The 97,886-nt window shown below is 35.9% G+C and carries 96 protein-coding genes, 1 pseudogene and 1 riboswitch (1 of these 98 only partly in view); of the genes and pseudogenes, 30 read left to right on the forward strand and 67 right to left on the reverse strand.

The window, feature by feature from the left end; genetic code table 11:
- Nucleotides 1–714, forward strand: the 3' portion of a protein-coding gene (guaC, locus tag MKY46_RS23190; RefSeq protein ID WP_340835537.1) for a GMP reductase. It extends 270 nt beyond the left edge of the window; the window shows 714 of its 984 coding nt (coding positions 271–984); the start codon falls outside the window, past its left edge; its stop codon occupies nt 712–714.
- 194 nt (nt 715–908) lie between these two features.
- Nucleotides 909–2,639, forward strand: coding sequence for a methyl-accepting chemotaxis protein (locus tag MKY46_RS23195; protein WP_340835540.1), 1,731 nt, complete (start codon nt 909–911; stop codon nt 2,637–2,639).
- 46 nt (nt 2,640–2,685) lie between these two features.
- Here MKY46_RS23195 and MKY46_RS23200 read toward each other — a convergent pair whose 3' ends face one another.
- Entirely contained in the window at nt 2,686–2,910 is a 225-nt protein-coding gene (locus tag MKY46_RS23200; RefSeq protein ID WP_036119465.1) for a hypothetical protein, read from the reverse strand.
- A 220-nt stretch (nt 2,911–3,130) separates the two neighbouring features.
- On the opposite strand from MKY46_RS23200, the gene psiE reads away from it, so the two are divergent.
- From psiE to MKY46_RS23215, 3 genes are all read left to right on the forward strand, one after another.
- Nucleotides 3,131–3,586 (forward strand): phosphate-starvation-inducible protein PsiE, encoded by a 456-nt coding sequence (psiE, locus tag MKY46_RS23205; protein WP_036119468.1) that lies wholly within the window; start codon nt 3,131–3,133, stop codon nt 3,584–3,586.
- A gap of 627 nt (nt 3,587–4,213) precedes the next feature.
- Nucleotides 4,214–5,221 carry an HAAS signaling domain-containing protein gene (locus MKY46_RS23210; RefSeq protein ID WP_089933340.1) on the forward strand — a complete coding sequence of 336 codons (1,008 nt, stop codon included), beginning with the start codon at nt 4,214–4,216 and terminating at the stop codon, nt 5,219–5,221.
- 123 nt (nt 5,222–5,344) lie between these two features.
- A complete protein-coding gene (locus MKY46_RS23215) occupies nt 5,345–6,493 on the forward strand; it encodes a fused response regulator/phosphatase (protein WP_340835543.1) in 1,149 nt (382 codons plus the stop codon).
- A 42-nt stretch (nt 6,494–6,535) separates the two neighbouring features.
- Here MKY46_RS23215 and MKY46_RS23220 read toward each other — a convergent pair whose 3' ends face one another.
- Together MKY46_RS23220 and MKY46_RS23225 are read right to left on the reverse strand one after the other, a co-directional pair.
- On the reverse strand, nt 6,536–7,390 hold the full coding sequence (locus tag MKY46_RS23220) for a CheR family methyltransferase (RefSeq protein ID WP_058844099.1): 855 nt from the start codon (nt 7,388–7,390) through the stop codon (nt 6,536–6,538).
- 5 nt (nt 7,391–7,395) lie between these two features.
- A complete protein-coding gene (locus tag MKY46_RS23225) occupies nt 7,396–10,134 on the reverse strand; it encodes an ATP-binding protein (RefSeq protein WP_340835545.1) in 2,739 nt (912 codons plus the stop codon).
- 184 nt (nt 10,135–10,318) lie between these two features.
- Here MKY46_RS23225 and MKY46_RS23230 point away from each other — a divergent pair, with 184 nt between their 5' ends.
- The 8 genes from MKY46_RS23230 to MKY46_RS23265 all read left to right on the forward strand — a co-directional run bounded on the left by MKY46_RS23230 (nt 10,319) and on the right by MKY46_RS23265 (nt 15,709).
- A complete protein-coding gene (locus MKY46_RS23230) occupies nt 10,319–11,509 on the forward strand; it encodes a M14 family metallopeptidase (protein WP_036119487.1) in 1,191 nt (396 codons plus the stop codon).
- Nucleotides 11,510–11,692: 183 nt separating this feature from the next.
- Nucleotides 11,693–12,022 (forward strand): PadR family transcriptional regulator, encoded by a 330-nt coding sequence (locus tag MKY46_RS23235; protein ID WP_036119488.1) that lies wholly within the window; start codon nt 11,693–11,695, stop codon nt 12,020–12,022.
- Nucleotides 12,019–12,426, forward strand: a complete 408-nt coding sequence (locus MKY46_RS23240; protein WP_036119491.1) for a permease prefix domain 1-containing protein — start codon at nt 12,019–12,021, stop codon at nt 12,424–12,426. The genes MKY46_RS23235 and MKY46_RS23240 overlap by 4 nt, the downstream gene beginning before the upstream one ends.
- Before the next feature lie 47 nt (nt 12,427–12,473).
- Nucleotides 12,474–13,085, forward strand: coding sequence for a hypothetical protein (locus MKY46_RS23245; protein ID WP_230593766.1), 612 nt, complete (start codon nt 12,474–12,476; stop codon nt 13,083–13,085).
- A 12-nt stretch (nt 13,086–13,097) separates the two neighbouring features.
- On the forward strand, nt 13,098–14,129 hold the full coding sequence (locus MKY46_RS23250; RefSeq protein ID WP_340835548.1) for an alpha/beta hydrolase: 1,032 nt from the start codon (nt 13,098–13,100) through the stop codon (nt 14,127–14,129).
- 86 nt (nt 14,130–14,215) lie between these two features.
- Nucleotides 14,216–14,623 carry a MarR family transcriptional regulator gene (locus tag MKY46_RS23255; RefSeq protein WP_101966864.1) on the forward strand — a complete coding sequence of 136 codons (408 nt, stop codon included), beginning with the start codon at nt 14,216–14,218 and terminating at the stop codon, nt 14,621–14,623.
- 148 nt (nt 14,624–14,771) lie between these two features.
- Nucleotides 14,772–15,431 (forward strand): hypothetical protein, encoded by a 660-nt coding sequence (locus MKY46_RS23260; RefSeq protein ID WP_101966863.1) that lies wholly within the window; start codon nt 14,772–14,774, stop codon nt 15,429–15,431.
- The gene (locus tag MKY46_RS23265; RefSeq protein WP_036127135.1) at nt 15,428–15,709 is read left to right on the forward strand and encodes a hypothetical protein; all 282 of its coding nucleotides are present in this window, start codon (nt 15,428–15,430) and stop codon (nt 15,707–15,709) included. The genes MKY46_RS23260 and MKY46_RS23265 overlap by 4 nt, the downstream gene beginning before the upstream one ends.
- A 485-nt stretch (nt 15,710–16,194) precedes the next feature.
- Here MKY46_RS23265 and MKY46_RS23270 read toward each other — a convergent pair whose 3' ends face one another.
- From MKY46_RS23270 to MKY46_RS23285, 4 genes are all read right to left on the reverse strand, one after another.
- Nucleotides 16,195–17,274, reverse strand: a complete 1,080-nt coding sequence (locus MKY46_RS23270; RefSeq protein ID WP_330493792.1) for an ankyrin repeat domain-containing protein — start codon at nt 17,272–17,274, stop codon at nt 16,195–16,197.
- A gap of 241 nt (nt 17,275–17,515) precedes the next feature.
- Nucleotides 17,516–18,997 (reverse strand): malate:quinone oxidoreductase, encoded by a 1,482-nt coding sequence (locus tag MKY46_RS23275; protein ID WP_036127138.1) that lies wholly within the window; start codon nt 18,995–18,997, stop codon nt 17,516–17,518.
- 978 nt (nt 18,998–19,975) lie between these two features.
- Nucleotides 19,976–20,134 carry a nucleotidyltransferase domain-containing protein gene (locus MKY46_RS23280; protein WP_340835552.1) on the reverse strand — a complete coding sequence of 53 codons (159 nt, stop codon included), beginning with the start codon at nt 20,132–20,134 and terminating at the stop codon, nt 19,976–19,978.
- Between the two features lie 161 nt (nt 20,135–20,295).
- Nucleotides 20,296–20,445: a hypothetical protein gene (locus MKY46_RS23285; protein ID WP_230593948.1), complete on the reverse strand. Its 150-nt coding sequence runs from the start codon at nt 20,443–20,445 to the stop codon at nt 20,296–20,298.
- A 157-nt stretch (nt 20,446–20,602) separates the two neighbouring features.
- Here MKY46_RS23285 and MKY46_RS23290 point away from each other — a divergent pair, with 157 nt between their 5' ends.
- On the forward strand, nt 20,603–21,094 hold the full coding sequence (locus MKY46_RS23290) for a hypothetical protein (protein WP_330493797.1): 492 nt from the start codon (nt 20,603–20,605) through the stop codon (nt 21,092–21,094).
- 66 nt (nt 21,095–21,160) lie between these two features.
- Here MKY46_RS23290 and MKY46_RS23295 read toward each other — a convergent pair whose 3' ends face one another.
- Nucleotides 21,161–21,436: a hypothetical protein gene (locus MKY46_RS23295; RefSeq protein WP_036127166.1), complete on the reverse strand. Its 276-nt coding sequence runs from the start codon at nt 21,434–21,436 to the stop codon at nt 21,161–21,163.
- Between the two features lie 181 nt (nt 21,437–21,617).
- Nucleotides 21,618–21,830 (reverse strand): hypothetical protein, encoded by a 213-nt coding sequence (locus tag MKY46_RS23300; RefSeq protein ID WP_340835554.1) that lies wholly within the window; start codon nt 21,828–21,830, stop codon nt 21,618–21,620.
- 240 nt (nt 21,831–22,070) lie between these two features.
- On the opposite strand from MKY46_RS23300, the gene MKY46_RS23305 reads away from it, so the two are divergent.
- From MKY46_RS23305 to gnd, 4 genes are read left to right on the forward strand one after another with little or no spacing between them, the layout of a single operon-like run.
- Nucleotides 22,071–22,802 (forward strand): GntR family transcriptional regulator, encoded by a 732-nt coding sequence (locus MKY46_RS23305; protein ID WP_036127145.1) that lies wholly within the window; start codon nt 22,071–22,073, stop codon nt 22,800–22,802.
- Nucleotides 22,795–24,336, forward strand: coding sequence for a gluconokinase (gene gntK, locus MKY46_RS23310; RefSeq protein WP_036127147.1), 1,542 nt, complete (start codon nt 22,795–22,797; stop codon nt 24,334–24,336). Before MKY46_RS23305 ends, gntK begins: the two co-directional genes overlap by 8 nt.
- A 15-nt stretch (nt 24,337–24,351) precedes the next feature.
- On the forward strand, nt 24,352–25,698 hold the full coding sequence (locus MKY46_RS23315; protein WP_036127149.1) for a GntP family permease: 1,347 nt from the start codon (nt 24,352–24,354) through the stop codon (nt 25,696–25,698).
- Nucleotides 25,699–25,723: 25 nt separating this feature from the next.
- Nucleotides 25,724–27,124: a decarboxylating NADP(+)-dependent phosphogluconate dehydrogenase gene (gene gnd, locus MKY46_RS23320; RefSeq protein WP_340835558.1), complete on the forward strand. Its 1,401-nt coding sequence runs from the start codon at nt 25,724–25,726 to the stop codon at nt 27,122–27,124.
- Nucleotides 27,125–27,182: 58 nt separating this feature from the next.
- Here gnd and MKY46_RS23325 read toward each other — a convergent pair whose 3' ends face one another.
- Nucleotides 27,183–28,727 carry a histidine kinase N-terminal 7TM domain-containing diguanylate cyclase gene (locus tag MKY46_RS23325; RefSeq protein ID WP_330493800.1) on the reverse strand — a complete coding sequence of 515 codons (1,545 nt, stop codon included), beginning with the start codon at nt 28,725–28,727 and terminating at the stop codon, nt 27,183–27,185.
- A 106-nt stretch (nt 28,728–28,833) separates the two neighbouring features.
- Between MKY46_RS23325 and MKY46_RS23330 the strand changes: the two genes are divergently transcribed.
- The gene (locus MKY46_RS23330) at nt 28,834–29,166 is read left to right on the forward strand and encodes a BRCT domain-containing protein (protein WP_340835561.1); all 333 of its coding nucleotides are present in this window, start codon (nt 28,834–28,836) and stop codon (nt 29,164–29,166) included.
- 78 nt (nt 29,167–29,244) lie between these two features.
- On the opposite strand, the gene MKY46_RS23335 is transcribed toward MKY46_RS23330, so the two are convergent.
- Both MKY46_RS23335 and MKY46_RS23340 read right to left on the reverse strand, forming a co-directional pair.
- Nucleotides 29,245–29,898 (reverse strand): peptidylprolyl isomerase, encoded by a 654-nt coding sequence (locus MKY46_RS23335; RefSeq protein ID WP_036127157.1) that lies wholly within the window; start codon nt 29,896–29,898, stop codon nt 29,245–29,247.
- A gap of 177 nt (nt 29,899–30,075) precedes the next feature.
- Nucleotides 30,076–31,950, reverse strand: coding sequence for a leucine-rich repeat domain-containing protein (locus MKY46_RS23340; protein WP_036127159.1), 1,875 nt, complete (start codon nt 31,948–31,950; stop codon nt 30,076–30,078).
- Nucleotides 31,951–32,231: 281 nt separating this feature from the next.
- On the opposite strand from MKY46_RS23340, the gene MKY46_RS23345 reads away from it, so the two are divergent.
- The 4 genes from MKY46_RS23345 to MKY46_RS23360 all read left to right on the forward strand — a co-directional run bounded on the left by MKY46_RS23345 (nt 32,232) and on the right by MKY46_RS23360 (nt 34,662).
- Nucleotides 32,232–33,197: a tRNA dihydrouridine synthase gene (locus MKY46_RS23345; protein ID WP_036127161.1), complete on the forward strand. Its 966-nt coding sequence runs from the start codon at nt 32,232–32,234 to the stop codon at nt 33,195–33,197.
- Between the two features lie 180 nt (nt 33,198–33,377).
- Entirely contained in the window at nt 33,378–33,740 is a 363-nt protein-coding gene (locus MKY46_RS23350) for a DUF2085 domain-containing protein (protein WP_058844091.1), read from the forward strand.
- 21 nt (nt 33,741–33,761) lie between these two features.
- The gene (locus tag MKY46_RS23355) at nt 33,762–34,043 is read left to right on the forward strand and encodes a tryptophan-rich sensory protein (protein WP_058844090.1); all 282 of its coding nucleotides are present in this window, start codon (nt 33,762–33,764) and stop codon (nt 34,041–34,043) included.
- Between the two features lie 295 nt (nt 34,044–34,338).
- Nucleotides 34,339–34,662: a zinc-ribbon domain-containing protein gene (locus tag MKY46_RS23360; protein WP_058844089.1), complete on the forward strand. Its 324-nt coding sequence runs from the start codon at nt 34,339–34,341 to the stop codon at nt 34,660–34,662.
- A 175-nt stretch (nt 34,663–34,837) separates the two neighbouring features.
- Here the strand turns inward: MKY46_RS23360 and MKY46_RS23365 are convergent, their stop codons facing one another.
- From MKY46_RS23365 to MKY46_RS23380, 4 genes are all read right to left on the reverse strand, one after another.
- Nucleotides 34,838–35,044 (reverse strand): TM2 domain-containing protein, encoded by a 207-nt coding sequence (locus tag MKY46_RS23365; RefSeq protein WP_058844088.1) that lies wholly within the window; start codon nt 35,042–35,044, stop codon nt 34,838–34,840.
- A gap of 279 nt (nt 35,045–35,323) precedes the next feature.
- Nucleotides 35,324–39,127 carry a chitobiase/beta-hexosaminidase C-terminal domain-containing protein gene (locus MKY46_RS23370; RefSeq protein ID WP_340835568.1) on the reverse strand — a complete coding sequence of 1,268 codons (3,804 nt, stop codon included), beginning with the start codon at nt 39,125–39,127 and terminating at the stop codon, nt 35,324–35,326.
- 76 nt (nt 39,128–39,203) lie between these two features.
- The gene (locus MKY46_RS23375; RefSeq protein WP_340835569.1) at nt 39,204–41,036 is read right to left on the reverse strand and encodes an S-layer homology domain-containing protein; all 1,833 of its coding nucleotides are present in this window, start codon (nt 41,034–41,036) and stop codon (nt 39,204–39,206) included.
- 573 nt (nt 41,037–41,609) lie between these two features.
- A complete protein-coding gene (locus MKY46_RS23380; protein WP_340835571.1) occupies nt 41,610–42,422 on the reverse strand; it encodes an MBL fold metallo-hydrolase in 813 nt (270 codons plus the stop codon).
- A 355-nt stretch (nt 42,423–42,777) separates the two neighbouring features.
- Here MKY46_RS23380 and MKY46_RS23385 point away from each other — a divergent pair, with 355 nt between their 5' ends.
- Entirely contained in the window at nt 42,778–43,968 is a 1,191-nt protein-coding gene (locus tag MKY46_RS23385; RefSeq protein ID WP_036119412.1) for an MFS transporter, read from the forward strand.
- Between the two features lie 156 nt (nt 43,969–44,124).
- On the opposite strand, the gene MKY46_RS23390 is transcribed toward MKY46_RS23385, so the two are convergent.
- From MKY46_RS23390 to MKY46_RS23470, 17 genes are all read right to left on the reverse strand, one after another.
- Nucleotides 44,125–44,664, reverse strand: coding sequence for a VUT family protein (locus tag MKY46_RS23390; protein WP_340835574.1), 540 nt, complete (start codon nt 44,662–44,664; stop codon nt 44,125–44,127).
- Nucleotides 44,665–44,705: 41 nt separating this feature from the next.
- Nucleotides 44,706–45,434 (reverse strand): 7-carboxy-7-deazaguanine synthase QueE, encoded by a 729-nt coding sequence (gene queE / locus MKY46_RS23395; protein WP_340835576.1) that lies wholly within the window; start codon nt 45,432–45,434, stop codon nt 44,706–44,708.
- Entirely contained in the window at nt 45,427–45,900 is a 474-nt protein-coding gene (gene queD / locus MKY46_RS23400; RefSeq protein WP_036119403.1) for a 6-carboxytetrahydropterin synthase QueD, read from the reverse strand. Before queD ends, queE begins: the two co-directional genes overlap by 8 nt.
- A 3-nt stretch (nt 45,901–45,903) precedes the next feature.
- Nucleotides 45,904–46,563, reverse strand: coding sequence for a 7-cyano-7-deazaguanine synthase QueC (gene queC, locus MKY46_RS23405; protein WP_340835578.1), 660 nt, complete (start codon nt 46,561–46,563; stop codon nt 45,904–45,906).
- A gap of 119 nt (nt 46,564–46,682) precedes the next feature.
- Nucleotides 46,683–47,183 carry a preQ(1) synthase gene (queF, locus tag MKY46_RS23410; protein WP_036119398.1) on the reverse strand — a complete coding sequence of 167 codons (501 nt, stop codon included), beginning with the start codon at nt 47,181–47,183 and terminating at the stop codon, nt 46,683–46,685.
- Between the two features lie 127 nt (nt 47,184–47,310).
- Nucleotides 47,311–47,357: riboswitch (PreQ1 riboswitch) on the reverse strand.
- 227 nt (nt 47,358–47,584) lie between these two features.
- Complete coding sequence (locus tag MKY46_RS23415; protein WP_340835581.1) at nt 47,585–48,601, reverse strand: DUF4238 domain-containing protein; 1,017 nt, start codon at nt 48,599–48,601, stop codon at nt 47,585–47,587.
- Nucleotides 48,602–48,682: 81 nt separating this feature from the next.
- A complete protein-coding gene (locus MKY46_RS23420; RefSeq protein WP_340835584.1) occupies nt 48,683–49,975 on the reverse strand; it encodes a reverse transcriptase domain-containing protein in 1,293 nt (430 codons plus the stop codon).
- Between the two features lie 604 nt (nt 49,976–50,579).
- Nucleotides 50,580–51,617 carry a TcaA NTF2-like domain-containing protein gene (locus MKY46_RS23425; protein WP_340835587.1) on the reverse strand — a complete coding sequence of 346 codons (1,038 nt, stop codon included), beginning with the start codon at nt 51,615–51,617 and terminating at the stop codon, nt 50,580–50,582.
- Between the two features lie 69 nt (nt 51,618–51,686).
- Complete coding sequence (locus MKY46_RS23430; RefSeq protein WP_340835589.1) at nt 51,687–51,956, reverse strand: Mor transcription activator family protein; 270 nt, start codon at nt 51,954–51,956, stop codon at nt 51,687–51,689.
- Nucleotides 51,957–52,057: 101 nt separating this feature from the next.
- Nucleotides 52,058–53,746, reverse strand: coding sequence for a recombinase family protein (locus tag MKY46_RS23435; protein ID WP_340835591.1), 1,689 nt, complete (start codon nt 53,744–53,746; stop codon nt 52,058–52,060).
- On the reverse strand, nt 53,700–53,822 hold the full coding sequence (locus MKY46_RS23440; RefSeq protein ID WP_340835593.1) for a hypothetical protein: 123 nt from the start codon (nt 53,820–53,822) through the stop codon (nt 53,700–53,702). Before MKY46_RS23440 ends, MKY46_RS23435 begins: the two co-directional genes overlap by 47 nt.
- Nucleotides 53,823–53,894: 72 nt before the next feature.
- Nucleotides 53,895–55,679, reverse strand: a complete 1,785-nt coding sequence (locus MKY46_RS23445) for a DUF927 domain-containing protein (RefSeq protein ID WP_340835595.1) — start codon at nt 55,677–55,679, stop codon at nt 53,895–53,897.
- Between the two features lie 12 nt (nt 55,680–55,691).
- Nucleotides 55,692–56,204 (reverse strand): hypothetical protein, encoded by a 513-nt coding sequence (locus MKY46_RS23450; protein WP_340835597.1) that lies wholly within the window; start codon nt 56,202–56,204, stop codon nt 55,692–55,694.
- A gap of 118 nt (nt 56,205–56,322) precedes the next feature.
- On the reverse strand, nt 56,323–56,949 hold the full coding sequence (locus MKY46_RS23455; RefSeq protein ID WP_340835599.1) for a hypothetical protein: 627 nt from the start codon (nt 56,947–56,949) through the stop codon (nt 56,323–56,325).
- 341 nt (nt 56,950–57,290) lie between these two features.
- Nucleotides 57,291–57,593 carry a hypothetical protein gene (locus MKY46_RS23460; RefSeq protein ID WP_340835601.1) on the reverse strand — a complete coding sequence of 101 codons (303 nt, stop codon included), beginning with the start codon at nt 57,591–57,593 and terminating at the stop codon, nt 57,291–57,293.
- 87 nt (nt 57,594–57,680) lie between these two features.
- Entirely contained in the window at nt 57,681–58,127 is a 447-nt protein-coding gene (gene radC, locus MKY46_RS23465) for a RadC family protein (protein ID WP_340835602.1), read from the reverse strand.
- A 405-nt stretch (nt 58,128–58,532) separates the two neighbouring features.
- On the reverse strand, nt 58,533–58,841 hold the full coding sequence (locus MKY46_RS23470) for a DUF960 family protein (protein ID WP_340835603.1): 309 nt from the start codon (nt 58,839–58,841) through the stop codon (nt 58,533–58,535).
- A gap of 364 nt (nt 58,842–59,205) precedes the next feature.
- Between MKY46_RS23470 and MKY46_RS23475 the strand changes: the two genes are divergently transcribed.
- The gene (locus MKY46_RS23475; protein WP_340835604.1) at nt 59,206–59,853 is read left to right on the forward strand and encodes an HNH endonuclease; all 648 of its coding nucleotides are present in this window, start codon (nt 59,206–59,208) and stop codon (nt 59,851–59,853) included.
- A 9-nt stretch (nt 59,854–59,862) separates the two neighbouring features.
- Here MKY46_RS23475 and dcm read toward each other — a convergent pair whose 3' ends face one another.
- From dcm to MKY46_RS23525, 10 genes are all read right to left on the reverse strand, one after another.
- Nucleotides 59,863–60,990 carry a DNA (cytosine-5-)-methyltransferase gene (gene dcm, locus MKY46_RS23480; RefSeq protein ID WP_340835606.1) on the reverse strand — a complete coding sequence of 376 codons (1,128 nt, stop codon included), beginning with the start codon at nt 60,988–60,990 and terminating at the stop codon, nt 59,863–59,865.
- A 73-nt stretch (nt 60,991–61,063) separates the two neighbouring features.
- Nucleotides 61,064–61,543 (reverse strand): 23S rRNA (pseudouridine(1915)-N(3))-methyltransferase RlmH, encoded by a 480-nt coding sequence (rlmH, locus tag MKY46_RS23485; protein ID WP_340835607.1) that lies wholly within the window; start codon nt 61,541–61,543, stop codon nt 61,064–61,066.
- A gap of 90 nt (nt 61,544–61,633) precedes the next feature.
- A complete protein-coding gene (locus MKY46_RS23490) occupies nt 61,634–61,798 on the reverse strand; it encodes a CxxH/CxxC protein (protein WP_082673719.1) in 165 nt (54 codons plus the stop codon).
- Nucleotides 61,799–62,041: 243 nt separating this feature from the next.
- Nucleotides 62,042–63,340, reverse strand: a complete 1,299-nt coding sequence (locus MKY46_RS23495; protein WP_036119381.1) for a S1C family serine protease — start codon at nt 63,338–63,340, stop codon at nt 62,042–62,044.
- A gap of 166 nt (nt 63,341–63,506) precedes the next feature.
- Nucleotides 63,507–64,295: an MBL fold metallo-hydrolase gene (locus tag MKY46_RS23500; protein ID WP_036119378.1), complete on the reverse strand. Its 789-nt coding sequence runs from the start codon at nt 64,293–64,295 to the stop codon at nt 63,507–63,509.
- Nucleotides 64,295–65,116, reverse strand: a complete 822-nt coding sequence (locus MKY46_RS23505; RefSeq protein WP_036119375.1) for a two-component system regulatory protein YycI — start codon at nt 65,114–65,116, stop codon at nt 64,295–64,297. Before MKY46_RS23505 ends, MKY46_RS23500 begins: the two co-directional genes overlap by 1 nt.
- Nucleotides 65,103–66,428, reverse strand: a complete 1,326-nt coding sequence (locus MKY46_RS23510; protein WP_170829855.1) for a YycH family regulatory protein — start codon at nt 66,426–66,428, stop codon at nt 65,103–65,105. Before MKY46_RS23510 ends, MKY46_RS23505 begins: the two co-directional genes overlap by 14 nt.
- Nucleotides 66,425–68,290: a cell wall metabolism sensor histidine kinase WalK gene (walK, locus tag MKY46_RS23515; protein WP_058844079.1), complete on the reverse strand. Its 1,866-nt coding sequence runs from the start codon at nt 68,288–68,290 to the stop codon at nt 66,425–66,427. The genes MKY46_RS23510 and walK overlap by 4 nt, the downstream gene beginning before the upstream one ends.
- Before the next feature lie 5 nt (nt 68,291–68,295).
- Entirely contained in the window at nt 68,296–69,009 is a 714-nt protein-coding gene (gene yycF / locus MKY46_RS23520; RefSeq protein WP_036077923.1) for a response regulator YycF, read from the reverse strand.
- A 214-nt stretch (nt 69,010–69,223) separates the two neighbouring features.
- Nucleotides 69,224–70,687 carry a M23 family metallopeptidase gene (locus MKY46_RS23525; protein WP_036119366.1) on the reverse strand — a complete coding sequence of 488 codons (1,464 nt, stop codon included), beginning with the start codon at nt 70,685–70,687 and terminating at the stop codon, nt 69,224–69,226.
- A gap of 427 nt (nt 70,688–71,114) precedes the next feature.
- Here MKY46_RS23525 and MKY46_RS23530 point away from each other — a divergent pair, with 427 nt between their 5' ends.
- Nucleotides 71,115–71,954: a YitT family protein gene (locus MKY46_RS23530; RefSeq protein ID WP_423791722.1), complete on the forward strand. Its 840-nt coding sequence runs from the start codon at nt 71,115–71,117 to the stop codon at nt 71,952–71,954.
- A 49-nt stretch (nt 71,955–72,003) separates the two neighbouring features.
- Here MKY46_RS23530 and MKY46_RS23535 read toward each other — a convergent pair whose 3' ends face one another.
- The 6 genes and pseudogenes from MKY46_RS23535 to MKY46_RS23560 form a co-directional block, all read right to left on the reverse strand.
- Nucleotides 72,004–73,293, reverse strand: a complete 1,290-nt coding sequence (locus MKY46_RS23535; protein ID WP_036119360.1) for an adenylosuccinate synthase — start codon at nt 73,291–73,293, stop codon at nt 72,004–72,006.
- A gap of 236 nt (nt 73,294–73,529) precedes the next feature.
- Nucleotides 73,530–74,891 carry a replicative DNA helicase gene (gene dnaB, locus MKY46_RS23540; RefSeq protein WP_036119357.1) on the reverse strand — a complete coding sequence of 454 codons (1,362 nt, stop codon included), beginning with the start codon at nt 74,889–74,891 and terminating at the stop codon, nt 73,530–73,532.
- 13 nt (nt 74,892–74,904) lie between these two features.
- The gene (rplI, locus tag MKY46_RS23545; protein ID WP_036119355.1) at nt 74,905–75,351 is read right to left on the reverse strand and encodes a 50S ribosomal protein L9; all 447 of its coding nucleotides are present in this window, start codon (nt 75,349–75,351) and stop codon (nt 74,905–74,907) included.
- On the reverse strand, nt 75,351–77,321 hold the full coding sequence (locus tag MKY46_RS23550; protein WP_036119352.1) for a DHH family phosphoesterase: 1,971 nt from the start codon (nt 77,319–77,321) through the stop codon (nt 75,351–75,353). Before MKY46_RS23550 ends, rplI begins: the two co-directional genes overlap by 1 nt.
- Before the next feature lie 13 nt (nt 77,322–77,334).
- Complete coding sequence (locus tag MKY46_RS23555) at nt 77,335–78,276, reverse strand: YybS family protein (RefSeq protein WP_036119349.1); 942 nt, start codon at nt 78,274–78,276, stop codon at nt 77,335–77,337.
- A gap of 419 nt (nt 78,277–78,695) precedes the next feature.
- Nucleotides 78,696–78,800, reverse strand: a pseudogene (locus MKY46_RS23560) (30S ribosomal protein S18); the annotation flags it as partial.
- Between the two features lie 368 nt (nt 78,801–79,168).
- Between MKY46_RS23560 and MKY46_RS23565 the strand changes: the two are divergent.
- Both MKY46_RS23565 and MKY46_RS23570 read left to right on the forward strand, forming a co-directional pair.
- Complete coding sequence (locus tag MKY46_RS23565) at nt 79,169–79,867, forward strand: hypothetical protein (protein WP_051891593.1); 699 nt, start codon at nt 79,169–79,171, stop codon at nt 79,865–79,867.
- Nucleotides 79,868–79,876: 9 nt separating this feature from the next.
- Nucleotides 79,877–80,074: a hypothetical protein gene (locus tag MKY46_RS23570; protein WP_036119346.1), complete on the forward strand. Its 198-nt coding sequence runs from the start codon at nt 79,877–79,879 to the stop codon at nt 80,072–80,074.
- 611 nt (nt 80,075–80,685) lie between these two features.
- Here the strand turns inward: MKY46_RS23570 and rpsR are convergent.
- From rpsR to rpsF, 3 genes are read right to left on the reverse strand one after another with little or no spacing between them, the layout of a single operon-like run.
- Nucleotides 80,686–80,922: a 30S ribosomal protein S18 gene (rpsR, locus tag MKY46_RS23575; protein WP_004233359.1), complete on the reverse strand. Its 237-nt coding sequence runs from the start codon at nt 80,920–80,922 to the stop codon at nt 80,686–80,688.
- A 39-nt stretch (nt 80,923–80,961) separates the two neighbouring features.
- Nucleotides 80,962–81,534, reverse strand: a complete 573-nt coding sequence (ssb, locus tag MKY46_RS23580) for a single-stranded DNA-binding protein (protein WP_058844074.1) — start codon at nt 81,532–81,534, stop codon at nt 80,962–80,964.
- Between the two features lie 43 nt (nt 81,535–81,577).
- The gene (gene rpsF, locus MKY46_RS23585; protein ID WP_036119511.1) at nt 81,578–81,865 is read right to left on the reverse strand and encodes a 30S ribosomal protein S6; all 288 of its coding nucleotides are present in this window, start codon (nt 81,863–81,865) and stop codon (nt 81,578–81,580) included.
- A gap of 166 nt (nt 81,866–82,031) precedes the next feature.
- On the opposite strand from rpsF, the gene MKY46_RS23590 reads away from it, so the two are divergent.
- Nucleotides 82,032–82,607 (forward strand): DUF3267 domain-containing protein, encoded by a 576-nt coding sequence (locus MKY46_RS23590; protein WP_036119514.1) that lies wholly within the window; start codon nt 82,032–82,034, stop codon nt 82,605–82,607.
- A 55-nt stretch (nt 82,608–82,662) separates the two neighbouring features.
- Here MKY46_RS23590 and MKY46_RS23595 read toward each other — a convergent pair whose 3' ends face one another.
- The 4 genes from MKY46_RS23595 to MKY46_RS23610 all read right to left on the reverse strand — a co-directional run bounded on the left by MKY46_RS23595 (nt 82,663) and on the right by MKY46_RS23610 (nt 86,060).
- Nucleotides 82,663–83,703: an acyl-CoA dehydrogenase gene (locus MKY46_RS23595; protein WP_340835610.1), complete on the reverse strand. Its 1,041-nt coding sequence runs from the start codon at nt 83,701–83,703 to the stop codon at nt 82,663–82,665.
- An 84-nt stretch (nt 83,704–83,787) separates the two neighbouring features.
- Nucleotides 83,788–84,888 (reverse strand): redox-regulated ATPase YchF, encoded by a 1,101-nt coding sequence (gene ychF / locus MKY46_RS23600; protein ID WP_101966853.1) that lies wholly within the window; start codon nt 84,886–84,888, stop codon nt 83,788–83,790.
- Nucleotides 84,889–84,987: 99 nt separating this feature from the next.
- Nucleotides 84,988–85,188 carry a DUF951 domain-containing protein gene (locus MKY46_RS23605; protein ID WP_036119522.1) on the reverse strand — a complete coding sequence of 67 codons (201 nt, stop codon included), beginning with the start codon at nt 85,186–85,188 and terminating at the stop codon, nt 84,988–84,990.
- The gene (locus tag MKY46_RS23610; RefSeq protein ID WP_036119525.1) at nt 85,188–86,060 is read right to left on the reverse strand and encodes a mechanosensitive ion channel family protein; all 873 of its coding nucleotides are present in this window, start codon (nt 86,058–86,060) and stop codon (nt 85,188–85,190) included. Before MKY46_RS23610 ends, MKY46_RS23605 begins: the two co-directional genes overlap by 1 nt.
- A gap of 91 nt (nt 86,061–86,151) precedes the next feature.
- Between MKY46_RS23610 and yyaC the strand changes: the two genes are divergently transcribed.
- On the forward strand, nt 86,152–86,784 hold the full coding sequence (gene yyaC / locus MKY46_RS23615) for a spore protease YyaC (RefSeq protein ID WP_036119529.1): 633 nt from the start codon (nt 86,152–86,154) through the stop codon (nt 86,782–86,784).
- Here yyaC and MKY46_RS23620 read toward each other — a convergent pair.
- The 11 genes from MKY46_RS23620 to rpmH form a co-directional block, all read right to left on the reverse strand.
- A complete protein-coding gene (locus MKY46_RS23620) occupies nt 86,701–87,417 on the reverse strand; it encodes a DUF554 domain-containing protein (RefSeq protein ID WP_340835613.1) in 717 nt (238 codons plus the stop codon). The genes yyaC and MKY46_RS23620 overlap by 84 nt on opposite strands.
- A gap of 77 nt (nt 87,418–87,494) precedes the next feature.
- Entirely contained in the window at nt 87,495–88,343 is an 849-nt protein-coding gene (locus MKY46_RS23625) for a ParB/RepB/Spo0J family partition protein (protein ID WP_036119535.1), read from the reverse strand.
- Nucleotides 88,336–89,097 (reverse strand): ParA family protein, encoded by a 762-nt coding sequence (locus MKY46_RS23630; RefSeq protein ID WP_036119537.1) that lies wholly within the window; start codon nt 89,095–89,097, stop codon nt 88,336–88,338. The genes MKY46_RS23625 and MKY46_RS23630 overlap by 8 nt, the downstream gene beginning before the upstream one ends.
- Before the next feature lie 220 nt (nt 89,098–89,317).
- Nucleotides 89,318–90,220, reverse strand: coding sequence for a nucleoid occlusion protein (gene noc, locus MKY46_RS23635; protein ID WP_340835614.1), 903 nt, complete (start codon nt 90,218–90,220; stop codon nt 89,318–89,320).
- 179 nt (nt 90,221–90,399) lie between these two features.
- Entirely contained in the window at nt 90,400–91,116 is a 717-nt protein-coding gene (gene rsmG, locus MKY46_RS23640; RefSeq protein ID WP_036119543.1) for a 16S rRNA (guanine(527)-N(7))-methyltransferase RsmG, read from the reverse strand.
- A 111-nt stretch (nt 91,117–91,227) separates the two neighbouring features.
- Nucleotides 91,228–93,120 carry a tRNA uridine-5-carboxymethylaminomethyl(34) synthesis enzyme MnmG gene (gene mnmG, locus MKY46_RS23645; RefSeq protein WP_036119546.1) on the reverse strand — a complete coding sequence of 631 codons (1,893 nt, stop codon included), beginning with the start codon at nt 93,118–93,120 and terminating at the stop codon, nt 91,228–91,230.
- A gap of 27 nt (nt 93,121–93,147) precedes the next feature.
- Nucleotides 93,148–94,533 carry a tRNA uridine-5-carboxymethylaminomethyl(34) synthesis GTPase MnmE gene (gene mnmE / locus MKY46_RS23650; RefSeq protein ID WP_036119549.1) on the reverse strand — a complete coding sequence of 462 codons (1,386 nt, stop codon included), beginning with the start codon at nt 94,531–94,533 and terminating at the stop codon, nt 93,148–93,150.
- Nucleotides 94,534–94,783: 250 nt separating this feature from the next.
- Nucleotides 94,784–95,587 carry an RNA-binding cell elongation regulator Jag/EloR gene (gene jag / locus MKY46_RS23655; protein ID WP_058844070.1) on the reverse strand — a complete coding sequence of 268 codons (804 nt, stop codon included), beginning with the start codon at nt 95,585–95,587 and terminating at the stop codon, nt 94,784–94,786.
- Complete coding sequence (gene yidC, locus MKY46_RS23660) at nt 95,584–96,354, reverse strand: membrane protein insertase YidC (RefSeq protein WP_025115704.1); 771 nt, start codon at nt 96,352–96,354, stop codon at nt 95,584–95,586. The genes jag and yidC overlap by 4 nt, the downstream gene beginning before the upstream one ends.
- Nucleotides 96,355–96,722: 368 nt before the next feature.
- Entirely contained in the window at nt 96,723–97,067 is a 345-nt protein-coding gene (gene rnpA, locus MKY46_RS23665) for a ribonuclease P protein component (RefSeq protein WP_036119559.1), read from the reverse strand.
- Nucleotides 97,068–97,167: 100 nt separating this feature from the next.
- Nucleotides 97,168–97,302: a 50S ribosomal protein L34 gene (gene rpmH, locus MKY46_RS23670; RefSeq protein WP_004233310.1), complete on the reverse strand. Its 135-nt coding sequence runs from the start codon at nt 97,300–97,302 to the stop codon at nt 97,168–97,170.
- Nucleotides 97,303–97,886: the final 584 nt, after the last annotated feature.

A 97,886-nucleotide genomic window follows, 5' to 3' on the forward strand; every position in this document is an offset into this window, starting at 1 on the left:
AGTGTTGGTGTAAAAGAAGATGAATATGCGTTTATTGAAGAATTAGCAGCTGCTAATTTAGTACCTGAATTTATTACAATTGATATTGCACATGGTCATTCAAATGCTGTTATTCGTATGATTCAGCATATTAAAAAGCACTTACCAAACAGCTTTGTCATTGCTGGAAACGTTGGAACACCTGAAGCCGTACGTGAACTAGAAAATGCTGGTGCAGATGCTACAAAAGTAGGCATTGGACCAGGTAAAGTTTGTATTACTAAAATCAAAACAGGCTTTGGTACAGGTGGCTGGCAGCTAGCTGCACTACGTTGGTGTGCAAAGGCTGCTACAAAGCCAATTATTGCTGACGGTGGTATTCGTACACATGGCGATATCGCTAAATCTGTACGTTTCGGCGCTTCAATGGTGATGATTGGTTCTTTATTTGCTGGTCATGAAGAATCACCAGGTGAAACAATTGAGGTTGATGGTAAAACGGTGAAGGAATACTTCGGCTCTGCCTCTGAATTCCAAAAAGGCGAACGCAAAAATGTCGAAGGAAAGAAAATGTATGTTGAGCATAAAGGTAGCATCAAAGATACATTAATCGAGATGCAGCAAGACTTACAATCATCTATTTCTTATGCTGGTGGCACAAAACTAGAGGCTATTCGAAATGTTGATTATGTTATCGTAAAAAATTCTATCTTCAATGGAGATAAAGTATACTAATCCATAGTAACCCCGATAAAGAACTACTTGTTCTTTATTGGGGTTCTTTTATGAGACCTTCCCCATCAATTGTTCTATAAGCATCATGAATACATAGTATATTAAAATATGACATTTATTATCAGAATTTTCTATTTTATTAGAAAGCTATATATTATAATATAACTATATTGGAGGAACGGAGGTTTTGTTTCATGAAATCAGTACGTAATAAACTTGTTAGTCTTGCCATCATAGTTATTCTAATATCAACAGTACTAGTTGGAACCGTCAATTACATCGTAGTGAAAGGTGAACTAGATCAAGTAGGTCGACAAAGTCTTAAAAATGGCACACTAGGCATTCTTGAATTAATTGCACAATTAGATGCTCAAGTCCAAAAGGGAAATATAACGTTAGAGGAAGCTCAGGAAAGTGCAAGAACACAAATTGTTGGTAAAAGAGTTGAAGACAATAAACGATCCATCGATAATCCTGTTAAATATGGGGATAATTTTTATTTCTATGCCTTTCAAGATAGCGGCATAGTCGAAACGCATCCATCTCTTGAAGGGCAAAATATTGCTGAATTACAAACAGAGGATGGACGCTATTTTGTACGCGAAATGATTGAAGCAGCTAAGGCTGGCGGAGGATATGTCCGTTATGATTGGGCACTACCCTCCACCCCTGAAATCGTTGCACCTAAAATTACTTATGTAGAAATGGACGAACATTGGGGGTGGATTATTGCAGCTGGTACATACGAAATGGACTTCAATGCAGGCACTAAAAATGTTTTCTATTACACACTTGGTATGACAATCCTTGCAACGATTATTGGTGTGGCACTCTTCTGGTTCTTCTCTGGACGAATGACTACCTACATACGCAAAATCATGGTGATTACTTCAGATATTGCTAAAGGTAAGCTAACTGGCGATGACATACCTGTTACCACAAAAGATGAACTAGGTATACTGGCTAATAACGTGAATAATATGAAACATAGCTTATATGAAATGGTCAACAATACGAAGGATAGCGCCTCTCAAATGAGAGTTTCTTCAGAGATGCTTAGTGCTATTACAGAGGAAACAACCGCTTCTGCTGACGAAATTCATCAAGCAATCAATGACATCTCTAAAGGGGCTGTTGTGCAAGCAGAAGAAGCTGAGATGGCCATTAGTAAGGTTGAAACACTATCTTCACTTATTTCACTTGCTACAAATAAATATAGTGAGATCACTGAAAATATGAATATCATCAATTCATCACAAGAAAATGGTAGACAAAAAGTAGAAGGTTTACTGCAAAATTCAAGTGAATTCACACAGGTGATTGAGGAGTTAAGAACTAATTTCTCCAGTTTGACGAATCAAATGAAAGAGATTCATCAAGTGGTACAAACAATTACATCTATATCTGAACAAACAAACCTCTTGGCACTCAATGCTAGCATAGAGGCAGCGCGTGCTGGTGAACACGGTAAAGGTTTTGCCATTGTGGCAGAGGAAGTCCGGCATTTATCGGAGGATACAAACGAAGCTACTACGCGTGTCAGAAATCTATTACAACGTATTGAGGTGGGTACTTCAAACTCTGATGCAAAGATGATACACACGCTCCAACTTTCACAAAATCAAGCCATATCGATTACTGAAGTAAAAGGAGCTTTTACATTCCTAGCAGACTCCATTCAGGATATTACAAAGCATCTCGTTTCACTAGATGAGGGAATGAACGACATGGCGGAAAATCGCATAGTGGTGATGAATGCTATCAAAGAAATAGCCAGTGTAGCTACTCAATCTGCCGCAGCTACAGAACAAATTAATGCTTCCATAGACGAACAAAAATCAGCAGTGAACTCGATTATGCACTCCTCTATGGAACTTCATACAGAGGCAGAGCGCATGTACGACTTAGTAGAACGCTTTACATGACAAGAAAAAAGAATGCTACGGTTTAGGCGTAGCATTCTTCTTAACATTATAGTTTGTTAATTACTGCGTGGATTGTTTCCTTAAGCTCTGCATCATGATCAGCAAGTTCTACAAGGTTTCCTAGACGTTCACGTAATACAGGGCGCTCAATTACTAATTTTTCATCAAGTACTTGTACCAGTAGCTCGATAATAAGACGATCACGAACGTTTAACGCTTCTTCTAAACGTTCTGGTGTAATTTTCGCATCAGTTTTTGCAGCTTTTGCCATTTTAAAAACCCCTTTTATATTTTATATTCATGCACATCTATTTTAGCATACCACTAAATTATTTTGAAAACTTTCTTTCATGAAAATATACCAAAACTTTACAAAAAATAAAGACAAGATTTACGGCAAATTGTTATATTTATATCATAATAAGCCACTGCTCAGCCATATGATGATGTATTTAACAAACCTAATACTAACACTCGATTGGAGGAAATGTATGAATCAAAAAAATTTTACTTATTCGCAGCTCATTAAAGCTGTGCCGAAATCTCTACAGCTATTTCTCAACGTTTGCCTTGTGCTACTAGCTCTTATCCTATCATTTTTGCTTTTTAAGGAGCTAATCGAATTTCTTAAAATATTAATCTTCGCCAAGGAAGGTGGCGATTATAAATTATTCCTTGCCAATATTCTTATTTTCTTCTTATATTTTGAGTTCATCACAATGATTATTAAATATTTTAAAGAGGATTATCATTTTCCACTGCGCTACTTTATATATATAGGTATCACAGCGATGATTCGTTTAATTATTGTGGAGCATGATCACCCTCTAAACACTTTAATTTATTCATTGATTATCCTGATATTAATCATAAGCTATTTTATTATTAATATCACACCACTTGAAAGACCAACGCGATCTTCTATTTTTATAAAAAAGGAGCACTGACCGGTAGTAAGAGCTATTCCTATTCTAAAATGTCGAAATACATGTAGGCTTTTCAAACACATAGAAAAACTGCAATAAGTCTTATAAATATAGCTCTTGGATCGTTACTACACCCATCACCAGCGAAGAAAGCTCGGTCCAGAGCCAAAACCCATTTTCTTATAAAAATAAACGGAAACAAAACAACAAAATGAATGTTTTTTGCTAAAAAAATTTGAAAGAGATGTTAGATGAGTTCTTTAGCAACCTTCTCTTTTTATGTAATAAAACAACTGCAACAAGCCCTACCCCACCAATTACTAGAAAACAGGTTCAATTGAAAGTCATGTAGTTGCATACCACCAATGAGTTTGTCATCTTCCCAAAGTCCATAATACTGAAAAAATTATCAAGCGATTTTTCAGCTGCTCTTTTGTCCCATTCTTCCTGGATAGTCTTTTACAACGATATTCAGAAAGTCTAAAACATCTTGTTCTTTTAATAACTTCTCTATTACTCTCATCATATCCCCTCCATTTTCAAAGTGTTGCATGTTGTTTGTGCATTTTTCATATTAATTTTTATATCCCACAAATAACCTATACACCGAAATAATGAACAATGAAAATGATTAAAGGAGGAAAATAAATGTCTTTAATTGATTCGTATATTCACGAAGTGTCTAAAAGGCTACATAAGAATAAGCGTGAAGACATAAAGCTTGAACTAAAAGCTACGATTGAGGATATGCTGCCTGAGTCCTATTCTGAATCCGATGTTAAGGATGTACTCCAAAAACTTGGAAGTCCTACCGAAGTTGCGGCAAGCTTTCAGGATACACCTCGTTTTTTAATTGGCCCAGAGATTTTTGATCAATATACAAGAACGATCAAACTAGTTATGCCTTGGGCTATTTTCATTACGGTTATTATTCATGTAATCCAAAAAATTGTGCTCTATTCAGGTGAAGAAGCGCTTCTTTCAACCATTATTTCGGCATTTGCCATGATTATTGTGGCGATTATTGCTGTAATATTTCACGTATTGTTTTGGATTACCGTTGTTTTCATCATCATCGAGCGCTCTGGTTCTGAAAAGATTCATTTACCCTTTTTGAAAAACGCCAAGCAATGGTCGCCTGATGATTTAGTTAAAATGAAACCCATTCCCAAAGTTAAAGTCATTACTTTAAGTGATACGATTTTTAGCCTAGCTGGAATTCTAATATTTTCTTTTGTCTATTGGAATGCTTATCGTCTTTTAGGGATTTATACAACGAATGACAATGGTAGCTTGAAATTTGTTATGCCAATCTTTAATCAAAATGTTTTACAATCATTTGCTCCTATCGTCTTATTATGTATTGTTCTTAGTCTCGCATTAACCTTTATAAAATGGCGTGCTGGTCAGTGGACAATGCTCATCGCCATCACGAATGCACTACTTCAAAGTGTAGGAACGATCGTCTTTATTTTAATGGCGATACACCAAGATTTTATTCATAGTGCCTCGATTCCCTACATGGCTGCTATCCTAGAAACAACATCCGCTAAGGTTGCCTATACTATAGATAAAATCTTACTCGTCAGTATAATTATTGCTGTTTTAGCAAATGCATTTGATATTTATCAAGGATTTAAAAAAGCGAAAGTATAAAATCCCCCTCTTCAAATCGCTAAAATACCTTTATTCTCTGATGTTTTGTATAATGATAAAGTTGAAAGTATTTTATATACATGAATAATCTGCACAATTCAATCAGAGTAAGGGGAATTAACTATGACCATTCTTCTAGTAGATGACAATCAAGTCAATCTATTTGTCATTGAAAAAATACTAAAAAATGCAGGTTATGATAACTGTGTTTCTCTTTCATCTGCTTATGAGCTATTTGATTATTTACAATTAGATGCACCAAATCCAACAGGAAATTCTGTAGATTTAATATTGTTAGACATTATGATGCCGGAAGTAGATGGTATTGAGGCCTGCAAACGCATTAAGCAAAATGAAAGATTGAAAGATATTCAAATCATATTTGTCACAGCACTGGAAGATAAAAACAAACTAGCAGAAGCACTAGACATTGGTGGCGTAGATTATATTACAAAACCAATTAATAAAACGGAGCTGCTTGCAAGAATTCGTGTTGCCTTACGCTTAAAAGCTGAATTAGACTGGCACACCCAGCATGACAAGAAAATTCAATATGAACTAGATCTAGCCACTCATGTACAACGAAGCCTGCTCAGTCCACCATTAAACGAGAAGGATATCCGGATAGAAGTTTCTTATCTACCATCCTCTAATTTAGCAGGCGATATGTATTATTGGTACAAAATAGACGATCATCGCTATGCTATCATTTTATTGGATATGATGGGTCACGGTATATCTGCAGCGCTTGTTTGTATGTTTATCTCCTCTGTTTTAAGAGAGGCCGTTAAACAACTAAACGACCCAGAGCTTGTCATCAAAGAACTGAATCGTTATATGACTCTTTTACAAGATGGAAAAGATAATAATCTTTATTATTTTACAGCGATTTATTTCATCATTGATACAGAGCAAAAAACAGTCGAATACATAAACGCTGGTCACCCTCCTGGATACGCACTAATAGATGAAAAAACATGTATTCCATTAAATCAAGGTAGCTGTGCGGTCGGCTTTTTCGATGAAATGAAAGTTCAAAAGCAATGTATTCAATATGAACAAGATATTCAAATTGTGTTATTTACAGATGGTGTTTTAGAGGCAATGGGTCCCTGTGAAATTGAATCAGAAAAGCATTTGCAAACGCTAACATCCACTAAGTGGGATTATTCACAACGCCTCATTGACAACCTATTACCTAAAGATAAACAAGAAAACCAGCCTGATGATATGTGTGTATTAATGATTCAAGCTAGCACTACTTCCATATAAATAAAAAGCAGAGGCTATCACATGAAGATAGCCTCTTACTCATTAATACATTTTTTGATAAATTCTTTCGTAGCCTACGATTTCTCGATATTTTGAAATAATCTCTTCAAACCGCAATGTTTCTTTATCCCCTAAGCATAAAAATCCCTTGTCACTTAGACTCTCATAAAACAAATGGTGTACCTGGCTCTGTAGCTTAGGTGAAAAATAAATCAGGACATTTCTGCACAAGACAACATGAAACTCATTAAAAGAATGATCCGTTACTAAATTATGCTGAGCAAAAATAATATTTTTCAATAGTGTTGGATGGAAGTAAGCATATTGATAATCTGTTTGATAGTATTCTGAAAACGCATGGGCTCCTCCAGCAAGCATATAGTTTTTCGTATATGCCTGCATTTTATGAATAGGGAAAGCCCCTTTCTTCGCTTTTTCTAATACTTGCTCATTCATATCTGTTGCATAAATAATAGACCTCTCTATAAGCCCCTCTTCCTGAAGTAAAATAGCCATAGAATATACTTCCTCACCTGTCGCACACCCAGCATGCCAAATACGTATTTCTGGATACTCTCTTAAAATGGGGATTACTTTTTCACGAAAAGCTTTAAAAAAGCTAGGATTACGAAACATCTCGGTTACATTTATCGAAAAATCATTCAACATCTGCTCTAAAAATTCTTGATCATGAATGACCTTTTCTAGTACCCGGGAAATCGTTGGAATGTTATTGATCCCCATCCTATTATAAATTCTACGTGAAATGGATGAACGATTGTATTGACGAAAATCATAGCCTGATAAACGATAAATAGCCTCTAGTAATAAATCAATTTCTAAATTTGTTTGTTTATTTAATTGTATTTTTTGCTCCAAAGGCTGAAATTGCTCCATGTTCATTAACTCCCTTTAGAAACGAGCCAGACTCTTAAGACCGATAGTAATTGATCTAAATTTAATGGCTTGCTAATATAATCAGATGCTCCAGCCTGCAATGATTTATCACGGTCATTTTTCATAGCCTTTGCCGTCAATGCAATGATCGGTAAGTCTATTCGTTTCATTTGTTGTCGAATAATAGTCATCGCTTCATAGCCATCCATATTCGGCATCATTATATCCATTAGAACGAGATCGATGACAGGATGCGCATGCATTACCTCTAAGCATTCAAGCCCATCTTTAGCAACTAGAATGCTCATACCTCTTTTTTCTAATGCCGTTTTTAATGCATAAATATTACGGTTATCATCATCTACTATTAAAATATTTTTCCCTTGGAAAACCTCTACCTCTTGTTGAAGGGCTCCCTCTATTTCCTTTGACTGCTCTGCAATTGGCTCCTCTACCAATGTAACGGCCACTTCGTTCATGGCAAGCTTTTGACAATGCTCCTCTTCGATTCCATTTGGTAAGCTTGGAATCGTTAACGTAAAGCTACTCCCCTGTCCTTCAGCACTTTGCAGCGTAATCCAGCCACCAAGCAATTTAGCAAACTCCTTACAAATAGAAAGACCAAGTCCAGTCCCACCATATTTTCGAACCGTAGCGCCATCGGCTTGCTGGAATGATTCAAAAATAAGCTGATGCTTGTCTTTTGGAATACCTATCCCCGTATCCGATACAGTAATTTCAAGCCAATCTGTACTTATATCCTGCATATTATTTGTTAACTGCTGTGGTGTAAGCTGATGAATAGCTAAATTTACCGAACCATGTTCCGTAAATTTAAAGGCATTGGATAATAAATTCTTTATGATTTGATGGAATCTCTTTTCATCTGTATAGAATACATCTACAACATGATCTGCCTTTGAAATATGGAATGCTAAATTCTTCTTCATCGCAACAGGTGCAAAGGTATGTTCAATTTGTACAGGTACTTCCCTCATGTTCACTTCATTAAAAATAATATCAAGCTTTCCTGCCTCGACTTTTGATAAATCTAAAATATCATTAATTAAAGCAAGTAAGTCCTCTCCAGAAGAATGAATGACTTGAGCATACTCTATTTCCTCGTCTGTTAGATTTTGTTGACTATTTTCTGCTAGCATCTCCGATAAAATTAATATGCTGTTTAAGGGTGTTCTTAATTCGTGTGACATGTTTGCTAAAAACTCGGATTTGTAGTTTGAATTCAAGATAAGCTGCTCGGCACTTTCTTCTAATTCCTTTTTCGCCTTTTCTAGCTCTCTTGATTTAGACTCTGCCTCTTTTGTACGTTCTTCAAGCTGCTCATTAATCATTGTCAGCTCTTCGGTCTGCATTTGTAATTCTTCTGATTGTGTCTGCAGCTCTTCTGATTGAACTTGTAACTCCTCAGTCATTGCTCTAGATTCATTCAATAGACGAACAATTTCCATGCGTCCTAAAACACTATTCACTGTTAGCCCAAAAGTTTCTGTGACCTGCTTTACTAATTCTTGCTGTAGCTTACTAAATTTAGTCATTGTCGCTATTTCTGCAACTGCTATCACTTCATTTTCAAAAATGACAGGAATCAATAAAATATTATGCGGTCTTACCTCGCCTAATCCTGTTCTGATTAAACGATAGTCTTTTGGAATATTATCGTAAAATAACATTCGTTTTTCTAATGCACATTGCCCAATTAATCCTTGTCCTATTTTAAAGCTTTCCATACCGACGCGATCATCTCCGTCAGCAAATGCAGCCTTTTTCACAAATTGTACTTGGTCCTCTGTTACTTCACGAACATAAAATGCACCAAGCGATGCCTCTGTTTTCTGCGCGATTTCTGACAGGAAGGTCTCAGCCAATTTTGTGATGGCTGAAACTCCTTGATATTTTGTCACAATTTCCGCAATATTGCTTTGTAGCCATTCTCTCTTTTCGACTGACTCTAGCAGTATATTCGTTGCATTAGCAAGATCATTCACTTCATCATTGGTATTCACATAGATTCTTCTTGTAAAATCACCTTTTGTAGCTGCGATTTCTTGTATGGTTTGTGTAACTTCTGTTATCGTTTTTACAATAGAACGTGAAATACCACTAGCTATGACAATTGCTATAATAGAAACTAAAATTAAAATCCCAAATAAACCACTAGTTAATTTATTATTTTGTTTATCTAATTGACTTGCCTTCGCCTGTGTATAAACATTTTCAGTTGAACGGAACGAATCAAATAACTTACGCATTTTCTCCAAATCTTGGCGCCCAGTATCTACTTTAAAAAACTCATTTAACGCTTCTATATTATTATCTTTTTTATATTGAATCGTTGGCTCTCCCGAAGTGGCAATCCAATGTTCAATCGTTTCCTCTATCTCTTTTAGTTTTTCCTGCTGTGATGGTTTATCTGTCATTCGCTGATAGAGATCATTAAAATCTATTTTCCAATTATCAGCTGCCTTATTATAAGGCTCAAGATAGCTTTGCTTGCCTGTAATAATGAAAGCTCGCTGACTCGATTCCATATCCAATATATATTTTTCAATTTCATTGGTTAGTGTTTGAACATTGGAATCGTACTTAATAATATAATTTCTTTCCTTTTGCAAAGAATTAATTTGATTATTTAATATGACAACGGCTGCAAGTAAGCAAAGAATGATTACGATATAACCTAATGTAATCTTAGAGCGTATACCCAATTTCAATCTATTTAACATTTGGTTTTCCTACCTTTACCTTTCTTTCACTCTATTTTATTACTAGTATACATGTAAAAATAACTGATTATCTCTTCTTTTGACATGAGCAACAAAGAAATTTTGCTGTTTCGTATTAATAAGTCTATGCATTTTTCATATACATTTTATATTGAGTCATTTCTAAATTAAGGAGAGAATACATGTGGACATAATCGTAAGACCAGGAGATTCACTTTGGCATTTCAGTGAAGTGTTTAAAATACCGCTTCAACTAATTTTAGATTCCAATGAAAATATAAATCCCCAATTTTTAAGAGTTGGACAACGCATTCGTATTCCTGGTTTTGTAACCATCGACTATCAATTGAAACAAGGGGACTCTTTTTGGCAAATTGCACAGAGTCAAAACCTCCCCCTAGTCGCCCTATTACTCGTTAATCCAGGTCTCAATCCAAATCGCTTACAAATTGGTCAGATGATTCGTATACCACAACGTATTACGTGGCGTTTAGTTGATGGTAAGCAAAATTATACGTATACCCGTATGATGAATGATCTTAATAAACTAATTGATGCTTATCCTTTTCTTCACAATTCAACTATTGGTAGTTCCGTTTTAGGGAAAGGTCTACCTGAGTTGTTGATTGGCAATGGAGCTAAACGTGTTCACTATAACGGCTCCTTCCATGCAAATGAATGGATTACTACACCTATTATTCTAACATTTTTAAACGACTATTTGCTCGCCCTCACCAACCAAAGTAGCATTCGTGGCATCTCTCCATTCTCTCTTTACCAGCAAACCTCTCTTTCTATCGTACCCATGGTGAATCCTGATGGAGTGGATTTAGTAATACAAGGTCCCCCAAATGATACAACATTAAGAAATCAACTAATTACATGGAATAATGATAGCTCTGATTTTTCTGGCTGGAAAGCAAACATCCATGGCATCGATTTAAATGATCAATTTCCTGCACAATGGGAGTTAGAAAGTGCCCGTAACCCTAAGACACCAGGGCCTAGAGATTATGGTGGTGACAGACCTTTATCTGAACCTGAAGCTATTGCGATGGCTGACTTGACTAAACTACGTGATTTTTCAAGAGTACTAGCCTTTCATACACAGGGGCGTGTTATTTATTGGGGCTTTGAAAATCTTGAGCCTCCAGAATCAGAGGTACTTGTGAATGAATTTAGTAGAGTCAGCGGCTATGAACCCATTCAATCTGCAGGAAGCTATGCAGGCTATAAAGATTGGTTCATCCAAGATTGGCGTAGACCTGGCTTTACCGTTGAGCTAGGAAGCGGTACGAATCCTTTGCCAATCAGTCAGTTTGACGAAATTTATGAGGAAGCCCTCGGAATTTTTCTTGCAGCATTATATATGTAAAAGTATTGTTTGAGCTCCATTCGCTATGAAATTGTCCTTTGCGGCATTTCAGTGAATGGAGTTTTTTCATGAAGAGGAATTGGACATAATTGCAAAAAGGAAAAATAAATTACTTTGACAGGTAGAGTAATGTTTGCTACTATTACTCTGACAGATAGAGCAATAAAATAAAGTAGGTGACTTATGGTTCGCAGTGATATTATCCGAGGACATTTGGATTCGATTATTTTACGGCTAATTTCAGAAAAAGATCGTTATGGCTACGAAATTTCTCAGGAAATAAGTCTCCGTACAAACAATCGATTTCAAATCAAGGAAGCAACTTTGTATGCCGTTTTTCAACGTCTCGAGAAAAAGGAAATTATTGAAGCCTATTATGGCGATGTTTCACATGGAGGCAAAAGAAAGTATTACCGTATTACCTCATTAGGTAAAGCCTATTTAAATGAGTTAGTGAAAGAATGGTCAGAAGTAAAGGAAATAATCGATTTATTTATGGAGGGCTTTGAATGAAAAGAATAAAAAACCATATTGATGAGCTTTTTAAGGATATTCCTCGTAATAACGAGACTGAAATGGTCAAACAAGAAATCATTGAAAATCTTGAAGAAAAAGTATTTTACTTGATGGATCAAGGAAAGGAACAAGAAGATGCCATCAATAAGGCGATTGTAGAATTCGGAGATATTGAAGATTTGAAAAAGGAATTGGGTGTTAAGGAGCCTGCTAAGAAAAACATGGCAAAACTAAATTTAGAGTTTTCCATCTGGGGGAGTGGCTTAATCATTGCATTTTTTATCTTTATTAATCTTTATTACACTCCACATACAGTTTGGGCCATCTATCCAATCTTCGCAATACTTTGGTGGCCTTTATCAATGTACTTTGTATGGTCACGTAAGAAATGGGGTGAATGAACATGAGGAACTTTATTAACTTTTCTTTAGCCGGGAGCCTGATGACCATGATTTTTTTAGGGATCGTCAATTACACGACATCACCGCAAACAATGTGGTTTATATATCCTTGCCTGCTGCTCTTGCTATGGCCAATTACGCTATTTTTTATGTCTAATAAAATGTATAAACAATACTCTATCGTTTGTAGTGCAATGATTATCGCATTTCTTATCGTTGAAAATTATTTATATGCACCAAATCATTTATGGTTTATCTATGCTATTTATCCAATTATCTGGTGGCCGCTTCTTATGTACTTAGGTGAAAAAGCAAAAACTTTAAAAACAGCACTCATCGGCTGTGCTTCCACAATTATTTATTATGCATTCCTGAATATCATGCTGTCTCCTCAATATCCTTGGGCGATTTATCCCGCGTTTTTAATTATGTGGTGGCCTCTAGCTTTATATCATGCTCAACGGAAAACGTTTGTAGCATTCTCCGTGACAGCTTCATTGCTAATTAGTATCTTTTTCATTATTGTTAACGTCGTTTCTTCACCTACGGTTATATGGGCGATCTACCCTATTTTTGTTACGCTGTGGTGGCCGCTAAGTATGTATTTTTATGTGTATAAAAGAAAAATGTATCAAGCTACCTTTACGAAACGCATGTAAAGAAGGGATTCTATGAAAGCTATTAAAAAATTCGTCAAATATCTTGTTATTATCATGAGCTCCTTACTTTTACTAGCACTTCTATTCCCAACATGGACATCATCTATAAAGGGAACTAATAGCATTAGTACATTAGAGCAGGTAGCAATTAACGACAGTGACCATGAAATTATGATACGTGGGCAAAACAAAGATAATCCTGTGATCATCTTTGTCCACGGTGGACCTGGCTGTTCTGAAATCCCCTATGCCAAAAAATATCAAGATTTGCTGGAAACCGAATTTACCGTGGTCCATTACGATCAACGGGCTAGCGGGAAATCCTATCATTTTTTCGAGGACTATTCTAATCTTTCATCTGACCTGCTTGTGGAGGATTTATTAGCACTGACTGATTATATAGCTAATCGCCTAGACAAAGAAAAAATCATCTTAATCGGTCATTCCTATGGTACATATATTGCCACACAAGCAGCTGCTAAAGCTCCTGAAAAATATGAAGCCTACATTGGTATTGGTCAAATGAGTAATACCATTGAAAGTGAAATGGATAGTTTACAGTACACCATCCTACAGGCTCAACTCAAAGGGAACACAGAAGATGTTGTATATTTACAAAGGTTAACGGAAGACATTAATAAGGGTAAGACATTTACACCCCGCCATTACGTAAATAAATATGGAGGAGCCACAAGAAACATTGATAACCCTGACGGCAATATGTTAGGAATGCTATTCAGTGCAGAATATAATTTATTGGATATGATCCGCTACAACAAAGGCCTATCATTATCTCAAGAAGCATTATTAAAAGAGATCATGCAACATCCATTACCTACTAAAGTTAATAGACTAGACCTCCCCTTCTATTTTGTAATGGGTGACTACGACTATCAAACATCATCGAATACCGCTAAAAAATACTTCGACCAAATAGATGCCGAGAAAAAAGAATTTATAGCATACGAACACTCTGCACACTACCCACAGTTCGAAGAAAAAGATAGATTTTTTGAATGGATGCGTGTGACTTTTAAACAATAAATTTTTTAAGAGCTATTCTATGCTTGGAAAGATTTATTTAATTGCTATATAATTTAATTATTAAATATTTTAATGGACGTGATTATATGGCAGATAGTCTACACAATGTAGAAATCATTATGAAAGAAATGCTGGACATTCAGCAAAAATCAAAAATGTTTGTGGAACTTTTAACTAAGGGGGAAGCATTGTCGCAAAACCAATTGATTTTACTTCTGCAACTAAAAATAAATAATGGAATGAAGGCAACCGAAATCGCTGACTTCTTTAGTGTAACACCTGGAGCTGTAACTTCCATGTGCGATAAGCTGGAAAAGCTAGAGCTGATTCAACGAATTAGAGAAAATAATGATCGTCGTGTTGTCAAAATGGCTTTAACCAATAATGGTGATCAGAAGGTCCAAGAAATTTTCTTAAAGTTTTCTCAGGATAAACTGGCAGACATGGCTAACATCTTACGTGAAGTAAATCAATTAATGAATAATATTTTTTAGGATTTCAACAAATTGAAATCCTTTTTTTATCGGCCAAATTTTAGGGAATCCTTTTGTTCTTGACAAAAGGGGGATGCATATATTTTAATTAATATATATTTCAATAATTAAAATATATATTAATTAAAATAAAATGAGGTGATTTTTTATGTTTCAAAAACTGCGTACGCTAACACTAACGAATGGTCGCATTAAACATCTGGATACTGGGTATGAGCAATTAAATATTCGAGGAGCTGTAGCTTTACATCAAGAAGTACACTTAAAAAAGGTGTCCACTCATGGTCATAGCTCCTTTTATTGCTCTGTTACTGCCCAGGTATTTAACAGTTCAGGCTCATGCACATTAAAGGATTATTGTGAGATCGAAGAACTAACAAACGCTGGAAACATTCAAATACGTAATGGATGTGTCCACAAGATCAATAGTTCTGGGAAATTCATAATTGAGGAGAAATTACAGAGCAGACGGTTCGACGCTATTGGTGTAGTAAAAGCTGAAGAAATAGTGGCTAATCATTTTCAGTTGAAATTATCGGGGGAAAGTGAAATTAGCAAGCTACTGGCGGACAATGTAGTGATAGAAAAAGATCGAGTGACACTTCTTCCATTATTTAAGAAAAGGTTAAGTTGCCATACAATCAAAGGAAAACAACTGCAACTATCGTATACAGATGCACACATTGTTGACGGCGAAGTAGTTAGAGTGGGAGAAAACTGTCTAATTGAGACGCTTTACTATACAGATGATTATACGATTGCTTCAAACGCAAAGGTATACCACATTATACGGAGGGAAAAAGAATGACATTCCTAAAAATGCTACAAGCCTTTTTTTGCTCATTAGCCCTAGTTGTCTTATCCGTTCTTTACATTGGCTTACTTGTAAGTGCTGTTCTATCTATACTCGCTGGCATGTTACGAACATTCGGACTAGATCAAATTAAAATGAGCATCTGGTATGATGTAGACCTCCCAATTCTATTCAGCATCCCCCTAGCACTGCTAGTAGCTGTACTACTATTCCTTTGTGCCACCTATATCAAACGCTCTATGGTATTTTGTTTATCAAAGCTTCGAATTTAGATAACATGATTAAACAATCTTCCATTTTCGTTAATCTAGTGTATTCAGGCACAATTGGAACTCCGAGGATTGACAATAAAAGTCATGAATTAATATTTGTTACTAGTTTTAGAAAAAGGCGTATTCTTAATGGAATATGCCTTTTTACATTTTTAATAGAAAACATAGTAAATAGAGAAAAATAGCAAAACTTGTAAGTAGTAACTTAGGAGATGCAATCCAGCGAAAACAGCACCAATGGGCAAAATCACAAATATGATACTGACAACCACAAGATGAACCTATATAAAAGCCATACATCGTATTTTCTTGATTAGGTACAATTGGGAATATGACATTCATTATAAAAATGAAAAGAGATACTCCAAAATCGTTTATTTTGCCCACACCTGTTAAATATAAATAATGAACAGTATGATAATACATGTGAAAATTATCTTTCCTGTCCTATCCCCATTCAGAAAGTAACCATGGACGCAATATTACTAAAGTTCCCCTTCAAGAAATTGGATAAGATAGAACTCAGGCTTAGCTAGGAACTCTGTGAAATTGCATAAATCTGCATATTCCTCATGCTCCACATCATAGCATCCAACTTGTCCCTTACCTTCCGGGTTCCAAACTACTTGTAAATCAGAATAATTGTCGACATTGGCTGAAAGAAGAAGCAGCTTTTGTTGACCAAACTTCATCTCAATTGTATCCGTTAGGTTAAAAAAATCGATATAGTGAATGTCATAATCATTTGGTGCAAGTTTAAGATGCAATTGATCACCTGTCAGAAAATCAAGCAATTCCTTTGGTAATTTATATTTTTGTAACGCACACCTTTTATTCTCTATCGAATGAAGCTCTATAGGTTCGAGTGCTTTTAAATAATTGGCAAGCTCCTTATTTTTCATACCTAGTGCAATAGTATAAGGGCGTTGCCCATCTTTCTCCGTTAAAGTGATACTTGCACCTCGTTCAATTAAATATTTCACCATAGTGATATTGCCCATTCGTGTTGCAACTGTTAATGGTGTTGCTCCATAGGGATAGACCATGTCAGGCTTTTGGTAATTAATATCTACTCCTTGTTCAAGTAAATAATTGACTGTTTTCTTATCAAAATCAGATACAGCTTGTCGTAATACTGCCCCTCCATACTCTTTCACATCAAGTCCGAGTTCATGAATGAGCGGGATATTTCTTTTATTTCCATAGTATGCCTGTAAATAAGCTCCAGAGCCAACTTGATTATGTCCATCTAGTTTTGCGCCTTGTTCAACAAGGTAACGCACTATTTCCTCCTTACAATAACGAACAGCTCGTAAAAAAGCTGGATTCTTTTTAACATTTAAATTTACGTTATACGCAACTAATAGTTTTACTACATCAAATTGCTGTGCAATTAATGCTAAATCCAATGGGCTTAATGATGTATGCTTACTTAAATGGATTTCCTCTTCAATATTCCAACCTTTATCCTTGGCTTCTTGCAACGCAGTTAAATCTCCAGCATAGATATGCATTGCAAGCTCCGGTATTTCCCTAAATGTTCCAATGTCTTGTAGCTTAATCATCTTTAGATTGGCCTCCTTCATACATTTATAAAGAGTATAGAAAACAACTACTTACAAAACAACAGGAAATAGGACTACAGTTTAATCAATAACAACTGATATTTATATTCATTTTCAAGGTTCATTTATTAAAAAAGCAACTAGGTTAGACATTTCCCAGGAAAAGATATTTGCAAAATAAAAGGAGCCCTCAATCCTGAATAGATTGAGGGCCTGTCTTAAACGCTTATATGAATTGCCTTTATTTTAAACAAAGAGCTTTATCTGTTGTTGCATTAATTTCTTTTAGAAGCTCTGGGTTTTCTGCTAATGATAAACCATAAGATGGAATCATTTCTTTAATTTTTGTTTCCCACTCTTTAATATGTTGAGGGAAACATTTATTAAGAACTTCAAGCATAACATGCACAGCCGTAGACGCACCTGGTGAAGCTCCAAGTAAAGCTGCAATCGATCCATCAGCAGCACTTACAACTTCTGTACCAAATTGGAGTGTTCCTTTGCCGCCAGCTTCTGTATCTTTAATAACTTGTACACGTTGACCAGCTACGATAATATCCCAGTCATCGCTCTTCGCATTTGGAATGAAATCACGTAACTCTTCCATACGTTGTTCTTTTGAAAGCATAAGCTGTTGGATTAAATATTTTGTTAATCCCATCTCTTTCACGCCTGCCGCTAATAATGTTGTAATATTATGCGGTTTTACAGAAGCAAATAAATCCATATTGGAACCCGTTTTTAAAAACTTAGGTGAGAAACCTGCGAATGGTCCAAATAGTAATGATTTCTTATTATCAATATAACGTGTATCAAGATGCGGAACTGACATTGGTGGAGCACCAACTTTTGCTTTTCCGTAAACTTTTGCATGATGTTGTTCAGCCACTTCTGGATTATTACATGCTAAGAATAGACCGCTAATTGGGAACCCACCAATATGTTTCCCTTCAGGAATACCTGATTTTTGTAATAATTCTAGGCTTCCTCCACCAGCTCCAAGGAAGACAAATTTTGCTGAATGATATTCCATTTTACAGCCGTCTAAATCATGCACACGTACTTCCCATGAACCATCACTAGCTTGTTTTAAACTTTCAACACTATGGTTGTAGTTAACATCCACATCTTTGGATTTTAAGTGGTCAATTAACATACGTGTTAAAGCACCAAAGTTAACATCCGTACCCGTGTCAATTTTTGTTGCAGCAATGTCTTCACCCGCTGGACGATTCTCCATAATAAGTGGAATCCATTTTTTTAGTGTTTCAGGGTCATTAGAAAATTCCATTCCTTCAAATAAAGGATTTTTTATCATCGTTTCATGACGTTTCTTTAGAAACTCAACATTTTCTTTCCCTTGTACTAAACTCATATGTGGTAAAGGCATAATGAAGTCTTGTGGATTATTGATCAGCTTATTGTTTACAAGATACGACCAAAATTGTCTTGAAACTTGGAACTGTTCATTAACATTAATCGCTTTTTTGATATCGATTGATCCGTCTTTTTTCTCTGAAGTGTAGTTCAGCTCACATAATGCAGCATGTCCAGTTCCCGCATTGTTCAATTCGTGAGAACTTTCTTCGCCTGCTTTCTCAAGCTTTTCAAACACTGTAATTTTCCAATCTGGTGCTAATTCTTTGAGCAATGTTCCCAAAGTTGCACTCATGATTCCGGCACCAATTAAGATAACATCTGATTTAATTTGTCTGTTACTCATTTTTACCTTCCTTATATGTTAAGATTTGCAGAAAGGATGTTAGCACTCCCGCTTTAGAAGTACTGTAAGCCATGGAGCAACCTTGGAGCACACCATTTCTGTATCAATTATTACCTTATTGCAGTTTATCACAATTAGTTCAAGAATAAAATATCAACTATTTATATGAGAGTTATCAGCTTTTTTCGAGCCTTTCCATTCATAACTCAAGCAAAAAAACAACTTTTTATTCTAGTTAAAACTTGGTTTTTTTAAGCTTTATGGAATATTCGCCCTAAAAATGGTTGACATTTTCATAAAAAATAGATTCTTTTTATTATTATATCTCTATAATAACATAGCGATAGGCCGCCCGTCTTGTTTTTGAACTAGCTCCCTATTCTTCAAGATACACTGTCGATTGGGCTTTCAATATGCCAACCATCACTATGAAAACCACCCATTTGCAGTAACACATAATCGACTAATGCTTCATATAATGTCATCATCTGTTGTGCGTTGTCCTCCTGCATTGCATGGACAAACATGTTTTTAAAAGCCACATCTAGAAATGCTAGCTTACTATATTTTTGAAAATAGATTGGATCTTCAAGATAGGGCATAGATTTGAAAAGAAGGAACTATTTCTACATTCAAAAACTGACAGTACTCCATAAACAAATTTGCTAATTCGTTATGATAGGTAAAGTTAAAGTCTTTTCTCTCTTGCTCATAACAGTCCTTTAAATTATCCAGTGCATTCCATACTCCATATTTTTTTCTCATACTTTATATTTTTTTCGAGCCACTCTTCTGCTTCAAATTTTCAGTTTTTTATTATTCCAGTATAATCAAATACTATTCTACCTGTTTTAAATTGCAACATCGACATGGTTCTCCGTCTATTAAAATCTCTTGGTAATACTTTCGAATTTGAGCTGGTGGATTCGCAAAGTATTCAATTAAAAAGCCATTCACTACTCGATTGCTTCTTTCTTTTCACTCCACATGATCTGCCAAAATAATATGTATATCGATATTAGAGCGTTTTGAGGGGTACCCTGTAACATAACTCCCACAAACTAGTGCTCCTACGACATCCCCTCGATCTTTCCAATCTTTCAAGAATGTTTCAAGTGCTAATGTCCATTTGTCCATTGATCATGGACTTCCTTTTTGCTATGTCATTTTTTATTCTACACTATTCAAACAACAGAAAATCCATAATGACGTTTTCTGTTTTAATTAATTGGTTGCATGTGGGGCAAAAATTATCCTAATGAAAAAACCGCACTCTTTTAGGTACGGTTCTCAACATGCTAGAATAAATCAGCTAAAAATGTTTGTATTGATGTAGGTAATAGCTGAAAGAATAATCCCTCATATTTAATATCGAGTACACCAGCAATAACAATGACAGCAAAAATTAAAAACAGAAAGATTTTCTTATTTTTAGAAATCCACTTCAATAGATTCCACTCCTCTAGCTTTATAGTAAACATTTTCAGTATAGATGGGTTCATAAAAAATAGTAATCCCTAGTTACTGCCTGTCACCTAAATTTCCTATACTACATACATTAAAATGATACGGTACAATTTAGAATTATGTAAGAAGGGAATGACTATGGTCAATTTTAAATCTTTTCGTGGTGTCGTCACACAAATCAGTGATTTTCCAGTAGGGCAAAACGGGGATAAGGAAGGTTGTTATAAAATGATGACCTTAGAAGATGGAGCTGGAGGGGTCGTCAACTTTGTTATTTCTCCTTCTACTTATTTTGTTCATCATGAAATCGTTACGACAGGAGAATGGGTCACAGGCTATTATGATGGGGATGCACCTGTACCAATGATTTATCCACCCCAATATCGTGCTTTAATCATTGTTAAAGATAGCAACTATCAAAATGTAAAGGTAGATTTTTTTAATCATCAATTGCTAAGTAGTGATGGCCTATTGCAATTAAACCTTTCTCCTACTACTGTTATCTCGCTTAAAAATGGGCAGCCCTTTTCTAAAAGCCCTGCCAATCGAAACCTCGTTGTCTTTTATGGACCTACCACTCGGAGCATTCCTGCCCAAACCACACCATATGAAATCATTGTTTGGTGTTAACCTCATCATTGAAATAAGCAACGGCTTAAACCTCACTACGAGAATTTAAGCCGCTTTCCTCTGTGATTACCTATTCATATCATCTTTCATTTCATGTAATTGCTGTTTAATCTGCTCTAGGCTTTCTTTATTTTGCTGCACAATATCTAAATGTTCACCATATTGCTCTGCATTGAAACGTGCATTTTCGGCATGCTTTATTTGATTGAAAGCATGCTCTAACGCTATTTCCTCTGGATGTAATTTAGCATGCTTCAACAAACGATCTGCCTTTAGCACTGAGTTACTAAACAATGTACTAGGATGATCTTGCTTCCAACTTGTATCAGAATGTTTAGCCAATGTATACATCTTCCCTTCTTAAAAAATTTCATTGTTCTAGATGTAGTATTATGAATTGATTCGAAAATATGTATGGTAAATAATCCTCCCAACACAATATTTCCCAGGCGATATTTAAAGAACTAAGGCATCCGCTGCCTTAGTTCTTTTCCCAATGTCATGAATAGTTGTCAAATATCAATTAGTGCCATGCAGTCCGTTCACTGACAGGTTGCTTGATGCCTGTTTTCCCTTGTGTTTCAGCAAAATTATTGACCTGTGCTGAAGACGCATCAAGCTCAAATTCAGCTCCAAACTCTTCCTGATGGAGTTTTTGACGCTGTTTATTTGATTTGTTTGCACTACTCGTTCCAGTTGCTTTTGCATCGTTACGATTTGTTTTCATATTTGACATAACCACCCTCCATCGAGTATTTGAAAAGCTCTAACATCGACTAAATGTTTTATGAACTTTTCATTCTCAAGTTTGTCCATAGAGCAAGAAAACAATGTGCATTAAATTTTTTATTTAGCCTAAGTATAGTGTTGAGGCTTTTTTCCATTTCTAATTGTTAGTAAGTCGCTTGCAATCTTATTTTCTTTCTGACTATAATACTTGTATACAAGTATACTCAAAATCAAAAAGGGTGATTTTATGAGCCAATCTAAGGACTATTTATACCCACAAAAATGGCTTTCTAAAGCTTCAACAGGCGATCGTGTAGCCTATGAACTTAGAATGCGCATTATTTCAGGCTTAATTGAAAGCGGTACCATTCTTTCTGAAAACAAACTAGCAGCTGATTTTGAAGTAAGTCGTTCACCTATTCGTGAAGCCTTAAGAATACTAGCGTCTGAAAATATCATTCGATTAGAGAAAATGGGCGCTGTTGTCATTGGTTTATCAGAAAAAGAAATTGAAGAAATTTATGATGTTCGTCTGTTGATTGAAACATTCGTGTTTGAACGTCTCATAAAAATGGATACAACTAGCTTAGCAATAGAACTGAGCAAAACATTAGAAATGATGAAGGTTGCCATTAAATATAACGATGCCGACGAATTTTCTTATCAGGATGTTATGTTCCACGAGGCAATTATTCGTTCCATCGATCATTCTTATATGACGATGATTTGGAATAATTTAAAGCCAGTAATGGAAGGCCTTATTTTGTTATCTATGCGCATGCGCTTCCAAGAAAAATATGAGGATTTCACTCGTATTGTGAAAAACCATGAGCTGTATATTGATGCGATCAGAGCAAAAGATCGAGAGCTCATGATTAAATCCTTACATGAAAATTTTGATGATGTTCAAGGCAAGGTAGAAGATCTATGGCGGTCACAGCAAATGCTATCTAAAGGGGTTGAGCCACAAAATGACTAACTATATGTTAGGTGTTGATATAGGGACTACTAGCACCAAAGCCGTATTATTTAGTGAACAAGGCAAGGTTATTCAACAAGAGAATATTGGGTATCCATTATATACACCTGATATTTCAACAGCTGAGCAAAATCCAGAAGAGATTTTTCAAGCTGTGCTGCAAGCCATTACCCACATTATGAAAGTCCATTCTGACAAATCATTATTATTTGTTTCCTTTAGTAGTGCTATGCATAGTGTTATTGCTGTAGACGAGGATGATCAACCCTTAACACCTGTCATCACTTGGGCGGATAATCGTAGTGAGGCATGGGCACATAAAATTAAAGATGAATGGAATGGACATGAGGTTTATAAAAGAACGGGTACACCTATTCATCCAATGTCTCCATTAAGCAAAATTACTTGGCTTGTAAACGAGCATCCTGAAATCGCTCGAAAAACAAAGAAATACATTGGCATTAAAGAATATATTTTTAAGAAGTTTTTCGATCAATACGTTGTGGATTATTCTTTAGCTTCGTGTATGGGTATGATGAATCTCCATACATTAGATTGGGACGAAGAAGCTTTAGCCATTGCAGGTATTACGAAAGCACAATTATCGACTCTTGTACCTACAACGCAATCGTTTTCTAACTGTAATGTCCGTTTAGCTAAACAAATTGGTATTGATCCTCAAACACCGTTTATCATTGGTGCAAGTGATGGCGTACTGTCCAATTTAGGTGTTAACGCAATTAGAGAAGGTGAAATTGCTGTCACAATTGGGACAAGTGGTGCTATCCGTACCATTATCGATAAGCCCAAAACAGATGTGAAAGGTAGAATTTTCTGTTATGCCTTAACAGAAAATCATTGGGTTATCGGCGGACCCGTAAACAATGGTGGTATGGTATTACGCTGGATTCGTGATGAGTTTGCTTCTTCTGAGATCGAAACAGCCAAAAGACTAGGTATTGATCCATATGAAGTGTTAACAAAAATTGCAGAACGTGTAAGACCTGGTGCTGATGGACTGCTATTCCATCCTTATTTATCAGGTGAACGTGCACCTTTATGGAATCCAGATGTACGTGGTTCATTTTTCGGTTTAACAATGTCACATAAAAAAGAACATATGATACGAGCTGCTCTCGAAGGGGTTATCTACAATTTATATACGGTCTATTTAGCATTACTCGAGTGTATGGAAAGCCCTGTCACACGTATCCAAGCAACAGGTGGTTTTTCACGCTCTGAGATTTGGAGACAAATGATGGCTGATATTTTTGAATCGGAAGTAGTAGTACCTGAAAGCTATGAAAGTTCCTGTCTCGGTGCATGTATTTTAGGCTTATATGCTATTGGAAAAATCGATTCCTTTGATGTTGTCGCTGATATGGTTGGTGACACTTATAAACATACCCCAATCGAAGAGGCAGCCAAAGAATATAGACAATTGCTCCCCATTTTCATTCGTTTATCTAGAGTGTTAGCAGATGATTATGCGTCAATTGCTCATTATCAAAGGAGCTTAATTAAGCCCGACTAAAGAGGAGGAGAATACATGCCATTAGTTATTGTAGGTATTGGTATTATTGCGCTATTAATTTTAATCATGGGCTTTAAATTAAATACATTTATCTCATTAATCATTGTTTCATTTGGTGTGGCATTGGCTCTCGACATGCCTTTAGATGTCATCGTGAAAACGATTGAAGCAGGATTAGGTGGTACGCTAGGTCACTTAGCATTAATATTTGGACTTGGAGCTATGCTTGGCAAGTTAATTGCGGATTCAGGCGGTGCACAGCGCATTGCCATGACCCTTGTAAACAAATTCGGTGAAAAGAACATCCAATGGGCTGTTGTAGCCGCATCCTTTATTATCGGTATCGCTCTTTTCTTTGAAGTAGGGCTTGTGCTATTAATCCCTATTGTCTTCGCCATTTCAAGACAATTAAAAGTTTCTATTTTATATTTAGGAATTCCTATGACAGCAGCCTTATCCGTCACACATGGATTTTTGCCACCACATCCAGGACCAACCGTCATCGCTGGTGAATTCGGGGCAAATATTGGTGAGGTCTTGCTTTATGGCTTTATCATCGCCATTCCAACCGTTATTTTGGCAGGGCCATTATTTACAAAGTTGGCGAAAAGATTAGTGCCTGAATCATTCAACAAAACTGGGAATATTGCTTCTTTAGGTGAACAAAAAACATTTGAATTAGAGGATACCCCTAGCTTTGGCATAAGTGTCTTCACTGCACTATTACCTGTGATTTTAATGTCCCTTGCCACTATTATTACACTGCTACAAAAAACAATGGGCTTTGAAGATAATGGCCTCTTAGCAGGTATCCGCTTCATCGGTGAAGCTGGTACGTCCATGCTAATCTCCTTATTAGTAGCTGTTTATACAATGGGAATAGCCAGAAAAATTCCGATTAAGCAGGTAATGGAATCCTGTACAACAGCCATTTCACATATTGGTATGATGCTTTTAATCATTGGGGGCGGTGGCGCCTTTAAACAGGTATTAATCGATGGGGGTGTTGGGGATTACGTTGCCGAGCTATTCCATGGAACTACCTTATCACCGATTTTACTGGCGTGGATAATTGCCGCTATTTTACGTATTTCATTGGGGTCTGCTACAGTGGCTGCTTTAACAACAGCAGGGCTAGTCATTCCAATGTTAGGTCAAAGTGACGTGAATCTCGCTTTGGTTGTGCTGGCAACGGGTGCAGGAAGCTTAATTGCTTCACATGTCAATGATGCTGGTTTCTGGATGTTTAAAGAATATTTTGGGTTAAGCATGAAGGAAACGTTTGCTACATGGACGTTGCTAGAAACAATTGTATCTGTAGCTGGTTTAGGATTTATTTTATTACTTAGTTTATTCGTTTAAGAAATGTAAAAAAGGAGCGAGCACAATGTTAAATACAATAGGCGTTATTGGTTTAGGTGTTATGGGCAGTAATATTGCTTTAAACATGGCTAATAAGGGCGAGCAAGTGGCCGTTTATAATTACACACGAGATTTAACCGACAAACTACTACAAAAGGTCGAAGGACAAGCGCTTACTCCTTACTATGATATCGAAGAGTTCGTACAATCTTTAGAAAAACCAAGAAAGATATTTTTGATGGTGACAGCTGGGAAGGCTATTGATTCCGTTATTCAATCTGTAGTGCCATTCCTTGAAAAAGGCGATATTATTATGGACGGTGGTAACTCTCACTATCAAGATACAGAGCGTCGATATGATGAATTAAAAGCACAAGAAATCGGTTATTTAGGAATTGGGATTTCAGGCGGTGAAGTGGGCGCATTGACAGGGCCATCTATCATGCCTGGTGGTGATCAGGAGGTCTATGACAAAGTAGCACCTATACTTACAAAAATCGCAGCACAAGTGGATGGTACACCATGCTGTACGTATATAGGTCCTAAAGGTGCAGGCCACTTTGTTAAAATGGTGCATAACGGGATCGAGTATGCAGATATGCAGCTAATTGCTGAGGCCTATACGTTTTTAAGAAAAAATGTAGAATTATCTGTTGAGGAAATTGCTGATACTTTTGAAACATGGAATCAAGGCGAATTAAAAAGCTATTTGATTGAAATTACAGCTGAAATTTTAAGAAAAAAGGATGAAGTAACAGGTTTACCACTAATCGATATGATTCTTGATAAAGCAGGTCAAAAAGGTACTGGAAAATGGACTAGTATGCAATCCATTGATAACGGTATCCCTACATCGATTATTACAGAAGCCTTATTCGCTCGCTATATTTCATCATTAAAAGAGGAGCGGGTTCGAGCTGAAGCTATACTGTCAGGGCCGAACTACAATCCACAAAAGCAAGATAAAGATGTGTGGATAGAAAACGTACGTCAAGCCTTATATATGGGTAAAATCTGTGCATATGCACAAGGCTTCACACAATATAAAATGACATCTGAGCTTTACAACTGGAACTTGCCATTAAAGGATATTGCCTTAATTTTCCGCAGTGGCTGTATTATTCGTGCAGAATTTTTAAATGTGATTAGTGAAGCCTACCAACAGCAACCTACACTTGATAATTTACTAATTGACTCTTACTTTGCAGAAAAGACAAAGGACTATCAAAACGGCTTAAGAAAAATAGTTTGTGAAGGCATTCAAGCAGGTAATGCGTTCCCATGTCTAAGTGCTTCTCTCACATATTACGATAGTTATCGAACAGGCTCATCTAATGCGAACATGTTACAAGCACAACGTGATTATTTTGGCGCCCATACGTATGAACGTACTGATGCAGAAGGTGTTTTCCATACAAATTGGTAATTAAAAAGCTAAAATATACATCATTCCTTCCATGAATGATCGTATATTTTAGCCTTTTTTATTCTAAATAAACATGTACTCGATTACGTCCCGCTTGCTTTGCTCCATACAGTGCCTTATCCGCTTTATTTAAAAGCTGATACAATGTCTCTTCTTCATTTGTTCCTTCAGCTACTCCACAGCTAATAGTAGCGTAAATAGCCCCCTCAATAGTCATAAGAGGTTGTGTTTCTACACAGTGACAGAGCTGCTTAGCTAATGCTTCCCCCTTAGACAATGAATAGCCCTTGAGTGCAAGAACAAATTCCTCACCACCATATCTTGCAAAAAGCTCGCCTTTTTTCAATTGACTCTGACAAACCTGTACAACATGAACAAGTAGCTGATCGCCGACAGCATGACCATACGTATCATTGACACTTTTAAAATAATCAATGTCCATTAATACTACTGTAAATGCTGTTGATGATGCTCTTATCTCGCTGAAGGCTTGATTACATTGTTGAAAAAATGCTCGACGATTATAGATTTGTGTCAGTTCATCATAATAAGCCTGTTGTTCTAACATCCGTTGTAGCTTCTTTAACTCTGTAATGTCGGTAAAAATGAGTAAATGCCCATTACCATGATTAACATGCCGTAGCGCTGATATGCGTACCTGGTAAGTATGACTCATAAGATCAAGCTCTATTTCTTGCGTATTCATCGTCGTCTCTAATGTAAATGGCATCGTTTGCCCAGTTACTTCAAGCCATAGCTTCCTAAAATCCACACCAAACATAGACCGAGTTAGTTGAGGGAACACCTTGCTACATGCTTGATTAAACTCTATTAATCGAAACGACTCATCTAACACAATGACCCCATCATTGATACTTTGAAATATAGCATCTTTGGCAACAGGCATTACACTAAATAAACGGGAGGAATTAATAGACCATAAATACAACAGAGAAGAAATCCATAAGACCATTGGAACAGGATCAACCCCTTGAGGTGTTAGACCCAATAAGTATATAAAAGCAGTGATCATAGGAATTAACTGACCACACATTAAGGCAATCAGTTGTTGGCGATAAGTTTTACTTGTTTCTTTCCAATACTTTACTATTAGTAAAAAGGATACAAACATACAGCCAAACGTAAATATACCATGAATGATGTACCATATACCGATTTCCTGATAAACATAAGGAGCCCCTAACACGGGATCAACTTCAAATATCTTATAATGAAAATGGTGCATATCATTTGTAGCAACCATTATTAAACTAATAAAAGGGATAGCTAGAAGGGCCATTATCTTTTTCCTTGACAAATGAAAGCCCAAATATTGCATGATAAACAATAAACCGAGCGGTGTTGAAAAAGCCATACCTACATATTGAATGGCTGTCCAAAACTTTATTGCGTCCAGTGTTGTAGCTATTAAACCAAAAGCAGAGGCAAAACAATATACCGTAATTAACGCCGTATACCCTATAAACAATTGCGCAATTTTTGCGTAATTGTAGCGTTGTAGAAATACGTATAAACATAAATACAAATTTAGAAAACCCGATGTACAGCTAAGAGTAATAAAAGCAGTCAATTGCGAATTCATGTGTATGTACCTCTTTAAATTTTTTATTTTTAATGTAGCATACATGCAAAATTTTGTGGATTTATTTATTATCTAAAATGAAAAGAGAATGTTAAGGAGTACCCATATGACGAATAAGAACAACCTAGAAATCATTTTCCACCCTGATTCAGCCGAAAGCCGAACACACCCCTTTTATAAAAAACAAATCGTTTTTACAGGGGCTCTTTCTACAATGACCCGTTCAGAGGCTGCCAAACAAGTAAAAGCCTGTGGAGGGTCCTTGCAGGGAGCTGTTACACAGCAAACGGATTTCGTCATCCTTGGAGATAAACGTCGTGGCATCAGTAGCAAACAGCATAAGGCTGAACAGCTAGTTACTCAAGGGCACGACATCCAAATACTGATAGAGGACGATTTTTTATGGCTTATTTCAATACCAAAGGAAATTGACAAGTAAAAAGAGTATGTAAGATTTCACCTCTTACATACTCTTTTATGTCTATATTATTGTTTTTATCAATAAATTCTAGATTAACTATTTATTGACCTTAGGCGCTGGATAATCAAAGCCTTTTGTATCCACTTCTACCTTTTTCATTTGCTGATCTTCTAGCGGCTTATCTGTGGCATCTCGCTCAACCGCAACAATGGCATCGACTGTTTCCATACCCTCGATCACTTTCCCAAAAGCAGCATAATCCCCATCAAGATGTGATGCTTCCTTTACCATAATGAAAAATTGTGAACCTGCAGAATTAGGATCTTGCGAACGAGCCATCGAAATAACACCACGTTCATGCTTCATATTATTGTCAAATCCATTTGATGAAAACTCACCATCAATTGAATAATCAGGTCCACCAGTACCATTCCCTAAAGGATCTCCACCTTGAATCATAAAATCAGGAATTACACGTTGGAAAATAAGACCATCATAAAATCCTTCTTTCACTAAGGAAATAAAATTAGCGACTGTATTCGGGGCGACAGTAGGTTCTAATTCAATGACAATTTTTTCATCATTGCTCATCGTAATCGTCACAATTGGATTTTCCTTCACTTCCGCCGCATAATCCACTGTGTCTCCTTCAGATTTTGCTGTGTCTTTAGCGGTACCACAGCCTGTTAAAACAAAAGTGATTGCTAGTAATGATAACACTAAATAAACACCTTTATTACGTGCGAACATATTTTTCAGCTCCTCTACTTAACCATCTATTCATTATAAAACTATCCGATTGCTTAAGACAAATAAATCCAATACTCATCTCGAGCCTTATTCTATCTAAAAACAAGTACCAGCCTCCTTTATGACTGGTACCTAATTTGATTACTAAGTGAGTTCATGTTAAAAATACACTTGACTTTAATAAATGAGAATTCCTTTGTCTAAAACAGATTGATTTTGAACCTGATTTCCTAAAATATATAGCCTTTTTAGGTTAGGCATATTCACTAAAGGCTCTACATCTGAAATAGCGTTATTTTCTAAATGAAGCACCTCGATTTGTTGCCAATTTTTCATGAAATGTAACGATTGAAGTGAACTATCCTGTAATGTGAATGAACGTAAAGCTGAAAGGCCAGCAAAGTAAGGCATGATCTTATCAACCTCATCTATCCAATCACTATTACCTATTTGAATCGATACATCATTCAAAGTTAAATGTTCCAACACGTTGTTTGTTAATGGTTGTTGACTATTAAATTGAAAATTGCATTCAGAACAATTTAATGTCTTTACGTGCTGTAAATTGAATAAATCACCTGTTTCTTCATAAAAAATGGTCTCATTAAAATGAATTGTTTGCAAACTAGGTAGGTCATTTAAGGAACGAACGCCCGTGAAAACCCCATACTCCTTGACTGTAAGCTTTTCTAGCTGTGGGTATTTCAGAAATGCTGCACCATTCAATTGCGATTCCGATCCACTTATATAAACAGTCAAATCTTTTAAAGTGGGTGCCTCTAACTTTTGTATAAAAGAACCCTTTAGCTCCGCCTTCTTCAAATTGGGTGCTGCAATCGGTGATGTATCGCCATAATAACCAGCTAATGATAACTCAGTGAGTGATGTCAGACTGTTCACAATATCAAGCAATTCAAATTGACCTGGAGAAGATAAACGTAGCTTTGTCAAAGATGATTTATTTCTAAGCTTTTCTAAATTGGCAATGTTCATATTTTCGAGATCAAGCGATTGTAGGTTAGGCATATTTTGTAAAAAATCAAGCGTTTTTAAATTTCTTACCGATGTAAGCTTCAATTCTTGTAATTGATTCAGTGAATAGAAGGAGCTAAAATCGGTCGCTTCACTATTGTCTATCGCTAACGACTCTAAATCAGTTAATGTAGACAACCACTTCAAATCATTGGAAAATTTTAAAGACAATGATTTTAGTGACAATTTATTAAGAAGCTCAAAATCCTTAACTTCTTCAGTCACATAAGATATTTCAAGTGATTGGAGATTCGGAAACTCTAATAATAAAGCAAGTTCCTCATTACTTCGAATTTGGATAGAGAGCTCTACAATATTAGACTTATCGCTAAAATATTCCGCAATTTTACTAAATGATTCATTAAAGCTACCTGTATAGCTTTTTAAGTTTTTCAGATGTCGAAAGCTTACCTTTTCACTTTGTGCTATTTCATAATCATTCATGAGCTTCAATACAGTTAGTCCAGTAAAGGCTTCAAAGTCCTTTTGTTCGATTTCTTGCGTATTTAATAACTTATCCATCATGATATAGGTAGAAATTTCAGCTTCCTTATTTGTAAATGGATCGTCTAGACTGTAATCAAAATGCCATTGATCATCAGAGTAGTAGGGGGCCAAATATCGAATACTTGCAATCTCTTCTTTAGTTGGCATTGCTCCACCCTTATCAAAAATGTCCCTTAAAAAGAATAGAAGCACTTCACTTTCAGGCATTGTTCGAACAGCTATTTTTTCATGGTTTCCATGCTCTGTTTGATTACTACTAAAAAGAAAATACCCAAGAAAGGCACACAAGAAGACAATCGGTACAATAAGAAGTGCCTTTAAATTCGTTTTGGGACGTGTAGCTGTATTAGGAGCAGCTGTACCATAATAATGATTAATCGTTTGATCTACATAATAGACTTTATTTTCTTTCAGCATTATTTCAGTTTCACAAAAAGGACATTTAAATGATTGCCCTTCTTTATATTCAATTTTCCCATTACAATTCGGACAATTTAGTTGAATTAATTCCACTGGCAGTCCCTCCCCAGCTCTATTTTTCATTAAGCTTAGTTGTCTGAAAAATAAATGTCAATATTTCTAAGAAATACTAATTATATCTTTTACCATGTTCAAGACCCTAAACGGCAGCGAGGACCTATCAAGGTTTTTCCCCTTTTCCTTCTCATCAAATTTCCCACTTTCAAATAAGATACCGTTTCTTGTATCAAGCTAAGCCCCTAGCTATGTAGAAGGACAGTAAATATGGTATCTTTTTGCAAAGGTATTATTTTCGAAAGTGAGGATTTTCATCAATGCATCAACATAATTTTTGGCTTGATTTACCACGGCCATTTTTCATTTTAGCACCAATGGAGGATGTGACAGATGTTGTATTTCGTCATGTCATTAGTGAAGCGGGGAGGCCTGATGTATTTTTTACGGAATTCACCAATACAACAAGCTATTGTCAACCTGGCGGCTTCGAAAATGTACGTAACCGCTTAGCCTTCACTGAAGATGAGCAGCCAATTGTTGCCCATATTTGGGGAGACAACCCTGAGCATTTTCGTCAAATGAGCATCGGTATGAAGGAGCTAGGCTTTAAAGGTATCGATATTAATATGGGGTGCCCGGCCGATAATGTGGCTGAGAGAGGTAAAGGAGCCGGCTTAATTCTTCACCCTGAACTAGCCTCAGAAATAATTCAAGCAGCAAAAGCAGGTGGCTTACCTGTTAGTGTAAAAACAAGACTTGGCTTTACAGATGTAGCAGAGTGGCGTGCGTGGCTCAGTCATATTTTTAAACAGGATATAGCTAATCTTTCTATCCATCTTCGGACACGAGAAGAAATGAGCAAGGTCGCAGCACACTGGGAATTAATTGCAGACATCAAAAAGCTACGGGATGAAATTGCTCCTAAAACGTTGCTGACAATCAATGGAGATATCCCTGACCGTTTAACAGGTCTAAAACTAGTGGAGCAATACGGCATCGATGGAGTCATGATTGGCCGAGGCATATTTTCAAACCCATTTGCTTTTGAAAAAGAGCCATCAGAGCATAGCGCCAAAGAATACCTTAACTTACTATACTTGCACCTCAACCTTCATGATCACTACTCTAAGGAATTCGAAATGCGTTCATTTAAAGCATTGCAACGTTTCTTTAAAATATATGTGCGCGGCTTTAAAGGCGCTAGTCAATTACGAGTTCAATTACTAAATGCAAATTCCACCGATGAAGTACGTGATCTTCTAGCAGCCTACACTGCTGAGTAAATCTTCAGATAAGATACGACATACGCTAAAGGAGACTGGCTATAAGCCAATCTCCTTTTTGCTTTACTTGTAATACATATTAGACCTTAAAAGGGAGTGAAAACTAAATTATAAGGTATATTCCATAATTTCTATTTATGTTATATACTAAACGCTAGAATAATAAAGGGGTTTACAAATTTGGTAAATAATATTAATTTCATACTGCGGGTATTTTTCTTTTGCCATCAAAGACCGGACCGTTCTTTCCATTATAAGGGGCGGAAACTCCCTCTATGTGCAAGATGTACTGGTATGGCAGTAGGTTACCTCTTATCCATCATATTAGTCATACTCTTAGGCATATTTGATTTATGGATAATAGCCTTATTAATTTTACCAATGGCTATTGACGGTACAGGTCAATTATTTGGTAAATGGACAAGTAATAATAATAGACGGTTCCTTACTGGATTAATTGGTGGAATCGGCATTATTTATATTTTCTACACTATTGGTTACCAATTTTTTTTATTTGGTCAATATGTTGGAAGAAGACTATAACAAAATATCGGAGGTACAATTATGTATTGTAGAAACTGTGGTGAACATATTTCCGAATACGCAGAAATTTGTGTCCACTGTGGTGTCCGCGTAAAAAATGCAAGTGGAGAAGACACACCAAACTGGGCTGTTAATATAATTACACTTTGCTGTGTGCCACTTGTTGGGTTAATTATGTACTTTGTTTGGAAAAACGAAAAACCAGTTGCGGCTAAATCAGCCTTAATGTTCTTCTTTATTAACATAGGAATTACCATATTATTCTATATTATAATGTTCATTATTGGATTATCGAGTTATTAAATCAGGTATACATATGACAAAATTCTGTCTCTTATTAGGCTTTAATCAAGCAATGTGTATTAGCAGTAATATTATACTTAAAGGAAAAATTAGTATAAGCTACAGATTCTAATAACGTTGCAATTAGAGGAATTGTAAGTTTTTCCTAGTTGTTTAAGCCAATAATAATGGGAAATATGTCAAAAGAGCTTATCTACTTTAATTATTACGCCTATTAATGTCATTAAACGAAGAAAAAACAGCAAGGCAAGTTGATTAATAAATAAGAAATTTTTAGTATGTAAGGGGTTCTAATATGTTTTGTCCTAATTGTGGTTCTAGCGTTGACGAAAATGCCGAAATATGTCTACATTGTGGTGTCAACGTATTAAAATTTAACAACCAAGTAAATGTAGCAAAAAATGATAACCCAAATATTTGGGTTAATGTCCTCAGCTTATGCTGCTTCCCTCTACTTGGCATTATCCTCTATTTTATATGGAAAGACACACAACCAAAAGCAGCAAAGTCTGCTTTAATCTTTGCATTATGTGGGCTAGCTCTTTCAGTTATTATGATGATTATTGCATTTGTAATAGGCGTTGTAGCAGAAATGATGAATGATAGCTATTATTATTAAATAATTCTGCCACAGTGGTCTGGTATGGTAATCTGCTTATTCCACCATAAACAATAAAGAAGGGTAGACATTTATATGTCTCCCTTCTTTTTATCGTATGGCTATAAATAAAAGCAACAAGCTTAAAAGTATGTATGTATGAGCCAGCCGTTTTTTATTTCAATCATTTTAACTATTAAGATTTTATAAGATGACCATCTTTATCAGTAAATTTACCAACGATAATCATAATCAAATCGATCAATGTCCAAATACCCAATCCACCTAATGTGAAAAACATTAAAATACCTGTACCAATTTTACCAACATAAAAACGATGAGCCCCTAGACTTCCTAAAAAGAAACAAAGTAATACTGTTGCTACAAAATTTCTGTCTGACATATAAGCACCTCCAATCAATTCATAAATACTATATTAAACCCTATTAAATGATTATATTACAAATAAAGTATTTTTCAACATTTTTTCCTTTTAATTATAAAAATAAGGATATTTATTTGTTGATATACATATCAAAATTTTCTAAAACGTATGGACTAGCTTTACAATAAAAAAAATAGGCATATTCATATAATCTGAATATGCCTAACTATTAAAAATGTATTACTTGCTTCAGAAGATGATGATGCCAATAAAATTTGTGTTTAGCATCCTTAGTTTTTATTTAAACTTAATTTTCTCTTCCGAAGCTCCTTTAGTATATGTTATGTTCGCTCCAACAGGTAAATTTCGAATTTCTTTTACATTTTCCCCTTCAATAATAATTTCACCCATTTTCGTTCCTTTAAAGTCAATAATCGCATTTCCTTTTTTGGGACTAATCGTTACCGTTTTGTCCGCAAATCCTTCACCATGGAATTCAGCATATTGACTAAATACCGCAATCCCATTTTTAATATTTGTATTTTCCCCTAACGTTAACGAAACACTTGGGCGATTCACTATTAATTTACCTGTTTTGTAGTTATTAAAGCTATATACATTTTCAGGTAATATTGGTGTTGGTATTTCTTCTTTCCCTGCCTTCAAATCAATTTGAACTAATACTGGGTCATGATCCGATGCTCGACCTTGTGCCTCTGTAAAGTTCGCATTAATATGAATCAAGTCAATTTCGGTAACATCAGCAAGATTATTCGAAACTAAAATATGATCCAACACTTGATTATTCCCTTGGAAGAAGTACGTAAAACGGTCTTTTTCTGGGGCTTTATCTACCATATTCGTTAAAACATCACCTTTTAACGTTTCAAGTGCTGGTGTGAATTCAAAGTCATTCATGTCCCCTGCTACAATGATATTTAAATTCGGATTCATTGCAAGACCTTTATCGATAAAGTCATTGATGGCTTGAGCTAGCTGAAGACGTTTCGTTACTGATTCTAATACTGGCGGCTGTGTTGGCCCCCAAAGTGAACCATCCCCACCTTTAGAATTTAAGTGAGCTCCAATAATGACTACACGCTCTTCCTGGAATTCAAATTCCACTGCAATTGGTTTACGTGTATCTACAAATTTTGATGGATCAACAAAGCCAGGATTTAAGGCAAGACCTCCATCTGCTGTCCACGTATTCGCTTGGTCACCTACTCCCTTTATACCTGTCACTAATGAAACACGCGTCGGGTTATATAAGTAACCTACACGAATATTACCACCAGGTGCTCCACCTACTGTATTGTTAATTGGCATGACATCAATCCAATCATAGGCGGGGCCACCTGCAGCTTTAATTGCATGAATTAATCGCATATAGCTTTCCGATGCATCAGCATTTCCTGAATCAATTTGCCCATCATTATCTTGTACTTCGACTAATGTAATGATATCTGGTGACTTCATGTTTTTCACAAATGTCGCTGCAATTCTGTCTACTTTTTCATTTGATGTATTGGCAACATTATTCGAAAAGTTTTCGATATTATAAGAAGCGACATTTAACTTGTCCGCTACTGGTTCAAGATACGTCACTTCTTGTTGAAGATTTGCCTTTGTCACTTCCGGGAAGACCTTATTCGTGTTCAGTCGATAGCCATCTGTAAAATTTTCTACAAATCCGATAAGCGCTTCATTAAAACGATCACCTGAATCATAATTTTTCCCTGCTACCCCTTCAAGCATAATTTTTTCAGGGTTATAATCGTCGACAGCAATATTTAAACCACCATTCACATTAAATGTATTATTTGTTGTGCTCGGTACAACAATTGGTGAATCATTATTATAAATCGGTCCAATTACTCTCGCATCCGGGAATGATACCCGCATATACTCGATGGATTCCCAAAAGTCGATGCCATCTTCTTGTGGGTCAAAAACGGCAAAGCCATCATTATCGATAATTTTATTAGGTGGGAAAAGGTCCTCCCCTATCACAAGAGCTTCTGGAATTACTGCCGTACCCGTTTTTGTCATAGTTGTTGCTGAAATTTGCGTATCTGTCAATCGAGAGTTTCCACCTGCTTCTATTACATTTCCTGCTACTTTAATAACATCCCCTACTTTTACATTATGTGCCGACTTATTTACCTTGATTGCTGTTGATTTTACGCCATCGAACATCGGCCCATTTTCTTGCATAATAAAGCTAGTTGAATTGATGACGAATGTAACAATTCCCTCTACATCATTTACTGTTAAATCGACATATGGTGATTTATGGCTTGCCCCTTGAATATCGCTAATTTTTGCATTTTTAGTATCAATAATTTCATAAACAAATGTAGCAATCGCACTGTTCGTTAAACCTTCTTTCACCGCAATCGCTTTAATCGTCATTGGTTTATTAACAAGAATTTCTCCTGTATACTTTGTACTAGCTGTAGTTGGTGTTGAGCCATCCACTGTGTAATAAATGGTTGCACCTTCTGTCATTGTAGAAAGCGAGACTTTCGTGCCCGCTGTTACGCCCCCAACGTGAGAGGCTTTGATATCCTGAACCTTTGTTACATCTTCAATAATGCGTATCGGAAGCAGTTGGTGGTTTGTATATTGACCAATAATTCCTGTAATTTCCCCATACGTTTTTCCACTCACTAAACCTGAGTCACGTGTTTTATCGTAAATAGCAAATGTGCCTACATCATCTGTTCCGGTAAAGTTTTGACCTGAACCAGTAATGGCAACATTTTTAATCGTTACTAATTTCGACTCATTATCTTCTGCAACCTCAATACTTTTAATAATGTGTGGCTCTGGTATTGTCGAAGGAATAGGCATGCCAACAAGCGAAATATTCATTAATTGCTTTAGTCCGCTATATTCAGCTACTTGACCTTGCACCGTCACCCGATCACCGATATTAGCAGTAAGACTATCTACAGGATAAATGGCTATCGCCGCACCATCTTCATCTTGAATGTGCGCTGTAGCAGTTTCTAATTTTGCTGTTACAATACCTGATACGATGACATTTTGTCCGATTTCTTTATGACGAGCTTCCGTAATGGAAATAACTGTTGGCTGTTCTTTAACTGCATAATGAAAGGACGCTATTTCACTATCATTTAAGCTTGTTGCTGTAGCAAATGCTTTGATCGTCATTGCTTCATTGACAACAATGCCAGCTGCCGCATCATAAACCGCACTAGCTGTTGACGGTTCAGAACCATCTATCGTGTAATAGATTGTTGCATTTGGCGTATCTGTAGACAATGTTACTTTTGTTCCTACATAGACTTCGCCTGTTGCTGGAACAGCTTTAATATTCGCTACTTGTGTTGGCTCATAATTTAATACTAATTGGAAGCTTTTCGAGCTTAACGTTTTTAATTGATAAGTTCCGTTAAAAATTGAAGCAATCCCTGTCACGGTAATCACATCATTGTTATTGAACCCATCTGCTTCAAATTGAGAGAACTGATAGCCTGTACGGTTATCATGGCGAATTAACAGCTCGTTATATGCTGCATCGACTGCTTTAAATTCAAATGTACCAGACGTACCAGATGGCTTTAAATCTTTAATCTTCATATTTTCAAGTGTAATTAATTCACCTTGCATACTGTCATCAATCGGTAGATTCACTGTTTGTGGCGCTGGTGCTGTCCCAGTTGAAATTCGTTCAATTATCGGTGAATTAAATTGAACCTCTCCGCTATATAAACTCGTTTTCCCTGTGATTTTGACAATATCTCCAACAGCTAAGCTCCCTGCTTCGGGAGAACTGGAGAAAACATATACTCCTGCTGAATCATCCTGTACATAGAAGGCCTTACCTCCCCAGCTACCAGGTGTTGTCGTAACCGTCCCTTGAATTTGGACTGTGCGGTCCGTTCCAACCGCTGCACGAGCTTCAGCAATTGTTAATTCAGAAGTTGGATCCAATTGACTGACCGATTCCCCCACTCCAATAGCTTCTGTCGTTTCCGCCTTTGCAATTGTTAAGTAAGGCAAAATCATAGAAATTACAAGTAAAAATGATAAAGCTATCTTGGAAACGACATTACATTCATATTTCTTCATTCGTTTAGCTCCTTATGATTTTTTATCTATACAATCAACTTTTTCCCTATCTTACAAAGGAATTTACTAGAAGTTATTATTCAATTATTGTGTTCCCTTCAACGGTTAACCCATCTAAACTGATATTCACATTTGGTGCAGCAATGATTAAATCCCCTGCAATAGTACCAGTACTACCAGATGGCATTAAAGAGTACCTCCCTGAAGCTGTAGGTGCTGTTAGCGTTACATTCCCATTCAAGGTTTGACCATTCAAATCAATCATTACTAAATCTGTTAGCGTTACATCTGCAGTCATTGGAGCTGTTAACCTAATCAAGTCTCCTGCTTTAGCTTTATTTAATGCTTGTTTTAATTCCTCCGCATTCTTTACATTAAATTCACTCACTTTTTCTGGTGGAATAACCGGATCGGGTGCCACATTTCCTCCACCTGTATTTGGAACCCCTGTACTTGGCGAAGAACCTCCAATAATGGCTTTAATTTGGGAAGCAACCGAGGCATAGTTTGTTATAATTTTTGTTACCGTTGAACCTGCTGGAATCGACAAGTCATTTATTAGTAAACCTGAACCGATTGTAATTCGAGCATCAGCGTTTAGAACCGTTAAATATTTCACTAAACCAATAGCATTCAATTCTAACTCCACTGCCGTAGGAAGCAACAATCGTTCAAACTTTACATTCCCAGTCATATTCAGTTTTGCCGTAGATTCAATTGTTACCTTCGTTGCTGATCCATCAATATTTATAGCAGCAATGGGAGCTGCTATGATAATTTCAGGAATCACCGTGTCCGTCACAATCGAAATATTTTGACGCTTGACTTGTACTTTTTCTGTGTGCGAATTTTTGATTTTCAATACAAGTGTACTTTGACCATCTATTGCATCAGCTATAATTAAATCGCCAGTAATTGTAGTACCATCAAATTCCATTTTCCTCTTAACATTTGAGGTAATGGTTACATTTCCTGTAACTGATACATTTTTAACAGTCACACCATCTGCGTTAATTGTTATAGAATCGAGCGTTGCATTTGTATTGAATACAACGCCCATCTCTGCTGAACCTGCCTTATTTAAAACAACGTTATTTACGTTTGTTATAATCCCATTTTCAATAGTTGCTGTAATTTTTGCTCCTGTTAGTGCGGTTTTATTTTTAGTTGTAAAAATTGACTTTACTGAATCACCAAATAAATAAGTTTTACCATTAATAGCAATTTCATTCGCTGTATATTTTTCAACTTTAAACGTTACACTTTGAGAAGGTTGAGTAGTCGGATTACTAACAGCTTCTGAACGAGTAATAAATGCAGCCAGTTGTCCTCGTGTTACATTGGAAGAACCATCAAATAATGTAGCTGTCTTACCAGCCGTTACGTTGTTTTCATATAAAGCAGCAATCGCTTCTTTATAATCTGCATGCACATCAGTGAACGGTAATGAATTCGTATTTGAAGCTTTTAAATTAAAAGCGTTCGCTAAAATTTTTGCTACATGGTTACGTTGAATAAATTCATCCTGACGGAATGTTCCATCCTCATAACCATTAATAATCCCCTTTTCCTTTAATGCAGCAATTGCACCAAAATATACATGATTAGTAGGAATATCTTTAAAGTTTGGATTGCTAACATTCGATGTATCCAGTCCTAATACACCCGCAATAATTTTAGCAGCTTGTCCACGTGTTACGTTTTGCTCAGATTTAAATGTCCCATCTTGGAACCCATTAATAATGCCACGATCATTTAAATTTTTAATCTCGTCATAAAATGGATGCGTTCGTTGTACATCCTTGAAACTACTAGCTTCAGATGCAATCGGTGCTACTACTACCGCTGAAGCCGTTAATGCCATTGCTGTTATTGCTTTTAAATACTTCGATTTTCCCCATTTACGCATACTTAGAGTAATACCTCCCCATTCCTATTTAATAAGGATGATTTTGAATCCAATCAATACAATTAATTGTAATTATTAAACATTGCCAAAATATTGTTTAACATAGTAATTTTAACAGAAAAATAATAAATATATTGTTATTTAATATTAATATTCTAAATTTTTTGTAAAATGTTTATATTAAACTTTTACAATATTATTTAGAATAGTAGTTTTATAATAAAACCTCATTTTCTGTAATTACATTTTCACATGAACTAAAGGGCAATTGTGCCCCTCACCTCTATTAGACATTGAAAGGCCCGACACAAAAGTAAAACCTCTACAACTTTTGTACGGAAGGACTGAAATAACCGAGGAGTTTGTACATTTGCCTAAACGTAGACAATACTCAGGAAAAAAGACAATGCGTATCCATCTCGCACTGACCTAAAAAAAGGAGACAAATAAAAACACCTTTCGTTGAAAAACGGGTATTAAATACAAAACATTCAACGTGGAGGTGTTTTTTCTATGGGTACTAAGCCAATCTCCTTTTTGTTTTACTTGTAATACATCTCAAAAGATTATCGACTACAGATTCTCTTCTGAACATACTTTATTGACCATCTTTTTATTGTCAGTATGAATGCTTTTCATTCCTTCAAAAAACGAATACTCTTCCCTTAAACATTTCTCTAACTCTTCGTTATCCTGCGGAAGCTGTGCTAAGTAATGTTTAGAAAAATGAATCCTTTTTTGGATTTCTTGTTGGTTCTGTGTTGTCGTTCCGTGTCCTGGTATATGGGTTGTTATTTGATGATGCAGTAAAATATCTTCAGCTTTACGAATAGTATTGACATAGTCTTTATAACTGCTAAAGATGAAAGGAAACTCAATATCTGACAAGTAATCTCCCGAAAGAAATAGCCCATACGGCTCTATCACTGTAAATAAACCATCATTCGTATGGCCAGGTGCTTGATAAAATGTCATAGTTATCGAATCTAACTCTAATGTTTGCCCATCCTCTGAAACGACAATATCTACGGTTGGATATACAGGAGAATAGCTCCTCTGTATATAATAGCTTTGATCAAATTGTTTGATTTTTTGAATGCTTTTTGCTTTGTTCGGATTTTTATCAAATTGTTTAGATGCAATTACCTTTGCTCCTGGAAAGGCCCCTGAACCAATAATATGGTCAAAATCGCTATGAGTGTAAATAATATATAGTTGCTTATCACCTTTCATGTTGTTTATGTAAGCCTGAATTTCTTCAATTTCGCTAGGTAACCAATTAGGATCTGTCATAATTATCGCTTCATTCGTTTGAATGATAGCCGAAGTAGTCATATACAATGCACTTTGAAAAACAGTAATATTATCTTTTTGGAATTGAATCATCATGAACCTTCCTTTTCCCCTTTTAAAAGGGAGCATCTTTAAGTGAGTATTTTAGATTTTGAACAGGAATTTCTTATTTATAGAGTTCGAGCAAAATCAGTAAATTCCTTCTTTAAGGAAAAGTGGAAGGTACTAGGAATTATTCTTTATGTACATATTTAATACAAAAGCATCTTTATTGATATCCTTTTAGGATTAGCAACAGAATGTGATTTCTCTGTAGTTTTGTCGATTTTGGGAATCCATTCATTCCGATTTAATCTAGAAAGTTTTTTTCTCGCTAAAATATTTTATGATATGATGTTTAGGTTGTTTATCTACTACACATTTATATTCATCTTAGAAAGAGGTATCTATGCACAACTCACAATTATCCAAGCGACATTGGTTACTCATTTTAACACTTACGTTATTGACATTTGTACTAGGGACAAGCGAATTTGTTATAGTCGGAATCTTAACTGATATTTCCTCAAGCCTTCAAATGACTAATGCAAAAGCAGGCACACTTGTTTCTGCATTTGCCATTACATTTGCTATTGCCACACCACTAGTGATGTCAGCAACAAGTCATTTTCCAAAGCGTAAATGGATGTTGTTTTTGATCCTTTCTTTCATCGTCCTCAATGCTTTTTGCGTCATTTCAACGAGCTACATCATGCTGCTTGTACTTCGTATTATGACAGCGATTGTAACAGGAGTATTAATCTCTCTAGCCATGATTGTTGCAAGCGAAACCATGCCGATAAACAAACGCGGACTTGCTATATCATTCGTTTTTGGTGGTTTCACACTAGCAAATGTCGTTGGAGTACCAATTGGTATTGTAATCGCAGACTGGTATGGTTGGAATGCCACTTTCATGTTAACAACCTTTCTAGGTGGTTTGGCGTTTTTGGCATCCTTTTTTGTCTTACCTAATCAACTCAGCCAAGTACGTAGTTCGATACGGGATCAGTTTTCTTTAATGATCAAGCCGCGTATTTTAATGGCCTTTTTCATTCCTGCTCTAGGATTTGGGGCAACTTACGCTGTCTTTACGTACCTTGTTCCTATTTTGAAGGGAATGGGAGCACCAAATAATTCTATTAGTCTAATCTTATTTGGTTATGGGTTTATTTCGATTTTCAGCAATATCCTCGCCAGTAAAATTGCCAGTCATAATGCTATCGGTCGCCTTCGCTTTGTTTTTCTTGTGCAGGCTATTGTTCTGACAAGTTTATTTTGGACTACAAATCATTTTATTTTAGGGCTGGTCAATATTGGCTTAATGTCATTAATGGCTATCCTCTTAACAACATCTACTCAGCTTTATTTAATAGACCTCGCTGAAATTTACCAACCCAGTGCGAAAGGATTGGCTGCTTCACTTATGCCTGTAGCAAGTAACGTAGGTATCGCTTTTGGTTCTGCATTAGGTGGAATTGTTTATCATCAGGGAAATTTAATGAATGTTACATGGGTCGGTGGGATTGTTGCCGTCTGTGCAAGTTTGCTAACTTTTCTTAGTCACCATTTAGATCAAAAACTAGAGAAATCAGCATAAAAATGATAGAAACAATTGAAAATGCAATAAGACCTTTAAAATTAAACTAGGCAGATTCGCATTATAAAGCGAATCTGCCTGTTTTACTTATAGCTCTGTCTCGTCAAAATGAACGGCATCTCTTGTGGAATATGCCTAATCAATGTTTTCAACGAGTTATCCTGTAGTTAGATGTTTTTCTTTCATTGTACCAACTTGATTTAAAATCATTGCGCCAAACATTTGAATAATTGTCTTCACAACAATTTGTCCGAAAATGGCGGCTGGTACGGCTTCCCAAGGTAATATATTAGCTCCAAGTGGACTCAAGCCGATTACTACGAAAATTGCAGAATCCAAAAATCCTCCAACAAGACCACTGTAGAACACACGCCAAGCCATTGGTAATTTTAATCGAGTATAGATTTCTGTATCAGCTGTTTCAGCGACAACAAATGATAGTGCTGACGCTAACACAATCAAAAGTGTATCCCCCAGTAGGAATGACACTACTGCTGATAAAATTAAAGCTGTAATAATAAATAAATACGTCTTTGCTCTACCATATTTATTTTGTACAAGGTCCCGAAAAATAAAGGTTGCCCCAATTAAAAACGTCCCCATTGGAACAATAAACATACCGAAGTGCAATGGCGCAAATGCTGCCGTTACTACATTAGCAATGACAATAGATAATAAATAAAACAATATTCTCATACTACTACTCCTCAATTTAAAAACATTTTTGTAATGGCATACTATACGCCTCTTTTATTTCCCCAAACAAGGGCATGTAACTGTGGCAGTACTTTAACATCTCTTAATTCTTCATCCTTCATCACTCTATCAATCAGTGCATGATATTTACCCAATAAATGCATAATTAATTGTGAATTATCAGTTGTCATAAAATCATCATTACCGACTTGAAGATAAAAGGGAATCATTGGATATCGATGGTGAATTTGTTTAGCATAATCATAATCCTCTTGATTAAAAACGACTATTTTGAGAGATATATGGTGATTGCTGTTTTGATTTTTAAGCTTTTCGAAGATATATGAGAGCACCGAATAGTCTGTGGTCATTCCAGAACTAGGTGGCTTTGGAGAAATGGTCAGTTCATCAATCTCATGCATCCATTTTTGCCACCTACTTCCCTGTGTTTCCACCCCAATTCTTATGTTGTTTTCTTTTAAAATGGCAATGAGCTCAGCTAAATGTGGATTGAGTGCAGGATTGCCGCCTGAAATCGTGACAAATGAGAAGCCATTGCCTCCAAGACGTTTCAACTCAGTCCAAATCTCTTCCGCTGTCATTTGGACAATCAGATGCTTTCCACTACCATCCCAAGTAAACGATGAATCACACCAAGAACAGGAATAATCACAACCTGCAGTTCTCACAAACATTGTCTTCTGGCCAACTACCATCCCTTCACCTTGAATCGTCGGTCCAAAAATCTCGATAACAGGTACCTTACTCACCTTCCATCCACTCCCGTCTCGCTTCTGCATAGCTTGTCGGAGTTTCATATAACCTAATAAACTCTACACATGCACCGTTATAGCTTGGTTCATCAAGCAAGGCCTCTGCCAACTTTTCATAAATCCAAACTACCATGTTTTCTGCTGTCGTATTCATGGGTGGAAGCGTTTCATTTAAATAACGATGATCCAAATGAATCTCTATTTTTTGTTTCCATATTTTTTTTATATCGCCAAAATCAATCATCAAACCGCGTTCATCTGTGTAGCCACTCAATCCCAATACTACACGATAGGTATGACCATGTAGGTTTTTACATTTTCCCTCATAATGATGTAAATGATGAGCAGCATCAAAGGTAAATTCTTTGCTTACAAGAACACGCTTTGCATGATAGTTCAATTGATCTCTTTGAATATCCTCATCTATTTTTTGGAGCTTATCGACGATTTTAAAATCTAACATCCCTTAAGACTCCTTCCTATAACGCAAATACTCATCAAGCCCTTTTTTTCGCAGTTTACATGCTGGGCATTCACCGCAACCATCCGCTATAACACCGTTATAGCAAGTCAACGTTCTTTCTCGAACAAATTCCAATGCCCCAAAACGATCAGCAAGCTCCCATGTCTGTGCCTTATTCAGCCACATCAACGGTGTATCAATAACAAAAGAATCATCCATCGATAAATTTAACGTTACATTCAAGGATTTAATAAAAACATCTCGGCAATCCGGATATCCGCTAAAATCCGTTTCACAAACGCCCGTCACGATATGCTTAGCTCCTACTTGACTCGCTAAAACACCTGCAAACGAAAGAAAGAGAAGATTTCGACCAGGGACAAAAGTCGATGGAAGCTCACCATTATCTCCTTCCTCTACTGTAATATCTTGTCGTGTCAAAGCATTTGGAGCAAGCTGGTTCAGGAGTGACATATCAAGAATATGATGCTTGATACCAAGTTCACCCACTATCTCCTTTGCACATTCAATTTCAAGGCGATGCCTTTGACCATAATCAAAAGTGACTGCCTCAACCTCTTCAAAACGTTCCTTTGCCCAAAACAAACAAGTTGTACTGTCCTGACCTCCACTAAATACAACAATTGCTTTTTCCTGCTTCATCTATAAAACTCCCTTATATCGAAAAAACAGCACTCTAAGAAAAAGTGCTGCTTTCTTCTTAGTTTTTTTAAGAGGGTAGCTAAAAACCTCTTTCTTGATGGAACTATTTAATTCTCCATTTATCGATTATCAATTTTTTCTGGATTAAGGTCGTGGTTCATTAAACGATAATTGGCGATTTCTTCGTATTTTGTTCCTGGCTTCCCATAGTTACACCATGGATCGATCGAGATACCCCCACGTGGCGTAAATTTCCCCCAAACCTCGATATATCGAGGATCAAGCAATGCAATTAAGTCATTCATAATGATATTGACGCAATCTTCATGGAAATCGCCGTGATTTCTAAAACTGAATAAATACAATTTTAGTGATTTACTTTCAACAATTTTTTTATCTGGGATATACGAGATGTACATCGTGGCAAAATCAGGCTGATGTGTAAGTGGGCATAAACTAGTAAACTCTGGACAATTAAATTTAACGAAATAATCTCGATTGGCATGTAGATTATCCACTGCCTCTAATACCTCTGGTGCATAATCATAGGAATACTTTGTACCTTGATTACCTAACAGGGTTAAATCCTTTAATCCTTCTTCATGACTTCGGCCAGACATAAAAAAACCTCCTTGTAAAATGTTTCCCAACACTTTTCAAGAGAGGCATCACCAAGCATTCTATTTAAAACATACGTAAACACATAAAAAAAAGCCACGTCCAATATGGACATGGCATTATTGTCATGTTTCCATAGTTTTTTATAGAGGGTATCAGCTATGAACCTCTCCCGTTCTAGTCCGGGCATTCTTTTCTTCAATATCGTACAAAAAATAATACAGAACGTCAAATGGATTTTTTTATAAAATCTTTCCGTATGCAATGTGGTTTGAAAGCATTACTAAAGAATTGATTCAAAGGGTTTAGAATCGGATTTTTATATTTTCTTTAGAACCGTTGCACTTACTTATGATACGGTTCACCGTAATATAGCTAAGTGCGGTTATTATTAAACAGATTGTTATCCCATTAAAAATCTAGTCCTTTTAATATCCTTAAGTCCTGGATTTTTTTTCATCAATTCTAATGCCAAACTGAAGTTTTTATCTTTTGAAAAAACATACTTGTAGGATTGACCTATTTGAAGTTCATTATAGAATTTTACGTATTCCTCAGAAATATGAACAAATCTATTGTATAAAGATAATTCTGTTTTAAAATGCTCCACTTCTCTCATCACCAACGCTAATTTAGGTGTAATAGGGAAAATTATTTCAACACCTTTACTACTTATACCATGATTTTCTTCATGACCATACAAGACCAATGGGTTGTCGGATGTATAAAATAAAGTATCTGTTTCGTTAACAGCAAAAATCCAAATATGTTTTAGAAATATTTTTGCAAAAGATTCTAAGAGTTCTGTGTCTAGCAATTGCTCATTATGAATTAAATTAATTCTATTGTCTTTCAACTTGATTTCTACACTATCTAATAAAGCAGGATCAATTTCATCTTTGAATCTCTTTCGAAGTAATAGCTTTGTACCTTTTTCATGCATTTGAATTATCTTTTCTCGGTACTCTTTTGTCCTTACAAATTGTATTGCCAAATAATATGCTATCGTTGCCTTATCTTTCTCTGGTACTACTTCCACATTTTTATACACATTTGAAGGAGTTAAAGTATATTTTGTAATTATGTTATCAAAGGGATTAAACATTGCTGTTTCAACCTTTGTTGCAAATACATTTTCAAGGTATTGTTTATCAACTTCATTGGTCAAATCCTCGATTTCTTCTTCAATAGTAATTCCTTCTGATTTAGCCTCTTCCAGTAGTTTATTGAAATCGACATCATAAAAGTATCGTTCAGAAGCATAGTTTTCCACATTCTGCTTTTCCCTTATTTCTTGTTTTTCTTTATCAAAAATATTAAAGCGATAGATATTTTTATTCTTCTTTTTTTGAGCTTCAGCAAATTTTCTTAAGTATCTTTGAGGAACATAATGCTGATTTTTAACAACTGATTTAACCATGGTAAACTCCTCACTTAATGTATATTTAAATATTCTTATTAAAAAGGTCTGACTCTAGAAGAGTCAGACTTTCTAATTGTTTTAGTTAGGTTTTTCCAAACGAGAGTTGATTCTCTTCCAGTGATTCTTCACTTGTTTTTCCATAAGATTTATAGTTTTTGAATCTTCATCAAATATTTTCTGTGCCCTTTCAACATAACTAAGAAAATTGCCATGCCCTTTTTTATTTTTGCCTAAGTGCGAGTAGTTCTTATATAGCTCTCTTCTATACGATTTACGACCGAATTCTTTTGATTTGCGATTAGCTATTCTTATTTTACGATATGTTCTTGTGTAATATTTAAAAAGACTTTTTTCTCTAATTCGAACTTCTTCACCATTAAAACTAAATCCTAAATAATCTAATTCTTCCTTCTTAAATTCTAGATCAGTAATTTTATTGTTAGAATAAAAATAATTACCTGTCTTTTCAGGTTGAATTTCTAAATTGGGAATTTGTCTTCTTACATCCTCCACAAATTTTTGATGAGTTTTATAGTTATAGTTTTTAGTATCTCCTTCAATAGGAATAACTATAATTAAATCGTCACAATATCTTCTGTATAATCCATTTTGTTCATTAGTGTATTTTTGAATTTTTTCATCAAAATCTAACAGATAAATATTAGAGCAAACTGAACTAATACCTGCTCCTTGAGGAATTCCATAGCTCTTAGAATTCTTATATATATTTTTATGCTTAAAGGCTCTAAACTCCTCATCTGTGAAGTATTTATAACTATCCTTAATTTCACTTTCAGTATATTTAGTCTTCAATTCTGCTTCTATCGTATCTTTAATGAAATAACTAAATTTTGTTATATTCTTAAAGACGTTATAATAATCGTCAGGTAATGTCTCCTTTTTCAGAACATAACGGATTTTCTCTTTAAGATACCTGTGGTCTAACGTATCAAAGAAATTAGTAAAATCTGCAACAAAAATATATGCGTTTTCTTGAATTTTTATAAAATCAATAACTTCTTTAGCGAAATCAATATTACTTTTTCCAGATAAATTATTTCTATATGCAGTTGCAACTTCATTAATATTCATTTTATCTACAATTGAATTATAGTGATCATTTAAATTATCTCCATAATATTTATATATGAAGCTATCAATGTGAGATGCATAAAATATTTTACGGACTTTTTCTTTTGGTCGCTTTTCTTTTCTACTATATTTTTGAAATTTAATTTCAAAGTGCATAAACGGGTAGAATCCATGTTTAGCAACCCATTGAGGATTCTGAATTTTATCCTTCACTTTTTCGATCGATTTTTTGCTATCGAGGTGCTTATACCCCTTTACACGATACTTTTTTTTATTCATTTTGGCAGAGCTAACAAGGGTATATAATCGTAGCCTATTACTCTATCAAAGAAACCCTTGTGAGCATACTCTCCTTTCAAATTATAGACTATCGCTAACCTATAAAGAGGCTACTTAAATGCACTAATCGCTTATACTATACTTAGTATATTGAATTGGTTGACTATGACGATTGGAGGTATCCAAATGCCAAGTTATTCAGAAGCGTTATCGATTGTTATTAGCTGGGTCAGCCTTGTGATTACAATTGAGATAAAGCTTGACAGAAATTCACCATTTTCCCCCATAACTATTTTTATAGGGCGTTAACTATGATAATTCTATCACCTTACTGTTGGAATAGTCAAAAATATCTGTCTAATATTAGTAACATTTTTACTACTAAATAAAAAAGAGAATAGCTTCTGTCAGCCATTCCCTCTAATTTACTTTTCCCCTTAATCTCTTACTAACAAAGTACAATACATGTAAACTCACCATGTAATTGAACTAAATATATTATGCTTCATATCTTAAAGTTATTGATTAAAAATAATTTTACTATTAACCTTCTTTCCTTATTATAGGAAACTCAGGACATAGCTAAATTAGAACTTTTTTCTAATTATAGTATCTCCAACCCTGTAATATAAAAATCACCATTTATTATTTCAACTGTATATTTGCTGTTTTGTTCCGTATCGCTAAAACCTTGCTCTGGGTTATCTATTGTGTAATATTCGACTACATTTACTTCATACTTCTTCTCCGATAGTTGCTCTATTGCGGTTACATTGTAATCAATTAAATCTAAAACATTTCCTTTTGATTTTAGTGACTGCATATAACGCTCTTGCTCCAAATAAAATGCTGATGAAGGATAAACATAATAACCCAGTGACGCAATATCTCCGTTCACATAGGTTTGTAAATAATACGTTACTAAGTAGCCTATCTGATCTCTTGCTGATTCAGTCGTATTATTCGCTCCTGGAACAGGAATGCTATCCACGTCGCTTTGGCTTATTACATCAGACGAACTATCATCATCTTTTACAGCGACTGTTTGTTTATCCGATGATTCAGTTTCTTTTGCTTCTTCTCCTTGTGGATTTACTTTATTTTCATACATCAATTTTAATGCTGCTTCAGCATCTTGATTAAAGGCTTCACTCTCGTTGGATTTAATTTTATAAACACTAATTATATCGTCATCTACATACATTAATAGTTTGAACTCAGGTTCTTTACTATTTTCAGATATATCTACAATATGTGCTTCTTCAGAAAAATTAATTGGATATTCCGCTTGCGTGTGAACTAAATCTGTCGCAAAACCTATATCTGACCAAACCGTTTGTTCATTTAGTAAATCCATGAATTCCTTTAATGTATGTTCCGTACCATCTAATTTGTATTTTTGTAATCGCTCAATGCGCTCTTTTGATTCTTCATCATAATACAACTCGGTGCCATCAGCATTCATAAAATCTTCAATTCGCTTTAGTATTTCATCATCTGAAATACCATCTGCTCTCCATGATTCTACTAGAGCAGCAGCAGGTCCATCTAGTTGATCTAAATTATATTCAGATTGCTTTTCACTACAGCCTGTTAATAGAAATAAACAGAATAACACGATAAAATTACCTAATATCTTCATAAAATACCTCCAAATTCCATTTCCACTTACATAACAACCATTTTAACCCAGTATCAATTAATAGGCACCTTATTTATTGCAATTCCTCTTTTTCAATATTTTCCTAATCCAACTGTAGGAATAGTCGTATTTCCTTGCTAACTCTTTTGCGTTCGTGCCGTCGTATTCCTTCATTATCTGTTCATGTAGATATTCCTCAGATAATAGTCGTTTCGGAAAGGTTACATATTGCCCTGCAAAATAATCATGTATTCGAAGTGTATTTTTATATCCGATTAGTTCCACGAATTCTTTATATGCCCCATTGAAACAAGAGCTATCTAGTGTACTATTATCCACGACTATCCCCCCTAGTTTATTTTCAATATGCCACTTTCCTTTGATAAAAGCATTTCTATTATCGAATGGACTATCCTAACTAAAATCCACTTATACCTATATTAAATAGCTACTAAAACATAAAAAGGAGCAGATAAGTCATCTGCTGATGACCTATCCGCTCCTTGCTCTGTTAAATAATCTAACACAGTACTATTAAATTGGATTTGAATGCTACCGACCTCACGCTTCTCGTTCAGCGTTATTTCCTTGATTATGAGCGTAACCAAATGTTTCTGCTGTTCTTGCGTCATTGCTTTTTTGAAAGCTTTCTGAAAGTTAGCCATGACCTCTTGGATGGTTGTTTCATTGATCGTGTGCACCTTTAGTGATTGCAGTTGCAGCTTGATTGGTTGAAGTCGTAGCTCTAGTTGCTCTAACTGGTTATTCACTTTGATGAGCCTTTGTTGCAAGTCCACTTTTGTGATGATGTCTTCCTCGTAAAGCTCCATCGCTTTATCCTTTTTACGTTTAGCTTGCTCCAGCTCTTTTAGGAGTTCTTGGTGCTCTTGTCGTAGTGGCTCGTTATGGTTAGATCGCTTGTTGTTTACTCGGTTTGCGACTTCTTTTATGAGTTGTTTATTCGTTGCTAGTGCTTGTAGCCGTTCAAAGATGTAGCTTTCAGCTTTATCTGCACGGATGGTGTTCGAACGACAAACCGATGTTCCTTGGTTTTTCCACGCTCCACAAGCGTAGTATTCTAGTGTTTTGCGTGTACCATCCACAAGCTTATTGACTGTTCGCATGACAACCATGCCTGAACCGCATTGAGGACATTTCATAACACCCGTGAATGGGAAAGTCCCACCATGTACTCGGTTTGGCTTACTCGATCTTTTCTTTAGGATTTGTTGTGCCTTCTCCCAATCAAGCTGCGAGATGATGGGCTCATGCTCACCTTGTTGCAAAATCGGTGTTGGATTAATGTCTCCTCTCCGTTTATCTGTCCAGTTTCTACGAACATCATATCGAATCATACCTACATAAACAGGGTTCTCTAGGATTGTTTTAATCGTACTTATAGAAAAAGGCTTCCCACGTTTACCTAAATGCCCCTCTTTATTAACACGATTAGCAACGGCTTTATAACCGTTACCAGCAATGTATAGCTCAAAGATACGTTTAACAGTTTTAGCTTCCTTTTCATTTATAACAAGCTTTGTATGTTTACGCTTATTATCTTGGGTTGAAATATCCTCAAGGTCATAGCCTAATACACGACCGCCATTCCATTTACCTTCCCTAGCACGAGCTAACATACCCATCTTTACATTTTCGGAAATCGTATTACGCTCAAACTCTGCAATTGCCGCCATCATGTGAAACTGAAGCTTACCAGAAGATGTCTCTGTTTCAAGACTTTCTGTATATGAACGGAAACTGATATAGCTATGCTCAAATACTTCCACAATTTTCAATAAATCTAGTATCTTGCGAGCTAATCTATTTGTTTTCCAAACTAGTACTACATCAAACTTCTTATGTTTTGCATCATCTAATAATTGAACTAAAGCTGGACGATTTTTAATTGATTTACCACTAATACCACGGTCAGCATATACTTCATGCACAATGTAACCATTTCGATCACACCATTCCGTTAGTAAACGTTTCTGTTCATCGATTGAATAACCTTCTTCTGCTTGTTCCTTTGTTGAAACACGAGCATAAATCGCTACTCGTTTAACTGCTGTTATCGTATTGCTAAATGTTTGTTGATTCGTTTGTTGCTGCATCATCATTGCACTCATTTGTTTGTTCCTCCACATCTAGTGTTTGTACTAAGTAGTTTTCACACATCTCTGCTAACATATCTATAATCGTCATTATCTGATCCTCATTATTATTAGTTAATATTGGCGAACAGTAGCTTACTTACTGTTCGCCCTTAAATTTGCATTACATATCATCAATATCAACTAGCTCTGGTTCTTCTTTTCTAGTATTTTGCTTTGATGATTTCTTACCTTTTCTTTGCTTAGTTTGAATTTCATTTGAAGTAAATACAGTATGAATGAAGGCTCCATCTAGCTTAAGACCATAAGTACTTACACCATTTCTACCCCTATTCTCCATACCTTTAATTACTCTTCGGATGTGGTACTTATTTTGATTTGCATCCTTTTCTTTTATTAATGCTTTTATACTATCTAATTCTCTCAACACAACAGAATGATCAGAAAAGCCTCTTTCCTGTAACATTTGCTTGAATACAGATGGTAAAATAAAAACCTCTGTTTGTTGCTTTGTTTTATTGATATTAATCCTTCCCCAAATCGTTTGATTCTCACTAACATCATTATTATTAATGTAAAAATGCTTACGATTCATGAGCAGCCATTCACGGATTAATTCAAGTGCTTTCGGACCAATTTCTCGTTCTTCAATAGATTCTACCTCTTGCTGAACTAGCAATGCTTTTATTCTCTCAATATTCAAATTAAAATCGAATGTTTCGTTTAATAGTTGTGCCGTCATTGTAATTAAGGCGTATTTTTTACTAATTCGATTATTAAATTTTGACTTAGGTATGGCTTCTTCAATTTTTGCTGTTTCATTTTCCCAAGAATTTTGAATATCCTTAGGAAGATAGCTAAGCAACGTGGTTACAAATGGTTCAACACCGTGACCATAGTTTTGGGAAAGCTCTTTAACTAGTACATTGGAATGATTTGCACTCTTAGTCCACTGTAAATTTTTCAATTCAAATACTCTGGCACGAATACCTTCATTTTGATTAATCTGATCGAGCAGTGAACCCTCACCTGTTGTAATAATCGTAGTTGCCCATTCTGATTGAGGCTTCTTTTGGCTATTTTTGTCTAGTCGGGCTTTACTAATATTTTTCGCCCATGTGTACAGTACATTCACGAGCTTTTGGGTACCCATTAAAGAGAGAGATGTTTCATCACAAACAATTGGAACACCATTGTTATTAGCCATTAAATTCGTTAAAGCATTATCTGTACCATTAAAACTTTGAATTAATGAGTGTGCCCCTTCTTTTGAATCCCCAAAGCCTGAAACTGCAACAGTAGCTGCTGATGTTTTACCTGTTGTGCTGTTTCCAGAAATATGAAATATCATAGAATCTGCATGTAGGTTTAAAATTCGATTGATGTATCCAACCAAAACTGCCGAAAACCCAAGACACAACGCTAACTCCATTTCAGGAATACCAACAACTAATTTTTTTATTACGTTTGACCAACGATTAAAAGAACCAGCTTTATTAATATTGAGCTCACCAATATACTCAGATTTCTTGTTAGAAGTAACTGAATATAACTGTTGATGTGCATAATAATTATTTCGATCATAGGTAGTCCAACCTAATTGTCTGTGTTGTAAACTAATTGGCATTTTTGCTTCTGATTCAATTAAATAATTGATCATTAGCTTCGTTTTCCAGGTTGTTACATCGGCACCTTTTCTTAATAAATTCGTGAAATTACGTTCCGTAACATCTATTCGTGGAATAACGTCTTCTTGCCAACCATCATTACACTTAAAACAAATATTCCAAAACAATTCACCAGTATCGATGATTCTAAATACAGACTTCAAATAGATTGGTCTGCCAATCCAGTCCCAACTAAGCTGACCTGTATCTTTGTCTACATCTGCTGAATAGACGCCTTTTGTATCGCACTTATAATTATTGGTTTTTGTAATAATAGTCATTACTGTCGCACCTTAGACCATTTTTACATATAGGACATCTCGACCCTTATTTTCGTAATAACCTTCAGCAAATGATTTACTAGTAATATTGGAAAAATCAATTCCAAAATGCTTAATGATTTCATCTACTAACTTGGTATTATAAATAGTAATTTTATTTTTTGTCTGCTTTACTGTTAGCTTGTTAATACTAAGCCCCTTAGCATTAAAAATCATAAGATGTTTATCCTTATATCCAATATAAAGTTCAGTTGGATAACCTAGCTTTTCATTAGTAGCCTTATTAATTACAAATCTTGTACCATTTTCAGATTTAACAATAGAAACGTAAGACGATCCTCGTGCGGAGATATCTTTAAATGTCTTTGTTTCTTTTGCAACGAATTCTAGTAAATCATCTAGGTTTTCGCTATTCTTATTAATATCAAGAACAACCTGTTTGGTTACTGAAATTTGCTCATCCTGTAATGGATTATTATTTTGAGCTAGTGTGTCCTGCATTGCTTCATTTTTTAGTTTGTTCATTTGAATCGCTCCCGAAGTTTTTTATTAAGTAGCGCTAACTTAATTGACTTCATTCTATATGGTTTATAAGAAAAGCAATCCCCACCTTTGTTTCCAAGATACAAAAGGGGGATTGCTATTAAAGTAACGATTCTATTCTTTCTTCAAAAGTGTTTAAATATGTTTCTAGTTCTATTTGTAATTCATTAAAAATATCAACACGCTGTTCTAAAGTTAAGTTTGGATACTTTTCTTCATCAAAAATAGCACTGAAACGTTGCTGAATTGGTATTGGTGATTGAAGCTTTTCATTAATAATTTCTTCTGCTTTTAATTCATTGATACCTAATTCTGACGTAATTATCATGGAAATATTTAAACCATTCATACTGTTAATTTGATAACCAATTAGTTTATTTATTACTTTTCTCATTTTAAAAACTTCTTTTAGCTGCTCATCGTTAAAGCCATTTTGTTGTAATTCTTTTTTGTTTAATTTATGAATAGGTGTTTTCTTTAAATTGAAGTCTAATACTTCGAGAACAAAATTTTTGGACTTTAATGGGAACTGATATTGTTTACCTACTTTAAAAACACTCGGTTCAATACCATATGCCTTGAGTATTTTTTTGAATTTATTTTGTTCCCTTTCTATAGTCTTCTCATAGTTGTTTTTGTTATCTTTATTATTGTTTGTTAAATATGCTGTTAAGTAATGCTCACCTAATCTCTCTTGAACAATTGCCCTTAAAGTTATTTTTTTCATTAGGTCTTACACACTCCTTTGATTACAATAATTCCCCCTTTCCCCCTAAATTTCAAGCATTATGATAAAAAAAGAATGTAGCATTTTACTACATTCGAAAAGTTAATATTACTTGTTTTCATTAATAATCTCTCTTGCTACTTCTGTTGCAACTGCTATTACTACAGCACCAATTACTTTATCCCACACTAATATTCCTCCTTATTCTTCACTTTAAAATAGCATCTAATGCAATTCTAACTTATCCGTTACTTCAACTTAAACCTCACAGTTTAGAGGATCATAGATAATAAACCACTTTACATATTTGACAGGCTCTACTGTTTCTCTATCTATAATTGCTATATAGAATCCCCCTCAGCAAAATTCTCAATCACTTTGTCATTTACTAACCATGCTTCATACGGATTGACATTTCCTGTTTCGATGATAATTAATGTATAGTAGTTACCTTCATCATCTGTATAATTTGCACTCTCACAAATAACTGGCTCTGCTAAAATTGAAAGAATATTAAGAGGCACTATCTCTTCATCTATTTCATCATGCATGAACCACATTGTTTCGTAGCCAATTTCATGAAGCATTATTTTCTTTACTAGCTTTTGTTCTAATACTTCTGTTAGTCGCCTAATTACATTCATTTACTGCACTCCACTTCCTTTTAAATATAAAAAGCTCTAACACCTATTTCAGATGTTAGAGCTCATGTACTACTTAAATTATTCATATTAAAAATACCCTTTCTCTTTTAAGGAGATAAACCGATTATCTCCTATGATGATATGATCTAAAAGTTCGATACCTAATAATTTACCTGCTTGTGCTAGTCGTTCAGTTACTTCTATATCTTCTGGACTTGGTGATGGATCGCCTGAGGGGTGCGGGTGGCAGCAGATGATGGACCCAGAGTTGCTGAGAATTGCTGTTTTCATGACCTCGCGTGGATGTACAAGGCTTGCGTTGAGGCTTCCTACATGGACCGTTGTGATGTTTGTTGGCTGGTTCTTCGTGTCGAGACACATCACCACAAAGTGCTCCCTGTCCACTTCTCCAAGGTAGTCTCGGAAAAGCTCGTAGCTGTCTTGTGGGCTGCGAACTCTTCGTTGTTTGTAAAGCATACTTGATTCTTTTACTAATTTTACTGATACTATGTTTACTCGTTTTGCTGACTCCATTACATAACCTCCAAAGAATTATATTTCTTAGTAATATTAAATGTTTATATTTCCATTTATTTACATTAATTAGGTTATATCTTTATTAAGCGTTCCTAGCGGAAATCCATATAATAGAAGAATTACATATTGAAGGGGCATACTAATATGGGTATCAATCTGAAGCATAACTCGAAATGAACTTACTTCATTTCTTTCTATGTTCAAAAAAAAGAGACGAAGCAGTTATAACCTCTACTAATGTTTCTAACCATTGAGTAGTATAGTTGCTTCGCCTATTTCTTCCTTGAATCTGGTTACATATCCAATTCTTAAATTGAGTTCCCTGTAATTTGATACTATTTAATTGGTCAAACACTCTTAATTAGACTTAATGACAATTCTGTCTTCCTAAAATCTTTTAGTTTAATAATCACTAGGGAACAGCATTGTTTGCTTATCAAACTCATCTATAATCCATATAGTAGTATCAAAAACATCGAACTTTCCTTGTTTCAAAATTAATTCTTTCTTTAATGCTGGCTCTTCTTGCTCATTAGTGATTATTACATTATTATCAGCACATTTTATTTCAAATACCTGTAAGTAATCCATATCTTTTTCTCTTTCAGCAGTAAGCAAATCATATATTCTCCATAATTGAATTTGCATATTTACGTCTACTTTTTCACTAATAGCTCTTGTAACATTTCGATATCTATTTGGTTTTGTCACTTTCCTTTTCACCTCTATTAGTATCTCATTATACATCTAATTTTCTAATAATCCTTTTAACAAAGACAAAATTACTTGCGGTGAGCGAATGCTATATCTTTATAAATTATACCTGATTCCTTCACAAGTTTTATTGAAACAATGTTAGGCATTTTGATACTTCCTTAATTTTATTTATTTTTCATATACATCTACCGAGTATCTAAGGATTCTATTTTATATATTTATTTGAAGTTGCCTTTTAATATGATTAATAAATTATTTTAGCTAAATTGATTACTATTACCTAACGCCGTTAGTATATATTTCCTTTAAATTCATACTCTATGGTACACTGTATGTAAAAATAAGGGAGGATCTATTTATGAAAAAGAGTAGTGGCAAAAGTAGACTGCTAGATTGTTTAACAGAAAATGTTGGGAAAGTTGTTTCTAGAGACATTTTAAGTGAGAGAGCTGCAGTTCATGATTGGCAACGTTCTCTACGTTCTTTACGAAGTGACGAAGGATGGGATATTGATACTTTACCAGATGGCTATAGACTAAACTCTTTAGTACAAAATGTAGTAACTACAAAACGTGAGGCTATAAATTCTAAAGACAGATATGCTGTTTTACATCGTGATAATTCAACTTGTCAAAGATGTGGCGCTCATGGTGTGAAGCTACATGTTGACCATAAGACACCTGTATCGCTTGGCGGCAAATCTAATTTAGATAACCTTTGGACATTATGTGAAGAGTGTAATTTAGGGAAAAAGAATCTTTTTTCAGATGATGAAGAAGATGTACTTAGAGCAGTTTTTAATGAACCTAGCGGTTACCAACGGTTAAAAAAATACTTTGAGCTTAATCCAAATAAAAATATCCCCTCTGAAAAATTACAAGTAATTAGTAATGTGAGGGATTGGACACGGTCATTAAGAGATATTCGAAGTAAGTATTCTATGGAAATTGAATATGTTAAACCGAATGAATATTATCTAAACGGAGCATACATCTATAAAAAATAGAGTAGACATTTAATGTCTACTCTCTAAAAAGTTTAAGCATTGAATCATAAATTGTGCCATTTCTTCTATCACTGGTATAGTTACACTATTTCCGAATTGTTTATATTTCTGCGTATTGCTTAAACCCTCTGGGAAAGAAAATGAATCAACTTTATTTTCATTTAAGAAAGCATATCCTACAAATCCCTGAAGTCTGCCCCATTCTTGTGGAGTCATATGTCTTATTCCTTCGTTATTTAAAGGTGTCTGTTTTCCTTTTACCATTAACCCATAAAAATCAGGTTGTGGGTCATAAATCAAGTTTCTTTCTTTTCCCGAACCACCTGTTGCCAAAAGGGCATTGGAATATTGTTTTTCTTCACCAGGTAAGTTAAGGACCATATATCCGAAACCATTTCCTTTGTTTTTATGTCGATCTCTATGTTTTTTTAGAGTATTGAGGTATCCCTGTGCTACATAAAATTCTTTTGATGTTCCTCTTTCAATCGCATCAGATAAGCTATTTATTATAGGATCTTTTCCTCTTACTCTAGGTAATTCCACATAAGGGAGATTTTCTATTTTTTCATTAAAAGTCTCCTTGTCAAAACCCATAATATAAACTCTAGGTCTATTTTGAGGTAGCCCAAAGTTTTTAGAATTCCTCATAAAATTACTATTTTCATAAATCAAATTTCCAGTTTCATCAATTTCAACACCGATGACTTTATAATTTAACTCTAAACATAAAGTTTCTAATATAATTTTAAAGGTTTTGCCTTTATCATGACTTAATAAGTTATCAACATTTTCAAGTAAAAATGATTTAGGACGTGTTCTTTCTATAATATCGGCAATATCGAAAAACAGTGTTCCTCTTGTCTTATCTTTAAAACCTTCTTCATTACCAGCACGACTAAAAGATTGACAAGGGAATCCAGCTAAAAGAGTATCATAGTCAGTACTTTCTACCTTTTTCTTAAATTCCTCTGTCGTTACATCGTTATAAGGGTTTTCACCATATAAATGAGCATATGTTTGGCATGCATATTTATCAATTTCGGCAGAAAGAACATTTTTAAATTTTCCTGTTAATTCAAAACCTCTTCTAATTCCGCCAATACCTGCAAATAAATCAACTGTTTTATACAAAATCATTGCTCCTTAATATAATCATCTATAAGATGATTATAGCAATTTTATCATAAATAAGCTTTAACAAAAACCGCACTTATTTATGATACGGTTCACCCTTCATAATCCTAAAACTACGATAAACCTGCTCGACTAGCACGAGCTTCATGAGCTGGTGAGGGAGCGTCATTTTACCGAAAGATTGTTGTTCATCTGAACGTTTTAGCACGTCATCATGTAGGCCGAGGGAGCCGCCGATGACGAAGGTGATTTTGCTTTTGCCGTAGGTCATGAGGGATTCGATATCGGCTGCCATTTGTTCGGAGGTTTTCATGTTGCCGTTGATGGCTAGGGCGATGACGTAGGCATCTGGGCTTATTTTGGCTAGTATGCGTTCGCCTTCCTTTTTCTTGACGATGTCCATTTCGGCTTCACTTAGTTGTTCAGGTGCCTTTTCGTCTGGTACTTCAATCAAATCCATTTTTGCATAGCCGCCAAGTCGTTTTACGTACTCATCGATTCCCATTTTTAAGTACTTTTCTTTTAGTTTGCCGACTGATACAATCGTTATATTCACACGTTATCCACCTTTACAATTCATTTACAAACAAATTATCCACAAAAGTTATCAACATATCCACAAGTTACTTCTATATATTGTGTAAAGTTATTTACTTGATACAATATATTCTGCTGGCTGTTCACAGTAGCTACACTTTGTGGATAACTTTTTATCCTCTTTGATTTTATCCATAATTGGGAACACTTTTTGCTCTGCTACAAACATGTCTAAAGCGTGTTCTATATGGCTTTCACAGCTGTATTTTTCCATTTTTTTACGTCTCCTTATTTTCCGAAATTTCCACAAACTTATTCACAAATCAGTCTATGTTATCCACAACCTATTGTAACAAAGGAATGGCATGTATGGAAGAAGTGCCTTCTTCTCACGTTTACTTGTACAGAAATAGTATTCACAATTTTCTAGTTATCCACAATATTTCATAAAAGCCTTTCTTCATCCTCGCAAAAAAACGATGGAGAATTGTTAGATCTCCATCGCTCTTCATATTCTTTACAATGTATTACCGTTTGTTAATGTTAGTGATAGCTCGACTAATTTACCTTGACGGTAAACTTTTAATGTTAGTTTATCACCAATTTTTTTCTCATTATATAAATGCTTGCGTAAATCAATAGTTGTTTCGATCTTTTGACCATCCATTTCCACAATAACATCATATTGTTGAACACCTGCTTTTGATGCAGCTGAGTTATTCATGACATCTGTTACAACAACACCTGTTGTCACCTCTGCAGGTAATTTTAATGTTTGTTGCTGATAGAATGATGGGACATCTGTTAGATCTGCTAGTGACACTCCCATTGTTGGACGTTTCATTTCACCATTTTTCTCTAATTCCTCGATAATTGGAATAGCTGAATTAATGGGAATAGAGAATCCTAAACCTTCCACGGAGGATTGAGCGATTTTCATGGAGTTAATCCCTACTAATTCTCCAGCTAAGTTGACAAGGGCTCCACCACTATTTCCTGGGTTAATCGCAGCATCTGTTTGTAATACTTCTTGTTGCCAATCTTCCGTACCATCACCATTTAAGTCTACTGGTACAGAACGGTCTTTCCCAGAAACTACACCTGTTGTAACTGAGCCGTAGAAATCTAAGCCAAGGGGATTCCCAATTGCAATAACTGTTTCGCCTTGTTTTAATACATCAGAATTACCGAATGTCGCAACTGTTTTTACATTTTTAGCGCTAATAGAAATAACAGCAAGGTCTGTCCAAACATCATGACCTACTAATTGAGCTGGTTCTTTCGTTCCGTCTGGCATTGTGACCTCTAACTGTTTTGCACCTTCAATCACATGGTTGTTTGTGACGATAAAGGCTTTATCTCCTTCAATTTTATAAACAACACCTGAACCGCTTCCTGCTTCTTTTGTCGTTGTTGATGGTGGACTCCAAAAACCTCCACTCGTTATTTCTTGAATATTCGTAATACCCACAACGGCTGCTGAAGCTTTATCTACTGCGGATGTCACATCGGTTGTTATCTCTGTCGCAACTTGGTTTATCGTTGTGTTATTTTTTCCTGTACCACTTGATGTTGTCCCAGGCATTTGATTGACTAGTCCAGGTAACATAAGCCATACAAGTAAAGCACCTATAATCACACCGATAAGACCACTAAAGAAATAGCCTCCCTTTCCTCCGCCACCGCCTTTCTTTTTATGCCGCTTGGCTTGCATTTCTTGCTCCTCACGCTCTAATCTTTCTTGAAGAGGTGATTTCGGTACTTCATCATTTTTTAAGAAATCACTGTTTTTATCATCATCTTGGAAATAACTCAAGTTCCTCATCCTTTCCTTTAGTGCTATTTGTTAATTGTTACCCTAATCTTACAATTCAAACATTAAAATCAGATGAAAAACAAATAAAATGGGCATAAAAATAGCTGCCCAAAGCATTTTTTTAAATGCCTTGAACAGCTCCAAGTTTTGCCTAAATAGCTTATGATTAAACCGTGACTAATTTTGTTGGTTCTTCTGCATCTGTATCAAAGAGATGAACATGCTCACCGACAAGGATGCCACAAGATTGCAAAGTTTGAGAGACACTCATGCGTGCCAACTCTTTCATATTATTATCTTTACTTAAATGCGAAAGATAAATATTGGTCGTCTTATCAAATACAACTTCACTCATTGCGATAGCTGCATCCTCATTAGACACATGTCCTACATCACTTAATATACGACGTTTAATGGACCAAGGATAACGTCCCATTTGAAGCATGTTGACATCATGATTACTTTCAAAAACAAAGGAATCTGCTCCACGGATAATCCCTTTCATACGATCACTGACATAGCCGGTATCTGTAATAATGACCAGCTTGCGATCATTCTCATGGAAAGTGTAGAACATTGGATCTGCTGCATCATGTGAAACGGCAAAGGACTCAACAGCTAAAGAACCAAAATACTTCACTGTATCCATTTCAAATTCAAAACGCTGTTCTACAGGAATATCACCAACTAGCCCATCCATTGCCTGCCATGTTTTGGCGTTTGCATAAATTGGTACACTATATTTTCGTGCCAGTACACCAATTCCCTTAATATGATCACTATGCTCATGTGTAACAAAAATGCCACTAAGCTGCTTCATATTACGGTCGATTTTTGTAAAGAGCTGCTCCATCTTTTTCCCACTAAGTCCCGCATCGACAATAAAAGCATGGTCGTCATTCTCTACATAAATCGAATTTCCTGTACTGCCACTTGCTAAAACACTAAATCGCATTATTCAACTCCCCAGTCTTCTTCTCCGCTCTCCTGCTTGTCCTCCTGGATTTCAATGACTTTACCTTCTACTGCATTGACAAAGTACTCCTCTTTTCCTCCATCAGGTAATTTCACTTGAACCTCCCACGTTGGCACCAGTACCTGTGTACGCGTTAATTTAACGAGCGTGGAGTAACCTAACTTCATTTGTGTAATGCGCGAGTCTGGTTTGAGCGGTCCTTTTGCATACAATGTTTGAATAATTTGAAGTGGTGGAATAACCGTTTCCTGCTGCTCCATTTCTTCAATATTATCAATCATTGTTTGTTCATACATTATTACTTCGTCATTTGTATTCCATTTTATTTTTAATGAACCATTATAATAGAACATTCGATTATTCGTCTTTTGGAAAAAAACAGCGACGCGTTCTTCTCGATCTATTTTCCATAAAGCATACGATGCTCCTTCATTGACATTGGCTAGAACAAAATCTGTAAAGCTTGCATCATCATTCACATTACGTAATTTAACAGGCTTCATGAAAATAGCACGAGCCTTTGTATTGTCATCCGTAGGGGTGACCTGTTGATTAGTATCTTTAAATTCAGCCTTTGTGAATTTATGTACTTGGGCTGTAATATAAGAGGCCGATTCAATATTATTTGGTAATGAGCCATACGTAATATTATCATCTTTTAAACGAGCTTCGATCGTTTTTTCACCAGGTACTTCAATATCTTTTGCTTCATTATAGCGATTTACATAAAGTGTATATAAGAAGATGTTGAGAATTAAAAAAACGAATATAAAAATAGATTTTGTTCTATTCCAATCCATTTTTAACACCTCCTAAAACTTCAGGCGTCAGTTTAATCCATGTACCATTACGAATAACAAACCAACAAGGTTCAAATGTAAAGATATTCAGTTCTTGATTTTGCGTTAAATAATAGCCCAATACAAGTTCCTCAATATCTGATAAGGCAATGTTATTAGCATTTTTTAATCTCTCAGCAATCTCTGTACCAGAAGGTAGTTCTTTAATTTCCTTCTCTGCTTCAATATCCATATCTAATGAAAAGTATGGACGCTTATAATGGAAAATCCGGCTATCTCCCCAAATTGTCGTCATTCGAGTAATGACATGATTGCTATAGACAGGTAAACCTTGTAAGTATAATTGATAATCCATTTGATTTTTATTGATGCTCGTTGAAGCATAACGAAAATCTGCTGTAAATCCTCCATGTTCATTGATAAATTCAAAGCTATCTTTAAGAAGCTTCGATGGCTCAATTCGTATACTGCTTTCTGCCGCTGGATAAACATAGTTTAATGATTTGAGATTTGTGTCTAATGTCATTAAGGACATACCATCTGTATATTTTTCAGAGGATGCACTTTCAACATTACGCTGGACAATATTTGGTTCTGGGAATAACACATTTTTAAATAATTCTGGTGTGATTTCTTCAATATAGTACGTAAATTTTACAGATTCCATTTTATTACTAGCTACATAAAGAGATGTCTGGCCTTCGCGCTCAACTTCTTTAAAAGCTTCATATTTTTTCGCAGGCTCTATGACTTCTTTGATAAACTGATTTACGTTTGGCACACTGACATGTGAACGGAATAATGATTGGTTATTGCTGCTAATATAATAAAGCATTAGATCCTTGCTATTATAATTACTCCAATCGATAATCATACGATTGAACGTTGTTTCGGGTAATTCCTTGTCCGTAAACTGAAAGATCGTATTAAAGGCTGAAAACGGAATTTCACCAGTAAAGAAGATGGTCATCCGATTATCTGCACTAATAATTTGATTCACATAGTTTGGAGATAGATTATTGTTAACAGGTACTAGGTCAAGAATATTCCAGCCTTTAAAAGTCTTCATCATATCTTTCATTGCAGCATTAGATACTGTACCTGTAAATTCTTCATCGGAACGGAAAATAGCCTTATACGGACGAATAATATCCTCCATATCCTTTTGTGGCTTAATGAGAATTTCCTCTCCTGTTGTTTTTTCAATAAATTTATAATCAGGTGTGTAGGTCCAAATCAAAAAAGTTAAGACCACACTTAACATGACAAGTAGAAATAATACAACAGATTTAACTGGCTCTATATATTTCATTCCCACTCACCTGCCTCACCAAATTCATCTGCATCATATGGTAATGTGAAGAAAATCGTTGTACCGTGTCCTTCCTCACTTTCAGCCCAAATCTTCCCACCGTGAGCTTCAATCATTTCCCGCGCAATAGCTAATCCTAAGCCTGTTCCTCCCATAGAACGAGCACGTGCACGATCCACACGATAGAAACGATCGAAAATACGCCCTACATTTTCTTTAGGAATACCCATGCCATCATCAGAAATCATGACCTTCAGCATGTCCTCTTGTCCAGTAAAGCCAAAGCGAATATTACCGCCATCTGGTGAATATTTAATGGCATTCGAAATGATATTATCGATGACTTGTGTCACCTTATCCGTATCAATTTCTACATAGAAGGATGTTTCAGGGAATAATCGTTCAAACTGGACTTTATCCGATTTAGACATTTCAAATCGGTCGATAATACGGTTAAAGAATGAATTGAATAACACAATATCTTTATTCAACTCATAATCCGAACTATCCATTCTTGATAATTGTAATAAATCATTCACTAGACGAATCATTCGCTCTGTTTCAGTTTGTGTCACATTTAAAAATGTCGGAGCAATATTTTCATCTTTCCATGCCCCATCTGCTAGTGCCTCTAAATAACTATTCATCGTTGTTAGCGGCGTTCTTAACTCATGTGATACATTCGATACAAATTCTCGACGATCCATTTCAATCTTTTCCTGCTCTGTTATATCGTGCAGTACAGTAATTAAACCGTTAATAAAACCAGTCTCTTTTTGAATAACAGAGAAATTAGCACGAAGTATATAGGGTGCATCGGCTGTACTAAAGTTTAAATTGATCGCATCATTCATATGAATTAAGTCTTCAAAGCCATATTCCTGATCAATTCCCAATACAGAGGCGATAGGACGCCCTAATGTAATATCTCTTGAAATATGCAGTAATTCTAGTGCAGGGTCATTAATCAGAATTATACGTCCTTTGCGATCGGTCGCGATAACGCCATCTGTCATATTAGTCAGAACCGAATCTAGCTTTCGACGTTCGGCTTCTGTTGTCGATTGTGCTTCTTGTAAACGATTGGTTAAATGATTAAAGGTAATGGCTAGCTGTCCTATTTCATCCGTACCGTATACTCGTACTTTCCGAGAATAGTTCCCCTTTGCCATCGCCTGAGCCTGCTTTCGCATATCAGCAATTGGCTGTGTAATCGTTCGTGCAACAAGAATACCTAAGAAGATGGTAATAACTAAGGACATAGCCGTACCACCAAGGAAAATTCGGTTAATGTCATTCATTTGTTCAAAAACGGATTCAATATTAGCTTCAATATAGAGAACACCGATAATTTCATCGTCTGGTCCTGCACCAGCTCTAATCGGATTCGCTAATACCCACACTCGATTTCTCGTTTTATTGTCTAGTTTAATGATGTCAAAGAGTGTTTCAGCAGATATGGCTCGACGCACTAGATCCGTATTAGAACGTTGTCCGATTAAATTTTGATTTTCAAGCTCCGATGTGGCAAGAATTCTTTGTCTATCATCAATAACACGAATTTCTAAAATATCTCCATTCGAAACATCCTTTAAACCAGTAGAAAACTCCATCACAATGGATTTTAGACTTTCTTCTAATTTAGGCATGCTTTCATCGCGTTCCTTTAATATTTCTTCACGAATACTATATTGCATCAAGTCGACACGCTGAAAAATGGAATCTTGGAAGTTGCTCTTCAAATTTCGTTCTAATTCACGAGCGAAATAGATACCGATAATTTGTAAGGCAAGCAATATTAATAAAATATAAATCAGCACTAGTTTGACATGAATGGATTTAAAGAAGCTCACTTTCTGCATTCCTATTACTCCTGTTCAGGATTTCGTAAATAATAACCTACACCACGTCGTGTGACGATCCAAGCGGGATGACTAGGATTATCCTCAATTTTTTCCCGTAAACGACGAATTGTTACGTCAACTGTTCGTACATCACCAAAGTAATCATAGCCCCATACTGTTTGTAGTAAGTGCTCTCGTGTCATGACCTGACCAATATGTTTTCCTAAATAATGAAGTAATTCAAATTCACGATGTGTCAGTTCAATTGCTTCATCACGCTTCATTACTAAATAAGCATCTGGTTGGATAACAAGAGATCCCACAACAATCTCATTAGACTCTTCCTCAGCCTCTTCTGCTGCAGGAGCAACAACTTGTAGACGGCGCATATTAGCCTTCACACGTGCAATCAGCTCTCGTGTACTAAATGGCTTTGTGACATAATCATCTGCGCCCATCTCTAATCCTAATACTTTATCAATCTCAGAGCCCTTAGCAGTTAGCATAATAATAGGGAAATCGTATTTTTTACGTACTTCTCTACACACTTCCATTCCATCGCGCTTTGGTAGCATGATATCTAAAAGCATTAAATCTGGTTGCTCTTCCTCTACTTTTTTTAATGCCTCATCACCATCATAAGCACAAATAACTTTATAGCCTTCTTTTATCAAATTAAATTGCAAAATATCTGCGATTGGTTTTTCATCGTCAACAACTAAAATGGTTTTGTTCATTCATTCTCTCCCTTTCGCTTTTTATCTATTCTTAAACAATGTGTATTTGTAAATTCACTACTCTTAACTCTATCATGCTTTCGAGTTCTATGCATTAATCGATATTCAATCCATCTTATACTGTGACAGAAAATGATATATTCCAACAATTATTTCTCGGGAAATAATTGAAAAAAGACAGCCCACCATTTGGACTGCCTTCTATTCCACATGTTTATCGACCTACATAAGATAACGGATTCTCTAATGAACCGTTCTTTTCAACTTCAAAGTGTAAATGTGTACCTGTCGAATTTCCAGTAGAACCCATTATTCCAATTATAGAACCCTTTTCCACTACTTGGCCCACTTCAACATTAATTGAAGATAGGTGCCCATAAAGTGTCGTATAGCCATTATTGTGATTGATAACAATGCGATTACCATAGCTGCCTGAAGTACCAGCTGCAACAACTACGCCATTATCAGCAGCTAAAATATTGTAGTTACTTGGACGAGCGATATCTATACCTCGATGGAAGGCCCCCCAACGCTCACCCATGCCACTTGAAATATAGCCTCCTACTGCTGGCCATGCAAATTCACCAGTTCCTCGTGAAGAAATTACCTTTGTACCAACTACTTCAATTTGATCTACTGGTTGTTGAATAACTTTTTCTGCTAATGCAACTTTTGAAGTTTGTGCTCCATTTTCAGACGTTAATGCATAGGTTGTTTCTTTTTTTCCATTAGCGCCTTCTTGTTTAATTACTTTTTCGCCTTTATACATTGTAGGGTCTTCTTTGACCACTTTTTTAAATGGAATTTCATCTGCAACTTTCTTTTCTTTTTTTACTTCAAGTGTTACAAACGGTTTTGCCACTGTAACATTTAGTGCTTGTCCAATTTGTAAAACTGTATCCACTGTAATGTCAGGATTCAATGCTAATAGTTCGCTTGTTGTTAAATTGTGTTTTTTAGCAACCGACCCTAACACATCACCTGATTGAATGTTATATGTCTCTTGCTCAAGATAGCCTGTCATTAAATATTTTACCGCTTGCTCAGGCGATACAATTTCAGTCGGTGTAACTTTTTGCGACAATCCCGAAACTCCCTGTTTAAACGAAATATCTAATAGACGAGATTCACCATTTTGTAATTCAGGTAAATTGTTAATAGCTTGCTGGGTTTCAGCAAGTTTATCTAATTCTTGCTGAGAAACATATTGTAGCTTTAACAATTGGACAGTCTTTTCATAAGCCTCTGTATTCTCTAATGATACAACCGGTTTATGATCAACTAATAATGTAAAAGCATCGGATTTTGCTACTAAAGATTGCTCAAGTTTGGATAACGTTTCCGCATCTTTTGTTTCATTCGCAAATACTTGCTCTGGGATTATTGTAACAGCTGAACTAGCATCAATCGATAATCCTTTGAATTGCTGACTCGCTACTTTTTCCTTTGAGGCAATAATTTCTTGAATAGCTTTCTCATCAGATACTGCACCAATATATTCATTTCCCACATAAACGTGGAAAATTTTATTTAAGTTTTCTTTATTATATTCCTTAGCAAAACCCATATTAATCGTTAGGCTGGTCATTAAAACTGCAACGATTGAAGCCTTTTTAAAAGAAGAAAAATTGTAGGTGAATCTATTGTTTTCTTCTTTTCTTTTCCAAAACGAATTCATCAATAAAGCCCCTTCCAACTTTACCCTATAGTAGGATGATTTACCCACAAGGATTTTTTGCACCCTTATAATTTACCATAAAGAAAATGGCGTTTGAATGATTTCACCCTTTTGTAATGTAAATGTATTATTTATCTACTAATTGTTACATAGAATAAATTTTATATAGTTAGTAATGACTGTATTTTTATTCATATATTAGGTTATAAAAAACACCTGCCTATAGAAGGATAAAATAAACTATATTGAGCCATTGGTATATTAATCTCTAAATTTTTTCAAGTGAATTTCGACTTAATACTTTTTACTTTTTTAATATTCCGATAAACTATAAAAGAAAATACATTATTTGATTGGAGCGATTAAATTGAGTGATTCACAAACCTCTGAGATCTCAACAAAAATGTTGAGAATGCAGAAAAATAATATGCGTAAAATTTTTCTTAGGATTATTATGGTTCCGCTAGGTGCAATAATAATGGCATTGGGCTTGGAGCTATTTTTAGTACCTAACCACATCATGGATGGAGGCATCGTAGGCGTTTCCATTATCACATCTCATTTATTAAATTTACCCCTTGGTATTTTCATCTTCATTTTAAACTTACCTTTTATTTTTTTAGGCTATAAACAAATTGGGAAAACCTTTGCTATTTCTACAGGGCTCGGTATTACTGTACTCTCGTTAGCAACACTTGCCTTACATAACATACATCCATTTACGGAAGACACACTATTGGCTACAGTTTTTGGTGGAATGATTTTAGGCGTTGGTGTCGGTATTGTCATTCGTTATGGTGGTTCATTGGATGGAACTGAAATATTAGCCATCTTATTTAATAGCAAGACACCGTTTTCAGTCGGGGAAATCATTATGATCTTCAACGTCATTATTTTTGCAGTGGCAGGTTTTGTTTTTAATTGGGAGCAGGCCATGTACTCCATCATTGCATACTATATTGCCTATAAAATGATTGATATTGTTATTCAAGGATTAGAAGAATCAAAATCGGTTTATATCATAAGTGATGAAATTGATGAAATTGGACAAACGATTATGGATCGACTTGGTCGTGGTGTTACCTTCCTTCATGGGGAGGGGGCTTATACGGGGAATGATAAGAAAGTTATCTTTACCGTTATTACTCGTTTAGAAGAAGCGAAGTTAAAATCAATTGTTGCAGAAATTGATGACAATGCATTTTTAGCCATCGGTAATATCGCCGAGGTAAAAGGCGGTCGCTTTAAGAAAAGGGATATTCACTAAAAATGGGCGTACCTCATATGGCACGCCCATTTCAATTTATTTTACTTTATTAGGCTTCCCAAACATCCACTAAAACATTTGTTTGCTCACGAGCAGGTCCCACTGAGAAAGTAGCAATTTGAATGCCAGTTAACTCACTGATGCGCTCTACATAGCGTCGTGCGTTTTCAGGTAGCTCTTCTAAAGTGCGGCAGCTCGTTACATCCTCTGACCAGCCTGGAAGCTCTTCATAGATCGGCTCACATTGTTCAATAATATGAAGATTTGCTGGATACTCCGTAATTGTTTCACCTTTATAGTTATATGCTGTACAGATTTTTACTGTTTCTAAACCAGATAAAACGTCAATAGAGTTAAGTGCAAGATGTGTAATTCCACTTACACGACGTGAGTGACGAACAACGACTGTATCGAACCAACCTACACGACGTGGACGACCTGTTGTTGTACCGTATTCGCGACCAACCTCACGAATTTGTTGACCCACTTCATCAAATAATTCTGTTGGGAAAGGACCATCTCCTACACGAGATGTATAGGCCTTCGATACGCCAATAACACTTGTCACACGTGATGGACCAACACCTGCTCCAATCGCTACACCACCTGCAACTGGATTTGAAGATGTTACATATGGATACGTACCTTGATCGACATCAAGTAAAATTCCTTGTGCACCTTCAAACAACACTTTGCCGCCTTCATCAAGGACATCATTTAAGATTTTAGATGTATCTGCTACATATTTTGCGATTTCTTGTCCATAGCCATAGTATTCCTCGAAAATTTCTTCGAATGTTACGCCTTCAACTTCATAGAATTTCTCAAATAATTTATTTTTAATGGCTAAATTATGACGTAGTTTTTCTTCAAAGATTTCCTTATCAAGTAAATCAGCCATACGGATTCCAATACGCGCTACTTTATCTTGATAGCAAGGTCCAATCCCTTTACAAGTTGTGCCGATTTTATTATCGCCACGACTTTCTTCATCTGCAATATCTTGCTTAATATGATAAGGCAAAATAACATGTGCACGATTAGAAATACGTAGATTATCTGTATTAATGCCGCGCTCCTGTAAACCTTTAAGCTCTGTTACTAATGACTTTGGATTGACAACTAATCCATTACCAATTACTGAAGTTTTTTCTTTATAGAAGATCCCTGATGGAATTAAATGTAGTTTGTATGTTTCACCATCAATTTTAATGGTATGTCCTGCATTATCTCCACCTGCAAAGCGAGCGATTGCATCGGCTTTTTGCGAAAGGAAATCTGTAATTTTACCTTTCCCTTCGTCTCCCCACTGTGTTCCTACAACTACTACTGATGTCATAATCAGCACCTCCGTTAGATACCTTTGTATCTCAATTTTCAAGCCTCAATCATTGTAACAATGATAGAAACGCCCCGTCAATAAAAAACAGTGAAAAAACACGAACATAAAATCAAAAAATCTGATTCAACGTTCGTGTTTAATAACAGAATGATATGAATATTATCGAACATTCAGATTAATTTAATCTATGGGTAATATTGCATTACTTAAGAGGCAACTTATCTGAATAACGACTAATCACGTGGCGGTGGTGGTGGCATTTGAGACCAATCCACATTAATGAACTTATTGAATTCCTTTTTAAAGGCCAGTGTAACGGTTCCTGTTGGACCATTACGCTGTTTTGCAATAATAATTTCGATCATATTTTTACTCTCAGATTCTTTATCGTAATAGTCATCACGATATAAAAAGGCAACAATATCAGCATCTTGCTCAATACTTCCCGATTCACGTAAGTCACTCATCATTGGTCGTTTATCCTGTCGCTGCTCAACCCCACGAGATAGCTGTGATAGTGCAATAACAGGAACCTTTAATTCACGGGCTAGTCCCTTTAAGGAACGTGAAATCTCCGATACTTCTTGCTGACGGTTTTCTCCCGGTTTGCCACTACCTTGAATTAACTGTAAATAATCGATTAAGATCATTCCGAGTCCATTTTCCTGTGCTAAACGTCGACATTTCGCACGAATTTCATTGATTCGTACACCTGGTGTATCATCAATAAAAATTCCCGAATTCGATAAACTACCCATTGCCATAGTTAGTTTACCCCAATCATCCGTAGTTAAAGCACCTGTACGTAAAACTTGTGCATCAATATTGCCTTCTGCGCAAAGCATACGCATGACAAGTTGCTCTGCACCCATCTCTAAAGAAAATATTGCCACATTCTCACGCGCTTGTACGGCGACACTTTGCGCCACATTCAACGCAAAGGCCGTTTTCCCTACAGAAGGACGTGCTGCTACAATAATTAAATCATTGCGCTGGAAGCCCGCCGTAATATTGTCTAAATCACGGAAGCCTGTCGGTATACCCGTTACATCTCCCTTTTGTGATTGAAGTTTCTCAATATTATCGAATGTTTCCACTAGCACATCTTTAACATGCTTAAAGTCACCAGCATTCTTTCGATTGGCAACCTCCATCATTTTCTTCTCTGCTTCGCCTAATAATGCCTCTACCTCGTCCTCACGTGTGTAGCCGTCCTCAACGATTTTCGTAGCTACACGAATCAATCGACGTAATAGCGCCTTTTCCTCAACGATTTTGGCGTAATGTGCGACATTAGCAGCTGTAGGGACAGCATTGGCGAGCTCTAGTAAATAAGATAGCCCGCCAACATCTTCAATCTCTTTTTTAGCTGATAACTCTTCTGTAACTGTTACAACATCTATCGCTTTTCCTTGATCACTCAAGCGTAGCATCGTTTCGAAAATTTTCTTATGGGCATTTAAATAAAAATCATCCACCAATAAAATTTCTGATGCTGTTATTAACGCCTGTGGTTCAAGAAATATTGCACCGATAACCGATTGCTCCGCCTCCCGGTTATGCGGTGGAACGCGGTCCATCATCGGTTCACTCATGGATCGTCGCTCCTTATTCTTCCGTTACATGTACTTTTAACGTTGCTGATACTTCATGGTGCAATTTTACAGGAACATTTGTAAAGCCAAGAGCACGAATGCCATCAGGTAAAGTCATTTTACGTTTATCAATTTTAATGCCATGTACTTTTTGTAATGCATCAGCAATTTGCTTTGTTGATACTGAGCCGAATAAGCGGCCACCTTCACCTGATTTTGCTTTTACCTCAACTGTTAACGCTTCTAATTTCTCTTTTAATGCTTGTGCTTCAGCTAATTCAGCTGCTGCATTTTTAGCTTCTAATTTTTTTTGTCCATCTAATTGACTCAGTGCTTGAGCATTTGCTTCAGCAGCATAGCCATTTTTAATCAGGAAATTTTGTGCATAGCCATCAGCTACATTTTTAATTTCACCTTTTTTCCCTTTTCCTTTAACGTCTTTTAAAAATACTACTTTCATTAGTCAGAACTCCCTTCAAAGACCTCATTTATGGCCTCTTCTAAATGTTTTTTCACACCATCAATGGATTTAGCCTCTATTTGACAGGCAGCATTCGTTAAATGTCCACCGCCGCCAAGCCTTTCCATGATGAGCTGTACATTGACCTCCCCTAGAGATCGTGCACTTATACCAATTTTTCCATCTGCTCGATGTGCAATGACAAAGGATGCACTAACATCCTTCATGGTTAGTAAAATATCTGCTGTTTGTGCAATTAAAACAGAGTCATACACTTTCGATTCCTCTCCTACAGCAATAGCTACTCCAGGTTTTACAAATTGCACGGTTTGCACAATTTTGGAGCGCTCAATATAGGTGTCCACATCTTCTTTTAAAAGACGCTGCACCAATATTGTATCAGCACCATTCGTTCGTAAATAAGAAGCCGCTTCAAATGTACGTGCTCCTGTTCGAAGTGTAAAGCTTTTGGTATCGACAATAATGCCTGCCAGTAACGCAGTAGCCTCTAGCATATTGATCTTTGCACGCTTCGGCTGATATTCTAGTAACTCTGTCACTAACTCAGCCGTCGATGATGCATATGGTTCCATATAAACAAGTGTAGGATTTTCTATAAAGTCCTCACTTCGACGATGGTGGTCGATTACGACAACCTTTTCAGCTAGCTTCAATAAGTGTTCATCGATGACTAAATTCGGTTTATGAGTATCTACGATCACGAGCAATGATTTTTCTGTCATTTTCCCAGCAGCTTCCTCAGGTGTTAGGAAATTTTCATAGAAATCGGATTTACTCTCAATTTCATTCATGAGTCGTGTCACACTACCATTTAATTCATCAAAGTTTATAATGACATAGCCTTTTACATCATTCATCTGAGCCATTTTTCGTACACCGACAGATGCACCTATGGAATCCATATCAGGATTTTTATGTCCCATAACAAACACTTGGTCACTGTCTTGAATTAAATCACGCAATGCGTGTGAAATGACGCGAGCTCTAACTCGTGTACGCTTTTCAACTGGATTCGTTTTCCCACCGTAAAATTTAAGCTTTCCAGTAGGTTGTTTGATCGCCACTTGGTCACCGCCACGTCCTAATACAAGATCTAGACTCGATTGTGCCAATTCACCAAGCTCTACTAGTGATGATGATCCAGCCCCTACACCAATACTTAATGTTAATGATAAATTTTTCTGAGCTGTTTTTTCTCGAATAGTATCTAAAATAGCAAATTTTTTCTTTTCAAGCTCTGTTAAAATAGATTCGTTTAGTACCGCTAAAAAACGATCTGATGATATTCGTTTGACAAATACACCATGCTCAGCAGCCCATTCATTGACAATTGACGTAACCATCGTATTTGTTAAACTTCGTGGTTGGTCGTCCATAGCTTGTGTGATTTCATCATAATTGTCGACAAATAAGATAGCAATAACTGTACGATCTGCATAGTATTGCTTTTCAATGGCAATCTGTTCTGTTATATCAAAGAAGTATAGTAATCGTTCCTCTTTTTTATAATACACACGATATTTCCGATCACTTAGTGTAATCGTAGCCTCGTTTGTTTCCTCGGTCTTCATTAATACATAGATGTCGTCAGATATATCGACAATACCTTCTCCCACTAATGATTCCATATTTAAGATACCTTGCATATATGGATTCGACCATTCGATTTCATATTGCTCGTTAACGAGCAATATCCCGATAGGCATTTCAAGCAATGCCTCTTCGCCTACTTTTTTCATTCGGAAGGAAATGGATTCAATATGCTTTTCAGTTTCTTCAAAAGCAATCTTTTCTACCTTCCATGTGTAGGCCATTAATAAAATAAAACCTACCCCATAACCGATACCTATCCCGATATTCCAAATACATAGAAGCACGAACGTCACAATTCCAAATATGGAAAGAACAAAAAGCGGATAGCGAATTGGTCGTTTTCTAAAAGTCCCCATTACAATCAGCCCCTTATTCTTTAGTTTTCCCCTTTACAAGTGCACGTACGTCAAAACCTAAATCAACAATACCAAGTAAAATCATGAAGGATGATAACGGAATAGCTAATACGGTAGCTACCCATTTTACTCCCGTTGGCATGCCCTTTTTAGAAATGAAATAATGGATAAAAGATATCCCTTGTAGAATGAGTAAAATCCATAAAATATAAGAAACATTTAATACAATTATATCTAACGTGGAACCAGCCTCTGGACGCATAAACAGATTAATGCATAAAACAATCATGTAATACCATAAAATAGAGCGTGGTAATCTCATATTTTGGAACGGAGCAAACTTCGGTACATCTACTCCTAGTCGTTTTAAAGCTGGTAAATTTAACGTGATGATAATAAATGCAGCAAAAAATGCTGATATTGTTATCGTTGCAGGCATCGTCAGCTCGATTGTTTTAAGCATCGCCTCAAGCTGTTCTGGTTGTAAAGCTACTTGCCCCGTTACACTTTTTGCAAATTCATTAGATTGTTCATAATTTTTACGAACCATTTCTAAACTCATGCTAATGAAGTCAATTCCTGCAAGTTTTACATAGGCAAGATAAACCATTGCCATGGAGATTAGATTAGCAATCCCTGTTGACATAAATAAATAGAGCTTACTTTTCTTCAGATAAATTGCATTACCAATAATGACACCTAATAGCCCTAAAATAAAGGCAAACGGTAGCATGGTTATTCCACTCGTGATAGTGGTTAGGATACAGCCTACTATTGCGACGAGTATTGATGAGGAACGCTTGTAATTTGCACTATACCAAGCAATCGGTAGAGGAGCGAATAATAAAGCTACTATAAAGATGAATGGTACATATGCAGAAATCAGCATTAATATTGTAAAAAGTGCAACCATCATTGAGCCTTGTACAAGCGCTTTTGTTTGATTATTCGGCATTGAAAACCTTCCTTTTTTTCAGTCAAACTTACTACCCTTTATTGTACCATTTTTTCATAGTATTGAACAAAAATCACTTAGATCACTATATGCATTGCCATTAATTTTATCATTCTTGTTTAGTATTATTGCGCTTGCTTATAAAATACTTTGGTACATTACTGGTGCAAATTCAACGGTCCATGAAGAGAAAACGTATATTAGGCTTGAAAAAATGACTTTTACCTATAACAAAAAACCAGCATATACTGATTCGAATATCGTAATATGCTGGTTTTTAAGTTGATGTAAGGTCCGTTACCTTAACGTCATCAATCTTATTTATCTTCTGCTACGAATCCATGATACGAGATACTTTGATAGCTGAAGTTAATCTTAGCGCTAGTGCCAGTTACGCGACGTGGTAAAATTTTACCTCACTCAGAGATGGATTTTTTTAATAAATCCACATCTTTATAGTCGATGTGCGTAATATTGTTTGAAGTGCAGTAGCAAACTTTGCGGCCTCCGTGACGTGGTGCCATAGTATGTCTCCTTCTTACCATACAGTATGTAATCCTTGTGTATTCAATTGATAACACTATCAAACAAAAAATCATGTATAATCTGAGTTTTATTATTCTAGACCAATCCCTCCTTTCTTCTTTGTATTTTAAACACAAAAAGCCCTTGAGGGATAGAATCATGTTAGATACAGAATTAGGCAGAGCTATCCTGTATTTGATGCAATCTCAAGGGCTGTTAAGTGTTAATTGCACGAGTTATCAACTCAAAAAAATAATGTCTACTTTTTTGTTGCAGATAAATATATTAATTACCAAAAAGAAGGAAATTTAGATTTGGTGTAGAATTAATAATTTGTAACAAAATACTAAAAATGGGAGGTTTTATTATGTCAATGGCAAAAAAAATGTATTTGCCAGTATTAATGATCTTTACTATTTTTTGTTTAGGTTTGTCTCCAGCTAAAGATGTTTCTGTGCAAGCTGAGGATGCTCCGAGTATTGTTGTAGTTACCGGCAAACTTGCTAAGGAACTGCTTAATACAACGCTCCGTGCAGTCGAGAAGGGGAAAGTTGGGAATGTAGCTCCTGTGTCTGCATTTGATTTGGAAGGTTCGAGTGTGTACACTGTTGGTGGTGGAGTTACGGCGGTTACAGTTCCTTTGCATGGGGATTATAGCCTTCCTAGTAATATAACGGTATTCTTAGATGAGGATCATAATGTATTGCAGACAAATGAAATGCTGGTTACCCAGAATGAGCTAGGAAACTTCCAGGTTTCGACGTATTTGAATGGAACACTTGTTAAATCTCAGGATGCTGGGATTGCTTATATGACGGATGAAGAATTACTTGCAGAAGAGCCATCTATGATTCAACCGATGGGTATAGGAGCAGTGGCAAGTTGTCTTGGGGCAGTACTTGGTGTCGGTGGTACGGTGGCTTATATTATTGCCGTTGCGTGTGGCGGTTCGTGTGCAGCACCGACACCAGTAACTGCTCCAATCTGTGCTGCATGTATTGGAGCATATGCTGTTATTGGTGCAGGGGGTATTGCTGGAGCGGTAGCTTGTTTCAACTACCTGTGAGGTGATTAGATGAATAAGGTTTTGGCAATCTCGATTTTAGGAATGGGTTTAACTGGTGCCGTTTTAATCATCTCGGTCGCCTTGTTGTTCAAATCTCCAATAGGAATTGTGTTACAGATGGTTACGGCTGCTTCAACATTAGCTTTCGTTATTTTCGCTGTCTCGGCTTTAGTATTTCGTCGGCGATTAGATGCAAAAAGAGAGTAATATATTTATCAAATGAATAAAGCCGTGGTATTAAGGAGTAGTCAACTTTGACTGCTCTTTTTTACTGAGGATGATTTTAAACAAGAGGTAAAAGAATACAATTTTATTTTGTCTAAGCGTTCGAAAATAAATTCCGACTTGTTCCTTCTAATTTCAGTTTATAAAACTGCTTAGTAAATATGTCCTCCAGCTATATCTTTTCATAGAAAAATATATTTAGAAAGTTTATACGAGATACATATTCAGATTAACTCACACTTTTAGTGTTTTAACTATAAAAGGAACTAGTTGTTGCTAAGTAACGATTTAATGTTGCAGGAGAAACCTTTTTACTAGCTTGACGATTATCAATAAACTCAATGAAGTTCGGTATATCTGCTGGCTTTATTTCAAACTCTCCTATTTAGCCATAAATAAAAAACCTTTAAATCTTCTAAATAACCTTTTACAGTATTTGATGATAATCCTTTTTGTTCTAAAATATTTATAAAATCTAAGACCTCTACAATAATCCGTAGCTATTGCTATAATATTTTTACATATATTTGAAATTAAGTACATAAAAAAAGTACAACAAAGGTTCAATAACCAATGTTGTACTTTTTTTAATATTATTTGTCTTCTGCTACGAATGGAAGTAATCCCATGATACGAGATACTTTAATAGCTGAAGTTAATTTACGTTGGTACTTTGCACTTGTGCCAGTTACGCGACGTGGTAAAATTTTACCGCGCTCAGAGATGAATTTTTTTAATAAATCTACATCTTTGTAGTCGATGTGCGTAATATTGTTTGAAGTGAAGTAGCAAACTTTACGGCGTTTGCGGCCTCCGCGACGTGGTGCCATAGTATGTCTCCTCCTTATCTTATTATAATTTTAGAAGCATTAGAATGGAAGATCATCCTCAGATACTTCTATTGGCCCTTTGCTATTCGCAAATGGGTCCTCATCTACACGTGTATAATTCGGCTGATTCATAGGTGGTTGATTTTGCTGATAAGCATCGCCGCCATAGGAACCCTGTCCTGGCATTGCGCCGCCACCAAACTGTTGTTGTGGTTGACCACCGCCATATGACGGTTGGTTATTACCGTAAGTTTGTCCACCACCGTATTGAGGAGCAGGTGCACCGCTACCATTACGGGGTTCTAAAAACTGTACGCTATCTGCCACGACATCTGTTGTGTATACTCGCTTACCGTCTTGTCCTTCATAACTGCCTGTTTGAATACGGCCCTCTACCCCAATTAAACTTCCTTTTCGCATGAAGTTCGCTAGGTTTTCAGCCTGTTTTCGCCATGCAACACAGCTAATGAAATCAGCTTCGCGTTCACCTTGTTGATTTGAGAATGCACGGTTTACAGCAACTGTAAATCTTGTAGACGCAATTCCATTTGGTGTATAACGTAGCTCAGGATCTTTTGTTAGTCTTCCGACTAATACGACACGGTTTATCATCAGAATGCAACCTCCTTTTCAGCGTTTTGTTAAAAATTAATTATTAAGCTTCTTGGCGAACTGCAATGTGGCGAATGATGTCTTCGCTGATGTTAGCAAGACGTGTATATTCGTTGATTGCATCTGAAGAAGCGTTTACTTTTACGATTTGGTAGTAACCTTCGCGGAAGTCTTTAATTTCATAAGCTAAGCGGCGTTTGCCCCACTCTTTTGATTCGATGACTTCTGCACCGTTAGAAGTTAAGATTTCGTTGAAACGTTCAACTAAAGCTTTCTTCGCTTCGTCTTCAATGTTCGGACGTACGATGTACATTAATTCGTATTTTCTCATCTGTTTACACCTCCTTATGGACTTAGGCTCTCCTATTGAAGGGAGCAAGGAGCAAGTAATTAATTATTACTCACATCAATGAATTGTAACATATAGATACATTTCTTTCAAGTCACAAACTAATAATTCATTATATAATGACAGTATAATTGAAAGGAGCGCCTTCATGCTAACTAATAATAAAGAGCCTATTGTTATCGAATTAGATTTAAAGAAATTAATGATCGACAATTTTGTGATCACTAGTGGTCTTGTCATATTATTTACAGCTATTCAATATATTTGCTTTAAAGATTTTCATTTTTCTGTTTGGAACATGGTTAGTGGCACAGCACTGTTCGTGGTGTTGTATATTATTTTTATTATCCTACATGAGGTTTTTCATTTAATTGGCTTTATGTTTTTTGGCAAAGTGCCCTTTAAGGCTTTAAAATACGGCATCAATTTAGAGCTTGGCATTGCCTATGCGACGACTGAACAGCCTCTTTTCAATCATGCTATGAAAAAGGCTCTATTACTGCCATTCTGGACAACCGGCATCCTTCCAACCATTGTTGGGTTTTATCTCAATAGTACGGTTTTGATCCTGATTGGGGCTTTTTTAATAGCAGGAGCAGTAGGTGATTTTGCCATGTATAAAGAATTACGAAAATATCCAAGAGATGCTTTGATACGGGATGATCCCAAATTGCCGAAACTTTATGTCTATCTACCACTGGAAAAGGATAGCTCACTAAAGTAACACTTCATCATTCAAAGAATCTGTAGCGTAGAAATGACTAGCTACAGATTCTAATTTAAGGCGTTAAAAATCCGTGCTGGGCCGCTGTGTATAAATTTCTCCAAATACGATTAATAGTGGATGTTTCTGTAATAGCATCCATACCAAGACTGCGTATTAAATTATTCGCTATCTCTAGGCAAGCTGCAGCAATATCCTTACTCATTTGTGTAAATTGTGATAAGTCCTCTTCGGATAATTGATCACCACGTTGATGTAATTCCCAATATTTAGATAATGTTGTATAGAATTGTTCCTCGTATTGCTTGTAACGTTTCTGCTGTTGCATTAATAAAAACTGAAGGGATCCAATATGCTCAGCCCAGCTTCTATCATGATTTCGTTGCTTCATTAAAACGGTTGCTTCTTCTAAAAAATTCTCTGTTATCCCAAGACAAACACTTAAAAAGGAAGCTTCCGCAAAAGTGGTAAATGGAAAGCTATGTACTGAATCGCCATAATTATTTCTGATTGTACCTAATTGAAAAGTAGCCTCCTGTGGTACCCAAACATTGTTCACACAGATTGTATGACTTGCTGTTGCCTTCAAGCCCATGGCACACCAATCGTTCAAAATTTCAACATCTTGCGGGTTCACTGAGCAGCTAATAATTTTTTCTGTTTTGACACCATTTTCTTCAATATAGCAGTTCATTGTAAATGTTGACGCATAGTTAGAGCCACTACAATACTTCCACTGCCCCGTTATGTAGTAGCCTCCATCTGTTTTTACTGCTATTCCCGTTGGATAACCACTGCCTGCTATGACTGCTTCTTTAGGCATATAGATTTTCTCACAAATATCCTGGTTGAATGTTGGGATAAATGCATTTCCACCTGTACCAATAGTAATTAGCCAGCCGACATTACCATCAAGTGCAGACATTTGCTGAAATACTTTTACACCCTCTACTAAATCTAAATCCTTACCACCTAATTCTTTTGACGTGAACAATTTAAATAATTGTTGCTCATAAATAAAATCTAAGACGTCCTGTGGTAGCATCCCCAGTTGCTCAAACTCTAAACCACGTTCCTTTATTTGCAAAGCATTCATGCGTTAGTCGCCTCCATACGTTAAAAATTCTGATAATGATACAATCGAAAAAGGGCAACCATTTTCGATTGCCCTTGTCAGTTTTTATACATTAAAGCGGAACAGCATAATATCGCCATCTTGTACTTCATATTCTTTACCTTCAAGACGTACTTTACCAGCTTCCTTCGCTGCTGCCTGAGAACCTGCCTCTAATAGATCAGCATAGGCAACTGTTTCTGCCCGAATAAAGCCACGTTCAAAATCCGTATGGATGATACCTGCACATTGTGGCGCCTTCATCCCTTTACGGAATGTCCATGCACGTACCTCTTGTACGCCTGCAGTGAAGTAAGTAGCTAATCCTAATAAATCATAAGAAGTACGGATTAACTGATCTAAGCCTGATTCTTTAATTCCAAGTTCTTCTAAGAACATAGCTTTTTCTTCATCATCAAGCTCAGAAATTTCTTCTTCGATTTTTGCACAAATTGTAATAACTTGAGCACCTTCTGCTGAAGCATACTCACGTACTTTTTTCACATACTCATTATTGTCAGCATCTGCTACTTCATCTTCTGAAACGTTTGCTACATATAGCATTGGTTTAATTGTTAGTAAATGAAGACCTTTAATTATCTTTAGTTCATCATCAGAAAGCTCAGCCGCACGTGCCGGTTTACCGTTTTCTAATTGCTCTTTAATTTTTAGAAGAACTGGCTCTTCCACCATGGCCTCTTTATCTTTTTGTTTTGCCATTTTGCTAACACGTTGTAAACGTTTATCTACAGATTCTAAGTCAGCAAGTGCAAGCTCCAGATTAATAACCTCTATATCATCAATTGGGTCTACTGCACCAGATACGTGCGTAATGTTTTCGTCTACAAAACAACGTACAACCTGACAAATTGCATCTACTTCACGAATATGAGCAAGGAATTTATTCCCTAATCCTTCACCTTTGGAAGCACCTTTTACAATTCCTGCGATATCTGTGAACTCAAATGCAGTTGGTACAGTTTTTTTCGGTACAACTAATTCTGTTAATTTATCTAAACGTGCATCAGGTACTTCAACGATACCAACGTTTGGATCAATCGTTGCGAATGGATAGTTTGCAGCCAATGCGCCCGCTTTTGTAATTGCGTTAAATAATGTTGATTTTCCAACGTTAGGTAAACCAACGATTCCAGCTGTTAATGCCATGAATGGACACAACCTTTCTATACTCAGTTCAAATTTTTTCTCTCATATAACCTTATCTATTATATTGATTCACTCATAAAAAGTCTAATATGCCTGATGTTACGCCTCATTAGCAGAAATTAAAACCTTTTTCATTTTTTTCTCAAAGTCACGGCGTGGAATCATTACACTATGCTGACATCCTTCGCATTTGATACGTACGTCTGCCCCCATACGAATGATTTTCCATTTATTAGTACCACATGGATGTTGTTTTTTCATTTCAACAATATCATTTAAACCAAATTTTTTCGCTTCCATTATTCACTTCTCCCTTCTTCTTTCCCATAGAACATCATTTTTGGATAGGCCATTGGTATATTATTTTCTTCAAAAAGTTTGGTAACATCACGGCGAATACTACGTGCTACTCCATATTGCTGCTGCGGTAATGTTTCAGCAGCTATTCGTATCGTTACCTCTGTCCCTTTAACATTTTGCACACCTAAAAATACTGGCGTCGCTATTAGCTCTTTATGCATTTTTGGTAATGTTTCTAAATACTTATTAATTATTGCCTCTGCTTTTTCAAAATCAGCCTCAGTAGCCATTTGTAAATCTATAAAAATTTTGGAGTTGTTAACAGAATAATTGACGACCTCACCAATTGCACCATTTGGAATGATGAATTGCTCACCTGTAGCACCATTAATTTTCGTTGTACGTAAACCAATTTCTACAACCGTACCTTCTGCTGCGTTAATTTTTATATAATCCCCTACACCAAACTGATCTTCAAAGATAATAAAGAATCCAGTAATAACATCCTTCACTAAACTTTGAGCGCCAAAACCAATTGCTAAACCAACAATCCCTGCACCAGCCAATAAACCTGCTACCTTTATTTCTAAGGAAGAAAGAATACCAATGATTGCAGAGAAATAAACAACATAGGAAATCACACTTTGTAATAATCTTGCAATTGTTCGTTGGCGTCGCTCTGAGTGGTTTAATGGGGAACGCATTCGTATTAAAAACACTTTTTTAATAAATTTTTTACCTAATCTTACTGCAATCCATGATGCTAATAAAATGAGCAATATCTCTAAAGATGCATTAATAACCGATTCCCAAAGGTCCTCAGATGTGAGCTTATCCCAGTATCTCTCCATTAATTTTTTATTCTCTTCCATAATTACCACCTCTTGAATAACTTGCTAAAAATTTGCGTATACTGCATAAAAATTGAGCACTTCTAAAAATAAAAAGAAAGTGAGTTTTTTTATGAATACTATACCAAATTTGTTACTACCTTATTCCCTTCATCACGAGAGTAAAAATGCCGTTTGGCAATTAAGTACATTATTTTTAGAACATATACCGTTTCATCATGAACGACTAATTTTTTGTTGTATTGGCAGTGACCGTTGTACGGGCGATACACTTGGGCCATTAACAGGTAGCTTTTTAAAAAAATCTGTCAGCTTTCCCTATGAAATTGTAGGTTCTTTAGAAGATCCTTTACATGCTCTAAATCTTGATTCTACAATGCAACAGCTACACAATCATACTACAAAACCTTTCATTATTGCGATTGATGCCTGTCTAGGCAGTGAGCAAAATGTTGGTCATATTTCAGTGCAAAGCGGCCCCATCTTCCCTGGCAAGGCTGTAAAAAAAGAATTACCCCCAATCGGAGACATTTCCGTTAAAGGAATCGTCAATATTGGAGGCTTTATGGAAATGCTCGTTTTACAAAATACAAGACTTCATATTTCTTATGCTATGGCTGAAAAACTTTCAAGAGCTTTATTATTGGCTTCCCATCGCTATTCATTGAAAAGTGTAGAAGATAGCCACCATAATACCAACAATGACGATACCTGGCAGCAAGTTAGCAGCTTTGATCTTAGCTAAGCCAGCAATATTTAACCCTATTGCCATAATCATAACACCGCCTACAGCTGTCATTTCTGTAATGTACATTTGTAGTGCAGCATCAGGTATAAAGGAACTGATAACGCCTGCAAAAAGTGCGATTAATCCCTGATAAACAAAAACAGGTACGGCGGATAGCAATACACCAATGCCTAAAGTGGATGCTAGAATAATGGATGTAAACCCATCTATTAATCCTTTTGTAATTAATACATTATGATCATTACAAAGACCACTATCGAGTGCACCGATTACAGCCATTGACCCAACAACAAAAATTAAGGAGGCAGTGACAAAGCCCTCTGCTATGCTAATTTGATTTTGGTCATTTCGTTTTGTACGAAATAAACTCTCTACCCATTTCCCTAGACGATTCATTTGTCTATCTAAATCTAACCACTCACCTATTACAGTACCTACTACTAAACTTACTACTAATATAATAAAATTATCACTTTCAAAGCCCATTTTTATCCCTAATAATGTGACTGCTAAGCCAATAATAGATAGTACAGTAGATTTCATAGATTCAGGAATATTTTTAAAAATGCGCCCTACTAATGCACCTGCTACTATTAGCACAGCATTAATCAATGCCCCTAGTAATACCACACTTAAGCCTTCCTTCTCTCTAAAAAATAGAGAGCGCCTGTTTGCTTGGCGCTCTGATTAAGTTATAGAAATGTATTTTATTCTTCCTGTAAATTTAGTATTTCTAAAATACGTTCTAAATCATCTTCAGAATAAAATTCAATTTCAATTTTCCCCTTATTATTTGTTTTTTTGATTTGAACATTTGTTCCAAAGTAGTCTCGTAATTGGGATTCCTTGGCTGATACAAATATATCTTTCTTCTTTGGTGGAATTGTTTCACGTGAAACTTCTTCATTTAAGTTTTGTACTAGCATTTCAACTTGACGTACATTCAACCCTAAATTAATGACCTTATTAGCCACTTCTGAGATTCTTCTTTTATTTTTCAGGCCAAGTAATGCTCGTCCTTGCCCCATCGATAAGGTACCATCATTCATAAATTTACGTACATCTTCTGGTAAAGCAAGCAACCGAACATGATTAGCGATATGTGGTCTACTTTTCCCTAACCGTTTCGATAATTCTTCTTGAGTTAAATGTAAGTTTTCCATTAGACTCTGATAGGCTTCCGCTTCTTCAATAACGGTTAAATCCTCACGTTGAAGATTTTCTAAAATAGCTAACTCCATCATTTGTGCATCTGATAGCTCTTTTATGATGACAGGAATAACCTCTAATTCAGCTAACAGACATGCTCTATAACGACGTTCCCCTGCAACAATTTCAAATTTGCGCCCTTTTTTGCGCACAGCAATTGGCTGCAAAATACCATGTTCTTTAATCGAATCTGCTAACTCTTGTAAACTTTCTTCATCAAAAATTTTACGAGGTTGAAAGGGGTTCGCCACAATTAAATCTAATTGAATTTCTTCCACTTGACCACTTTGTTCTAAAGACTCTCCTGGAAATAGTGCACCAATACCCTTTCCTAAACCTTTAGCCATTTTTAATCACTTCCCTCGCCATCTCCAAATAAACTTCTGCACCTCTCGATTTTGCGTCATAAGTAATGATTGGTTGACCATGACTTGGTGCCTCACTTAATCGCACATTACGAGGAATGATCGTCTTGTATACTTTATCTTGGAAATATTTTTTTACTTCATCAATAACTTGCAAGCCTAAGTTTGTACGTGCATCTAGCATTGTTAATAGAACGCCATCAATATAGAGCTGCTGATTTAAATGCTTTTGAACAAGGCGAACAGTTGAGAGCAATTGACTTAGCCCTTCCAACGCATAATATTCGCATTGTACAGGGATAATGAGCGCATCTGAAGCTGTTAAAGCATTAATAGTTAAAAGCCCTAAAGATGGAGGACAGTCAATAATTATATAATCGAAATCTTCTTTCACATTTTGCAGTGCATGTTTTAAACGCACTTCTCTTGAAATAGTCGAAACCAATTCAATTTCTGCACCTGCAAGTGAGATGGTTGCTGGCACGATTGATAAATTCTCTACGTTTGTTTTTTGAATGACATTTTCAACATCTTCATCATCAATAAGCACATCATAAATACAAGCTTGTATTTCTCCTTTATTAATACCAAGTCCACTTGTTGTATTCCCCTGAGGATCGGTATCAATTAATAGCACTTTCTTACCTAAATATGCTAGGCAAGCGCTCAAATTGACCGAAGTTGTTGTTTTACCTACGCCACCCTTTTGATTGGCGATTGCTATAATTCTACCCATTTAAAAGCACCTGCTTTCATCTATCAAACTTAACTTTGACAAATCATTTGTAAAATCACTATTTAATACGCTATCTAACTTTCATTCTATCAAAAAAATTGAAGAGAGTTGTATAAAATATTAAGAATATATACAAAAAAGGAGATATCTCATTTATTTTTCTGAGATATCTCCTCTGTTCAGTATTGGACAGAACAATATATTACTTTTTTAAAATAATTTATTGCACCTTTTTCTTTTTAGGTATCTTCACTGTAATTTGATAGTATTCCTCTGTATCTTCTTCTTCTGTTTTTACTGTAATACCACTTTTCGTTACCATTGTTAGTGATTGTTTAATGGTATTTAAAGCAATGCGCACATCTTTACTTATAGCCTTACGTTTTGGTTTTGCTTTCTTTGGTACTGTTTCTTCTGGCTCGTCTGTGACTGGGTTTAATCTGGCTTGAATTTGCTCCTCTAACTGACGTACATTCCATTCATTATCAATCGATAGCTGTAAAATTTCTAATTGTAATGGTTGATCCTTAATAGCAATTAATGCACGTGCGTGTCGTTCAGATATTTTACGCTTCAAAATGGCTTGCTGCACTTCATCCGGCAGCCTTAATAAACGCAATTTATTGGCTACAGTGGATTGTCCTTTTCCAAGTCTTTGGGCCAGAGCTTCTTGTGTTAGCTCATGAAGCTCTAATAATTTTTGATAGGCTACCGCTTCTTCAATTGCGGTTAACTCCTCACGCTGTAAGTTCTCTATTAGCGCAATAGAAGCTGTTTCCTTATCAGTTAAATTACGTACAATAGCAGGGACCTCTGTCCATTGTAGCTTTTTCATCGCTCGGTAACGGCGCTCACCGGCAATGATTTCATATTGATTTTCTGATGTTTTACGTACAACAATTGGCTGAATCACACCATGTGTATGAATGGTTCTTGATAATTCTTCAATTTTTTCATCATCAAAAATAGTACGTGGCTGAAAACGGTTAGGTACAATTTGATCAATAGGCAACTTTATGACTTCTTCCGCTGCATGAACCGCCTCTGCTTGTTCTACTTCATTTTTCACAATAGGCTCCGTTTTACTCCCGCCTCCAAAAAAACGTGAAAAAGGACTTTTCATCCAAGTGGCACCACCTTTAAGTAACTATCTTGCTAAGTGTCATTCTATTATTATTTATTATATTTCATCAAATGTATATAGTTCATAGATGTCTTTTGCGTGAACCATCCATAACTAGTATGTATGCTCAAAATAGAAAAAATATTTTCTACTTTGAGAAGTTTCACATGAAACACTAATTATTGAATTGGTGTTTTATTTGGTACACCTGGCTTACGCGGGTATTTTTTCGGTGTTCCTTTTATTTTATCAAATATATATAAAGTGCGGTCACTTTCTTCAACAGGTAGCTTGAAAGAAAATTCTTCTCTCAGTTTAACACCTAATGTTATTAAAGCTTTTTTAGCATCCTTTAATTCCTCTGCTCCTGCTGCAGCCTTTAAAGCAACAAAATAACCATCTTGCTTTGCTAAAGGTACGCATAGCTCAGATAACACTGATAAACGAGCTACAGCGCGTGCTGTTACCACATCAAATTGTTCACGATATTTTGTATTTTGACCAAACTCTTCTGCTCGTGCATGTACAAAATGCATATTCTCTAATTGTAGCTCATCACTTAAATGATTTAAAAATGTAATTCGTTTATTTAAGGAGTCGACAATTGTGACATGTAAATGCGGGAAACAGATTTTAATAGGGATACTAGGGAAACCAGCACCTGCTCCAACATCACAAACAGTAATTACTTTTGAAAAATCAAAATAAAATGAAGCACTGATCGAATCGAAGAAATGCTTTAAATAAACGCCTTCTAAATCTGTAATAGCGGTTAAATTCATTTTTTCATTCCACTCGACAAGTAATTCAAAATATTTTTTAAATTGAGCGATCTGCTTATCCGAAAGTTCGATGCCTTTCTCTTTCAGAGCCTCAATAAATTGTTGTTCGTTCATGTAAAGTCTCCTTTATCGATCTTACTATACTACTTCACTCAGCAGTATAACCTTAAAAATAGGAAGCGGGCACAATGGTATGCCCGCCCCTTATTCACTTTACGTTGTTGATTAGCTGCTTACTTTCGCAATTTTACCTTGTTCAATATAAACAAGCAGAATGGAAATATCAGCTGGGTTAACACCCGAAATACGAGAAGCTTGTGCAATAGAAAGTGGTATAACTTGTTTTAACTTTTGACGTGCTTCTGTTGCTAAACCTGAAATCGCATCGTAATCAATATTCTCAGGAATTTTTTTGTTTTCCATTTTGTGTAGCTTCTCTACCTGTTGCAATGCTTTTTCGATATAGCCTTCATATTTAAGCTGAATTTCAATTTGTTCTTTTACTTCATCCGTAAACTCTATTTCTGCAGGAATTAAAGATGCGATTAACTCATAATGCATTTCAGTACGTTTTAATAAATCTGCGCCACGAATACCATCCTTTAATTCACTACCGCCAACAGAACGAATAACAGATTGGGTTGCTTCATTTGGCTTAATAATGATTTCACGAAGACGTGCAATTTCAGTTTCAATCAGTTCCTTTTTCTCAATGAACTTTGTATATCTTTCTTGTGGAATCATGCCCATTTTGTAAGCCAGCTCTATTAAACGTAAATCGGCATTATCGTGACGTAACAATAGACGATACTCTGCACGGGATGTTAATAAACGATATGGCTCATTTGTCCCTTTTGTCACCAAGTCATCGATCAAAACGCCAATATAGGCATCAGAGCGACTTAAAATTAACTCCTCTTTACCAAGTACATTAGCAGCAGCATTCATTCCCGCCATTAAGCCTTGTGCGGCTGCTTCTTCATAACCAGATGTACCGTTAATTTGACCAGCTGTATATAAGCCTTTAATGCGTTTTGTTTCTAATGTCGGCCATAATTGGGTTGGCACAATTGAATCGTATTCAATGGCATAACCAGCGCGCATCATTTCCGCATTTTCTAAGCCAGGAATAGATTTTAGTAAACGTGTTTGGACATGTTCTGGTAAGCTTGTTGACAAACCTTGAACATACACCTCACGCGTATTACGGCCTTCTGGCTCTAAGAAAATTTGGTGTCGAGGCTTATCATTAAAACGCACAACTTTATCCTCAATAGACGGGCAATAACGTGGCCCTGTCCCTTTAATCATTCCTGAATACATCGGTGAAAGATGTAAATTTGCTTCAATAATTTCATGCGTTTCAGGGCTTGTATAGGTTAACCAGCAAGGTAGCTGGTCCATAATGAACTCAGTTGTTTCAAAACTAAATGCACGTGGAACGTCATCCCCTGGTTGAATCTCTGTTTTGTCATAATCAATTGTACGATTATTTACACGTGGTGGAGTACCTGTTTTGAAACGAACTAGGTCAAAGCCAAGCTCTTTTAAATTATCGGCTAAGCGAATCGAAGGTTGTTGGTTATTAGGACCGCTTGAATACTTCATATCACCAATAATGATTTCACCGCGTAAGAAAGTACCTGTTGTCACAACGACTGTTTTAGCACGATAAACGGCACCAATTTGTGTAATGACTCCTTTAACTTCCCCATCTTCAATAATCAGCTCTTCAACCATTCCTTGATGGATTGTTAAGTTTTCAGTTTCCTCCAACACACGTTTCATCTCTTGTTGGTACAAAACTTTATCCGCTTGTGCGCGCAATGCACGTACTGCTGGACCTTTCCCTGTATTTAACATTCTCATTTGTATATGTGTTTTATCGATAACTTTCCCCATGACGCCACCTAAAGCGTCAATTTCACGTACGACGATTCCTTTGGCAGGGCCACCAATAGATGGATTACATGGCATAAATGCAATCATATCTAAATTGATTGTTAGCATTAATGTGCTAGCGCCCATTTTAGCCGCAGCGTGTGCAGCTTCTGAACCTGCATGACCTGCGCCAATTACAATAACATCAAACGTGCCTGCCTCATATTTTGTTGGCATGCTCGTATCTTCCTTTCTCTTATCAATTTATTTTCCTAAGCAGAACTGTGAAAATAGCTGATTAATTAGGCTTTCTTGTACAGTGTCACCAATGATTTCACCAAGTATTTCCCATGTTCTTGTTACATCGATTTGTACCATATCAACTGGTACACCTTCCTGTGCAGCTGCTATTGCATCTTCAACCGTTGCCTGTGCTTGGTGCAGAAGTGCAATATGTCTTGCATTTGAAACATATGTTAAATCGCCCGCTTCGATTTGTCCTTCAAAGAATAAAGCAGCAATGGCTTCTTCTAGCTCTGTAATGCCTTCTTCCTGTAACAAGGAAGTCGTTACAATACGATGCTCATCAGCTAATTCTTCGACACGTGCTAAATCAATTTTTTGCGGTAAATCTGTTTTATTGACAATAACGATGTAATCCATCGCTTCAATTGTTTTGAATAGACGCTCATCCTCAGCAGTTAATTCATCTGCGTAGTTTAATACAAACAAAATTAAATCTGCTCCACGAAGAGCTTCTCGAGAACGTTCTACTCCAATTCGTTCAACAATATCTTCTGTCTCCCGAATACCTGCCGTATCCACTAAACGAAGTGGAACACCGCGTACATTGACATACTCTTCTATAATATCACGAGTAGTCCCTGCAATATCTGTCACTATGGCCTTATTTTCTTGTACTAAGCTATTTAAAAGAGAAGACTTCCCTACATTTGGACGACCTAAAATAACAGTTGATAAGCCCTCGCGTAAAATTTTTCCTTGAGAAGATGTTTGCAGAAGTTTACTAATTTCATTTCTTACCCATGTACATTTTTCTACTAATACAGGTACTGTCATTTCTTCTACATCATCATACTCCGGATAATCTATATTAACCTCTACTTGTGCCAATGTCTCTAGTAAAGCTTGGCGTAAATCACCAATAAGTCTCGATAATTTTCCATCCATTTGACCCAAAGCAACATTCATCGCACGATCTGTTTTAGCTCTTATCAGATCCATAACCGCTTCAGCCTGAGATAAATCAATACGTCCATTTAAAAACGCTCGTTTTGTGAATTCGCCAGGCTCAGCTAATCTTGCTCCATTCGTTAACGCAAGTTGCAATACACGATTCACTGAAACTAGTCCACCGTGACAATTTATTTCAACTACATCCTCACGTGTAAATGTTTTTGGTCCACGCATCAGTGATAGCATTACTTCCTCTACTACCTCACTTGTTTTAGGATCAACTAAATGACCATAATGAATGGTGTGCGAATCTTTCGTTGTTAAACTTTTCCCACCAGGTGATTTGAATATTTTATCTGCAATTGTCACTGCCTCGTCCCCACTTAAACGAACGATAGCTATGGCACCTTCACCCATAGGTGTGGATATCGCAGCAATTGTATCGAACTCCATTTAATGACCTCCTCAACGTTATCCACATGTGGATAATCGAAACCGACCAATACTTACTAACACCTTAGACTAACATATTTTCAACAAAATCTAAAGTAAGGATCATTTCCAAATGTGGATAATATCAATTTTTTAGGTTATCTTATTTTCGACAAAAATCACTATTCTTTGCCTCACTAAAAAAGGTCATTTTATCACGAAGATAAAATGACCTTTCAATATATAGTGTCTGTATGTTTACAGCAGCAGACTAATTATTATTTACTGGTTCAATCACTAAATAACGATTAGGCTCTGTGCCTTCTGAGTACGTTTCAAGATCTAGACGATTTGCTAATTGATTATGAATTATTTTTCGCTCGTAAGACGGCATTGGTTCAAATGCCACACGTTGATTTAAGCGTAATGCTTTATCCGCCATTCGATCTGCAAGTAATTCTAAAGCTTCTTGTCGACGTTCGCGATAGTTTTCTACATCCAATTTCACCATTAAAAACTGCTTAGCGCTTTTATTCAATACGAGTTGCGTCAATTGCTGTAAGGAATTTAGTGTTTGACCACGTTTTCCTATAAGCAGTGCAGCTTTCTCACTTTTTAGTTGAAATAATACATATTTCCCCTCGCGAGTCGTAGCAATATCAAGATCATCAATAGCCAACTGTTCAGCAATACTTTGTAAATAAGCTTTTGCCTCTTCAATTGGGTTTGCCGTGTCTTCTTCCTCATTTTGCTCTTTTACGATTTGTTGAACTTCTTCGATTTCACTTGGTTGTTCAGAAACTTGTGAACTTATTGTTTCAACATCATCTACTACTAATGGTTCGTCTAATTTAGTCGCATTTTGCGGTTCGGCTTTGTCACTTTCAATTGTCGGAACCTGAACTTCCTTTACTGTTACACGTACCTCTGCAGAACGTGCACCAAAACCTAAAAATCCTTTTTTACCTTCTTGTAAAACTTCAACATCTACTTGTTCACGGGTTTTGCCAAGTTTCTGTAACGCCAATGAGATCGCTTCTTGTGTTGTTGCGCCTATTTGCGTAAGTTGTTTCACTTTTTAGCCCCTCCATTTTGAGCAGGTTGTGTTTTATCTTTATTCCAAGGTTTATAAATATACAGGTTTTGGAAAATCGAAATAATATTCCCGATTACCCAATATAGTGATAATGCAGCTGGTAAGGCCATACCAAAACCAATGATCATGAATGGCATAATATACATCATGATTTTCATTTGAGGATTATCCATTGCTGGTCCTGTACGTAATACGATAAATTGCATTAAACCTGCCGTAATTGCTAATGCAGGTGCAGGATCTGCTAACGGGAAGATAAAGAAATTTCCTAAATCAAATGTAGATGTAGCATTCATACGACTAATTGCATGATAGAAACCAATTAAAATTGGCATTTGAATGATTACTGGTAAACACCCTGCTAGTGGGTTTACTCCAGATTCACTCATTAGCTTCATCATTTCTTGCTGATATTGTTGTTGTGTCTGAGCATCCTTAGAAGCATACTTCTTCTGCAGTTCCTTCAATTTTGGTTGAATTTCTTGCATCTTTTTAGAGCTCTTTGTTTGTTTAATCATCAAAGGTAAAATTGCTAAACGAATAATAATCGTTACGGCAATGATCCCCCATGCATACGTACCGAGCAAATCAGCAAAGTATTTTATCGCTGATACCAACGGCCAAACAATGAATTCATTCCAGAAGCCTGTGCTGTCTTTTGAAATTGGTTCATTGAATTCTGTACAACCAGAAAGTAGTAAGGCTACTGATACTAGTGACAAAATTACCCAATGTTGTTTTTTCAACCTTCTTCCCCCTACAATTACTATTCACTTTTTCTTCATTCTATATGCATTTCTTCATTCACTGGCAGTTTCCTACCTCAAGATCTGCCAGCTACTTTATCATGATTTAGCCAGCGTTTGGGACGTCCTCAATAAAGATAAAGTTATCAGTTATTTTATCACGCCTATAACGTTCACTCTACTAAATATTCTAACTACATATACTTATTCCTAAGTTATGTTGCGAATTTTACATATTTTTTTATGAAATCGCACGCTACAAATACCCCTACGCGTATATTCCTCTATTTATAATTGTATGCAAAACCGCTCTATTTCTACTCCATTACTAACAGTACAGGCGTATTTTCACCACTTGCTTGCATACATTACACTTTCTTCATTACCTTTGCGATTTGTAGTACATGCTGCAAACTTTGTTTCACTTCATGAAAATCCATAGTGGCCGCCGGATGTCTGGCGATAATAACATAATCCATATTCGGCTTTAAATCATCCTTTAATTCTTGAATACTTTGTCGAATATAGCGTTTTATTTTGTTGCGTGTTACCGCATTTCCAAGCTTTTTACTAACCGATAAACCTACACGAAATTCTGTTTGCCCTTCTTTTGCTAAAAAATAAACAACAAACTGACGATTAGCGAAAGATTTACCTTTTTTAAACACCTTTTGAAAATCATCATTTTTTTTCACTCTTTGGCGTTTTTTCATTTCTTTCACCTGCTATTAGATAATATCTTTTGATCCTCATTTCTAGGTTTACCAAAAATAAAGAAAAAAAAGACCACTGATGTGGCTCAGTGGACTTATTTTATGCTGATAAAACTTTTCTTCCTTTACGACGACGAGCAGCAAGAACTTTGCGACCGTTTTTCGTGCTCATACGTGCGCGGAAACCGTGAACTTTGCTGTGCTTACGTTTCTTTGGTTGGTAAGTACGTTTCATTTATATAGACACCTCCTGATATGAGTTGAATTTTTCAACATACAGACTCGAATATTATATAAAGTTTCTAGTTATTTTGTCAATGTATTTCATAAATTTCTTTTAACCAGCTAATCTATGTATCAAAATCAATCTATTGCATCTTTACTAATTCAAAGATTATTTATTGCATGAACATAAAATATTTATCCACAGAGTACTTGTTTTTTTTACACAGAGTTGTGTATAGTATTTTTTGCATTATTTTTTATCCACAACGATTATCTACAGCTTTTTCACATACGCAGTGCTTGTGGACAACTCTAAAGTGCATAACTACAAGCTATGTGGATAAGTTTCATAAACTATTGAAATAGCTTTGTTTTTCTGATACGATTACTGTGCTTCACTTTGTTGAAAACTGAAATGAACATTTTAATTATCCACAACTGTTAATATGCTGTGGATAATTTTTATCACAGCCTTTGGTTAACTTTTATCCACAGCTTGTGATTATGTGGACGAGTTGTAATATGAACGTATTTACCATTTCTATAAATGCGATTTTTTTTTATGTATTGAACACTGTAAAGGAGATTAGCAGC

The organism is Lysinibacillus sp. FSL M8-0355, from assembly GCF_038008985.1.
In the GTDB taxonomy this organism is placed as follows: domain Bacteria; phylum Bacillota; class Bacilli; order Bacillales_A; family Planococcaceae; genus Lysinibacillus; species Lysinibacillus fusiformis_D.

Bases quoted from the DNA above. Each gene is read 5' to 3' on its own strand.
- MKY46_RS23195 (WP_340835540.1), top strand. From the start codon at position 909: ATGAAATCAGTACGTAATAAACTTGTTAGTCTTGCCATCATAGTTATT.
- MKY46_RS23200 (WP_036119465.1), bottom strand. From the start codon at position 2,910: ATGGCAAAAGCTGCAAAAACTGATGCGAAAATTACACCAGAACGTTTA.
- psiE (WP_036119468.1), top strand. From the start codon at position 3,131: ATGAATCAAAAAAATTTTACTTATTCGCAGCTCATTAAAGCTGTGCCG.
- MKY46_RS23210 (WP_089933340.1), top strand. From the start codon at position 4,214: ATGTCTTTAATTGATTCGTATATTCACGAAGTGTCTAAAAGGCTACAT.
- MKY46_RS23215 (WP_340835543.1), top strand. From the start codon at position 5,345: ATGACCATTCTTCTAGTAGATGACAATCAAGTCAATCTATTTGTCATT.
- MKY46_RS23220 (WP_058844099.1), bottom strand. From the start codon at position 7,390: ATGGAGCAATTTCAGCCTTTGGAGCAAAAAATACAATTAAATAAACAA.
- MKY46_RS23225 (WP_340835545.1), bottom strand. From the start codon at position 10,134: ATGTTAAATAGATTGAAATTGGGTATACGCTCTAAGATTACATTAGGT.
- MKY46_RS23235 (WP_036119488.1), top strand. From the start codon at position 11,693: ATGGTTCGCAGTGATATTATCCGAGGACATTTGGATTCGATTATTTTA.
- MKY46_RS23240 (WP_036119491.1), top strand. From the start codon at position 12,019: ATGAAAAGAATAAAAAACCATATTGATGAGCTTTTTAAGGATATTCCT.
- MKY46_RS23245 (WP_230593766.1), top strand. From the start codon at position 12,474: ATGATTTTTTTAGGGATCGTCAATTACACGACATCACCGCAAACAATG.
- MKY46_RS23250 (WP_340835548.1), top strand. From the start codon at position 13,098: ATGAAAGCTATTAAAAAATTCGTCAAATATCTTGTTATTATCATGAGC.
- MKY46_RS23255 (WP_101966864.1), top strand. From the start codon at position 14,216: ATGGCAGATAGTCTACACAATGTAGAAATCATTATGAAAGAAATGCTG.
- MKY46_RS23260 (WP_101966863.1), top strand. From the start codon at position 14,772: ATGTTTCAAAAACTGCGTACGCTAACACTAACGAATGGTCGCATTAAA.
- MKY46_RS23265 (WP_036127135.1), top strand. From the start codon at position 15,428: ATGACATTCCTAAAAATGCTACAAGCCTTTTTTTGCTCATTAGCCCTA.
- MKY46_RS23270 (WP_330493792.1), bottom strand. From the start codon at position 17,274: ATGATTAAGCTACAAGACATTGGAACATTTAGGGAAATACCGGAGCTT.
- MKY46_RS23275 (WP_036127138.1), bottom strand. From the start codon at position 18,997: ATGAGTAACAGACAAATTAAATCAGATGTTATCTTAATTGGTGCCGGA.
- MKY46_RS23280 (WP_340835552.1), bottom strand. From the start codon at position 20,134: ATGGACAAATGGACATTAGCACTTGAAACATTCTTGAAAGATTGGAAA.
- MKY46_RS23290 (WP_330493797.1), top strand. From the start codon at position 20,603: ATGGTCAATTTTAAATCTTTTCGTGGTGTCGTCACACAAATCAGTGAT.
- MKY46_RS23300 (WP_340835554.1), bottom strand. From the start codon at position 21,830: ATGTCAAATATGAAAACAAATCGTAACGATGCAAAAGCAACTGGAACG.
- MKY46_RS23305 (WP_036127145.1), top strand. From the start codon at position 22,071: ATGAGCCAATCTAAGGACTATTTATACCCACAAAAATGGCTTTCTAAA.
- gntK (WP_036127147.1), top strand. From the start codon at position 22,795: ATGACTAACTATATGTTAGGTGTTGATATAGGGACTACTAGCACCAAA.
- MKY46_RS23315 (WP_036127149.1), top strand. From the start codon at position 24,352: ATGCCATTAGTTATTGTAGGTATTGGTATTATTGCGCTATTAATTTTA.
- gnd (WP_340835558.1), top strand. From the start codon at position 25,724: ATGTTAAATACAATAGGCGTTATTGGTTTAGGTGTTATGGGCAGTAAT.
- MKY46_RS23325 (WP_330493800.1), bottom strand. From the start codon at position 28,727: ATGAATTCGCAATTGACTGCTTTTATTACTCTTAGCTGTACATCGGGT.
- MKY46_RS23330 (WP_340835561.1), top strand. From the start codon at position 28,834: ATGACGAATAAGAACAACCTAGAAATCATTTTCCACCCTGATTCAGCC.
- MKY46_RS23335 (WP_036127157.1), bottom strand. From the start codon at position 29,898: ATGTTCGCACGTAATAAAGGTGTTTATTTAGTGTTATCATTACTAGCA.
- MKY46_RS23345 (WP_036127161.1), top strand. From the start codon at position 32,232: ATGCATCAACATAATTTTTGGCTTGATTTACCACGGCCATTTTTCATT.
- MKY46_RS23355 (WP_058844090.1), top strand. From the start codon at position 33,762: ATGTATTGTAGAAACTGTGGTGAACATATTTCCGAATACGCAGAAATT.
- MKY46_RS23360 (WP_058844089.1), top strand. From the start codon at position 34,339: ATGTTTTGTCCTAATTGTGGTTCTAGCGTTGACGAAAATGCCGAAATA.
- MKY46_RS23365 (WP_058844088.1), bottom strand. From the start codon at position 35,044: ATGTCAGACAGAAATTTTGTAGCAACAGTATTACTTTGTTTCTTTTTA.
- MKY46_RS23370 (WP_340835568.1), bottom strand. From the start codon at position 39,127: ATGAAGAAATATGAATGTAATGTCGTTTCCAAGATAGCTTTATCATTT.
- MKY46_RS23375 (WP_340835569.1), bottom strand. From the start codon at position 41,036: ATGCGTAAATGGGGAAAATCGAAGTATTTAAAAGCAATAACAGCAATG.
- MKY46_RS23380 (WP_340835571.1), bottom strand. From the start codon at position 42,422: ATGATTCAATTCCAAAAAGATAATATTACTGTTTTTCAAAGTGCATTG.
- MKY46_RS23385 (WP_036119412.1), top strand. From the start codon at position 42,778: ATGCACAACTCACAATTATCCAAGCGACATTGGTTACTCATTTTAACA.
- MKY46_RS23390 (WP_340835574.1), bottom strand. From the start codon at position 44,664: ATGAGAATATTGTTTTATTTATTATCTATTGTCATTGCTAATGTAGTA.
- queD (WP_036119403.1), bottom strand. From the start codon at position 45,900: ATGTTAGATTTTAAAATCGTCGATAAGCTCCAAAAAATAGATGAGGAT.
- queC (WP_340835578.1), bottom strand. From the start codon at position 46,563: ATGAAGCAGGAAAAAGCAATTGTTGTATTTAGTGGAGGTCAGGACAGT.
- queF (WP_036119398.1), bottom strand. From the start codon at position 47,183: ATGTCTGGCCGAAGTCATGAAGAAGGATTAAAGGATTTAACCCTGTTA.
- MKY46_RS23415 (WP_340835581.1), bottom strand. From the start codon at position 48,601: ATGGTTAAATCAGTTGTTAAAAATCAGCATTATGTTCCTCAAAGATAC.
- MKY46_RS23420 (WP_340835584.1), bottom strand. From the start codon at position 49,975: ATGAATAAAAAAAAGTATCGTGTAAAGGGGTATAAGCACCTCGATAGC.
- MKY46_RS23425 (WP_340835587.1), bottom strand. From the start codon at position 51,617: ATGAAGATATTAGGTAATTTTATCGTGTTATTCTGTTTATTTCTATTA.
- MKY46_RS23435 (WP_340835591.1), bottom strand. From the start codon at position 53,746: ATGAGTGCAATGATGATGCAGCAACAAACGAATCAACAAACATTTAGC.
- MKY46_RS23440 (WP_340835593.1), bottom strand. From the start codon at position 53,822: ATGACGATTATAGATATGTTAGCAGAGATGTGTGAAAACTACTTAGTA.
- MKY46_RS23445 (WP_340835595.1), bottom strand. From the start codon at position 55,679: ATGACTATTATTACAAAAACCAATAATTATAAGTGCGATACAAAAGGC.
- MKY46_RS23450 (WP_340835597.1), bottom strand. From the start codon at position 56,204: ATGAACAAACTAAAAAATGAAGCAATGCAGGACACACTAGCTCAAAAT.
- MKY46_RS23455 (WP_340835599.1), bottom strand. From the start codon at position 56,949: ATGAAAAAAATAACTTTAAGGGCAATTGTTCAAGAGAGATTAGGTGAG.
- MKY46_RS23460 (WP_340835601.1), bottom strand. From the start codon at position 57,593: ATGAATGTAATTAGGCGACTAACAGAAGTATTAGAACAAAAGCTAGTA.
- radC (WP_340835602.1), bottom strand. From the start codon at position 58,127: ATGGAGTCAGCAAAACGAGTAAACATAGTATCAGTAAAATTAGTAAAA.
- MKY46_RS23475 (WP_340835604.1), top strand. From the start codon at position 59,206: ATGAAAAAGAGTAGTGGCAAAAGTAGACTGCTAGATTGTTTAACAGAA.
- dcm (WP_340835606.1), bottom strand. From the start codon at position 60,990: ATGATTTTGTATAAAACAGTTGATTTATTTGCAGGTATTGGCGGAATT.
- MKY46_RS23490 (WP_082673719.1), bottom strand. From the start codon at position 61,798: ATGGAAAAATACAGCTGTGAAAGCCATATAGAACACGCTTTAGACATG.
- MKY46_RS23500 (WP_036119378.1), bottom strand. From the start codon at position 64,295: ATGCGATTTAGTGTTTTAGCAAGTGGCAGTACAGGAAATTCGATTTAT.
- MKY46_RS23505 (WP_036119375.1), bottom strand. From the start codon at position 65,116: ATGGATTGGAATAGAACAAAATCTATTTTTATATTCGTTTTTTTAATT.
- MKY46_RS23510 (WP_170829855.1), bottom strand. From the start codon at position 66,428: ATGAAATATATAGAGCCAGTTAAATCTGTTGTATTATTTCTACTTGTC.
- walK (WP_058844079.1), bottom strand. From the start codon at position 68,290: ATGCAGAAAGTGAGCTTCTTTAAATCCATTCATGTCAAACTAGTGCTG.
- yycF (WP_036077923.1), bottom strand. From the start codon at position 69,009: ATGAACAAAACCATTTTAGTTGTTGACGATGAAAAACCAATCGCAGAT.
- MKY46_RS23525 (WP_036119366.1), bottom strand. From the start codon at position 70,687: ATGAATTCGTTTTGGAAAAGAAAAGAAGAAAACAATAGATTCACCTAC.
- MKY46_RS23530 (WP_423791722.1), top strand. From the start codon at position 71,115: ATGCGTAAAATTTTTCTTAGGATTATTATGGTTCCGCTAGGTGCAATA.
- MKY46_RS23535 (WP_036119360.1), bottom strand. From the start codon at position 73,293: ATGACATCAGTAGTAGTTGTAGGAACACAGTGGGGAGACGAAGGGAAA.
- dnaB (WP_036119357.1), bottom strand. From the start codon at position 74,891: ATGAGTGAACCGATGATGGACCGCGTTCCACCGCATAACCGGGAGGCG.
- rplI (WP_036119355.1), bottom strand. From the start codon at position 75,351: ATGAAAGTAGTATTTTTAAAAGACGTTAAAGGAAAAGGGAAAAAAGGT.
- MKY46_RS23550 (WP_036119352.1), bottom strand. From the start codon at position 77,321: ATGGGGACTTTTAGAAAACGACCAATTCGCTATCCGCTTTTTGTTCTT.
- MKY46_RS23555 (WP_036119349.1), bottom strand. From the start codon at position 78,276: ATGCCGAATAATCAAACAAAAGCGCTTGTACAAGGCTCAATGATGGTT.
- MKY46_RS23565 (WP_051891593.1), top strand. From the start codon at position 79,169: ATGTCAATGGCAAAAAAAATGTATTTGCCAGTATTAATGATCTTTACT.
- MKY46_RS23570 (WP_036119346.1), top strand. From the start codon at position 79,877: ATGAATAAGGTTTTGGCAATCTCGATTTTAGGAATGGGTTTAACTGGT.
- rpsR (WP_004233359.1), bottom strand. From the start codon at position 80,922: ATGGCACCACGTCGCGGAGGCCGCAAACGCCGTAAAGTTTGCTACTTC.
- ssb (WP_058844074.1), bottom strand. From the start codon at position 81,534: ATGATAAACCGTGTCGTATTAGTCGGAAGACTAACAAAAGATCCTGAG.
- rpsF (WP_036119511.1), bottom strand. From the start codon at position 81,865: ATGAGAAAATACGAATTAATGTACATCGTACGTCCGAACATTGAAGAC.
- MKY46_RS23590 (WP_036119514.1), top strand. From the start codon at position 82,032: ATGCTAACTAATAATAAAGAGCCTATTGTTATCGAATTAGATTTAAAG.
- MKY46_RS23595 (WP_340835610.1), bottom strand. From the start codon at position 83,703: ATGAATGCTTTGCAAATAAAGGAACGTGGTTTAGAGTTTGAGCAACTG.
- ychF (WP_101966853.1), bottom strand. From the start codon at position 84,888: ATGGCATTAACAGCTGGAATCGTTGGTTTACCTAACGTTGGAAAATCA.
- MKY46_RS23605 (WP_036119522.1), bottom strand. From the start codon at position 85,188: ATGGAAGCGAAAAAATTTGGTTTAAATGATATTGTTGAAATGAAAAAA.
- MKY46_RS23610 (WP_036119525.1), bottom strand. From the start codon at position 86,060: ATGGAAGAGAATAAAAAATTAATGGAGAGATACTGGGATAAGCTCACA.
- yyaC (WP_036119529.1), top strand. From the start codon at position 86,152: ATGAATACTATACCAAATTTGTTACTACCTTATTCCCTTCATCACGAG.
- MKY46_RS23625 (WP_036119535.1), bottom strand. From the start codon at position 88,343: ATGGCTAAAGGTTTAGGAAAGGGTATTGGTGCACTATTTCCAGGAGAG.
- MKY46_RS23630 (WP_036119537.1), bottom strand. From the start codon at position 89,097: ATGGGTAGAATTATAGCAATCGCCAATCAAAAGGGTGGCGTAGGTAAA.
- noc (WP_340835614.1), bottom strand. From the start codon at position 90,220: ATGAAAAGTCCTTTTTCACGTTTTTTTGGAGGCGGGAGTAAAACGGAG.
- rsmG (WP_036119543.1), bottom strand. From the start codon at position 91,116: ATGAACGAACAACAATTTATTGAGGCTCTGAAAGAGAAAGGCATCGAA.
- mnmG (WP_036119546.1), bottom strand. From the start codon at position 93,120: ATGCCAACAAAATATGAGGCAGGCACGTTTGATGTTATTGTAATTGGC.
- mnmE (WP_036119549.1), bottom strand. From the start codon at position 94,533: ATGGAGTTCGATACAATTGCTGCGATATCCACACCTATGGGTGAAGGT.
- rnpA (WP_036119559.1), bottom strand. From the start codon at position 97,067: ATGAAAAAACGCCAAAGAGTGAAAAAAAATGATGATTTTCAAAAGGTG.
- rpmH (WP_004233310.1), bottom strand. From the start codon at position 97,302: ATGAAACGTACTTACCAACCAAAGAAACGTAAGCACAGCAAAGTTCAC.